Annotated in this window: 100 protein-coding genes and 1 tRNA gene (1 of these 101 only partly in view); 56 read left to right on the top strand and 45 right to left on the bottom strand. The window is 68.0% G+C overall.

Features of this window, described 5'->3' with window-relative positions; translation table 11 throughout:
- Window positions 1–302 precede the first annotated feature (302 nt).
- From gpmA to J7500_RS17515, 4 genes are all read left to right on the top strand, one after another.
- Window positions 303–989, top strand: coding sequence for a 2,3-diphosphoglycerate-dependent phosphoglycerate mutase (gene gpmA, locus J7500_RS17530; RefSeq protein ID WP_294063323.1), 687 nt, complete (start codon window positions 303–305; stop codon window positions 987–989).
- A 109-nt stretch (window positions 990–1,098) separates the two neighbouring features.
- Window positions 1,099–1,584 carry a 5-(carboxyamino)imidazole ribonucleotide mutase gene (purE, locus tag J7500_RS17525; RefSeq protein ID WP_294063321.1) on the top strand — a complete coding sequence of 162 codons (486 nt, stop codon included), beginning with the start codon at window positions 1,099–1,101 and terminating at the stop codon, window positions 1,582–1,584.
- Window positions 1,581–2,663, top strand: coding sequence for a 5-(carboxyamino)imidazole ribonucleotide synthase (locus tag J7500_RS17520; RefSeq protein ID WP_294063319.1), 1,083 nt, complete (start codon window positions 1,581–1,583; stop codon window positions 2,661–2,663). Before purE ends, J7500_RS17520 begins: the two co-directional genes overlap by 4 nt.
- Before the next feature lie 42 nt (window positions 2,664–2,705).
- Window positions 2,706–3,158, top strand: a complete 453-nt coding sequence (locus J7500_RS17515) for a hypothetical protein (protein WP_294063317.1) — start codon at window positions 2,706–2,708, stop codon at window positions 3,156–3,158.
- Between the two features lie 59 nt (window positions 3,159–3,217).
- Here J7500_RS17515 and J7500_RS17510 read toward each other — a convergent pair whose 3' ends face one another.
- Both J7500_RS17510 and J7500_RS17505 read right to left on the bottom strand, forming a co-directional pair.
- On the bottom strand, window positions 3,218–3,517 hold the full coding sequence (locus tag J7500_RS17510; RefSeq protein ID WP_294063316.1) for a hypothetical protein: 300 nt from the start codon (window positions 3,515–3,517) through the stop codon (window positions 3,218–3,220).
- A 17-nt stretch (window positions 3,518–3,534) separates the two neighbouring features.
- Entirely contained in the window at window positions 3,535–6,384 is a 2,850-nt protein-coding gene (locus tag J7500_RS17505; protein ID WP_294063314.1) for a pitrilysin family protein, read from the bottom strand.
- 211 nt (window positions 6,385–6,595) lie between these two features.
- Here J7500_RS17505 and clpB point away from each other — a divergent pair, with 211 nt between their 5' ends.
- The gene (gene clpB, locus J7500_RS17500) at window positions 6,596–9,175 is read left to right on the top strand and encodes an ATP-dependent chaperone ClpB (RefSeq protein ID WP_294063313.1); all 2,580 of its coding nucleotides are present in this window, start codon (window positions 6,596–6,598) and stop codon (window positions 9,173–9,175) included.
- Window positions 9,176–9,279: 104 nt separating this feature from the next.
- Here the strand turns inward: clpB and J7500_RS17495 are convergent, their stop codons facing one another.
- The 5 genes from J7500_RS17495 to xseA form a co-directional block, all read right to left on the bottom strand.
- Window positions 9,280–11,247: a TonB-dependent receptor gene (locus tag J7500_RS17495; RefSeq protein WP_294063312.1), complete on the bottom strand. Its 1,968-nt coding sequence runs from the start codon at window positions 11,245–11,247 to the stop codon at window positions 9,280–9,282.
- Window positions 11,248–11,365: 118 nt separating this feature from the next.
- The gene (locus tag J7500_RS17490) at window positions 11,366–12,280 is read right to left on the bottom strand and encodes a TonB-dependent siderophore receptor (protein ID WP_294063310.1); all 915 of its coding nucleotides are present in this window, start codon (window positions 12,278–12,280) and stop codon (window positions 11,366–11,368) included.
- A gap of 252 nt (window positions 12,281–12,532) precedes the next feature.
- Complete coding sequence (locus tag J7500_RS17485; protein ID WP_294063334.1) at window positions 12,533–13,258, bottom strand: M23 family metallopeptidase; 726 nt, start codon at window positions 13,256–13,258, stop codon at window positions 12,533–12,535.
- 187 nt (window positions 13,259–13,445) lie between these two features.
- Entirely contained in the window at window positions 13,446–13,646 is a 201-nt protein-coding gene (locus tag J7500_RS17480; RefSeq protein ID WP_294063309.1) for a DUF2093 domain-containing protein, read from the bottom strand.
- A 33-nt stretch (window positions 13,647–13,679) separates the two neighbouring features.
- Window positions 13,680–15,059: an exodeoxyribonuclease VII large subunit gene (gene xseA, locus J7500_RS17475; protein ID WP_294063308.1), complete on the bottom strand. Its 1,380-nt coding sequence runs from the start codon at window positions 15,057–15,059 to the stop codon at window positions 13,680–13,682.
- Between xseA and purD the strand changes: the two genes are divergently transcribed.
- The gene (gene purD, locus J7500_RS17470; protein ID WP_294063307.1) at window positions 15,058–16,323 is read left to right on the top strand and encodes a phosphoribosylamine--glycine ligase; all 1,266 of its coding nucleotides are present in this window, start codon (window positions 15,058–15,060) and stop codon (window positions 16,321–16,323) included. The genes xseA and purD overlap by 2 nt on opposite strands.
- 111 nt (window positions 16,324–16,434) lie before the next feature.
- Entirely contained in the window at window positions 16,435–17,049 is a 615-nt protein-coding gene (locus J7500_RS17465; protein ID WP_294063306.1) for a hypothetical protein, read from the top strand.
- 168 nt (window positions 17,050–17,217) lie between these two features.
- Here J7500_RS17465 and topA read toward each other — a convergent pair whose 3' ends face one another.
- The gene (gene topA / locus J7500_RS17460; protein WP_294063305.1) at window positions 17,218–19,758 is read right to left on the bottom strand and encodes a type I DNA topoisomerase; all 2,541 of its coding nucleotides are present in this window, start codon (window positions 19,756–19,758) and stop codon (window positions 17,218–17,220) included.
- Between the two features lie 100 nt (window positions 19,759–19,858).
- On the opposite strand from topA, the gene J7500_RS17455 reads away from it, so the two are divergent.
- The gene (locus J7500_RS17455) at window positions 19,859–20,257 is read left to right on the top strand and encodes a VOC family protein (RefSeq protein WP_294063304.1); all 399 of its coding nucleotides are present in this window, start codon (window positions 19,859–19,861) and stop codon (window positions 20,255–20,257) included.
- Here J7500_RS17455 and yghU read toward each other — a convergent pair.
- The 3 genes from yghU to plsY all read right to left on the bottom strand — a co-directional run bounded on the left by yghU (window position 20,254) and on the right by plsY (window position 22,920).
- Window positions 20,254–21,156 carry a glutathione-dependent disulfide-bond oxidoreductase gene (gene yghU, locus J7500_RS17450; protein ID WP_294063303.1) on the bottom strand — a complete coding sequence of 301 codons (903 nt, stop codon included), beginning with the start codon at window positions 21,154–21,156 and terminating at the stop codon, window positions 20,254–20,256. The genes J7500_RS17455 and yghU overlap by 4 nt on opposite strands.
- Window positions 21,157–21,239: 83 nt before the next feature.
- On the bottom strand, window positions 21,240–22,322 hold the full coding sequence (dprA, locus tag J7500_RS17445; protein WP_294063302.1) for a DNA-processing protein DprA: 1,083 nt from the start codon (window positions 22,320–22,322) through the stop codon (window positions 21,240–21,242).
- Entirely contained in the window at window positions 22,315–22,920 is a 606-nt protein-coding gene (gene plsY / locus J7500_RS17440; protein WP_294063301.1) for a glycerol-3-phosphate 1-O-acyltransferase PlsY, read from the bottom strand. The genes dprA and plsY overlap by 8 nt, the downstream gene beginning before the upstream one ends.
- 83 nt (window positions 22,921–23,003) lie before the next feature.
- On the opposite strand from plsY, the gene murI reads away from it, so the two are divergent.
- Window positions 23,004–23,801: a glutamate racemase gene (murI, locus tag J7500_RS17435; protein WP_294063300.1), complete on the top strand. Its 798-nt coding sequence runs from the start codon at window positions 23,004–23,006 to the stop codon at window positions 23,799–23,801.
- A 6-nt stretch (window positions 23,802–23,807) separates the two neighbouring features.
- Here murI and J7500_RS17430 read toward each other — a convergent pair whose 3' ends face one another.
- The gene (locus J7500_RS17430; protein ID WP_294063299.1) at window positions 23,808–23,969 is read right to left on the bottom strand and encodes a hypothetical protein; all 162 of its coding nucleotides are present in this window, start codon (window positions 23,967–23,969) and stop codon (window positions 23,808–23,810) included.
- A gap of 297 nt (window positions 23,970–24,266) precedes the next feature.
- Between J7500_RS17430 and hemA the strand changes: the two genes are divergently transcribed.
- The 3 genes from hemA to J7500_RS17415 all read left to right on the top strand — a co-directional run bounded on the left by hemA (window position 24,267) and on the right by J7500_RS17415 (window position 28,657).
- Window positions 24,267–25,511, top strand: a complete 1,245-nt coding sequence (hemA, locus tag J7500_RS17425) for a 5-aminolevulinate synthase (RefSeq protein ID WP_294063298.1) — start codon at window positions 24,267–24,269, stop codon at window positions 25,509–25,511.
- Between the two features lie 65 nt (window positions 25,512–25,576).
- Window positions 25,577–26,737, top strand: a complete 1,161-nt coding sequence (locus J7500_RS17420; protein WP_294063297.1) for an endonuclease/exonuclease/phosphatase family protein — start codon at window positions 25,577–25,579, stop codon at window positions 26,735–26,737.
- Window positions 26,738–26,797: 60 nt separating this feature from the next.
- The gene (locus J7500_RS17415; protein ID WP_294063296.1) at window positions 26,798–28,657 is read left to right on the top strand and encodes a hypothetical protein; all 1,860 of its coding nucleotides are present in this window, start codon (window positions 26,798–26,800) and stop codon (window positions 28,655–28,657) included.
- Between the two features lie 6 nt (window positions 28,658–28,663).
- Here the strand turns inward: J7500_RS17415 and J7500_RS17410 are convergent, their stop codons facing one another.
- The 3 genes from J7500_RS17410 to J7500_RS17400 all read right to left on the bottom strand — a co-directional run bounded on the left by J7500_RS17410 (window position 28,664) and on the right by J7500_RS17400 (window position 30,967).
- Window positions 28,664–29,332, bottom strand: a complete 669-nt coding sequence (locus J7500_RS17410; RefSeq protein ID WP_294063294.1) for a class I SAM-dependent methyltransferase — start codon at window positions 29,330–29,332, stop codon at window positions 28,664–28,666.
- Window positions 29,329–30,573, bottom strand: a complete 1,245-nt coding sequence (locus J7500_RS17405; RefSeq protein ID WP_294063293.1) for a DUF3419 family protein — start codon at window positions 30,571–30,573, stop codon at window positions 29,329–29,331. Before J7500_RS17405 ends, J7500_RS17410 begins: the two co-directional genes overlap by 4 nt.
- Before the next feature lie 124 nt (window positions 30,574–30,697).
- A complete protein-coding gene (locus J7500_RS17400; RefSeq protein ID WP_294063291.1) occupies window positions 30,698–30,967 on the bottom strand; it encodes a hypothetical protein in 270 nt (89 codons plus the stop codon).
- 62 nt (window positions 30,968–31,029) lie between these two features.
- On the opposite strand from J7500_RS17400, the gene rpiB reads away from it, so the two are divergent.
- The 4 genes from rpiB to J7500_RS17380 are packed head-to-tail and all read left to right on the top strand — an operon-like array spanning window position 31,030 to window position 33,997.
- A complete protein-coding gene (rpiB, locus tag J7500_RS17395; RefSeq protein ID WP_294063290.1) occupies window positions 31,030–31,482 on the top strand; it encodes a ribose 5-phosphate isomerase B in 453 nt (150 codons plus the stop codon).
- On the top strand, window positions 31,479–32,789 hold the full coding sequence (gene glyA, locus J7500_RS17390; RefSeq protein WP_294063289.1) for a serine hydroxymethyltransferase: 1,311 nt from the start codon (window positions 31,479–31,481) through the stop codon (window positions 32,787–32,789). Before rpiB ends, glyA begins: the two co-directional genes overlap by 4 nt.
- Complete coding sequence (gene nrdR / locus J7500_RS17385) at window positions 32,790–33,281, top strand: transcriptional regulator NrdR (RefSeq protein ID WP_294063287.1); 492 nt, start codon at window positions 32,790–32,792, stop codon at window positions 33,279–33,281.
- Window positions 33,278–33,997 carry an RNA methyltransferase gene (locus J7500_RS17380; protein ID WP_294063286.1) on the top strand — a complete coding sequence of 240 codons (720 nt, stop codon included), beginning with the start codon at window positions 33,278–33,280 and terminating at the stop codon, window positions 33,995–33,997. The genes nrdR and J7500_RS17380 overlap by 4 nt, the downstream gene beginning before the upstream one ends.
- A gap of 138 nt (window positions 33,998–34,135) precedes the next feature.
- Here J7500_RS17380 and J7500_RS17375 read toward each other — a convergent pair whose 3' ends face one another.
- Entirely contained in the window at window positions 34,136–34,438 is a 303-nt protein-coding gene (locus J7500_RS17375; protein WP_294063284.1) for a chorismate mutase, read from the bottom strand.
- Window positions 34,439–34,647: 209 nt separating this feature from the next.
- Between J7500_RS17375 and rpsD the strand changes: the two genes are divergently transcribed.
- Complete coding sequence (gene rpsD, locus J7500_RS17370; protein WP_294063283.1) at window positions 34,648–35,262, top strand: 30S ribosomal protein S4; 615 nt, start codon at window positions 34,648–34,650, stop codon at window positions 35,260–35,262.
- Between the two features lie 13 nt (window positions 35,263–35,275).
- Window positions 35,276–35,557 (top strand): hypothetical protein, encoded by a 282-nt coding sequence (locus J7500_RS17365; RefSeq protein ID WP_294063282.1) that lies wholly within the window; start codon window positions 35,276–35,278, stop codon window positions 35,555–35,557.
- Here J7500_RS17365 and J7500_RS17360 read toward each other — a convergent pair.
- The 6 genes from J7500_RS17360 to J7500_RS17335 form a co-directional block, all read right to left on the bottom strand.
- The gene (locus J7500_RS17360) at window positions 35,551–36,069 is read right to left on the bottom strand and encodes a GNAT family N-acetyltransferase (protein WP_294063281.1); all 519 of its coding nucleotides are present in this window, start codon (window positions 36,067–36,069) and stop codon (window positions 35,551–35,553) included. The genes J7500_RS17365 and J7500_RS17360 overlap by 7 nt on opposite strands.
- The gene (locus J7500_RS17355; protein ID WP_294063280.1) at window positions 36,062–36,580 is read right to left on the bottom strand and encodes a phage tail protein; all 519 of its coding nucleotides are present in this window, start codon (window positions 36,578–36,580) and stop codon (window positions 36,062–36,064) included. Before J7500_RS17355 ends, J7500_RS17360 begins: the two co-directional genes overlap by 8 nt.
- A gap of 11 nt (window positions 36,581–36,591) precedes the next feature.
- The gene (locus J7500_RS17350; RefSeq protein WP_294063279.1) at window positions 36,592–37,101 is read right to left on the bottom strand and encodes a phage tail protein; all 510 of its coding nucleotides are present in this window, start codon (window positions 37,099–37,101) and stop codon (window positions 36,592–36,594) included.
- 10 nt (window positions 37,102–37,111) lie between these two features.
- Complete coding sequence (locus J7500_RS17345) at window positions 37,112–37,618, bottom strand: phage tail protein (RefSeq protein ID WP_294063278.1); 507 nt, start codon at window positions 37,616–37,618, stop codon at window positions 37,112–37,114.
- 87 nt (window positions 37,619–37,705) lie between these two features.
- Window positions 37,706–39,685, bottom strand: a complete 1,980-nt coding sequence (locus J7500_RS17340) for a S9 family peptidase (RefSeq protein ID WP_294063277.1) — start codon at window positions 39,683–39,685, stop codon at window positions 37,706–37,708.
- A 67-nt stretch (window positions 39,686–39,752) separates the two neighbouring features.
- Complete coding sequence (locus tag J7500_RS17335; protein WP_294063275.1) at window positions 39,753–41,084, bottom strand: hypothetical protein; 1,332 nt, start codon at window positions 41,082–41,084, stop codon at window positions 39,753–39,755.
- Between the two features lie 131 nt (window positions 41,085–41,215).
- On the opposite strand from J7500_RS17335, the gene J7500_RS17330 reads away from it, so the two are divergent.
- From J7500_RS17330 to J7500_RS17315, 4 genes are all read left to right on the top strand, one after another.
- The gene (locus tag J7500_RS17330; RefSeq protein WP_294063274.1) at window positions 41,216–42,853 is read left to right on the top strand and encodes a M28 family metallopeptidase; all 1,638 of its coding nucleotides are present in this window, start codon (window positions 41,216–41,218) and stop codon (window positions 42,851–42,853) included.
- Between the two features lie 136 nt (window positions 42,854–42,989).
- Window positions 42,990–43,964 carry an agmatine deiminase family protein gene (locus J7500_RS17325; protein WP_294063273.1) on the top strand — a complete coding sequence of 325 codons (975 nt, stop codon included), beginning with the start codon at window positions 42,990–42,992 and terminating at the stop codon, window positions 43,962–43,964.
- Window positions 43,965–43,986: 22 nt separating this feature from the next.
- Window positions 43,987–44,835, top strand: coding sequence for an N-carbamoylputrescine amidase (gene aguB, locus J7500_RS17320; RefSeq protein ID WP_294063272.1), 849 nt, complete (start codon window positions 43,987–43,989; stop codon window positions 44,833–44,835).
- Window positions 44,836–45,190: 355 nt separating this feature from the next.
- A complete protein-coding gene (locus J7500_RS17315; RefSeq protein ID WP_294063271.1) occupies window positions 45,191–45,820 on the top strand; it encodes a DUF4893 domain-containing protein in 630 nt (209 codons plus the stop codon).
- Here the strand turns inward: J7500_RS17315 and J7500_RS17310 are convergent, their stop codons facing one another.
- A complete protein-coding gene (locus tag J7500_RS17310; protein WP_294063270.1) occupies window positions 45,821–46,309 on the bottom strand; it encodes a thermonuclease family protein in 489 nt (162 codons plus the stop codon).
- A gap of 85 nt (window positions 46,310–46,394) precedes the next feature.
- On the opposite strand from J7500_RS17310, the gene J7500_RS17305 reads away from it, so the two are divergent.
- A complete protein-coding gene (locus tag J7500_RS17305) occupies window positions 46,395–46,607 on the top strand; it encodes a hypothetical protein (protein ID WP_294063269.1) in 213 nt (70 codons plus the stop codon).
- A gap of 146 nt (window positions 46,608–46,753) precedes the next feature.
- Here J7500_RS17305 and J7500_RS17300 read toward each other — a convergent pair whose 3' ends face one another.
- Window positions 46,754–48,817, bottom strand: coding sequence for a S9 family peptidase (locus J7500_RS17300; RefSeq protein WP_294063268.1), 2,064 nt, complete (start codon window positions 48,815–48,817; stop codon window positions 46,754–46,756).
- 129 nt (window positions 48,818–48,946) lie between these two features.
- Between J7500_RS17300 and J7500_RS17295 the strand changes: the two genes are divergently transcribed.
- Window positions 48,947–49,261, top strand: a complete 315-nt coding sequence (locus J7500_RS17295) for a hypothetical protein (RefSeq protein ID WP_294063267.1) — start codon at window positions 48,947–48,949, stop codon at window positions 49,259–49,261.
- Between the two features lie 33 nt (window positions 49,262–49,294).
- On the opposite strand, the gene J7500_RS17290 is transcribed toward J7500_RS17295, so the two are convergent.
- Window positions 49,295–49,603 (bottom strand): DUF1488 family protein, encoded by a 309-nt coding sequence (locus J7500_RS17290; protein WP_294063266.1) that lies wholly within the window; start codon window positions 49,601–49,603, stop codon window positions 49,295–49,297.
- Between the two features lie 58 nt (window positions 49,604–49,661).
- Entirely contained in the window at window positions 49,662–50,723 is a 1,062-nt protein-coding gene (locus J7500_RS17285) for a DSD1 family PLP-dependent enzyme (protein ID WP_294063265.1), read from the bottom strand.
- Window positions 50,724–50,804: 81 nt separating this feature from the next.
- Between J7500_RS17285 and J7500_RS17280 the strand changes: the two genes are divergently transcribed.
- From J7500_RS17280 to J7500_RS17270, 3 genes are all read left to right on the top strand, one after another.
- Window positions 50,805–52,601: an aminopeptidase P family protein gene (locus J7500_RS17280; protein WP_294063263.1), complete on the top strand. Its 1,797-nt coding sequence runs from the start codon at window positions 50,805–50,807 to the stop codon at window positions 52,599–52,601.
- Complete coding sequence (locus tag J7500_RS17275) at window positions 52,583–52,720, top strand: hypothetical protein (RefSeq protein ID WP_294063262.1); 138 nt, start codon at window positions 52,583–52,585, stop codon at window positions 52,718–52,720. Before J7500_RS17280 ends, J7500_RS17275 begins: the two co-directional genes overlap by 19 nt.
- A 205-nt stretch (window positions 52,721–52,925) precedes the next feature.
- Window positions 52,926–53,000 (top strand) — tRNA-Thr (locus J7500_RS17270).
- An 8-nt stretch (window positions 53,001–53,008) separates the two neighbouring features.
- On the opposite strand, the gene J7500_RS17265 is transcribed toward J7500_RS17270, so the two are convergent.
- From J7500_RS17265 to J7500_RS17255, 3 genes are read right to left on the bottom strand one after another with little or no spacing between them, the layout of a single operon-like run.
- A complete protein-coding gene (locus J7500_RS17265) occupies window positions 53,009–54,283 on the bottom strand; it encodes an adenosylmethionine--8-amino-7-oxononanoate transaminase (protein WP_294063260.1) in 1,275 nt (424 codons plus the stop codon).
- The gene (bioD, locus tag J7500_RS17260; protein WP_294063259.1) at window positions 54,280–54,891 is read right to left on the bottom strand and encodes a dethiobiotin synthase; all 612 of its coding nucleotides are present in this window, start codon (window positions 54,889–54,891) and stop codon (window positions 54,280–54,282) included. The genes J7500_RS17265 and bioD overlap by 4 nt, the downstream gene beginning before the upstream one ends.
- Window positions 54,888–56,006, bottom strand: a complete 1,119-nt coding sequence (locus J7500_RS17255) for an 8-amino-7-oxononanoate synthase (RefSeq protein ID WP_294063257.1) — start codon at window positions 56,004–56,006, stop codon at window positions 54,888–54,890. Before J7500_RS17255 ends, bioD begins: the two co-directional genes overlap by 4 nt.
- 114 nt (window positions 56,007–56,120) lie before the next feature.
- On the opposite strand from J7500_RS17255, the gene J7500_RS17250 reads away from it, so the two are divergent.
- Genes J7500_RS17250 through J7500_RS17230 form a run of 5 tightly spaced genes read left to right on the top strand, consistent with a single transcriptional unit; the run spans window position 56,121 to window position 59,908 of the window.
- Window positions 56,121–57,233: an S-(hydroxymethyl)glutathione dehydrogenase/class III alcohol dehydrogenase gene (locus J7500_RS17250; RefSeq protein WP_294063256.1), complete on the top strand. Its 1,113-nt coding sequence runs from the start codon at window positions 56,121–56,123 to the stop codon at window positions 57,231–57,233.
- Between the two features lie 11 nt (window positions 57,234–57,244).
- Entirely contained in the window at window positions 57,245–57,631 is a 387-nt protein-coding gene (locus tag J7500_RS17245) for a VOC family protein (RefSeq protein WP_294063254.1), read from the top strand.
- Entirely contained in the window at window positions 57,631–58,467 is an 837-nt protein-coding gene (gene fghA / locus J7500_RS17240) for an S-formylglutathione hydrolase (protein ID WP_367112991.1), read from the top strand. The genes J7500_RS17245 and fghA overlap by 1 nt, the downstream gene beginning before the upstream one ends.
- A 47-nt stretch (window positions 58,468–58,514) precedes the next feature.
- Window positions 58,515–59,402 (top strand): TraB/GumN family protein, encoded by an 888-nt coding sequence (locus J7500_RS17235; protein WP_294063250.1) that lies wholly within the window; start codon window positions 58,515–58,517, stop codon window positions 59,400–59,402.
- A 20-nt stretch (window positions 59,403–59,422) separates the two neighbouring features.
- On the top strand, window positions 59,423–59,908 hold the full coding sequence (locus J7500_RS17230) for a DUF1440 domain-containing protein (protein WP_294063249.1): 486 nt from the start codon (window positions 59,423–59,425) through the stop codon (window positions 59,906–59,908).
- On the opposite strand, the gene J7500_RS17225 is transcribed toward J7500_RS17230, so the two are convergent.
- Complete coding sequence (locus J7500_RS17225) at window positions 59,905–60,669, bottom strand: exonuclease domain-containing protein (protein ID WP_294063248.1); 765 nt, start codon at window positions 60,667–60,669, stop codon at window positions 59,905–59,907. The two genes, J7500_RS17230 and J7500_RS17225, sit on opposite strands and share 4 nt — an antisense overlap.
- 134 nt (window positions 60,670–60,803) lie before the next feature.
- On the opposite strand from J7500_RS17225, the gene J7500_RS17220 reads away from it, so the two are divergent.
- From J7500_RS17220 to J7500_RS17205, 4 genes are all read left to right on the top strand, one after another.
- Window positions 60,804–61,478 carry a DUF2490 domain-containing protein gene (locus J7500_RS17220; protein WP_294063247.1) on the top strand — a complete coding sequence of 225 codons (675 nt, stop codon included), beginning with the start codon at window positions 60,804–60,806 and terminating at the stop codon, window positions 61,476–61,478.
- 47 nt (window positions 61,479–61,525) lie between these two features.
- Window positions 61,526–63,697, top strand: a complete 2,172-nt coding sequence (locus J7500_RS17215) for a primosomal protein N' (RefSeq protein WP_294063246.1) — start codon at window positions 61,526–61,528, stop codon at window positions 63,695–63,697.
- An 85-nt stretch (window positions 63,698–63,782) separates the two neighbouring features.
- Entirely contained in the window at window positions 63,783–65,306 is a 1,524-nt protein-coding gene (locus J7500_RS17210) for a hypothetical protein (protein WP_294063244.1), read from the top strand.
- Window positions 65,307–65,414: 108 nt separating this feature from the next.
- Complete coding sequence (locus J7500_RS17205; protein WP_294063243.1) at window positions 65,415–66,974, top strand: trypsin-like peptidase domain-containing protein; 1,560 nt, start codon at window positions 65,415–65,417, stop codon at window positions 66,972–66,974.
- A gap of 60 nt (window positions 66,975–67,034) precedes the next feature.
- Here J7500_RS17205 and J7500_RS17200 read toward each other — a convergent pair whose 3' ends face one another.
- Entirely contained in the window at window positions 67,035–67,502 is a 468-nt protein-coding gene (locus J7500_RS17200; protein WP_294063242.1) for a DUF1203 domain-containing protein, read from the bottom strand.
- Window positions 67,499–68,539, bottom strand: coding sequence for a bifunctional DNA-binding transcriptional regulator/O6-methylguanine-DNA methyltransferase Ada (ada, locus tag J7500_RS17195; protein WP_294063241.1), 1,041 nt, complete (start codon window positions 68,537–68,539; stop codon window positions 67,499–67,501). Before ada ends, J7500_RS17200 begins: the two co-directional genes overlap by 4 nt.
- A 133-nt stretch (window positions 68,540–68,672) precedes the next feature.
- Between ada and J7500_RS17190 the strand changes: the two genes are divergently transcribed.
- Complete coding sequence (locus J7500_RS17190; RefSeq protein ID WP_294063240.1) at window positions 68,673–70,163, top strand: MFS transporter; 1,491 nt, start codon at window positions 68,673–68,675, stop codon at window positions 70,161–70,163.
- A complete protein-coding gene (locus J7500_RS17185; RefSeq protein WP_294063238.1) occupies window positions 70,160–71,797 on the top strand; it encodes a glycoside hydrolase family 43 protein in 1,638 nt (545 codons plus the stop codon). Before J7500_RS17190 ends, J7500_RS17185 begins: the two co-directional genes overlap by 4 nt.
- On the opposite strand, the gene J7500_RS17180 is transcribed toward J7500_RS17185, so the two are convergent.
- Both J7500_RS17180 and pncB read right to left on the bottom strand, forming a co-directional pair.
- On the bottom strand, window positions 71,787–72,275 hold the full coding sequence (locus J7500_RS17180; RefSeq protein ID WP_294063236.1) for a PilZ domain-containing protein: 489 nt from the start codon (window positions 72,273–72,275) through the stop codon (window positions 71,787–71,789). The genes J7500_RS17185 and J7500_RS17180 overlap by 11 nt on opposite strands.
- 140 nt (window positions 72,276–72,415) lie before the next feature.
- Window positions 72,416–73,720, bottom strand: a complete 1,305-nt coding sequence (gene pncB, locus J7500_RS17175; RefSeq protein ID WP_294063235.1) for a nicotinate phosphoribosyltransferase — start codon at window positions 73,718–73,720, stop codon at window positions 72,416–72,418.
- Between the two features lie 222 nt (window positions 73,721–73,942).
- Here pncB and J7500_RS17170 point away from each other — a divergent pair, with 222 nt between their 5' ends.
- Entirely contained in the window at window positions 73,943–75,427 is a 1,485-nt protein-coding gene (locus tag J7500_RS17170) for a DEAD/DEAH box helicase (protein ID WP_294063233.1), read from the top strand.
- Here J7500_RS17170 and J7500_RS17165 read toward each other — a convergent pair.
- The 3 genes from J7500_RS17165 to J7500_RS17155 form a co-directional block, all read right to left on the bottom strand.
- Window positions 75,424–76,335, bottom strand: coding sequence for an alpha/beta hydrolase (locus J7500_RS17165; RefSeq protein ID WP_294063231.1), 912 nt, complete (start codon window positions 76,333–76,335; stop codon window positions 75,424–75,426). The two genes, J7500_RS17170 and J7500_RS17165, sit on opposite strands and share 4 nt — an antisense overlap.
- Window positions 76,336–76,446: 111 nt before the next feature.
- A complete protein-coding gene (locus J7500_RS17160; protein WP_294063229.1) occupies window positions 76,447–77,382 on the bottom strand; it encodes a tetratricopeptide repeat protein in 936 nt (311 codons plus the stop codon).
- A 21-nt stretch (window positions 77,383–77,403) separates the two neighbouring features.
- Window positions 77,404–78,081 (bottom strand): dienelactone hydrolase family protein, encoded by a 678-nt coding sequence (locus J7500_RS17155; protein ID WP_294063227.1) that lies wholly within the window; start codon window positions 78,079–78,081, stop codon window positions 77,404–77,406.
- A 168-nt stretch (window positions 78,082–78,249) separates the two neighbouring features.
- Between J7500_RS17155 and J7500_RS17150 the strand changes: the two genes are divergently transcribed.
- The 5 genes from J7500_RS17150 to J7500_RS17130 all read left to right on the top strand — a co-directional run bounded on the left by J7500_RS17150 (window position 78,250) and on the right by J7500_RS17130 (window position 83,197).
- Window positions 78,250–78,804 carry a F0F1 ATP synthase subunit delta gene (locus tag J7500_RS17150; RefSeq protein ID WP_294063226.1) on the top strand — a complete coding sequence of 185 codons (555 nt, stop codon included), beginning with the start codon at window positions 78,250–78,252 and terminating at the stop codon, window positions 78,802–78,804.
- 2 nt (window positions 78,805–78,806) lie between these two features.
- Window positions 78,807–80,336 (top strand): F0F1 ATP synthase subunit alpha, encoded by a 1,530-nt coding sequence (atpA, locus tag J7500_RS17145; protein ID WP_294063224.1) that lies wholly within the window; start codon window positions 78,807–78,809, stop codon window positions 80,334–80,336.
- A gap of 104 nt (window positions 80,337–80,440) precedes the next feature.
- The gene (locus tag J7500_RS17140) at window positions 80,441–81,319 is read left to right on the top strand and encodes a F0F1 ATP synthase subunit gamma (protein WP_294063222.1); all 879 of its coding nucleotides are present in this window, start codon (window positions 80,441–80,443) and stop codon (window positions 81,317–81,319) included.
- A 27-nt stretch (window positions 81,320–81,346) separates the two neighbouring features.
- Window positions 81,347–82,819, top strand: coding sequence for a F0F1 ATP synthase subunit beta (gene atpD, locus J7500_RS17135; protein WP_294063220.1), 1,473 nt, complete (start codon window positions 81,347–81,349; stop codon window positions 82,817–82,819).
- Between the two features lie 126 nt (window positions 82,820–82,945).
- Complete coding sequence (locus J7500_RS17130) at window positions 82,946–83,197, top strand: ATP synthase F1 subunit epsilon (protein ID WP_294063218.1); 252 nt, start codon at window positions 82,946–82,948, stop codon at window positions 83,195–83,197.
- Window positions 83,198–83,342: 145 nt separating this feature from the next.
- On the opposite strand, the gene J7500_RS17125 is transcribed toward J7500_RS17130, so the two are convergent.
- Window positions 83,343–83,786, bottom strand: a complete 444-nt coding sequence (locus J7500_RS17125) for a hemerythrin domain-containing protein (RefSeq protein ID WP_294063217.1) — start codon at window positions 83,784–83,786, stop codon at window positions 83,343–83,345.
- Window positions 83,787–83,936: 150 nt separating this feature from the next.
- Between J7500_RS17125 and J7500_RS17120 the strand changes: the two genes are divergently transcribed.
- A complete protein-coding gene (locus J7500_RS17120; RefSeq protein ID WP_294063215.1) occupies window positions 83,937–85,484 on the top strand; it encodes a CpaF family protein in 1,548 nt (515 codons plus the stop codon).
- 104 nt (window positions 85,485–85,588) lie between these two features.
- Entirely contained in the window at window positions 85,589–86,743 is a 1,155-nt protein-coding gene (locus tag J7500_RS17115; RefSeq protein ID WP_294063214.1) for an aspartyl protease family protein, read from the top strand.
- On the opposite strand, the gene J7500_RS17110 is transcribed toward J7500_RS17115, so the two are convergent.
- Entirely contained in the window at window positions 86,737–86,997 is a 261-nt protein-coding gene (locus J7500_RS17110; protein WP_294063213.1) for a hypothetical protein, read from the bottom strand. The two genes, J7500_RS17115 and J7500_RS17110, sit on opposite strands and share 7 nt — an antisense overlap.
- A 19-nt stretch (window positions 86,998–87,016) precedes the next feature.
- Here J7500_RS17110 and J7500_RS17105 point away from each other — a divergent pair, with 19 nt between their 5' ends.
- From J7500_RS17105 to J7500_RS17095, 3 genes are all read left to right on the top strand, one after another.
- A complete protein-coding gene (locus J7500_RS17105; protein WP_294063332.1) occupies window positions 87,017–87,799 on the top strand; it encodes a methyltransferase in 783 nt (260 codons plus the stop codon).
- Between the two features lie 90 nt (window positions 87,800–87,889).
- Window positions 87,890–88,927 carry a methyl-accepting chemotaxis protein gene (locus J7500_RS17100; RefSeq protein ID WP_294063212.1) on the top strand — a complete coding sequence of 346 codons (1,038 nt, stop codon included), beginning with the start codon at window positions 87,890–87,892 and terminating at the stop codon, window positions 88,925–88,927.
- 30 nt (window positions 88,928–88,957) lie between these two features.
- Window positions 88,958–89,575 carry a TRIC cation channel family protein gene (locus J7500_RS17095; RefSeq protein ID WP_294063211.1) on the top strand — a complete coding sequence of 206 codons (618 nt, stop codon included), beginning with the start codon at window positions 88,958–88,960 and terminating at the stop codon, window positions 89,573–89,575.
- A gap of 20 nt (window positions 89,576–89,595) precedes the next feature.
- On the opposite strand, the gene phaR is transcribed toward J7500_RS17095, so the two are convergent.
- Complete coding sequence (gene phaR / locus J7500_RS17090; protein ID WP_294063209.1) at window positions 89,596–90,153, bottom strand: polyhydroxyalkanoate synthesis repressor PhaR; 558 nt, start codon at window positions 90,151–90,153, stop codon at window positions 89,596–89,598.
- Between the two features lie 71 nt (window positions 90,154–90,224).
- Here phaR and J7500_RS17085 point away from each other — a divergent pair, with 71 nt between their 5' ends.
- The 4 genes from J7500_RS17085 (at window position 90,225) to J7500_RS17070 (ending at window position 97,023) form a co-directional block, all read left to right on the top strand.
- On the top strand, window positions 90,225–91,247 hold the full coding sequence (locus J7500_RS17085) for an alpha/beta fold hydrolase (protein WP_294063330.1): 1,023 nt from the start codon (window positions 90,225–90,227) through the stop codon (window positions 91,245–91,247).
- A 36-nt stretch (window positions 91,248–91,283) separates the two neighbouring features.
- On the top strand, window positions 91,284–92,456 hold the full coding sequence (locus J7500_RS17080; RefSeq protein WP_294063208.1) for an acetyl-CoA C-acetyltransferase: 1,173 nt from the start codon (window positions 91,284–91,286) through the stop codon (window positions 92,454–92,456).
- Window positions 92,457–92,663: 207 nt separating this feature from the next.
- Entirely contained in the window at window positions 92,664–95,951 is a 3,288-nt protein-coding gene (locus J7500_RS17075; RefSeq protein ID WP_294063207.1) for a TonB-dependent receptor, read from the top strand.
- Window positions 95,952–96,021: 70 nt separating this feature from the next.
- Window positions 96,022–97,023, top strand: a complete 1,002-nt coding sequence (locus J7500_RS17070; RefSeq protein WP_294063205.1) for a 2OG-Fe(II) oxygenase — start codon at window positions 96,022–96,024, stop codon at window positions 97,021–97,023.
- Here the strand turns inward: J7500_RS17070 and alr are convergent.
- The 3 genes from alr to J7500_RS17055 form a co-directional block, all read right to left on the bottom strand.
- Window positions 97,020–98,048 (bottom strand): alanine racemase, encoded by a 1,029-nt coding sequence (gene alr / locus J7500_RS17065; protein WP_294063204.1) that lies wholly within the window; start codon window positions 98,046–98,048, stop codon window positions 97,020–97,022. The two genes, J7500_RS17070 and alr, sit on opposite strands and share 4 nt — an antisense overlap.
- Window positions 98,049–98,058: 10 nt before the next feature.
- Window positions 98,059–99,651: an MFS transporter gene (locus J7500_RS17060; protein WP_294063202.1), complete on the bottom strand. Its 1,593-nt coding sequence runs from the start codon at window positions 99,649–99,651 to the stop codon at window positions 98,059–98,061.
- Between the two features lie 253 nt (window positions 99,652–99,904).
- Window positions 99,905–101,770 carry an ABC-F family ATP-binding cassette domain-containing protein gene (locus J7500_RS17055; RefSeq protein WP_294063201.1) on the bottom strand — a complete coding sequence of 622 codons (1,866 nt, stop codon included), beginning with the start codon at window positions 101,768–101,770 and terminating at the stop codon, window positions 99,905–99,907.
- A 152-nt stretch (window positions 101,771–101,922) separates the two neighbouring features.
- Between J7500_RS17055 and J7500_RS17050 the strand changes: the two genes are divergently transcribed.
- The 3 genes from J7500_RS17050 (at window position 101,923) to J7500_RS17040 (ending at window position 103,298) form a co-directional block, all read left to right on the top strand.
- Complete coding sequence (locus J7500_RS17050) at window positions 101,923–102,366, top strand: hypothetical protein (protein WP_294063199.1); 444 nt, start codon at window positions 101,923–101,925, stop codon at window positions 102,364–102,366.
- Complete coding sequence (locus J7500_RS17045) at window positions 102,363–102,704, top strand: transcriptional regulator (RefSeq protein ID WP_294063198.1); 342 nt, start codon at window positions 102,363–102,365, stop codon at window positions 102,702–102,704. The genes J7500_RS17050 and J7500_RS17045 overlap by 4 nt, the downstream gene beginning before the upstream one ends.
- 297 nt (window positions 102,705–103,001) lie before the next feature.
- On the top strand, window positions 103,002–103,298 hold the full coding sequence (locus tag J7500_RS17040) for a hypothetical protein (RefSeq protein ID WP_294063197.1): 297 nt from the start codon (window positions 103,002–103,004) through the stop codon (window positions 103,296–103,298).
- Between the two features lie 51 nt (window positions 103,299–103,349).
- Here J7500_RS17040 and metH read toward each other — a convergent pair whose 3' ends face one another.
- Together metH and J7500_RS17030 are read right to left on the bottom strand one after the other, a co-directional pair.
- A complete protein-coding gene (metH, locus tag J7500_RS17035; protein WP_294063196.1) occupies window positions 103,350–105,965 on the bottom strand; it encodes a methionine synthase in 2,616 nt (871 codons plus the stop codon).
- Between the two features lie 25 nt (window positions 105,966–105,990).
- On the bottom strand, window positions 105,991–106,407 hold the 3' portion of the coding sequence (locus tag J7500_RS17030) for an N-acetyltransferase (protein ID WP_294063195.1). 108 nt of this gene lie beyond the right edge of the window; 417 of the gene's 525 nt are visible here — the last part of the coding sequence; its start codon lies beyond the right edge, outside the window — the gene reads right to left on this strand; its stop codon occupies window positions 105,991–105,993.

Genomic DNA, 106,407 nt, shown 5'->3' with positions numbered 1-106,407 from the left:
AGCTGATCGGGGTCCACGGTACCATCGAGCGTGTCAGGACCTGCAGTGCCGATACGTTCCGCCACGACTCACTCTCCAGCAAAAATGGACGCCGAATTCGTCACGAAACGGCGGATCTAGTTGCATGATGCCGCAAACATACAGCAGTTACAATATCTTCAACTTCGCTGAACCTTCTACCGCAACGTTAGTGCAACGACTGCACAGCCCCATCCTGGCGCCCTGCGAGCCGCCATCCACCGCGCCGACGGATTGCCCTTGCGGGCTTTGCCGCTAAGAAGCGCGGCGAAAGGAGCTTCCCCATGTCCACGCTCGTCCTGATCCGCCACGGCCAGTCCTGCTGGAACCTGGAGAACCGTTTCACCGGATGGTGGGACGTCGACCTGACCGAGCTGGGCGTCAAGGAAGCCTGGGCCGCGGGCGAGCTGATGAAGGAGCGCGGGCTCGACTTCGACATGACCTTCACCAGCTTCCAGAGCCGGGCGATCAAGACGCTCAACCTGGCGCTGGAGGCGATGGGCCGGCTGTGGCTGCCGACCGAGAAGGACTGGCGGCTCAACGAGCGCCATTACGGCGGGCTCACCGGGCTCAACAAGGCCGAGACTGCGGCGCTGCACGGCGACGAGCAGGTCAAGATCTGGCGCCGCAGCTTCGACGTGCCGCCGCCGCTGCCCGAGGAAGGCTCGCCCTGGGACCTCGCCAAGGACGAGCGCTACAAGGGCGTGCCGATCCCGCAGACCGAGAGCCTGAAGGACACGATCGCGCGCGTGCTGCCCTATTGGGAGAGCCGCATCGTTCCCGAGCTCAAGGCGGGCAAGCGCGTGCTGATCTCCGCGCACGGCAATTCGCTGCGCGCGCTGGTCAAGCACCTCTCGGGGCTTTCGGACGACGAAGTGGTGGGCCTGGAGATCCCGACGGGACAGCCGATGGTCTATGAGCTGGACGAGGGGCTGAAGGCGCTGGATCGGTATTATCTGAACGAGCGGTGAGACTCTCACTGCCCCGCCCCGACCCCTCCCCTGAAGGGGAGGGGCTTAAGTATGTTGCCCTCGCCTCCCTCCCCCACTAACAACGCCGCTTCCGCAACACGGGGCAATCATGTCGGACGCACCTCTCGTCGGCATCATCATGGGCAGCACCTCCGATTGGGAGACGATGCGCCACGCGAGCGCCGTGCTCGCCGAGCTGGGCGTGGCGCACGAGACCAAGGTGGTCTCCGCCCACCGCACGCCGCAGCGGCTCTATGATTATGCGACCGGGGCGGCCGAGCGCGGGATCAAGGTGGTGATCGCGGGCGCCGGCGGCGCTGCGCATCTGCCGGGGATGGCGGCGTCGATGACGCATCTGCCGGTGCTGGGCGTGCCGGTCGAATCCAAGGCGCTCAAGGGCGTCGACAGCCTCTATTCGATCGTCCAGATGCCCGGCGGCATCCCCGTCGGCACGCTCGCGATCGGCAAGCCCGGGGCGATCAACGCGGGGCTGCTCGCCGCCGCGATCCTGGCGACTTCGGACGAGGCCCTCGCCGAGCGCCTCAAGGCGTGGCGCGCGGCGCAGACCGACAGCGTGGCGACGGATCCCGAATGAGCGCAGCCGGCAGCCCCCTGGCCCCCGGATCGACGATCGGAATCCTGGGCGGCGGCCAGCTCGGACGGATGCTCGCGGTCGCCGCGGCGCAGCTCGGCTATCGCACGCACATATTGGCGCCCGACGAGGAAAGCGTCGCCGCGCAGACCGCGTCGAGCTTCACCCGCGCCGACTATCACAGCCGGATCGTGCTCGACGAGCTGGCGGGGCAGACCGACGTGGTCACCTATGAGTTCGAGAATATCGCGCTCGAGCCGGTCGAATATCTCGCGACCAAGGTGCCGGTGCGCCCCGGCGCGATGAGCCTGGCGATCGCGCAGGACCGCGCGCGCGAGAAGGCGTTCGTCGGCGAGATCGGGGGGCGTACCGCGCCCTGGGCGCCGGTCTCGACGCGCGACGAGCTGCACGCCGCGATCGCGAAGATCGGCGCGCCGGCGATCCTCAAGACGCTGCGGCTGGGCTATGACGGCAAGGGCCAGGTGCGCATCCGCGACGCCGCCGAGGCTGACGCCGCCTGGGCCGAGATCGGCGAGCGGCCGGCGATCCTCGAAGGCTTCGTCGCGTTCAGCCACGAATTCTCGATCATCACCGTACGCGGGCTCGACGGCGCGCTGACGCATTATCCGCCGCCGTGGAACGAGCATCGCGAGGGCATCCTCCACCGCTCCTCGCTCCCTGCGCCGGCCGAGATCGCGCGCCACTGGACCGAGGCGGCGGCGCTCGCCGGGCGCGTGGCCGAGAAGCTGGGCCATGTCGGCGTGTTGACGCTCGAATTCTTCACGACCGATGCCGGGCCGGTGTTCAACGAGATGGCGCCGCGCGTGCACAACAGCGGCCACTGGACGATCGAAGGCGCCGAGACCTCGCAGTTCGAGAACCACATCCGCGCCATCGTCGGGCTGCCGCTGGGATCGACCGCGCTGACCGGCACGCAGGTCGAGATGGAGAACCTCATCGGCGACGACGCGCACCGCTGGGGCGAGCTGCTCGCCGAGCCGGGGGCGCATCTGCATCTCTACGGCAAGGGCAGCGTGCGCCCGGGGCGGAAGATGGGGCATGTGACGCGGGTGAAGCGGTAATCCACCATTGCGCGCGCGGTGCTCGCAACAGATAGTTGCGCAATGCTGCTGATGGCTCTGCTTCTACCGCTCGCCGCGCCAGTGCCCGAGGATCTTCCGGTGACCTATCTGGCGTCGATCGAGATCCCACTGGGCGCGGACGAACGAGTCAGCGGCTTCGTCTTCGAGAGCTGGGGGGTCGAGTTCAAGGCGATTTGCCGAATCCCCTCTGGCTGGCGGATCAAGGCAGGATCGAGCGCGACACCCAATGGCAATTTCGAAGGCGAGGCGAGCCACGGCATCACTTGGATCGGGCGCGACAATATGCGCGAATTGCGCGACCTCGCACTGGTCACGCTCCGTGCGCCGCTGCAGCGCGATGCGATCCGACAAGCCAATGGAGAAATCCCGGCCACCTTCGCCGGACATGCCACGATCGAGGGCATGGATGACAGTCGTCAGGTCTCCATCGGCGTGGACAATGTCCGGCTGAAGCCCGCCGCACGCTGCCCCTGATCGAAAAAGGCCCGCCTCCTTTCGGAAGCGGGCCTTTTCGTTTCAGCCGGCGCGCCGGATCAGGCGCGCGTGCCGGTGATCGGGAAGCTGCCGAACACGCCCGCCGTCACGGTGCCGTTGAGCGTATCGCCGTCGACGGTCGCCTCGCAGGTGAGCGTCATCGGCATCGGCACGCTGATGTCGAGCGTCCAGCTGAGCGTGTCGCCGCTCGCCTTGCCATCGGTGATGTCGGCCGTGCCGAGCCCGCCCGAGAAGTTGCCGGTGAAGCTGTCGCCGTTGCTCTGCACGGTCAGCACCGCCTGCTGATCGCCCATCGGCGACTTGGTGACCGTGTTCCAGCTTCCGTCCACATTGGCCATCGCGTCTCTCCCGCTTGCTATTTCGCTGCCGCGGGCGAACCGGTGCCCAGCGCCGCTGCAGGGACCACCTCGACAGGCAGGCCGATGGAGTCAAGCTGCGGACGGACGGTCTTGGCGTCGCCGACGACCACGAAGACGAGCTTGTCGGGGTCGAGGGCCCCGCGTGCCGCAGCGTCAAGCTGGGCTGCGGTCATGCTGCGATATTTTTGCGCGATGGTGTCGTAGAAATTGTCCGGACGGTGCCGCAGGTCGTTCTGCTGCATCGCCGAGAGCACCGCGCCCGAAGTCTCGTAGCGGCCCGCGAGCTCGCGAGTCGATCCGTTGACCTCGCGCAACAGCTCGGCCTGGGTGACGCCCTTGGTGGTCAGGAAGTCGCGGACCTGCTGGCGGATCGCCTGGATCGATTCGCCGGTCTTGTCGGCCTGGACCGGCGCGCTGATCGTATAGGGCACCGCATGCTCGAGCCAGTTGTAGCCGCCGCCCGCGCCATAGGACCAATGCTTGTTCTCTCGCAGGTCCATGTTGATGCGCGACAGGAAGCCCGAGCCGAGCACCTGGTTCGCCGTGAAATGGGTGAGCAGCTCGGTCTTGGGATCGAGCGGCGTCATCTCCGCGGCAAGGATCAGCGACTGGGGCGAATCGGGCCGGTCGACGAGCAGGATCTTGGGCGCGGAGGGCCTGGGCGCGACGTCGAACGCCTTGACCCCGGGGGCGCCCTCACCCTGCCAATTGCCGAAGCGCGCGTCGAGCGCGGCCTTCACTTCGTCGAGCGGACGATCGCTGACGACGAAGACCTTTGCCTTGTCCGGGCGGATCCAGCTCTTGTAGAAATTGACGAGGTCGTCGCGGGTGAGCGCCTTGACGGCCGCCGGATCGCCCGAGCCCGCGGCCAGCTTCGCATAGGGGTTGCCCGCGCCATAGAGCAAAGGCGGCAGCGCGCGGCCGGCGAGACCCTGAGGGCTGGTCAGCTCGGAGGCGATGCCGGTGAGCAGGCTGGCGCGCAGACGCTCGACTTCGGCCGGCGCGAAGGCCGGGTGCAGCACCACGTCGGCGAACAGATCGAGCGCCCCGGCGAGGTTGGGGCTCGGCGCCCCGACCGACAGATAGGTCCGGTCGGGCGAGCTGCCGGTCGAGATGCTCGCGCCCAGGCGCTCGCGTGCCTCGGCGATCGCGATCGAATCCTTGCTGATCGTGCCCTCGTCGAGCAGCGACAGCATCAGGTTCTGCGTGCCGAGCTTGCCCGCCGGATCGGCGGCGGTGCCCGCGTCGAAGCTCATCACCACCTGGGTGACGGGCACGGCGGTGCGATTGGCATAGACCAGCTCGATGCCGTTCGAGAGCTTGGCGCGCGTGACGTCCGGGAAATCGAGGTCGCCGATCTGGGGAACGTCGGGCAGCGCGCCGCGGGTGCCCTTGACCACTTCGCTCTTGGGCGCGGCGGCGGTGGTCGCCGGCTTGGGCGCCGGCGCCTGGGCTTCCTGATAGGCCTCGCGCTGACCGGGCTCGACCTGGATCGTCAGCGCCGGGCGCGTGAGCCACTTGTTGGCAACGGCCTTGACCTGCGCCGGCGTCACCCGCGCGGTTTCCAGCAGCTCCTTCTTGTAGTGCGCGGGATCGCCCGAATAGAGCTCGCCCGAGGCGAGCGCCACGGCCTTGCCGCCAAAGCCGCCGACCGATTCGAGGCCGGCGATGCGCCCGGAGACCTGGGTTGTGGCGACGCGCTGGACTTCGTCCGCGGTCGGGCCGTTCTTGAGCAGGTCGGCCAGGATCTCGTCGATGCGCTTCGAGACGAGCGCCGGATCGACGCCGGGCTTCACCAGCGCCTGAATCTGGAAGACACCGATCTGCGACAGCGATTCGACGCCGGCCGAGACCTGCACCGCGCTCTTGTCCTTGCGCACCAGCTCATTCTCGAGCCGCGAGCTGGCGAGGCCGCCGAGGACGTTGCCGAAAACGTCGAGCGGCACCGAATCGGGGTCGTTGAGCCCCGGCACCGCCCAGTTGCGCAGGATCATCGTCGCGGCGACGCGGTCCTTCATCACGATCGTCTTGGGCGCGGCAAGCGTCGGCACCGTCACCTTGGGCAGCACGCTCTTGGGGCCGGCCGGAATGGCGCCGAAATATTTCTCGACCAGCGGGCGGGCTTCCCTGGCGTCGATGTCGCCCGCGAGCACCAGCACCGCATTGTTCGGGCCATAGTGCGAGCGGAACCAGTTCTTGACGTCCTCGAGGCTGGCGGCGTCGAGGTCGGCCATCGAGCCGATGACGTTATGGCCATAAGGGGTGCTGCCGAGCAGCTGCTCGAGCAACGTGTACCAGACCAGGCCATAGGGCTGGTTGTCGCCCTGGCGCTTCTCGTTCTGGACGACGCCGCGCTGCTCGTCGAGCACGCCCTGGTCGATCGCGCCGAGCAGATAGCCCATGCGGTCGCTCTCGAGGAACAGCGCGCGGTCGAGCGCGGGGCGGGGCACCGTCTCGAAGTAATTGGTGCGATCGAAGCTGGTGGTACCGTTGAAATCGGTGGCGCCGACCTGCTTGAGCGGCTCGAAGAAGTCGCCGGGGGCGTTTTCCGAGCCGTTGAACATCAGATGCTCGAAGAGGTGCGCGAAGCCCGTCTTGCCCTGCGGCTCGTGCTTCGAGCCGACGTCGTACCAGGTCGAGACCGCGACGATCGGCGCCTTGCGATCGGTGTGGACGATCACGCGCAGGCCGTTCTTGAGCGTGAATTCCTCATAGGGAATGTCGACGCGCTTCACGAGCTCGGCGACCGGCACCGGCTTGGCGGCGGGCGCCTGCTGCGCGGCCGCGGGCATGGTGGCGACGAGCGCGAGCAGAGCCGCGCCGGAGAGCATCCGATAAGATTTCATTCGACGAGAATCCCCGTATCCAAGACGAACCGAACATAGTGCAGCTTGTATCGGCTGCAACCGAATCCGTGTTGCCGGAACAATGCACCGCCAGCGTGCCTGATGCGTTTGCAACGGCGCGCGCGAACGCCCAGATTGCGATCGTTACGCCTCCCTCTTGTGTTGCCGAATTGCCACACCATCTGTCCGTCACAGGCTTACAGGGACCGACATGAACCTCGAGAAATTCACCGAACGGGCGAAGGGCTTCCTCCAGTCGGCGCAGACCGTCGCCATCCGCATGAGCCACCAGCGGATCTCGCCCGAGCACCTGCTCAAGGCGCTGCTCGAGGACGAGCAGGGCATGGCGAGCGGGCTGATCCAGGCCGCGGGCGGCGACGCGAAGCGCGCGCTGAGCGAGACAGACCTGGCGCTCTCCAAGATCCCCGCCGTCTCGGGCTCGGGCGCGCAGCAGACGCCGGGCGTCGACAACGACCTGGTGCGCGTGCTCGACCAGGCCGAGCAGATCGCGGCCAAGGCCGGCGACAGCTTCGTCACGGTCGAGCGGATGCTGGTGGCGCTGGCGCTGTCGCTCAATTCCGCAGCGGGCAAGGCGCTGCAGGCCGCGGGCGTGCGCGCAGAAGCGCTCAATGCAGCGATCAACCAGCTCCGCGGCGGGCGCACCGCCGACACCGCCACCGCCGAGGACCGCTACGACGCGCTCAAGAAGTTCGCGCGCGACCTCACCCAGGCCGCCCGCGACGGCAAGCTCGATCCGGTGATCGGCCGCGACGAGGAGATTCGCCGCACGATCCAGATCCTCGCCCGGCGCACCAAGAACAATCCCGTGCTGATCGGCGAGCCGGGCGTCGGCAAGACCGCGATCGCGGAAGGGCTGGCGCTGCGCATCGCCAACGGCGACGTGCCCGACAACCTCAAGGACCGCACGCTGATGGCGCTCGACATGGGCAGCCTGATCGCGGGCGCGAAGTATCGCGGCGAGTTCGAGGAGCGCTTGAAGGGCGTGCTCGACGAAGTGAAGGCTGGCGAAGGCGACATCATCCTGTTCATCGACGAGATGCACACGCTGATCGGCGCCGGGAAGAGCGAAGGCGCGATGGACGCGTCGAATCTGCTCAAGCCGGCGCTGGCGCGCGGCGAGCTCCACTGCATCGGCGCGACCACGCTCGACGAGTATCGCAAGCACGTCGAGAAGGACCCCGCGCTCCAGCGGCGCTTCCAGCCGGTGTTCGTCGGCGAGCCCACGGTGGAGGACACGATCTCGATCCTGCGCGGGCTCAAGGAGAAGTACGAGCTGCACCACGGCGTGCGCATCACCGATGCGGCGATCGTGAGCGCGGCGACGCTCTCCAACCGCTACATCACCGACCGCTTCCTGCCCGACAAGGCGATCGACCTGATGGACGAGGCCGCCAGCCGCATCCGCATGGAGGTCGAGTCCAAGCCCGAGGAGATCGAGAACCTCGACCGGCGCATCATCCAGCTCAAGATCGAGCGCGAGGCGCTGAAGAAGGAGACCGACGCCGCGTCGAAGGATCGGCTCGCGAACCTGGAGGCCGAGCTCGCCAACCTCGAGCAGCAGTCGGCCGAGCTGACCACGCGCTGGCAGGCGGAGAAGGACAAGATCGCCTCCGAGGCGCGGCTGAAGGAGCAGCTCGAGGCGGCACGGCTCGAGCTCGAGCAGGCGCAGCGCGCGGGCGATCTCGGCAAGATGGCCGAGCTCAACTACGGCACCATTCCCGCGCTCACCAAGCAGCTTGAGGAAGCGCAGGCGACCACCAAGGGCGCGATGCTGCGCGAGGAAGTGACCAGCGACGACATCGCCGGGGTGGTCAGCCGCTGGACGGGCATCCCGGTCGACAAGATGCTCGAGGGCGAGCGCGAGAAGCTGCTCCAGATGGAGCAGGCGCTCGGCGCGCGGGTGATCGGCCAGGCCGATGCCGTGAAGGCCGTGTCGACCGCGGTGCGGCGTTCGCGCGCCGGGCTGCAGGATCCGAACCGGCCGCTCGGCTCGTTCCTGTTCCTCGGGCCAACGGGCGTGGGCAAGACCGAGCTGACCAAGGCGCTCGCCGAATTCCTGTTCGACGATCCCAATGCGATGGTGCGGATCGACATGAGCGAGTTCATGGAGAAGCACGCGGTCGCGCGGCTGATCGGCGCCCCTCCCGGCTATGTCGGATACGAGGAAGGCGGCGTGCTGACCGAGGCGGTGCGGCGGCGGCCCTATCAGGTGGTGCTGTTCGACGAAGTCGAGAAGGCGCACGGCGACGTGTTCAACGTGCTGCTCCAGGTGCTCGACGACGGGCGGCTGACCGACGGGCAGGGCCGCACGGTCGACTTCTCGAACACGATCGTGATCCTGACGTCGAACCTGGGCAGCCAGTTCCTCACCAACCTGCCCGACGGGCACGATGTCGAGGAAGTCGAGCCGCAGGTGATGGAAGTGGTGCGCGCGCACTTCCGCCCCGAGTTCCTCAACCGGCTGGACGAGATCATCCTATTCCACCGGCTGGGTGCGGAGCACATGGCGCCGATCGTCGACATCCAGGTCGCCCGGGTGGCGAAGCTGCTCAAGGACCGCAAGATCGGGATCGAGCTGACCGACGCCGCGCGCGCCTGGCTGGGCCGGGTGGGCTATGATCCGGTGTACGGGGCGCGTCCGTTGAAGCGGGCGGTGCAGCGCTACCTGCAGGACCCGCTCGCCGACCTGATCCTGCGCGGCGAGGTGAAGGACGGATCGACGGTGAAGGTCGACGAGGGCGACGGGGCGCTGGCGCTGAGCGTGACGTAGCCGCCCGCCGGCCTTCCTCGGCCGGGAGGACCTCATCGGAAACGGGCACAAAAAAGGGGCGGTTCCTTGCGGAACCGCCCCGATTTTTTTGACTTCGGTCCGGCTTAGAAGCCGACCTTCACGCCCGCCTTGAAGTAGCGGCCGAAGATGCCCTCGCCACCCTGGATCGGGTTGTAGCCGTGCGCACCATAGGTGACCACGTCGATCGGAGGCATTTTGTCGAACAGGTTCTGGACGTTCAGGTAGAAGGTGAAGTTGTCGTTCACCTTCAGTCGAGCGTTCAGGTCCACCGTGACGTATTCCGAGACCTTACACGGCGTCGAACCGTCGCTCAGGCCGCAGTCCTTATAGTCGGTGCCCTGATCCATCGCGGACAGATCATAGCCGTCGAAGTAGTTCACGGTGCCGGTCAGAGCGAACTGGTCGTTGAACTCCAGCGACGAGGTCCAGGTGCCCTTCCACTTGGGCGTGCCCGAGCCGGCCGTCAGGTTGAAGTTGCCCAGCGTGCCGTCGTAGCGCTCGACGGTGCCGTCGGGGAACTCCATCTCGAGCTTCATGATGTAGCTCGCCTCCGCATAGGTGCGGAACCGGATGCCGTCGGCGATCGGCAGATCGGCGTCGATCGAGAAGTCGAGGCCGTGCGTCTTCAGCGTGTTGGCATTGATGAAGCCCGACTGGACGAACGCGATACGCGGCGTCGCACCCGGAGTGTTCACGTCCGGCGCGTCGGGGACGACCGTGTAGCCGTCCGGAATCGGCAGGCCCGAATAATAGGCCAGGATCGCCGGAGCGTTGTTCGCGGTCGTGATGACGTCGGTCTTGCGGATGTTGTAGTATTCAACAGCCAGCTTGACGCGACGGATCGGCTGCAGCTCGATGCCGGCAGTGAAGCTGCGCGACTTCTCGGGCTTCAGGTCCGGATTCGAGAGCGAGGTCTGGCCATAGCTCGCCGAGCGGACATAGGCCGGGCAGGTGTTGAACGTCGCCACGGTGCAGCCGTACTGGCTCAGGAACCAGTCGGTGTAGATGCCCGAGTTGGCCGTGACATAGCCAGTCGTCGGGAAGGTCGCGTTCGCCTCGCCGAACGACGGGATACGGAAGCCGCGCGAATAGGTGCCGCGGAGCGTCACGAAATCCTCGAACGGCTTGATGATCACGCCGGCCTTCGGCGAGAAGTTGTCGATGCCGCGCGGATAACGGTCATAACGGCCCGACAGGTTGACCGTCACCTGGTCGAGCAGCGGAGCGTTGAGCTCGCCGTAGGCCGAGTAGACGGTACGATCGCCCTTGATGGCGAAGCCGTTGAGGCGGAAGTAGCGCTCGGTGCCGCCGTTGAAGTCCGAGTTGATCGACGGCGAGTCGACAGCTTCGTACCGCATCGACACGCCCGCCGCGAGCTCGAGTGCGCCGCCCGGAAGCTGGGCCAGCTCGCCGCTCACATTGGCGTCGAACTGGAGCAGGTCCGAGGTGGACGTCGCACGGGCTTCCGGAGCCAGATAGTCAAGCGTCGCCTGGCTGGTGGCGGCCGGGTTGATGAAGTTATAGCTGCCGTCGGCGATCACATCGAGCAGGTGCTGGATGTAGACGTAGCCATTGTACTTGCGCAGCAGGTCGATGTGCATGCCGGTGGCGCTGACGCTGTAGTTCCAGCCGTCGGCGATCGGGCCGCTGATGCCCGCCGCAGCGCGATAGGCACGGGTGCGGCTGAAGTTATCCTCGAACAGGTTCGGGATACGGCCGGCGATCTGGGCGGTCTGGCCCGACGCCGCAAACGGGTTGTTCGGGTTCAGCGTGCCGTTGGCCGCGGTGCAGGCCGCGGTCGTGCCGCGCGGGCAGACGTAGACCGGCAGCTGCAGGATCGTGTTGTTGCCGTAATAGGCAACGTTCGACGACGTGCTGTAGCGCGGATAGTAGAACGGCGCCGGCGCGTTCGCGCGGATGGTCGCCGGGATGTAGGTGTCGTGCGACTGCGACTGCAGGAAGTTGAACGAGGCAAAGGCCTCGGTCTCATCGTTGATGCGCGCAGTGACGCGAGCCGAGAAGCCGAAACGCTCCACGTCCGGCGTGATCACGCCGTAGAGGTTCGTCAGGTCTTCCTGGCAGACCGGGCCGGTGGCAGGCGCGGCGGCGTTGGCCGAAAGCGCGAGCTCGTCTGCGGTCGGGGTGTAGGTCGGCAGACCCTGGCAGCCGTTAGCGGGTGCGGGTGGCCGCGCCGGTCACGGCGTTGGCCGGACGGACCATGAACGGCGTCGCGACCCCGAAGCCGCCGGTGAAGCCATCGGGCTGCAGGCCGTTGACCACGCCGTTGAAGCCGCAGGTGCCGTCGTTACAGATCTGCGAGAAATCGTCCGTGTTGAAGGGATACGGACGGTCGCGGTTATAGAGCGCGCTCTGCTTGTAGTAGAAGCCGCTGACGTACGCGTTGACGCCGTTGGTATCGAGATCGCCGAAGCCGGCGGTCAGCGACATGCGGTACTGGGCCGCGTCGCCGCGCTCCGAAATACCCGCCTCGGCGCGACCGGTGACGCCCTGCACGTCCTTCTTGGTGATGATGTTCACCACGCCCGCGATCGCGTCGGCGCCGTAGGTCGACGAAGCGCCGTCACGCACGACTTCGATGCGCTCGACGATGTCGTCCGGAATCGTGTTCAGGTCGACGAAGTTGCGCGTGCCGTCGTCGGCCAGCGGATAGTAAGCGGCACGCATGCCGTCGAACAGCACGAGCGTCGAGTTGGTGGTGAGGCCGCGCAGCGAGACGGCCGAAGCGCCGGCCGCGAACGCGCCGTTCGCCGTGAACGAGTTGGTGAGCGCCGGACCGTTGTTGGCCGCGATGCGCTGGATGCCTTCCTGGACGGTGCTGATGCCGCGAATGTCGAGGTTCTCGGCGGTCACGGTGCTGACCGGCGACGGAGTCGCGACGTTCTGGAAGATGGTGCCGGTGACGACGATTTCCTGGCCGTCGCCGTTGTCGGCAGTCTGCGGCTCAGCGGTCTGAGCGGTCTGCGACGCATCCTGCGCGAACGCCGGCGTCGCGATGCCCGCGAGCACCAGCGCAGCCAGAGCCGCGCTACCGCGCAAACCCCGAGTGATTTGGGTGTTTTTCATGAATTTCCCTCGCTTTTCGACCGTGCTGCAGCGCATCGCGGCCGTGTCTCCCCGCTCCGCCCCTTGCGACAGGCGCAATTCGGGCGAAGCTTGGCGCAAGGGATGAAGAGCCCCCCTTTGTCTGTAAAGCCGCCATTCAGGTCAGCGGGGACCCTTTTGAAGCGACTGTAGCGAAAATGCCACAGAGCGCGTTCGATTGTTGCGCAGGATACCAGTCGAACGTAAAATAATGTTGCGGCGCGGAATTTTTGCTCAATTGTTTCCGGGCATTGGACCTGCCACGAGCAGCGGATCGATGCGTGCGTCGCGCCATTTCAGCCCCCAGTGGAGGTGCGGTCCGGTGGCGCGCCCGCTTGCCCCTACGGCGCCGATGGTTTGCCCGCGCCGCACCTGTTGCCCGACGGCCACGTCGATGCGTGACAGATGCATGAACGCGCTGTTGAGCCCCATGCCATGGTCGATCATCAGCAGATGACCTTCGAGTGTGAAGGGCGCGGTGGCGGCGAGCACCACCACCCCGTCGGCGGGCGCGAGCACCGGCGTGCCGGTCGGCCGGGCGATGTCGATCCCGGAATGATAGGCGCCGGGCTCGCCCGCATAGATGCGCTGCGAGCCGAACAGCGTCGAGATGCGGCCCGTGGTCGGCCAGAGGAAGGTCTGGCGCCAACCCTGTGCGCCGGTGTCCTTCGCGCGCGCCGCCTCGATCTGCGCGAGCTCGGCGGGGCGGCGGCGCTCGAACTCGGGCGCAGGGACCGGATATTTGGGCAGCCGGTCGAGCCGCGAGATGTTCCAGGCGCGCGGTGCGATGGCGAGCGGCTCGCGGACCTCGCGGCCATCGGCGAGCCGCGCGACCAGCATCGCGGAGGGGCCGGCGTCGCGATCGAAGGCGATCAGGAAGCGGCGGTCGGGTGCGAAGGGGATGGGCTTGCCGTCGAGGAACAGCGCGGTCGTGCCGGTGGGCACGGTGCCGATCGCCATGCCGCCCTGGACTCGTTCGCCGGCCAGCGCGATCCGCGGAGCAGGCTCGGGCGCCGTGGCAGCGGGACGGGGGAGCCGCGCGGGCGCGGCCTGGGCCAGCGCAGTGCTTCCACCCTGGGGCGAAGGCACGCAGGCGCTGAGGATCAGCAGCGCGGCGGCGGAGGGCGAACGCAGCACGCGGCGCAGCTTATTTGCCCTGCATCGCCTTGGTCGCGATCTCGGCGCTCGCATAGGGCTCCTGCCGCTCGACGCTCCAGTAGCGGAGCGAATCGAGCGGGATCGGCTCGCCGCTGACGGCGCAGGGGACATGGTCGCCGGGTGCCAGCACGCGGAAGCCGTTCGCCATATAATGAAGCCGCGCGGCCCGGGCGGAGTTGGACATCAGCATGGGCAGGCAACCTCTCGAGAACGAACGATCATGTCAGAGCAGGCTCGGCTGCTCGGGCTTGGATTCATTGTAGGGCTTGCCCCCGGCACGCTCAACCCGCGCGTCGACCGGGCCGTCCTGGAAGTGCAGCGTCACGGCCTGGGCAGTGCGCGCCTCGGCGGCGGTGCCGATCACCTTGCGCGTGCCGCGCGCCTCGACCCAGGCATAGCCCTTCTTGAGCGGGAGCTCGGGGTGGACGAGGTCGAGGTGGCGCGAGAGCCCCTCGTAGCGATGGCGCGCCGACGTCAGCCGCTGGTCGAGCATCGCCGGGCGGAGCGCGCCGGCGCTGCGATCGAGCTGCGAGCGGGCGACGGTGACGCGCCGCTCGAGCGCACGGTCGAGCCGGGCGCCGAGGTCGTCCATCCGCTGGCGCTGCGGCCCGAGCAGCGCGTCGCGCCGCGGGAGCACGCGGACCAGCGCCGCCAGTCGCTCGCCCGCGCGCTCGTGATAGCGGCGCACGCAACGCTCGGTGCGATGGACCAGCGTGGCGAGCGTGTGGCGGACGTCGGCGAGCACTGGCACCGCCATCTCGGCCGCGGCCGTGGGCGTGGGCGCGCGCAGGTCGGCGGCGAAGTCGCAGAGGCTGGTGTCGGTCTCGTGCCCTACCGCCGAGATCACCGGGATCGAACAGTCGGCGACTGCGCGGACCACGACTTCCTCGTTGAAGGCCCAGAGGTCCTCGATCGATCCGCCGCCGCGCGCGACGATCAGCAGATCGGGGCGCGGCACCGGGCCGCCGGGCTGGATCGCATCGAAGCCGCGCACTGCCGCGGCGACTTCGGCCGCCGCGCCCTCGCCCTGCACCTTGACCGGCCAGAGCAGCACATGGCTGGGAAAGCGGTCCTCGAGCCGGTGGAGGATGTCGCGGATCACCGCGCCGGTGGGCGAGGTCACCACGCCGATCACGCGTGGCATGAAGGGCAGGCGCTTCTTGCGTTCGGGCGCGAACAGCCCCTCGCCCGCCAGCCGCGCCTTGAGCTTCTCGAACAGCGCCATCAGCGCGCCCTCGCCCGCCAGCTCCATCCGGTCGATCACGACCTGGTATTTGGAGCGGCCCGGATAGGTGGTGAGCTTGCCCGTGGCGATGACTTCGATGCCGTCCTGCGCGGCAAAGGGAATCGCGCTGGCAGCCGCGCGCCACATCACGCCGTCGATCACGGCGTCGGCATCCTTGAGGCAAAGATAGGCGTGGCCCGAGGCGGCGCGCTTCCAGCCCGAGATCTCGCCGCGAATGCGCACCCGCCCGAACTCGCCCTCGACCACGCGCTTGAGCCGCATCGAAAGCTCGCTGACGCTCATCTCGGGCGCGTTGTCCCCGGGCATCGCCTCGGCTACGAGCCGGCCGGAAGGCGTATCGAGAAAGGGGTCGCTCATGAATGTCCTGCTGCTGGGCTCGGGGGGCCGCGAACATGCGCTCGCCTGGAAGCTCGCGCAATCGCCGCTGCTGGAGAAGCTCTACGCGGCGCCGGGGAATCCGGGAATAGCCGAATATGCCGAGCTGGCCGATGTCGCCATTGCCGACCAGCGCGCCGTGATCGACTTCTGCCTGCGCCACTCGATCGGCTTCGTCGCGATCGGGCCCGAGGCGCCGCTGGTCGAAGGACTCGCCGACAATCTGCGCACCATGGGGATCGCGGTGTTCGGCCCCGGCAAGGCCGCGGCGCAGCTCGAGGGCTCCAAGGGCTTTACCAAGGACCTGTGCGCGCGCGAGAACATCCCGACGGCGGGCTATGTCCGCGTCGAATCGCGCGACGGCGCGCTGGCGGCGCTCGACGATTTCAGGCTGCCGGTGGTGATCAAGGCCGACGGGTTGGCGGCGGGCAAGGGCGTGACCGTCGCGACGACGCGCGAAGAGGCCGAAGGGGCTGTGGCGGCGATCTTCGCCGACGCCGGCGGCAGCGCAGTGATCGAGGAATTCCTGGAGGGCGAGGAAGCCAGCCTGTTCGTGCTCACCGACGGCACCGCCATTCTTCCCTTCGGATCGGCGCAGGACCATAAGCGCGTCGGCGACGGCGACACCGGGCCCAACACCGGCGGCATGGGCGCGTACAGCCCCGCGCGAGTGCTGACGCCTGCGCTCGAGGCCGAAGCGATCGACACGATCGTGCGCCCCACGGTCGAGGCGCTGGCGCGCGCCGGCACGCCTTATTCGGGGGTGCTCTACGCCGGGCTGATGCTGACGGCCGCCGGACCCAAGCTGATCGAATACAACGCCCGCTTCGGCGATCCCGAATGCCAGGTGCTGATGCTGCGGCTGGAGGAGGATCTGCTCGAGCTGATGGCGGCGACCGCCAAGGGCGAGCTGGCCGACCGCCCCGCGCCGCGCTTCTCGCCCGAGCCGGCGCTGACGGTGGTGATGGCGGCGAAGGGCTATCCCGGCACGCCCGAGACCGGCGGCGCGATCCGCGGAATCGAGGCAGCCCAAGCGGAGGGCGCGCGCGTGTTCCAGGCGGGCACGCGACTGGAAGGCGAAACGTTGGTCGCGAGCGGCGGGCGCGTGCTCAACGTGACGGCGCGCGGCGCCACCGTCGCCGAGGCGCAGGCAGCCGCCTATCGCGCGGTCGACGCGATCGACTTCCCTACCGGCTTCTGCCGCCGCGATATCGGCTGGCGCGAAGTCGCGCGCGAGCAGGGCTGAGCCCGCTTCCCGCTGCTCGCGGGGCGCGACTGATCGCATTTCCTATCGGACCTTCCCGATCCTGCGCTATGCTGGTGCGGCACGCTGCATCTGCATGGCGGAGAGGGATTCATGAACGACCAGGCCTGGCAAGCCACGACTCCATTGGTGCCCGGCGGGCCCGAATGGCTGACGCTGACCTTCGTCGTGATCGGCTTGGGCGTGGTGGCGGCGCTGGTCATCCTGATCTGGGGTGCGCGGCTCGCGAGACGCCGCGCGCGCGCCGAGCGCGAGCTCGAGCATCGCGGCGAGGTGCACCGAGTCGGCGATCCGCCGCGGATGATCCCGCCGGCCGCGCCGGTGCCCACGTCCGCCGCGATGCCCGAAGAGGAGCCGCTACCGCCCGAGCCGCCACTCGCCGACGAACCGATCGCCGCGGCGGCCTCGTTCGACGCCTCGCCGGCATCGCTGGCGGCGTCGGAGCCTTCCGAGCCGGTTGCGGACACGGGCGGTGACGATCTCACGCGGATGAAAGGCGTCGGCCCCAAGCTGGCCCAGCGCCTCAATGCGGTCGGCGTCACGCGCTTCGCCCAGCTCGCCGCGCTCACGCCTGCCGATGCCGAGGCGCTCGACGCGCAGCTCGGCGACTTCCGCGGGCGCATCCACCGCGACCGCTGGATCGAGCAGGCGGGCTTCCTCGCGCGCGGCGACGTGCCGGGATACGAGGCGCAGTTCGGGAAGCTTTGAGGAGTTAAGCCCCTCCCTGAAAGGGAGGGGATGGGGGTGGGTGCGCGCGTCTGCGCGCTCCAAAGAATCGATAGCAGCTCGCCAGGAGCGCCGGTCGAGGCATCGAGCCTCGCCCAGCGCTAGACCCACCCCTAGCCCCTCCCTTTCAGGGAGGGGAATGGTTGCCACTCAGCCCTTCTTCGCCGCCGCCTTCTTCGCCGGAGCCTTCTTGGCCGCTGCCTTCTTCGGGGCCGCCTTCTTGCGGCCCTTGCCCTTGGCGGGGCCGGCGGCAGCCTTGGCGTCGATCAGCTGGGCGGCTTCCTCGAGCGTGAGCTGGTCCTTGTCGATCGACTTGGGCAGCGTCGCATTGGTCTCGCCGTCGGTGATGTACGCGCCGTAGCGGCCGTCCATCAGCTTGATCTCGGCCTCGGTGCGCGGGTGCTTGCCGATGATCTTGAGCGGCTCGCGGCTCGCTCCGCGTGCGGGCCGGCCGCCGTTCGCCGCGGCCTCGGCGAGCTTGACCACCGCGGCGTTCATGCCGGTCTCGAACACTTCGGCGGTCGACTGGAGCCGGGCATATTTGCCGTCATGCGCCAGATAGGGGCCATAGCGGCCGATCGAGGCGGTGATCGGATTGCCGGTCTCCGGGTGATTGCCGATCGTGCGCGGCAGCTTGAGCAGCTTCAGCGCCCATTCGAGGTCGAGATCGACGTCCTTGGGGATCGAGGCGCGCGGCGCTTCCTTGCCTTCGCCGAGCTGGATGTACGGCCCGAAGCGGCCCGACTTGCGCTCGACCTGCAGCCCCGTTTCCGGATCCACGCCCAGCACCTCGGGCCCCGACTCCGCGCCCGCCTCGCCGCCCGGCTGGGCGAAGCGACGCGTGAACTTGCACTCGGGATAGTTGGAGCAGGCGATGAACGCCCCGAAGCGCCCGCCGCGCAGCGCCAGCTTGCCGTTGCCGCAGTTCGGGCAGAGCCGCGGATCGCTGCCGTCGGCCTTTTCGGGGAAGAGATAGGGGGCGAGGAACTCGTCGAGCGCCGCGGTGATGTCCGACGGCTTCTGCTCCATCACTTCGCTGGTGCGCGGCTTGAAGTCGCGCCAGAACTGCTCGAGCACTTCCTGCCAGGCGGCGCGGCCGCCCGACACGTCGTCGAGCTCTTCCTCGAGCTCGGCGGTGAAATCGTAGCTGACGTACTTCTGGAAGAAGCGCTCGAGGAACGCAGTCAGCAGCCGGCCCGATTCCTCGGCGAAGAAGCGGTTCTTCTCGACGCGGACATAGGCGCGGTCCTTGAGCACCTGGATGATCGAGGCATAGGTCGAGGGCCGGCCGATGCCGAGCTCCTCGAGCCTTTTGACCAGCGAAGCCTCGGAGAAGCGCGGCGGCGGCTGGGTGAAATGCTGCTCGGCGTTGACCGCCTTCTTGGCGGGCGTGGCGCCTTCGCTCATGCGGGGCAGGCGGCGGCTGTCCTCGTCGCCCTCGTCGTCGCGGCCTTCCTCGTAGAGCGCGAGATAGCCGGGGAAGAGCACGACCTGACCGGTAGCGCGGAGGCCATGCTGGCCGCTGCCGTCCTCGAGATCGATCGTGGTGCGCTCCATTCTCGCGGAAGCCATCTGGCTGGCGAGCGCGCGCTTCCAGATCAGGTCGTAGAGCTTGGCATGGTCGCCCGAGCCGGCGCGATCCTTGGAGAAGTCGGTCGGGCGGATCGCCTCGTGCGCTTCCTGGGCGTTCTTGGCCTTGGTCTGATACTGGCGCGGCTTGTCGGGCACGTACGAGCCGTCATAGCGCGTCGCGATCGCCTTGCGCGCCTCCTGGATCGCGCCGGGGTCCATCTGGACGCCGTCGGTACGCATATAGGTGATCGCGCCGTCCTCGTAGAGCGCCTGGGCGATGCGCATCGTATGGCTGGCCGAGAAGCCGAGCTTGCGCGCCGCCTCCTGCTGGAGCGTCGAGGTGGTGAAGGGCGGCGGCGGGTTGCGCGTCGCCGGCTTGGTCTCGACCGACGCGACCGAGAAGCGGCCTTCCTCGACGGCTTTCTTAGCGGCCTCGGCAGTCTTGCCGTCGGCGATCGACAGGCGCTCGAGCTTGGCGCCCTTCCACTTGACCAGCCGCGCCTGGAAGGGCGTGCCGTCCTGCTCCATCTCGGCGATGACCGACCAATATTCCTGCGCCTTGAAGCCTTCGATCTCGCGCTCGCGCTCGACGATCAACCGCAGCGCGACCGACTGGACGCGGCCCGCCGACTTGGCGCCCGGCAGCTTGCGCCACAGTACCGGCGAGAGCGTGAAGCCGACGAGATAATCGAGCGCGCGGCGGGCGCGATAGGCGTCGATCAGGTCGGTATCGAGCTCGCGCGGATGCTCCATCGCCTGGAGGATCGCGGGCTTGGTGATCGCGTTGAAGGTGACGCGCTCGACTTCCTTGGGAAGCGCCTTCTTGTTCCTGAGCACTTCCTGGACGTGCCAGCTGATCGCCTCCCCCTCGCGATCAGGGTCGGTCGCGAGGATCAGCCGGTCGGCCTTCTTGGCCTCGTCGGCGATCGCCTTGAGCTGCTTCGACTTGTCGGCATAGGTCTCCCACTCCATCGCGAACCCTTCGTCGGGGTCCACCGACCCGTCGCGCGCGGGCAAGTCGCGGACATGGCCGTAGGAGGCGAGGACGCGATAGTCCTTGCCGAGATATTTCTCGATGGTCTTCGCCTTGGCCGGCGATTCTACGATGACGAGCTGCATGGAGAGATCGGGTTCCTTACGCGTACGCGTATGAGGTTGGGGAGCCGGCGGGCGGCGTCAAGCGGGGAACCGGTATCGACCACTTACGGTTGTGTTCGCAATGTTCGACCACACCGCCATCGTCGTCACCGATCTTGCCAGGGCCCGCCGCTTCTACGACGCGATTGCCGGGGCGCTGGGGCTGGCGACGGCGAGCAACGGCCCCGACAGCTTCCTGTTCGGCAAGAGCGCCGAGGAGCCGATCCCCTATCTGTGGATCGGCACGCTGCGGCCCTCCTACTGGATCGAGGGTTCGCGTGCGGGGATCAACCAGATGCACGTCGCCTTCCGCGCCGACAGCGAGGCGACGGTCCGCGCCTTCCACGCCGCCGGGCTCGCGGCGGGCGGGCGGGACCATGGCGCGCCGGGCCCGCGCCAGGGCGTGCCCGGCTATTATGGCGCCTTCCTGCTCGATCCCGACGGCAACAACATCGAGGCCTGCTACCGCAGCAACGCCTAGGCGCCGGCCGCCTTCATCTTGGCGCGGATCGCGTCGATGTCGGCGGCGGCGTGGCGCTCGGCGAGGCGATATTCCTCGGGCCCCGAGCCGCGGTTGACCAGGCGGCCGCGCTGCACCGGCTCGCGCGCGGCGACTTCCTCGGTCCAGCGGTTGAGGTGCTTGTACTCGGCCGCGTTCAGGAACTCGGCCGCGCCGGAATAGGTATCGCCGCGCGCCACGCCGCCGTACCAGGGCCAGACCGCCATGTCGGCGATCGTGTACTCGTCGCCCGCCAGATAGCGATTGTCCGCCAGATGGGTGTCGAGCACATGGAGCTGGCGCTTGGCCTCCATGGCGTAGCGGTTGATCGCATACTCGATCTTGATGGGCGCATAGGCGAAGAAATGGCCGAAGCCGCCGCCGAGGAAGGGCGCCGAGCCCATCTGCCACATCAGCCAGCTGAGCGTCGTCGCGCGCTTCGCCGGATCGGTCGGCAGGAAGGCGCCGAACTTCTCGGCGAGGTAGATCAGAATCGCGCCGCTCTCGAACACGCGGATGTTGGGATCGACCGAATGATCGACCAGGGCGGGGATCTTCGAGTTGGGATTGATCTCGACGAAGCCGCTGCCGAACTGGTCGCCGGCGCCGATGTCGATCTTCCAGGCGTCGTACTCGGCGCCCGAATGGCCGGCGGCGAGCAGCTCCTCGAGCAGGATCGTCACCTTCTGCCCGTTAGGCGTGCCGAGCGAATAGAGCTGGAGCGGATGCGCGCCGACCGGCAGCACCTTCTCGTGCGTGGCGCCGGAGACAGGGCGGTTGATGCTGGCGAACTGGCCGCCGCTGGGAGCGTCCCAGGTCCACACCTTGGGCGGGACATAGCCGGCGGGCTGGTTGTTCGCGGGATCGGGGGCGTCGGCCATGTCATTTCTCCCTGAGGAAGCGGTTGCCGCCGGCATGTAGGTACCGGCGACCGACTTGCCAGGGCCGTAACGATGGTTTTGCTTTAGCCGATCAAACTCGTTCTGCCGCCGGCATGCCGCTCGAGCCTTCCGGCCAGCTCGAGCTCGAGGAGCACGGTCTGGACCAGTGCGGGCGCGAGGCCCGACTGGCGGATCAGTTCGTCGACGCTCACCGGCACCGGGCCGAGCAGCGCGGTCACCGTGCGGCGCTCGGCATCGCTGGCGTCCTCGGGCGGCTGACCCTGGTAGCCGGCACCCGGCGCGCGGACCGCGCGCGGATCGATCGGGCGCAGCATCTCGAGGATGTCGTCGACGCTCTGCACCAGAGTCGCGCCTTCTCGGATCAGCAGGTTGCAGCCCTGCGCGCGCGGGTCGAGCGGCGAGCCGGGGACGGCCATGACCTCGCGCCCCGCCTCGCCGGCGATGCGCGCGGTGATCAGCGATCCGGACTTGGGCGCGGCCTCGACCACCACGGTGCCGAGCGCGAGGCCGGCGATGATGCGGTTGCGCGCGGGGAAGAAGCGCGCGAGCGGCTCAGTGCCGGGGGGCTGCTCGGCGAGCAGCAGGCCTTCGCGGGCGATGCGTTCCTGCAGCTCGGCGTTCTCGGGCGGGAAGACCTGGTCGATCCCGCTCGCGATCACGCCCACGGTGCCGCCGCCGATCGATCCGATGTGCGCCGCCGTGTCGATGCCGCGGGCGAGGCCCGAGACCACGGTCGCCCCCGCCTCCGCCAGTCCCAGCGCGAGCTGGCGCGCGAAGCGGCAGGCGGCGGCCGAGGCATTGCGCGCGCCGACCATCGCGACGCAGGGCCGGTGCGCGAGATCGATCCGGCCACGCAGGATCAGCGCGGGCGGCGCGCTGTCGAGCTCGGCGAGCAGCGGCGGATAGTCGGGGTCGTCGACGAAGAGATAGCGCGCGCCGAGCTTCTCGACCGCAGCGATCTCGCGCCGCACCGCGCCCGGATCGGCGAGCGCGGGCGCCCTGCCCCCTCCCCGCGCGGCAAGCATGGGCAAGGCCTCGAGCGCCGCCTCGGCCGTGCCGAAGCGGGCGATGAGCTGGCGCCAGGTAACGGGGCCGATATTCGCCGAGCGCAGCAGACGAAGCCGCGGCTCGCGCGGATCAGCCATTCTTGCTGCCGATGCGCGGCTCGGTGCCGCTGAGCAGGCGATCGATGTTGGCGCGGTGCTTCCACAGCACGATCAGCGACAGCGCGAGGAAGAGCATCACCAGCTCGATCCGCCCCCACCAGGCCGCGCTCACCGGCGCGCTCACCGCGGCGGTCATTCCGGCGAGCGAGGAGATCCGCAGCGCCGCGAGCAGCCCGAGCCAGATCGCGGCATAGACCAATCCCGACGGCCAGTGGAGCGCGACCACGACGCCCATCAGCGTCGCCACGCCCTTGCCGCCGCGGAACTTGAGCCAGACCGGATAGCAATGGCCGATGAAGGCCGCGCCGCCCGCGAGCAGCTCGTTGCCGGGAAGCAGCCAGGCGGCGAGCAGCACCGCCGCCGCGCCCTTGGCGAGATCGAGCAGCAGCGTCGCCGCCGCCAGCCCCTTGCGGCCGGTACGCAGCACATTGGTGGCGCCGATGTTGCCCGAACCGATCTGGCGCAGGTCGCCGGCGCCGGCCATGCGCGTGAGCAGCACGCCGAAGGGGATCGAGCCGAGCAGATAGCCGAGCACGATCGCCGCTGCCGGCTGGGCCCAAAGGATTTCACTCGTCACGCGCACTACCCCCTGCTTGCGCGCAAGCTAGGGCGTCCGTTAGTCGGGCGCAACAATCCGGATTAATGGACCAGCCTCCGCCCATGACCGACTCCCGCCCCGTGCTCTTCTTCGATTCCGGCGTGGGAGGGCTTTCGGTGCTCGCGCCGACTGCGCGGCTGCTGCCGCAGGCGCCGCTGGTCTATGTCGCGGACTCGGCAGGCTTCCCCTATGGCACGCGCAGTGAGGCGGAGATCGCCGCGCGGGTGCCGGCGCTGCTCGGGCGGCTCGCCGAGCGCTTCGACCCGCGGCTGGTCGTGATCGCGTGCAACACCGCCTCGACGATCGCGCTCCAGCACGTCCGCGCGGCGCTCGACCTGCCGATCGTGGGCACGGTGCCTGCGGTCAAGCCCGCCGCCGAGGCGAGCCGCACCCGCGTGATCGGCGTGCTCGGCACCGAGGCGACGGTGCGCCAGCCCTATGTCGACGATCTCGCGGCGCGCTTCGCCAGCGACTGCGTCGTGCTGCGCCACGGGTCGGCCGAGCTGGTGGAAATGGCAGAGACCAAGCTGGCCGGCACGGCGCCCGAGCCGGCAAGGCTGCGCGGCGTGCTCGAAGGGCTGTTCGCGCAGCCCGGCGGCGAGCGGCTGGATGTGATCGTCAACGCCTGCACGCATTTCCCGCTGCTCGAGGCCGAGCTTGCCGCGGCGGCACCGCATCCGGTGGCGTTCGTCGACGGTGGGCCGGGAATCGCGCGGCGCGTCGCCTATCTGACCCAAGGCCAGCAATGGCCCGAGGCGCCGGCGCCCGGGCGCGCGGTGTTCACGGCGCTGGATGCCCGGGCCGAAAGCCTCCGGCCCGCGCTCGCACGCTATGGATTGGAGAATGTCGAAGCGCTGTGACGGCGCTCAGGCCTGCAGGGTCGCGGGCACGATCTCGCGGAGCTTGGCCGAATAGCGCTCGGCCATCTCGAGGTGGACGCGGCGCGCGGTGGTATCGTCGGCGCGGGCAGCATGCTCGCGTTCCTGCCGCTCTCGGCGAACAAAATACTCCAGGTCCCGGTTACCCATGTCTTCGCTCCGTATCCAAGCGGGAGCAGCGAGGCCCTCAGCTGCGAACATGCTTGTCCAGCGAGTCGTCCGCAGTGTTATCCACATACCATATTGCACGGCGGAGTCCGAATCGTCCCGGGTGCTTGCGAGGACTTTGGCGGACTTGCGTTGTTTTTACCGCTAACATGTTTCGCGTGGTACGATTTCGACTCGGGATCATGCCGGCGACTCAGGCGCTCAGGCTATGGTATCGGGAAGAATTGCTTATGCCCGGCCGACTGGAATTCCGCTTATTTTGGGCGTAGGGGAGCCGCCATGCCTATCCAGGACAGCCCGTCGCCCGCCGTCGACTATTCGCGGGTATTCAGTCAGGCGATCGACCGGCTGCACGCCGAGGGCCGCTATCGCGTGTTCATCGACGTCCTGCGCAACAAGGGCATGTTCCCCAATGCGCGCTGCTTCGCGGGGCACAACGGACCCAAGCCGATCACGGTCTGGTGCTCGAACGACTATCTGTCGATGGGCCAGCATCCCAAAGTGATCGAGGCGATGGAGGAGGCGCTCCACGACGTCGGCGCCGGCTCGGGCGGCACGCGCAACATCGGCGGCAACACGCACTACCACATCAACCTCGAGCACGAGCTGGCCGACCTTCACGGCAAGGAAGGCGCGCTGCTCTTCACCTCGGGCTATGTCTCGAACGAGGCGACGCTCTCGACGCTCGCCAAGCTGATGCCGGGCTGCATCGTCTATTCGGACGCGCTCAACCACGCATCGATGATCGCGGGCATCCGCAACTCGGGCTGCGAGAAGCGCGTGTGGCGCCACAACGATCTCGCGCATCTGGAAGAGCTGCTCGCGGCGGACGATCCCGCGGCGCCCAAGCTGATCGCCTTTGAGAGCGTCTATTCGATGGACGCCGACGTGGCGCCGATCGCCGAGATCTGCGACCTGGCCGACAAGTATAATGCGCTGACCTATCTCGACGAAGTCCATGCCGTGGGCATGTACGGCGCGCGCGGCGGCGGCATTTCCGAGCGCGACGGCGTCGCGCATCGCCTGACGATCATCGAAGGCACGCTGGGCAAGGCGTTCGGCGTGATGGGCGGCTACATCGCCGCCGACCAGATGATCATCGACGTGATCCGCAGCTATGCGCCGGGCTTCATCTTCACCACTTCGCTCTCGCCCGTGCTCGTCGCCGGTGCGCTGGCGAGTGTGAAGCACCTCAAGACCTCCAACGAGGAACGCACCGGCCAGCAGGCGGCCGCGGCGCGGCTCAAGGCGCTGATGGCCGAGGCCGGGCTGCCGGTGATCCCCTCGACCACGCACATCGTGCCGCTGATGGTCGGCGATCCGGTCAAGGCCAAGAAGATCAGCGACATATTGCTCGCCGAGTATGGCGTGTACGTCCAGCCGATCAACTATCCCACCGTGCCGCGCGGCACCGAGCGGCTGCGCTTCACGCCCGGCCCGAGCCATGACGAGGGCATGATGCGCGAGCTGGTGGACGCGCTGGTCGAGATCTGGGGACGTCTGGAGCTTCGCAGGGCCGCGTAAGACGGCTGCAACTCAGGGTCGCATCACCGGCCGCCTACGGGCGGCGCACTGGGGGAGATGCGTTCATGACCTTGATCAATTCGCTGCGCTGGCAGTTCGAGAATCCCGTCCATCGCAAGTTCGTCGCCGAGCGGCTGGCGGACCTGAAGGCGGCACTGCGCGAGCAGATCCACGCCGGCACCGACGAGCGCAGCCTGCGGCTCGCGACCTGGAACCTGATGCATTTCGGCGACGGTGGCGGATACGACCGGACGCCCGAATCGATGCTCTACATCGCCGAGATCATCGACCATTTCGACCTGGTGGCGGTGCAGGAGGTCAATCGCGACCTCTCCAAGCTCGAGGAGCTGATCGACAAGCACTTGGGCAGCGGCTGGGACTATATCGTCACCGACACCACCGGCGGCGGGGCCGACGATCGCGGGCCCGGCAACAACGAGCGGCTCGCCTTCCTCTATCGCAAGTCCAAGGTGCAGTTCTGCAAGGAAGCCGGCGAGATCGTGCTGCCGCAGGGGCAGGAGATCGCCGCGCCGGGGCAGGCGCCGGGCACCACGACCAAGGTGCAGTTCGCGCGCACGCCCTTCTCGGTCGCGTTCCGCGCGGGGTGGCTCAAGTTCAAGCTGTGCACCGTGCATATCTTCTACGGCACCGGGACGGCCGGGCTGGCGCAGCGGCGCGAGGAGATCGAGCGGATCGCGCGCTTCCTCGCCCAGCGTCAGGTCGACGAAGCCAAGGCGATGGTGAACCGCGCCAAGGAGCGCAAATGGACGCGGCCCGAGGATGCGGGATGGGATTCCAACTATATCCTGCTCGGCGACTTCAACATCATCTCGCCCGAGCACGAGACGATGAAGGCGCTGATCGAAGCGGGGTTCACCGTCCCCACCCAGCTCCAGACCACCAACCTGGGCAATGATCACCATTACGACCAGGTCGCGATCAAATCCGCCCACCCGGGCTTCAAGGTGCTGCACTCGGGCGTGTTCGACATGCTCAAGCACGTCTATCGCGACGAGGACGCCGAATTCTATGCGACGGTGGTGAAGCCCCCGCGCGTGGTGATGGACGACGGGCAGGAACGGCCGCTCGACAAGCGGGTCGACTATTTCAGGCGCTATTACCGGGTGAACCAGATGTCCGACCACAAGCTGCTGTGGTGCGAGATCTGCGTCGACTATTCGGACAAATATCTGGCCGACATCATGGCCTCGGCCGCGCCGGCCTGAACCGCGGAGGCTGGAGCTTCCTCCATCGCCCCGATATGTCCGGCCCTGGGGAGATGGGGCATGGCGGATTCGGGGGAAGTGACCAGGCGGCGCATGCTGCCGCCGGAGCGGCTGCATCCGGTGCCGCGCCGGCTGCGGCCGCTGGTGGGGCTGATCTGGTTCGCCTTCCTGCTGCTGGCGATCGGCACGCAGGCCGGCGGCATCTGGCGCAGCGTCGTGCAGAGCACGGTGATCGACCAGCGTTTCGCCGCAGTGGGTCTGGTCACGTCCTATCCCGAGGACGGGCCCGACTTCCTGGTGCATCCCGCGATCAAGGAAGCGCAGCGCGCCGGCGTGCCCGCAAGCGGATCGATCGTTGCGATCGACGGACGGCCGGTAGCGCCCGACACGAGCGAGGAAGCGCTGGCGGCGCGGCTCGCCGGCGCGGAAGGCATGGTTCGAGTCAGCCTTCGCGACGGTGCCGGCAAGACGCATGATGTCCGGCTCGAGCGCGGCGAAGCCGTGCGGCGCGCCGCGCTCGATGGGCCGATCGCCCCGATCACCTATACGGCGCTGCTCAGCATCGCGGGACTGATCGGTGCCGGCGCGCTGATTGCGGCCGCGGTGCTGCTGCGCCGCCGCCGGCGCGACGATCCGGTGGCGCTGCTGCTCTCGCTCTGCTTCCTCGCCGGAGCGGCGTCGCTGCAGCGACCGATCGAATTCTATGTGTGGCTCGGTCTGCCCTGGCTGGGATCGGTGATCCCGTCGCTGTGGATCGGCTTCCTTGCCGCTGCCCTGCCCGCCTTTCCCGACGGCCGCTTCGTTCCCCGCTGGGGCGGCTGGCTGGCGCTGCTCGCGACTCCGCTGGCGATCCTGTCGATGCTCGACGCGTGGATCGGCGATCTCACCACGCTGATCGCGCTGCCCACTGCGCTGGCTGCGATCGCCGCCGCCGTGGTGCGCTATCGCCGCACCCTGCCAGGACTGGAGCGCCAGCAGCTCAAATGGGCGGCGTCGGGCTTTCTCGCCTCGATCCTGATCCTGGTGGCCATGTTCGCGCTGTTCGAGCTGCTGGGCAGCGGGCTGCTCTCATCGCGGGCGAGCGCCTGGCTGCAGCTCGGCATGATCGGGATCTTCAACCTGAGCTTCCTGGTGCTCGCGGCCGGCGTGCTGGTTTCGCTGCTCCGCTTCCGGCTGTGGGACGCCGATGCGGCGATAGGGCGTTCGCTGAGCTTCGCCGCGATCACGCTCGTGCTCGGCGCGACCTGGGCGGCCGCCGCGAAGCTGGTCGAGGAGCTGCTCAAGGCCCAGGTCGGCGAGGCGAGCGAACCGATCGTCGCCGCGATCGGCACGGTCGCCGCGGCGCTGGTGATCGGCCCGGCGCGCCACCGCATCGGCGGCTGGATCGACCGGCGCTTCCGCCCCGGGCTGCTGGCGCTGCGCCAGCTCCCCGTGCAGCTCACGCTCTGGCAGCATGGCGACAGCCCGGAGGACGTCGCGCAGCGCGTCGTTGCCGCGGCCATGCGGTCGCTGCGCGCCGATCGCGCGGCGGTGATCCTGCACCGCGCCGAGGGGCCGGAGCCGTTGGCGCTCTCGGGCATCGCGGAGGCCGAAGTGCGGGCATGGCTGGACGCGCATGGAAGCGACGGCGCGCTGGCGGTCGGCAATGTCGATGCGCGCGATCCGGTCTTCCCTTTCCGGCTGCGGCTAATCGAGGGCGAGCGGCCGATCGGTGCGCTGCTGCTCGGCCCGCGCAGCGACGGCAGCCTCTATGCCGGCGACGAGCGCGCGGCGATCGACGCAGTCGAGATTCCGCTGGCCGTGGCGCTCCGCTCGGCCGAGGCGCGGCGCCTGCGCGAGGCCAGGCTGGGCGAAGCGCTCGCCGGCTTCGACAGGCGGATCCAAACGCTCGAAGCGGCACTGCGGCGGGACGCCGCCTGAGCCGCGTCAGTCGGGCCGCGTCAGCGTCGCGCGCCACACATAACCGCGCCACAGCGCGCGGAATTCGACGCGCATGCCGCTTTCCTCCGCGATGCGCCCGAGTACCGCAGGCAGCTCGGCGCGGGGAAAGACGTGGAAGTCGTTGAGCGATTTGAAGTGGAGGCGCCTGAACAGTCCGGGCAGCCGCTCGTACTGGCCGAAGTCGACGATGTGCAGGCTACCGCCGGGAGCCAGGGCAGCCGCGCCGAGCGCGATCGCTTCCTGCCAGGGCGGGATCATCGACAGCGTGTAGCTCATGAAGATGCGATCGACCTGCGCCAGCCCGAACAGCGCCTGCGTGTCGAACGCACCGGCGTCGCCCTGCCGCAGCGTGATCTTGCCGGACAGGCCGTTCCTCTCGGCCGACTTGCGCGCGGTCTCGAGCATCGCCTCGCTGATGTCGAAGCCAAAGCAGCGCGCATCGGGAAAGCGCCTGGCCGCGACGATCAGGTTGCGTGCGGTGCCGCAGCCGACTTCGAGCACCGTCCCGCCGGGCGGCGGCGCGAGCTCGCGGATCAGCCGGTCGCGGCCGAGCAGGTAGAACTTCCGGGTGAAGTCGTAGAAGTGGCGATGGAGCGCATAGGTGGCGTCCATCAGCCGCTTCTGCTCGGCCCCCGCGATGGCGACCTCGCTCATGCGTGCGGCTTCAGCGTCCACAGGTGCGTCGCGCCATAGACGGCCGAGCGGTCGCGGCGCGTCCAGTCCTCCAGCTTCTCGCGGGGCGCATAGTCCCACTGGCCGAGGATGTCCTCGGGCACATGGCCGGCAACCACGTCCGGCGCCGCAGCGGTGCGATAGAGCACGCGCGCACCGGGCCGGGCGGTGCGCGCGATTTCCGCCCAGATGCGCGTGAGCTGCGCGTCGGTCATCCAATCCTGCGCGTCGAGCAGGATGTAGCGATCGAGCGACTGCGCCGGCATGGACGCGAGATAATCGGCGTAGTTGGTGTGGCGGATCTCGACGCGCTCGGCACGCGTGCGCACCGCGTCGTGATGCCGAGCCTGCAGATAGGGCGGCAGCGGCGCGTCCTCCTGCTTGCCATAGCTGCGGCCGAACGCCTGCCAGGCGTAGAAATTGTCCTTGAGGTCGAAGTCGCAGGCGAGCTTGCGCAGGCGGCTGCGGAGCGCACCGGTGATGCCCGCCTGATCGTCGACCTTGAGCAGATCATATTGCGCCGGCGGGATACCGAAGCCGAACAGCGCCGCTGGCTGGTCGACCAGCCAGCGCAGCAGCTTCTTATCGAAGAAGGGCGCGAAGCGAGTCTCGAAGATCCTGCGCTGCTCCTCGATCGAGCGCGCCTTGAGGATCTCGGCGGGGTCGATGCCGTAGAGGCGGCCGAGGAAATGGACGAAGCCGATCAGCTTGCCGAGCGCGCCGCGGCGATAGAAGCCGGTCGCGAACCATTCTATGCGGCGCGCGCCCAGCCCCTCGCGCCCTTCCCAATAGGCGCGCGTCGCCTCGTCGAGATGCGGGCGAAGGTAGCGCTCGTAGGCGGCGACATTCTCGGCGCGATCGGCATCGGCGAAGAAGGCGCGGAAGGCGCCGTGATCCGGCAAGTGGATCGCCGCGGCCTGCTTGAGCTTATTGAGCGCGACGTGCGCCGGGTTGAGGTCCACCGCAGTGATCCGCTTGGGATCGGCAGTGAGATAGGAGAAGACGTTGCACCCGCCCGAGGCGATCGTGACGACATGGCTGTCGGGCGTGATTTCCAGCGCCTCCATGTCGATTTCGGGGTCTTCCCAGATCTGGGGATAGACCAGCCCACGAAAGGCGAAGGTGAAGGCGCGTTCGAGCAGCCCTTCCTTGCTCAGATGTTCGTGGCGATGCACCGCGCCGCGCACGGCGCCGTTCTTCGGCGACTTGGCAATCGTTCCCATGCTGTCCCCCGGATGGCCGCCCGCATGACCGGGCCGGGTGGCGCAGCCCTAGCGGGGACGTATGGCAAACCGGTGACAGACGAGCCGCGGCGACGGCAGCCGATGCCGCCGCCGCGACGAATCGTCAGTTGGTCGCGTTGTCGATCGCCTGACCCGCGTCGTTGACGCCGTTGGTCACTGCGGCGCCGACGTCGTCCGCCGCGTTGCCGAGCACGTCGCCCGCGCGATCGGCGCCGTTCTCGATCTTGTCGCCGGCGACGTCGGCGGCGTTCTCGACGCTCTCGCCGGTCTGGTCGATCGCATTGCTGAGGTTGTTCTCGGTGCTCGGCGAGCAGGCGCCCAGAGCGAGGCCAAGCGCGAGTGCGGGCGCGAGAACGAGAGTCGATTTGCGCATTTTGGTCTCCAGAATCCGTCTATGGTCTAGCCAGCAACAAAGCGACGGCGTAGAGGCGCGCCATGCCGCACCGTATCGCCATCGCTTCCGATCATGCCGCTTTCGTCATGAAAACGGAAGTCGCCGAATGGTTGCGTGCCGAGGGGCACGACGTGCTCGATCTCGGCACCAACAGCGCCGACAGCGTCGACTATCCCGATTACGGCTATGCGCTCGGCGCAGCGATCGCCGACGGCCGCGCCGACTTCGGCGTGGCGCTGTGCGGATCGGGCATCGGCATCTCGATAGCAGTAAACCGCAATCCCGCCGCCCGCTGCGCGCTCGTCTCCGAGCCGCTTTCGGCCGGCCTCGCGCGCCAGCACAACGACGCGAACGTGGTCGCGCTCGGCGCGCGGCTGATCGGCATCGAAATGGCCAAGGCCTGCGTCACTACTTTCCTAGAGACCCCGTTCCTCGGCGACCGCCACCAGCGCCGCGTCGAGAAGCTATCCCACCCGACAAGGAGTCCCGCATGAGCACCAACCCCGCAACCGCAGGACTCCAGCCCGACGGCTTCTTCACCAAGACGCTCGCCGATGCCGATCCGGCGGTCTTCGCCGGCGTGGCGCACGAGCTCGACCGCGAGCAGCACCAGATCGAGCTGATCGCCAGCGAGAACATCGTCTCCAAGGCCGTGCTCGAGGCACAGGGCAGCGTCTTCACCAACAAATATGCCGAGGGTTATCCGGGCAAGCGCTATTACCAGGGCTGCCACCCGTCGGACGAAGTCGAGCAGCTCGCGATCGACCGCGTCAAGCAGCTGTTCGGCTGCGACTTCGCCAACGTCCAGCCGCATTCGGGTGCGCAGGCCAATGGCGCGGTGATGCTCGCGCTGACCAAGCCTGGCGACACGATCATGGGGCTCAGCCTCGATTCGGGCGGCCACCTCACCCACGGTGCCAGGGCGGCGATGTCGGGCAAGTGGTTCAACGCCGTGCAATATGGCGTGACCCCCGACACCCACCTGATCGATTATGATCAGGTCGAAGCGCTCGCCAGGGAGCACAAGCCGAAGCTGATCATCACCGGCGGCTCGGCATACCCGCGCCACATCGACTTCGCCCGCTTCCGCGCGATCGCGGACGAAGTCGGCGCGCTGTTCATGGTCGACATGGCGCATTTCGCCGGCCTGGTCGCCGGCGGCGTCCACCCGACGCCGTTCGGCCACGCGCATGTGGTGACCACCACCACGCACAAGACGCTGCGCGGGCCCCGCGGCGGCGCGATCTTCACCAATGACGAGGCGATCGCCAAGAAGATCAACTCGGCGGTGTTCCCCGGCCTGCAGGGCGGCCCGCTGATGCACGTCATCGCCGCCAAGGCGGTCGCGTTCGGCGAGGCGCTGCAGCCCGAGTTCAAGAGCTATGCCGCCGCGGTGGTCGAGAACGCCAAGGTGCTGGCGGCGACGCTCAAGGAGCGCGGCGCCAACCTCGTCTCGGGCGGCACCGACACGCATCTGGCGCTGGTCGACCTGACTCCGCTGGGCGTGACCGGCAAGGACGCCGACGAGGCGCTCGAGCGTGCCGCGATCACCTGCAACAAGAACGGCATCCCCAACGATCCGCTTCCCCCGGTCAAGACCAGCGGCATCCGCGTCGGATCGCCCGCGGGCACCACGCGCGGCTTCGGCCCGGCCGAGTTCCGCGAGATCGGCAACATGGTCGCCGACGTGCTCGACGGTCTGCGCAAGAACGGCGAGGCGGGCGACGCGCAGGTGGAGGCCAATGTCCGCGAGCGTGTACGCGCGCTGTGCGAGCGCTTCCCCATCTATCCGGAGCTGTAATTGCGCTGCCCTTTCTGCGGAAATGACGACAGCCAGGTGAAGGACAGCCGCCCCACCGAAGACGGGGCGGCGATCCGGCGGCGGCGGCAGTGCGAGGCGTGCGCGGCGCGCTTCACTACCTTCGAGCGCATCCAGCTGCGCGAGCTGGTGGTGCTCAAGTCCGAAGCCAATTCCTCCGAACCGCGCCGCGAGCCCTTCGATCGCGAGAAGCTGGTCCGTTCGGTCTCGATCGCCGCGCGCAAGCGGCCGATCACGCCGGTACAGATCGAGAAGCTCGTCTCGGGCATCCAGCGCCAGCTCGAGACCCAGGGCGAGAACGAGATACCGTCGCAGCGGATCGGCGAGATGGTGATGGACGGGCTGAAGGGCCTGGATTCGGTCGCCTACATCCGCTTCGCGAGCGTCTACAAGGACTTCCGCGAGGCCAAAGACTTCGAGGAATTCGCCGGCAACGTCAGCGAGGCGGGCAACGGCGCGAGGAAGCCGGCGTGAACCCGGTCATCGTGCTCGTGCGCCCGCAGCTGGGCGAGAATATCGGCAAGGCCGCGCGCGCCATGCTCAACTTCGGCCTCACCGAGATGCGGCTGGTCGCCCCGCGCGACGGCTGGCCCAATCCCTCGGCCGGGCCGGCTGCGAGCGGCGCCGACGTGGTGCTGGAAAACGCCCGCGTGTTCGAGAGCGTCGCCGATGCGGTGGCCGACTGCGCGCACGTCTATGCCACCACGGTCCGCAAGCGCGGTGTAACCAAGCCGGTCGTCACGCCCGAGGAGGCCGCGCGTGCTATCCATTCGGAGGTCGGGCGCTCGGCGATCCTGTTCGGACCCGAGCGTTCGGGGCTGGAGACCGACGACGTCGCGCTGGCGCGCACGATCGTGACCGTGCCCATCAACCCGGAGTTCGGCTCACTCAATCTCGCCCAGGCCGTGATCCTGGTCGCGTACGAATGGTCCAAGGGCGCAGCGCTGGAGAGCCCGCCCGCAGTCGACCTCGATCCGCCCGCTCCGCAGGAGGAGCTGGACGGAATGATCGGCCAGCTCGACGCGATGCTCGAGGAATCGGGCTATTATTTCCCGCCTGATCGCGTGCCGTCCACGCGCCGGACGCTCCGGACGCTGCTCACCAAGCCGCGCTGGTCGAGCCAGGAGCTGCGCACGCTGCGCGGGGTGCTCTCCGCACTCGAAGGCAAGAAGCGACATCGAGGCGGATAGGAAATCCGACCGGAAGCCGTACCCCGGCGGAGGCCGGGGCCCGATATCGCGGCGGTTCCGGCAGTGGAGTACGCTAGCTTACCGCGTTGCGACTGGGCCCCGGCCTTCGCCGGTAAAGAGCGGTACCGCGTCCGACTGTCAGCGTCGGTCGAACGCCTCGAATTCATAGGCGATCGACGCCTCGACCAGTCGGTCCCAGATCTCACCGATGGGCTCTTCGGGAATGCCTGCCTCGCGCGCGTGGCGGCACGCATTGGCGATCACTTGCGCCTTGCGCGCTTCGTCGCGGACATGGGCGCGTTCGGGCTTGATGCGCGCGGCGGCGTCCATATAGCCGAAACGCCGTGCGAGCAGCGCAACCAGCGCGCGGTCCACTGCGTCGACTCCTGCGCGGACTTCCGCCATGGTGGTGCAGGCTTCGGGATCGATCGTATCTTGCATGGCCGCTCCTTGGCGAGTGACCGGGCGCCTGTCCAGCTTGACACGCGCGTGCCCGCCCGCTAACCGCGCGCCTTCGCAATCGGCCCCGCACCCCGGTGAAGCGGCGGCCCTGCAGGTCTTCCAACGGATCACCAACAGGCGAAACCGGGATCGCGATCAGGCGGGCAGCCGCCGGGTCAACGTTGTTAAGCAGTTGCAAGGAATATAAAATGTCGAAGCGCTCCAGCGCCAAGTACAAGCTCGACCGCCGGATGGGCGAAAACATCTGGGGTCGCCCGAAGAGCCCGGTCAACAAGCGCGAATACGGCCCCGGCCAGCACGGCCAGCGCCGCAAGGGCAAGATGTCGGACTTCGGCATCCAGCTGCGCGCCAAGCAGAAGCTCAAGGGCTATTACGGCGACGTCACCGAGAAGCAGTTCAAGAAGGCGTATGAAGACGCCTCGAAGATGAAGGGCGATACGTCGCAGAACCTCATCGGCCTGCTCGAGCAGCGTCTCGACATGATCGTCTACCGCGCCAAGTTCGCGCCGACGATCTTCGCCGCCCGCCAGCTCGTCAACCACGGCCACGTCCAGGTCGACGGCGAGAAGTGCAACATCGGTTCGCGCCGCATCAAGCCGGGCCAGACCGTCTCGCTCAGCGCCAAGGCGCAGGAAATGGCGCTGGTCATGGAGGCGCAGAGCCTCGCCGAGCGCGACATCCCCGATTACGTGGTGCCGGACGGTGCCTCGAAGATCACCTTCACCCGCGTGCCGACCCTCGACGAGGTTCCGTACCCGGTGAAGATGGAACCGAACCTGGTCGTCGAGTTCTACTCGCGCTGATCCGGAACTGATCATGACCGGCCTTGCCTGGAACGATTTTTCCGACAAGGCCGGTCAGACCTACGACGTAGAGGCCCCAGGCGGCCCCTATGCGCTCGTTCTGAGCGCCGCGGCCCAGCTCTCCGATTCGGGCCGCGAGGGCGGCTCCTTCCGCCTCGAATTCACCGGCCCTGCCGACCAGATACTGCCCCAGGCGACCTATCGCCTCTCCGCCGACGGGCGCGCTTTCGACATTTTCATCGTGCCGATCGGCCGCAACGAGCACGGCACGCGCTACGAGGCGATCTTCTACTGATCCGCCGGGCCTTGGGGCCGCCATTCCAGCAGATCATAGGCGCCGCGATCCGCATCGATCACGACGAAGCCCAGACGGAAATAGAGGCTGCGCGCCGGGTTGTTCTTCTCGGCATGGATCGAGACGCGCTTGCCCTGCGCCGCGGCGTGCCGCTGGACTCCTTCGATCAGCGCCCCGCCGATCCCCTGACCCCGCGCCTTCGGCAGCAGCGCGATGTCGACGATCCGGATGTCGCTCGCTCCCTCGAACACATAGAGCCGCCCCAGTGGGCAGCCCGCGCTCTCGACGATCCACCATTGGGCGCCGGCATAATGCTGCTGATAGTGGAGGTGCTGCGCGCGATGCTGCTGCGCGAGGAACTGGCGCACCGCTTCCGCCGGCCAACCCAGCGGCGCAAGTTCCTCGAGGCGAGTCGAGGCATAAAGCGCTTCGCAGAAGGCGTAATCCGCCTCCACCATGGGCCTGAGCACGACGCCGAGCTGTGCGGCGGCCGCGCGATATCCTTCAGCCACGCGGCGGGAAGACACCCTGCAACGCGATGCAGAAATACAGGGTCAGATAGGGCTGCATATTGTTGTGCGGCTGATCGCCGCCCGCGGGCGCCAGCGCCTGGGGCGCGAGCGCCTTTGATGCACCCTGATTGGCATAATAGTTGATTCCGGTCCCCGTCGCGAACTGCTGCCCGGCGGGCGCCGGCTCCAGCGCATCGGCGAGCGACACGCTCATGCTGTGCGAGTGCGCCGGGATCTCGTTCTCGATCAGCGTCACGGTTTCCGAGCCCCCGGTCTGGCCGAGGTCGTAGAGGCTCAGCCCCGGCCCCTGGCCCGGATGCATCGCGGCGCAGCCCTGAAGATCCGGAAGCGCGAAATTGCTCTTGCCGTCGCCGCCATAAGTGGTGCCCAGCAGCGAGAAGAGTGCGGTGTTCTGCGAAAGCGGCAGGATCTGCCCGTCGCACCACGCCCACCCCTTGGGAGCGAAGTTGAACGGGAAGACCCGGATTTCCGCGACGAAAGGATCTGCCAAGAGCTGGCTCCTCAGGTTGGAGACGGGAAGAGGCCGAACAGCGAAATGATGTAGTTCACGCAGAGGAACGGCTGGCGATTCTCGTGCGGCTGGCTGTTGCCGACCGGCGCCACCGACTGGGGCGACAAGGTCGTCTTCGGCGCATCGGTGCCATAGGCCCGCACTCCGAAGATCGGAATCGTCGCTGGGACGCCGTTGACCGGGCTCGTCGTGCTGGCGTTGGAAGCCGAGCCGAGCATCGGGTGCGTATGCGACGGTATCTGGCTGGTGGTCAGCGTCACTTGCTCTACGCCGCCGGTTTCGGCGAGGATGAAGCCGTTGCCCTGGTGCAGCGTGATGCGTCCGCGAAGATCGGGGAGGCTGAAGGTGCTCTCGCCGTCGCCGCCGTAGGTGGTGCCGATCAGCTGGAACAGCGTCTCGTTCTCGGAGATGGGGAGCAGCTGCCCTTCGCAGAACATCCAGCCCGCGGGGGCGAAATTGCCCGCGAAGATACGGATCTCGCCAACATAGGGTTGCGCCATGGGCCTTCTCCTAGGTGGCCGAAGGAAAGATGCCCTGGAGCGCGATGCACCAGGACAGCGTGAGGAAAGGCTGCATGTTCAGATGCGCCTGGCTTCCGCCGACGTTGCCGATTTCCGCCGCCGCCATCGCGCCCAGATTGGACGGCGGCGCGTAGAGATTCTGCGGCGTCGACTGCGCCAGCATCAGGGTGTTCCCGCCGGTTCCCGCGGTCGCCGGAGAGTCGACGGCCTGTGCAAGGTGCACATGCGTCGGCAGCTCCGCGATGGAAAGCGTATGCGCCTGCTCGCCGCCGCGCTCGCCGAGGGTATGGCCGCTGCCGACGTGGATCGGCGTCCGGCTGCGCAGGTCTGGCAGGGCGAAATTGACTCGCCCGTCACCCCCGAACGTGGTCCCGAGCAGCGAGAACAGCGCCTGGTTCTGGTTGATGGGCAGGATCTGCCCATTGCAAAGCGCCCATCCCTTCGGCGCGAAGTTGAAGGAAAAAAGCCTTACCTCCGACAGAAATGGCTCAGCCATGCAGCATGTCCCCCCGCAGCCGTATTACTACCGAAACGAGGCAGGGCAAAGGGGCAAAAGTCACACTGCCCGCCGACCTGCGGGCCGTCAGGGTTTCGTCGGCAGGTTCAGCGTGGTGCGAAGGAACTGGTCGATCCGGTCGAGCATGCCCGCGCGCGCCTGACTGTCGTCGAGCTGGTGATCGAGCCCCGGATATTCGACGAGCTCGGCCCTGCCGCCCGCGTCGTGCAATTTGGAGACCATCAGCCGCGACTGGGCGATCGGGACATTGATGTCGCGATCGCCGTGGAACAGCAGCACGGGCGCCTTGATCCGCTCGGCATGGCGCGACGGCGACGCCTCGTTCCACAGCGCGGGGCCGCCTATGATGTCCTTTACTTCCTGGTCGCTCGAATAGTCCTTGAGCCGGTTCTGGAGCTGGTCGAGATCGGTCACGGGCGCGATGGCCACCACCGCCTTGAACAGGTCGGGATCGAGCACGTTCGACTGGAGCGCGGCGTATCCGCCATAGGACCAGCCGACGATCGCCAGCTTGGCGGGCGACGTAATGCCCTGCGTGATCATCCAGCGGCCAGCATCGTTGACGTCGCCCATGGCGAGCTTCCACGAGCGGAAACCGTTCTGGCTGAACCAGCGCTCGCCGAACCCGCTGGAGCCCCGATAATTCGGCTGGATCACCGCGAATCCGCGCGCTGCGAAGAATTGCGATAGCCAGTCGAAGCCCCATTCGTCGCGTGCGCTGGGGCCCCCGTGGGGCATGACGATCGCCGGCAGGTTCTTGCCGTCGCTCCCGACCGGCAAGGTGAGATAGGCCGGCACGTCGGTGCCATCCGCGGCCTTGTAGGTGATCGCCTTGACCGTCGCGAGCTTGACGCCCGCCAGGTCCGGACGGACCGCGGCGATCTCGGCCATTTTCTTGGTCGCCCGATCGAGCAGATAATAGCGACCGGGGTTCACGTCGCTCCCGCCGAAGACGACCAGCTTCTTCTCGTCGAGGCTCGCATCGGCAACGTTGATCGCATTGCCGGGCAAGGCTTTTTCGAGCGAGGTCGCCAGCGCGTTGATCTGCGGGTCGAAATAGCTGATCTGCCGCCGGTCGGTCGCATAGCTGACGCCCACCACGCGCTGCTGGCGGCCGATCCGGACGAGGCTATCGACATCGACGTCGTTGCGCGCGAGCACCAGCTCGCGCTTCAGGCTGCCGTCGAGTGCCACCTTGTAGAGCGCCTTGCGCCCGTCGGCATTGTCGAAACCATAGGCGACGTTCAGGTCGCGATCGACCGCATAGGGATCGAAGCCGCTAGTGAGATAGCCCTTGATCGTGACCGCACTGAGCGGTTCCCACGTCTCGCTGCCCGGCCGGCGATATCGGTAGGTGACTTCGTCGCCCATATAGCCCGAACCGAGCCGGGCCCGGGTACCCACGATCCGGATCGTGCCATGCCCGTCACTGATGAAGCCGACGCCGGTCGAGCGCGGGGCCTCGACCACGGTGCGCTTAAGCGAGACGGTATCGACCCGCTCGACGCCGACCCCTTCACGCTTCTGCGCGATCAGCGTCCCGGTTGCGCGCTCGGGCACATATTGGCGCAGCATCAGCACTGCGCTTCCGCTCTCGTCGGGCAGCCAGTCGAGGACCTCGCCGCCGAAATAGCGCACGTAAAGCTGATTGGGCTTTTGCGGCGGGCTCAGTTCCTTGGCGTTGGAGCCGTCGGCATCGATCGCGATCATCCGCGACACGCCGCCCAGCGTCCCTTCACGGTCAACGACGGCGTAGAGCGTGCAGACGAGCCGCGTGTTGGTGGACCAGCTACACCCCATCAGCCGTGCGTCGTCGCCGGGATAATTGAGAATGGGAGTCAGCTTGCCGTCGGAGCTCCAGACGGCGAGGCCGGCGCCACGCGTGCCGGAGGTCACCAGCATCGCCAGACGCTGCCCGTCCGGCGAGACGCTGACTCCGCGCAGGGCCTCGCGCGCGCCGAACTGCCGGGCCTCGACGCTTTGCGCCGCTGCAGGCACGGCGAGGCACAGCGAAGCGCCCAGCGCCACCAACGAAATTCGAATCACATTCGCCCCCAAGCTTGCGCTCCGTCGATTCGGATCGACGAAGGTCCCCCATGATCAACGGCTTAGCCTATCGCGAGAAATGCCGTTCTGCAAAGCCGATGAAGGTCGGCCAATTGTCGCGGTTGTTGTGCCCGCCCTGGTGCTGGCGCCATCCCACTGCGCCGCCGGTGACCGGCGTGAGAACCGGCGGATATCGGGTGCTGCCGAGCCCCGGTTTGCCGAGCAGCTCCCATGCCGGCGAGGCTGCGGCGGCGGCCAGGAAATTACCCTTGGGATCGACCCAGCCGTCGCCGGTCTCGACCGTGCCCGCGCCGATGAAGATCGGCCGCGGCGCTGCGAGCGCGATCAGCATGTGGGCGTCGACTGGCAGGTCGAACTGGGTCTTCGGGCCGGCGTACTTCAGGAAATTACCCGCGAACCAATGATATTCGCCGCTCGCCGCGAGATTGCCGATCCGCTCGCCGAAATTGCGGCGGTAGAGCGCCGCGCCGCCCGCGCCCGACGATCCGACGAAGCCGATCGCGAAGCGCGGGTCATAGGCCATCGTCACCAGCGCAGCCTTGCCATAGCGCGACAGCCCCTCGATTCCGACGCGCGCAGCATCCACCCTCGGGTCCATGCCCAGCGCATCGAGCGCGCGACTGGCGCCCCAGGCCCAGGCGCGCAGCACGCCCCAGTCGTCGGGCGCGCGCTGCCGGCCGCGCAGCGATATGCCGATCACGCCGTCGCCGAGCTGGCCGCCATTGTCCGCCTGGACTGAATTGGCGACCAGCACCGCATGGCCGAAGCCGACGCGCAGCAGCTGCTCGGTCGCGGAAGGCCCGGGCTCGGGCGGGCGTGGCGGACCGGGGAAGCGGAAGCCTTCCGGGAAGCCGAAGGAGAGGATGACGGGTGCCTTGCCCTTCGTCTCGGCGGGCAGTGTGTAGCGGAGCGCGATCTTCGCCGATGCCTGCGGCCAGCCGCTGTTGTCTGCCACGCCCTCGAGCCAGCGCTTGACGACCGGAAGGCCCGCCTCGGTGGTGCGCTCCTCCCTGGTCACGCGCCAGTCGATCCGCGGCGCGGTGACAGGCACGCGGCCATAGACCTCGCGGTCGAACAGTTCGACGATCTCGGCGCGGCGACGCGTCCAGTCCGACGCGGTCCGCACCGGCGCGCCGTCGGCGAAACGCAGCAGCGGCGGGAGCGTGGGGTTGCCGGCCTTGGCTTCGTCATAGTTCGCCGCATCGGGCGCATCGCGGTTGAACCCGTCCGCGCCGGGCCGCGTGTCGGCGATTCCCAGCCGGTCCAGCATCGCGCGTCGGTCGGCGTCGGCCGCGCCGTAATCCTGCTGCTGCTGCTGCGCGCTCGCGGGTGCCGCCAAGGCGAGCAACGCCGCTGCCAATCCCAACGCCGCCCGCATCCATGCCTCCCCTGCCCTTGTCAGCAACCTTGCTGCCTCAGCCGCAGCACGAGCGCAATCGGCAGCGCCGCCATTGCGGGCGTGCGGGCGCGCTGGCAGGATCGAAGCAATTGCACATCCGGGGAGTTTCCATGCGCCTTGCCCTCACCGCCGCCCTGCTGCTCGCGAGCACGTCCGCCGCTGCCCAAACGTCCCCGGCGCCCGCGCTTTCGGTCGACACGCTCAAGGAAGTAACGCGCACGCTCTCCTCCGACGAGTTCGAAGGCCGCGCGCCGACCACGCCGGGCGAGGAGAAGACGCTCAAATATCTTGTCGAACGCTTCCAGAAGGCGGGGCTCAAGCCGGGCAACAAGGGAAGCTGGTTCCAGGACGTGCCGCTGGTCGAGCTGACCGCGAGCAACGTCAGCCCGCTCACCTTCACCGGCGGCAAGACCCCGGTCAGCCTCGATTATCGCAAGGACATGGTGATCGCGACCTACCAGGTCACGCCGCGCACCGAGGTGAAGGACAGCGACGTCGTCTTCGTCGGCTATGGCATCAACGCGCCCGAGCGCGGCTGGAACGACTATGCCGGCGTCGACGTGAAGGGGAAGACGGTCGTCATCCTGATCAATGACCCCGACTGGCCGAACCCGAAGCTCGACGGCCCGTTCGGCGGACGCGCGATGACCTATTACGGCCGCTGGACCTACAAATATGAGGAAGCCGCGCGCCAGGGTGCCGCGGCGGCGATCATCATCCACGATACCGAGCCCGCCGCCTATGGCTGGGGCGTGGTCCAGTCGAGCTGGACCGGCCCGCAGCTCGAGCAGGACACGCCGGGCGACCATATGGACCAGTCGAAGGCGATCGGCTGGATCCAGCAGGACGCGGCCAAGGCGCTGTTCGCCAGCGCGGGCAAGGATTACGCCGCGCTGATCGCCGCGGCCCGGCAGAAGGGCTTCAAGGCCGTGCCGCTCGGCGTGAAGGCCAATATCTCGTTCGACAGCGCCATCAAGCGCCAGGCCAGCAAGAACGTGATCGGCGTGCTGCCCGGCAGCGAGCGGCCCGACGAATATGTCCTCTATTCGGCGCATTGGGACCATCTCGGCCGCTGCGATCCCGTGGACGGCGACGACATCTGCAACGGCGCGCTCGACAATGCATCGGGCACAGCCGGACTGGTCGCGCTCGCCGAGGCGCATGCCAAGGCAGGCCCCGCGAAGCGCAGCCTGGTGTTCCTGTCGGTCACTGCCGAGGAATCGGGGCTGCTGGGCTCCAAATTCTACGCGGAGAACCCGGTGTTCCCGCTCGCCAAGACGGTGGGCGGGGTGAACATGGACGGAGTGAACAACGTCGGCCGTGCCAAGGACTTCGTGCTGATCGGCGTCGGCAAGTCCGAGCTCGAGGATCTGGTGAAGCCTATCGTCGCGGCCCAGGACCGCGTGATCGTCCCCGAGCCGACGCCCGAGAAGGGCTATTACTACCGCTCCGACCATTTCAGCTTCGCCAAGCTCGGCGTGCCGATGCTCTATGGCGAGAGCGGCGAGGACTATCGCGTCGGCGGGCGCGAGGCCGGCGCCAAGGCGGCGGACGATTATGTCACGCACCGCTACCACAAGCCTCAGGACGAATATTCGGAGAGCTGGAACTGGGAGGGCGCGGCCGAGGATCTGCAGATCTTCTACACGCTCGGACGCCAGCTGGCCGAGGGATCGAGTTGGCCCAACTGGTACGCGAACGCCGAATTCCGGGCGGTGCGCGACAAGAGCCGCGCCGCGGCGAAGTAACTCGACCGTCATCCCGGCGAAGGCGGGACCCAGAAGCGGCAAGCGACACGGCCGTGGCTCTGGGCCCGCGCCTTCGCGGGGGTGACGGTGAGCACCCCCTCTCCCCCTGACCGGGCGGATCGGTTAGGAGGCCTCCATGATTCTCCCCCCTCCCCCCGAATGGGCGCCGCACGACGCGGTCTGGATCGGCTTTCCCAGCCACCCCGAGTTGTGGCTCGAGGACCTCGAACCCGCGCGCGAGGAAGTCGCCGCCTTTGTCCGCGCAGTGCATGCCGACGGACGCGGCGAGCGCGTGATCCTGGTCGCCGCCGATGCGGAAGCCGCCGCCGCGGCGCGCGAAATCGCGGGTGACGTCGCCGAAGTGGTCGTCGAGCCGTTCGGTGACATCTGGCTGCGCGACACCGGCCCGATCCTCGACGGCACGGGCGTGGCGCACGACTTCGGCTTCAACGGCTGGGGCGGGAAGTACGACCTTGAAGGCGACGACGACGTCGGGCTGCGCCTGGCGCGCGGCCGCGGGCTCGACGTCGAGGATCACGACTGGATCCTCGAGGGCGGCGCGATCGACGGCGACGGCACCGGCCTGGCGGTCACCACCGAGCAATGCCTGCTCAACCCCAACCGCAACCCCGCGCTCGGGCGCACCCAGGTCGAGGCGCGCCTCGCCGCCGACCTGGGGCTCACTCGCATCCTGTGGCTCGGCGACGGGCTGCTCAACGACCATACCGACGGCCATGTCGACAATCTCGCGCGCTTCGTGGGCGAGAACCGGCTGCTGATCCCCGAGCCTGCCGAGAACGACCCCAATTGGCGCATCTACCAGGACGCCGCCGATCGCGCCCGCGCGGCCGGCGTCGAAGTGGTGCGCATGCCCTCGCCCGGCCGCGTGCTCGACGAGGACGAGCAGGTCATCCCGGCGTCGTACATGAACTTCTACATCGGCAATGCCGCCGTAGTGGTGCCGCTCTACGGCCAGCCCAACGACGATGCCGCGGTCGCCGCGCTGGAGGCATTGTTTCCAGGCCGCAAGGTTGCAGGCATGCGCGCCGACCATATCTTGACCGGCGGCGGCAGCTTCCACTGCATCAGCCAGCAGATTCCGAGCCGCTGAGGCCAATCATTCAGGGATTGCGATGACCCAGATCACCGTCGGCGCGCTCCAGCTCGCCTTCACCAACGACATCGACGCCAACATCAAGGCGGTGTCCGAGATGGTCCGCGAGGCCGCGGGCCGCGGCGCGCAGGTGGTGCTGCCGCCCGAGCTGTTCGAAGGCGAATATTTCTGCCGCGTCGAGGACGAGAGCCTGTTCGCCAACGCCAAGCCGGTGGCGGAGCATAAGGCGGTGCTGGCGATGCAGCACCTCGCCTCGGACCTGGGCATCCATATCCCGACGAGCTTCTTCGAGGCGGACGGGCCGCATTATTACAACAGCCTGGCGATGATCGGCCCCGACGGGCGGATCGAGGGCGTCTATCGCAAGAGCCACATTCCCGACGGACCGGGCTATGAGGAGAAATTCTATTTCCGCCCCGGCAACACCGGCTTCAAGGTGTGGAACGGGCCAGGCGCGCGGATCGGCGTCGGCGTCTGCTGGGACCAATGGTATCCCGAGACCGCGCGTGCGCTGATGCTGATGGGCGCCGAGATCCTCTTCTACCCCACGGCAATCGGCAGCGAGCCGCATGACGACAGCCTCGACACCGCCCGGCTTTGGCGGCGGGCGATGGTGGGCCATGCCGTATCGAACGTCGTGCCGGTCGTCGCCGCCAACCGCGTTGGCACCGAGCATGGCCAGACCTTCTACGGCACCAGCTTCATCACCGACGAGCGCGGCGACATCCTTGCCGAGCTCGATCGGGAGGAGACCGGCGTGATCACCGCGACGCTCGATCTCGAGCGCGTCAAGCGCCACCGCGCCGCCTTCGGCTTCTTCCGCGACCGGCGGCCCGAGCTCTACGGACGGCTGGTCGAGGACATCTGAGCCCGAACCGGCCGCTCAGCCTCAGATACCGTTGCGATCAAGCAACAGCTGCGGATTTTCTGCGCATTGCATTTTGCTGCATTGCAACAAAATGGCGACGGGCGCATTTACCATTTGCCGGCGCCGTCGGGGCCTCCAGCGTACCGGGGGGAGATGCGGCGCCGGCCTGTCCATGGGATGGCCCCTCTGCGCTTAAGTTCCGCGCCTCGTCTATACAGCGCAACGGCTGGGCGCTTCGGCCTGCGTTTCACCGCGCCGCAATAGAAAATTTACTTTTCGTTAACCACTCTGCGGCACCTTCCAAGCCATCCGGAATGCCAACGCAAACGGGGGGTGGCCAGTGTATCGGCGCATCTTGACGCTAAGCCTTTGCGCGTTGCTCGCCGCCTGTGGCGGCCGTGAGCGCGCCCAAGTAACACTCGACGCCACCGGCGCGGGCGTGGCGGAAGCGCAGCCCGTGTGGAAGGCGACGATAACGCCCGAGGACAGCCTTCGCCTCAATGGACTCCAGGCGAGCTGGACGGGGCTTCACGGAAAGCTGCCGCCGCGCGTGCGGGTCGCACAGGGCAAGCTTGTCGATCCCTCCGCCGCACTGGATTCGCCCGCGCTCACGCCGGGCTCCTATCGCTGCCGAGTGCTGAGGCTGCGCCAGGCCACGCGCGCAGCGAGCGTGCTGGCGTCTCCCTCCGGCTATTGCCATGTCGATGCGACCGATCAGGGTTTCGCCTTCGTCAAGCAGACCGGCGGCGATCCGGCCGCGGGCTATCTCTATCCCGACGGCAAGCGCTACGTGTTCCTGGGCGCGCGGCAGAGCAAGCCCGGTGACAATTCGCTCGGCTATGGCACCGATCCGGCGCGCGACCTGGTGGGCGTGGCCGAGCGTGTCGGCGGCTTCCGCTGGCGGCTCGCGGTTCCGGGCGACGCGGGCCAGGTGCAGATCTACGAGCTCACCCCCGTTCCGCCGGACCAGCAGCCCAAGAGCTGATCAGCACCAGGGTCGCCGTGCGCCCTGCCAGCGGCGCGCGAGCCCCTCTTCGACCAGCCTGTCGCCGAGCGACTTGCCGTTGCGCGTGACGATGCGGAGCTTGCGGCCATAGCGATCGGTGTCGCGGTCGGCGCGCTCGAGCGTCACCGGCCCCTGGTTGAGCAGCGCGCGCAGCCGATGCGTCGCCGCCGCGCCCAGCCGCGCCTCCCTGGCGCAGCGCGGCGGATGTGTCTCGGGCGCATCGATGTCGGCGACGCGGATGCGCTCGCCCGCCAAGCGAAAGGTGTCGCCATCGACCACGCAGTTCCTCCCGCTTCCGGTGGGGCAGAGCCCGAAGGTCGCGTGCACCTCTGCCGCGGCGGCGCGCTTGGAGAGATCGGGCAGCGTCAGGCTCGTCCCCGCGGCGATCATGCCGCCGAGCGCTGCCAGCCACAGACTGCGAAAGCGCCGCGAAGGGCGCGAGGAACGGAACGCAAAACGGGTACGCATACGAAACTACGGCGGCCCTAGCCTATTGATCCGATCCGGACCAGCTTGTCTCCGGATCGGACGAGGCAGGCGCTAGGCTGCGCCGATGGCAGACAAGCCCTCTTCCCCCATCGAATATGGCTGCGCGCGCTGCGGCGGCCTCGCCGTTACCCGCGACGCCTGGGCCGAATGGAACATCGAGCGCCAATGCTGGACGCTCAGCGACGTGTTCGACTTCGCCTTCTGCCACCAATGCGCCCGCGAGACGCGGTTGGTCGAACGCGCGGCGGGGGCACGGGGGAAGGGAGTGGGGACCTAGGCGACAACCAATCTTCGGTCGCCACGGGGAGGTGGCGCCGAAGGCGGTGGAGGGGGAGGAAGCAGGCCGCTATCGCTCACGCATCTTCCCCTTCCGCCATGCTTCGCATGCCACCTCCCCTTTCGGGGAGGACTGTCGCCGAAGGGCTACTCCCGCATCCCCAGCTGCCACAGCACGAACGCCATCTCGTCGGCGGATTCCTTCAGACTCTCCCAGCGCCCCGACTTTCCGCCATGCCCGGCGCCCATGTTGGTCTTGAGCACCAGCACATTGTCGTCGGTCTTGGTCGCGCGCAGCTTGGCCGCCCATTTGGCGGGCTCCCAATAGGTCACGCGCGGATCGTTGAGCCCGCCCGAGATGAACATGGGCGGATAGGCCTGCGCCTTCACATTGTCGTACGGGCTGTACGAGCGGATCAGATCGAACGCCTTGGGGTCCTCGATCGGGTTGCCCCATTCGGGCCATTCGCCGGGAGTGAGCGGCAGGCTCTCGTCGAGCATGGTGTTGAGCACGTCGACAAAGGGCACGTCGGCGACCACGGCGCCCCATAGATCGGGGTCGGAGTTGACCACTGCGCCCATCAGCTCGCCGCCCGCCGAGCGCCCGGCGATGGCGATGCCGCCCTTGTGCGTGAAGCCGCGCTCAATCAGTCCCTTCGCCACGTCGACGAAGTCGTTGAAGGTGTTGGCGCGCTTCTCGAGCTTGCCGTCGAGATACCATTGCTGGCCGAGATCGTCGCCGCCGCGGATGTGCGCGATGGCGAAGGCCATGCCGCGATCGAGGAACGACATGCGGCTGGTCGAGAAGCCCGGCGGGATCGCATAGCCATAGGCGCCATAGGCATAGAGATAGAGCTTGCCGCTGCCGTCACGCGGAAAGTCCTTCGGGTAGACGATCGAGACGGGCACCTGCGTCCCGTCGCGCGCGGTGATGCTCAGCCGTTCGGTGCTGTACTTGCCTGCGTCATAGCCGCTCGGGATCTCCTGGACCTTGAGCGTCTCGAGCTCGCCGGTGGCGACGTCATAGTCGTAGACCGTCCCCGGCGTGACCATCGACTCATAGCCGATGCGTAGCTTGGCCACCTCGTACTCGGGATTGTCGCCCAGCCCCGCGACATAGCTCGGCTCGGGGAATTTGAGCCGCACCGGGGCGATGGCGGGATCGTAGCGGCGGAGCTCGATCTGATCGAGCCCGTCGTCGCGCCCCTCCACCACGAAGAAGTCGGCGAAGCAGGTCACGCCGGTCATATAGAAATGCGTCGAAGGACCGATCCGCTCGGTCCATTCGCCGGGGTTCTCGATGCTAGCGGTCACCAGCCGGAACTGCGGATCGATGTCGTTGGTATGGATGAACAGCGTGCCGTCATGCTCGTCGACGTCATATTCGCGACCGGGCTTGCGCGGCGACACGCAGAGCAGGGGCGCGGTCGGGTCGTCGGCGGGGAGCAGATAGACTTCGCTGGTCACATGGTCACCGGTGCCGATCACCAGCCATTCGCGCGAGCTCGTCTCGCCCACCGAGACGCGATAGCCTTCGTCGGCCTCGCGATAGAGCTCGACGTCCTGCTCCACCGGCTCGCCGAGCTTGTGCCAGCGCGCATTGTCGGTGCGCCAATTCTCATTGGCGACGCCGTATAGGAATCCCTTCGAATCCGCCGTCCAGACGATCTCGGAGAGCATGCCGGGGATGGTGTCCGGGAGCAGTTCGCCGGTCTCCAGGTCCTTCACTCGCACTTCGAAGCGCTCGGAGCCATTGTCGTCGACGGCATAGGCGAGCCAGCGCCCGTCGGGGCTGACGCTGAGCGCGCCGAGGCGGAAATATTCCTTGCCCTCGGCCAGCGCGGGCTCGTTCAGGATCAGCTGGTCCTCGCCGCCGGCGACGGGCTTGCGCCACCAGCGCGGATATTCGCCACCCACTTCGTAGTCGGTCCAGTAGAGCCAGTCGCCGTCCTTCTGCGGCACCGTCGATTCGTCTTCCTTGATCCGTCCGCGCATCTCGGTGAACAGCCAACTCGAGAGCGGCTTCATCGGCGCCATCACGGCGTCGAAATAGGCGTTCTCGGCCTCCAGATAGGCGAGGACGTCCTTGTCCTTCACTTCGGGATAGGCGGGGTCCTTGAGCCAGGCCCAGGGATCGTCGATCGCGATATTGTGGTGAACGGTGCGGTGCGGGCGGGTGGCCGCGACAGGTGGCTTGGGAAGGTCGTTCATCCCCTCCCCTTACTCCAGCGAACGCCCTTGTCGAATGCCCGCGGGATGAACGCGTTGTTGTTTCCAGTTCATGCAACTTGCGCCCGACGCACCGGTTCTTTCGCCAGATGCAAGCGCAGGAGAATGGAAATGCGCAAGACGATTGCCGTGCTGAGCGCCTTTGCGCTCGTCGCCCCGGTCGCGGTGCCGGTCCAGTCGGCCGCGGCGCAGACCCGGACGCACAAGGCCAGGACCTACAAGGGCCGGACCTATGTCCACCATCGCAAGAAATGCCGCTATTCGCCCGGACACACCGGCCTGATCGCCGGCGGCGTGATCGGTGCGGTCGCGGGCCCCGCCATCGTCGGCGGCGGACTGCTGGGCAATGTCGTCGGCGGTGTCGGCGGCGCACTCGGCGGCCGGGCGATTGACCGCACGATCACGGCGAACCGCCGCTGTCGCTGACGCCTTTGGATCCTCCCCTCGCCGGGGGGAGGATCACCTCGCCAGATGCGGCCGCCCGGCCGGCCAGGCCTGATCCAGATCGTTCCCGCTGACGATCGTCCGCCCGATCCCGTCGAAGCGCGCGAGCGCCCTCCCCGCCGCCTTTTCGAGTTCGTCGCGATGCCGCTGCGCCAGCGCCACTGCGTCGCCGTCCGGGGCCTGCGCGCTCAGCGCCTCGAGCACGTCATATTGCACGGCGAAGTCGTAGCGCTCGCCGCTCGCCTCCCCGCTGAACTCCACTTGCCGATCGCCGATATTGTCGAGCAGCGTAGTCCAATCGATCGTCACTCGGTCCTCGGCCATCCGCGCCTCCTCTTTGTCCGTTCGAAGTCCAAGCGCCGGGGGACCGCAGCGGTTCCGATCAGGTCGAGCAGCCGCGCGCGGTCACCGACCAGCGGCCGATCACCTGATCGCCATCGACGATCCAATAATGGTCGTAGAGGTTGACGGTGGGATCGCAGTGGGGCGGCATCAGCGTCACGCCCGCCGCGAGGCCGGGCAGCACCTCGCCGATCAGCGCGCCTTGCTCGTCGCCCATGAAGGCGTAGCGCAGGCAGCCCCCGATGGGCACCGGCACGCCCGCGTCGGTCGCGAAGGCCTTGAGCCCCGCGTCGATCGTCACCATGCCGGGTGTGTTGACGCTGATCACGCTCGCATCGACGAACAGCGCCTGCTCGAACACCGGTCCGGCCAGCTCGCAGTCGCGATATTCGCGGTCCATGAAGACGTAGCTGCCGACCTGCAGCTCGGTGAGCACGCCCAGTTCGGCGTCGATCGCGAAGCTCCCGGTGCCGCCGCCGGTCACCAACGGCACCGCGTGCCCCGCCGCCGCCAGCGCCGCGAGCACGGTGCGTAGATAGTCGGTCTTCTCGGCGATCGCCGCGCGCCGCCCGTCAAGCGTCGCGATATGCTGCTCGGACCCGCAATAATATTGTACCCCGCCGAGACGCAGTCCGGCCGATGCGGTTGCCTCGGCCAGCGCCACCGCTGCGTCGGGCGAGGTCACGCCGGTGCGATGTTTGCCCGGATCGACGTCGATGAAGATCGTGGCATTCGCGCCCGCCAGCGCCCGCACATTGTCCGGGTGGTCCGCGACCACCGAGAGCCGGATGCGCTCCGCCAGCGCCTTGAGCCGCGCGATCCCGCCCGGCGTCACCACCGGCGAAGTGAGGTGGATGTCCGCTATGCTCTCTGCCGCGAGCGCCTCGGCTTCGGCGAGCTTGGCGCAGCAGATGCCGACCGCGCCCGCGGCGAGCTGCCGCCGCGCGATCTCGGCGCTCTTGTGCGTCTTGGCGTGGGGTCGAAGCGCGAGCCCGCGCGCCCGCGCCCATTCGGCCATCGCGACGATGTTGCGGTCGAGCGCGGCCACGTCGAGCACGAGCGCGGGTGTCGGCAGTTCGCTGCGGGGGAAGGGTGGCTCCATGGCGCCGGGGCATAGCGCAGCATGTGACTTTTGCCGAATATCGGCGCAAAGCAGCCGCAAAATCCAACCGAAGAGTCGCCTATGTCCAGCTACGCCGACCGCCTCCATGCCCTTCGCGAACAGCTCAAGCGGGATCGCCTCGACGGCTTCGTCGTGCCGCTCACCGACGAGCATATGAGCGAATATGTCGGCGCCTATGCCCAGCGCCTCGCCTGGCTCACCGGCTTCCAGGGCTCGGCGGGCACGGCGGTGGTGCTGTCGGAAGCCGCGGCGATCTTCACCGACGGGCGCTACACGCTCCAGGTCCGCCAACAGGTCTCGGGGGACCATTGGGACTATGTCGCGGTGCCGGCGACGAGCGTTTCCTCCTGGCTTGGCGCCAACGCACCCGATGGTGGTCGCATCGGCTATGATCCGTGGCTGCACACCCGCGCCTGGGTCGAGGAAGCGCGCAAGGCGCTCGCCGAGAAGGGCGCCGAGCTGGTTCCGGTCACCAGCAATCCGATCGACTCGGTCTGGGCCGATCGTCCTGCGCCCAGCCCTGCGACACTCAGCGTCCACCCCGATGAAGCGGCGGGCAAATCCTCGCCCGCCAAGCGCGCCGAGATCGCCGACTGGCTGCACGAGCGCAAGGCGGATGCGGTGGTGCTTGCAGCGCTTGATTCGGTTGCCTGGGCATTCAACATCCGCGGCAACGACGTTGCGCACACGCCGGTCGCGCTGGCCTATGCGATCGTGAACGCCGACGGCACCGCAGACCTGTTCGTGGCGCCGGAGAAGATCACCGACGCCGTGCGCCAGCATCTGGGCAATGCCGTGCGGGTCCATGACCGTGCGGCCTTCGCGCCCGCGCTCAAGACCTTCGCGGGCAAGCGCGTCGCCGCCGATCCGGGCAGCGCCGTCGCCGCGATCTTCGATGCGCTCGAATCGGGCGGGGCGAAGGTGCTCCCGGTCCGCGACCCGGTGATTCTCGCCAAGGCAATCAAGAACCCCGCCGAGATCGCCGGCCACAAGACCGCCCAGGCGATCGACGGCGCCGCGCTGGTCCGCTTCCTCAAATGGTTCGAGGAGACCGCGCCCGCGGGCGGGCTCACCGAAATGTCGGCGGCCGACAAGCTCCGTGCATTCCGTGAGGAGACCGGCGCGCTCAAGGACCTGAGCTTCGACACGATCTCGGCGACGGGCCCCAACGGCGCGATCCCGCACTACAAGGTCACCGACGAATCGAGCCTGCCCATCGAGCGCGGCCAGCTCTACCTCGTCGATTCGGGCGGCCAGTATGCTGCCGGCACCACCGACGTGACGCGCGTCATGCCGGTAGGCGAGGCGAGCGACGAGATGAAGGACCGCTTCACGCGCGTCCTCAAGGGCCATATCGGCATCGCCACCGCGATTTTCCCCGACGGCACGACCGGGGCCCAACTCGACAGTTTCGCCCGCGCGCCGCTGTGGGAAGTCGGCCTCGACTATGGCCACGGCACCGGCCACGGCGTCGGCGCCTATCTGTCGGTGCACGAAGGGCCGCAGCGAATCGCCCAGCCCTTCTATCCGGGCGGGCAGAGCCTCGAGCCGCTGCGCGCCGGCATGTTCCTCTCGAACGAGCCGGGTTACTACAAGGCCGGCGAATACGGCATCCGGATCGAGAACCTCGTCCTCGTCGTGCCGGCCGAGATCCCGGGCGCCGAACAGCCGATGCTCGGCTTCGAGACGCTCACCTTCGCGCCGATTGAGCGAACGCTAATTAAACCCAATTTGTTGACCAAGCAGGAACTCGCCTGGATTAATTCCTATCATATGCGTGTGCTGGAAGTGATCGGCACGCGACTGAGTGAGGATGACAGGCAATGGCTGGAGGCGAAATGCGCGCCAATCGGCTGATGTGGTTCGCGGCGGGCGCCGTGACGATGGCGATGTACCTGCAGGGGCCGCACGCCCTGATGGAACGGGGCTATGCCTTGGCGGGGTCGCTCGCCTTGTGGGCCAATTCGCTGATCTGATCCTGTGATTCGCGAGGCTCGCTCGCGGCGATCGCTCGGGACTGCGCCTTGCGCTTCCTGAGATTCGCCCTGAGCGCCTCGGCGAGCCGGGCCTGTTTCTCCGCATCGGTCATGCGATTGCGATAAACCGGCCGAAGGCGGGTTGACAATCGGGGACGCCCAAGCACATAGGCGCCTCCCGCCCGGCTCCCGAGCCGGTCCGAGTGCTGCCGTAGCTCAGTGGTAGAGCGCATCCTTGGTAAGGCTGAGGTCGCGAGTTCAATCCTCGCCGGCAGCACCATTTTTCCCTCAGAAGGCGAATAAGTCCCCCATCAGGGGCTCCCGCTCCGCGAATGCAGTGATCGCGTCGTAGATCGCGTCGAGATCGGGATCGTCGATGCAATAGGGCGGCATCACATAGACGGTGTTACCCAGCGGCCTGAGCAGCACGCCGCGCTCGCGGGCGAACGCTATCAGCCGCGGGCCCATGGAATCGAGATAAGTCGAGCGAGCGTCGCCGATCTCCGCCGCGACGATCGTGCCCAGCCGGCGCGGGTTGCGGATCAGCGCGTGCGCGGCCAACCGGTCGAGCCGGTCCTGCTGGCGGTCGCCGAGATCGGCGATCCGATCGAGCACCGGTTCGTCGCGCCAGATCGCCAGGTTCGCGTTCGCCGCGGCGCAGGCGATCGGATTGGCGGTGTAGCTCGACGAGTGGAAGAACATCCGCGCGCGGTCGGCCGAGACATGCGCGTCGAAGATCGGCGCGGTCGCCAGCGTCACCGCCAGCGGGATCGCGCCACCGGTCAGCCCCTTCGAGAGGCAGAGGATGTCGGGCACCACGCCCGCGCGCTCGCACGCCAGCAGCGTGCCGGTGCGGCCCCAGCCGGTCATCACTTCGTCGGCGATGAACAGCACCCCGTGCCGCGCGCAGATCTTCGCCATCTCGGCGAGCAGGCTGGCGGGATAGAATTTCATCCCCCCCGCCCCCAGCACCAGCGGCTCGACCAGCAGCGCGGCGGGCTCGTCGCGGCAATGCGCCTCGAGCGCGTCGAGCGTTGCCTGGGCATGGCCTGGCTCGGGGAAAGGGATCGTCGCCACGTCGAACAGCAACGGCTGGTAGGGCCGGTTGAAAACGCCGCGCGCGCCGACCGACATGCCGCCGATGGTGTCGCCGTGATAACCATGCTCCATCACGACGATGCGGTGGCGCGGCTCGCCGCGATTGGCCCAGAAGCCGAGCGCCATCTTGAGCGCGACCTCGACGCTGGTCGATCCGCTGTCGGAGAAGAAGACGTGCTGCAGCGGTTCCGGCGTGATCCGCACCAGCTCGCGTGCGAGCGTCTCGGCGGGCTCGTGCGTCCAGCCGGCGAAGATGATCTGGTCCATGGTCGCGGCCTGAGCGGCGATCGCGGCCATGATCCGCGGGTTACAATGGCCGTGCGTCGTCACCCACCAGGACGAGATCGCATCGACGAAGCGCCGCCCGTCGCGCGTATGCAGTACCGCGCCCTCGGTACGCACGACCTGGGGGATCGGCTCGCCGAGCCCATGCTGGGTGAAGGGGTGCCAGACGGGGGAGGTCATGCGGTGAAATCCGTGATGTCGAATGCCTGGGCGAATGCGGCGGAAAGCGTGACGGGGTCGAGCGAGTCGAGCCGCGGCAGCCGCCCCAGCCGGCGAACCTTGCCGATCGCGGCGATCGTCGCCTCGCTATCCGCATTCGCATCGCCGACAAAAGCGATGCCGAGGATGGGCACCCGGCGCGCGCGGAGCGCCTCGATCGAGAGCAGGCTGTGGTTGATCGTGCCGAGGCTGGTGCGCGCAACGAGTATCGTCGGCAGCTGCCAGCGCGCGAACAGATCGGCATAGAGCAGCTCGCGCGTCACCGGCACGAGCACGCCGCCTGCGCCTTCGATCACCAGCGGATCGATCGCGGGAGGAACCAGCCGGTCCGGATCGATCGTCACGCCGTCGATCTCCGCCGCCAGATGCGGCGAGTTGGGCGTGGTCAGTCGATAGGCCTCGGGCAGCACCGGCACGCCGGAGAGTGCAGCGACCCGCTCGGCATCGCTGCCGCCGTCGAGCCCGCTCTGCACCGGCTTCCAATAGGTCGCGCCCAGCGCACCTGCGAGACCCGCGGCGAACACGGTCTTGCCGATATCGGTATCGGTGCCGGTGACGACGATCCTCATGCGAGGCTCCGGAGCGCATCGGCGAGCGCGGCGAGGTCCGCCTCGCCTACGTTGAGCGTCAGCGAGATGCGCAGCCGCGACGTGCCTGCGGGCACCGTCGGCGGACGGATGCCGCGGACGTCGAAGCCGAGCCGTTGTAGATCGGCCGCCATCGCCATGGTCCGCGCGTCGTCGCCCAGCACCAGCGGCAGGATCTGCGAGCCGGTCGCGGTCACGCCCAGCGGCGCCAGCAGTGCCTGCGCCCGCTCGATCAGCGCGTGCAGCCGCGCCCGCCGCTCGGGCTCGGCGATCAGCCCCAGCGCCGCCTCGACCGCCACCGCCATCAGCGGCGAGGGCGCGGTCGAGAAGATGAACGCGCGCCCGCGATTGACCAGGAAGTCGCGCACCACGCGCGGCGCGCACAGCAGCGCGCCTTCGCATCCCAGGGCCTTGCCGCAGGTGTGCAGCGTGATCAGATTTTCGCGGCCGGCGAGCCCCGCCGCCAGCCCGCGTCCTTCGGGTCCGAACACGCCGGTGGCATGCGCCTCGTCGACGAGCAGGACTGCCTCGTGCCGGTCGGCGATCGCGGCCAGCGCGTCGAGCGGCGCGCGGTCGCCGTCCATCGAATAGAGGCTCTCGACCGCGATCCACACCCGGCCGGTGCCGCCCCCGCGCCGCCAGCCCGCAATCGCGTCCTCGAATGCCTGGGGATCGTTGTGCGCCGCGCCGCGCACCTCGGCGCGGCTCAGCCGCATGCCTTCGTGCGCGCTGGCATGGACCAGCGCGTCGTAGACGATCAGGTCGCCGCGCTGCGGCAGCGTGGAGAGCAGCGCCGCATTGGCAGCATAGCCGGTAGAGAAATAGAGCGCGCTTTCCGACCCGAAGAAGCGCGCCGCGGCGGCCTCTAGCCGCTCATGCTCGGCATGGTTGCCGCGCAGCAGCCGCGATCCGCCCGATCCGATCGGCACGCCTGCGTCGAGCGCCGCACGCACCGCGGCCGCCAGCGCCGGATTGCCCGCGAGCGCGAGATAGTCGTTCGAGGAGAAGTCGCGCCCTGCCCGCTCGGTCAGCCGGCGGGCGCGGGTGCGCGCGGCAAGCTCCGCCAGGTCGCGCCGCTGCTCTTCGAAATAGGCCATCGCGGCGCCCATAAGCGCAATCCAGCCGATCGGCCAACGCCCTGCGCGCCATGCGCCTTGCATGCGCCCGCCGCTTCCCCGATTAGCCGGTCATCGCAGCCGAGGAGCCCCATCATGAAGACCCGCGCCGCCGTCGCCTTCGAAGCGAAGAAGCCGCTCGAGATCGTCGAGCTCGACCTCGAAGGGCCCAAGGCCGGCGAAGTGCTGGTCGAGATCATGGCGACGGGCATCTGCCATACCGACGCCTATACGCTCGACGGGTTCGATTCGGAGGGCATCTTCCCGAGCGTGCTCGGCCATGAAGGCGCCGGCGTGGTGCGCGAGGTCGGGCCAGGCGTGACCAGCGTGAAGCCGGGCGACCATGTGATCCCGCTCTACACGCCCGAATGCCGCCAGTGTAAGTCGTGCCTCAGCGGCAAGACCAACCTGTGCACTGCGATCCGCGCCACCCAGGGCAAGGGCCTGATGCCCGACGGCACCACGCGCTTCAGCTACAAGGGCCAGCCGATCTACCATTACATGGGCTGCTCGACCTTCTCGAACTTCACCGTGCTGCCCGAGATCGCCGTGGCGAAGATCCGCGAGGACGCGCCGTTCCAGACCAGCTGCTATATCGGCTGCGGCGTCACCACCGGCGTGGGCGCGGTGGTCAACACCGCCAAGGTACAGGTGGGCGAGAAGGTGGTGGTGTTCGGGCTCGGCGGCATCGGGCTGAACGTGATCCAGGGCGCCCGCATGGTCGGCGCGGACGTGATCGTCGGAGTCGACATCAACCCGGACCGCGAGGAATGGGGCCGCAAGTTCGGCATGACCCATTTCATCAACGGCAAGGGCAAGAGCCGCGAGGAGGTGATCGCCGAGGTGCTGGCGCTGACCGACGGCGGCGCCGACTACAGCTTCGACGCGACCGGCAATACCGAGGTGATGCGCACCGCGCTCGAATGCTGCCATCGCGGCTGGGGCGAGAGCATCATCATCGGCGTGGCCGAGGCGGGCAAGGAGATCGCCACGCGTCCCTTCCAGCTCGTCACCGGCCGCGTGTGGAAGGGTACGGCCTTCGGCGGCGCCAAGGGCCGGACCGACGTGCCCAAGATCGTCGACTGGTACATGAACGGCAAGATCGCGATCGACCCGATGATCACGCACGTGCTCAAGCTCGAGGAGATCAACAAGGGCTTCGACCTGATGCATGCGGGCGAGAGCATCCGCAGCGTCGTGGTCTATTGAAGGGCGCGTCCATGTTCACTCACGTCACCGTCGGCACCGATGATCTCGCGGCGGCGCAGCGCTTCTACGATGCGGTGTTCGCCGCGCTCGGCACCGGTCCCGGGGTGATCGATGCCAAGGGGCGGCTGGTCTATCAGAACAGCCTAGGGCGCTTCCTGGTGACTCGCCCGATCGACGACGGCGCGGCGAGTGCGGCCAACGGCGGGACGATCGGCTTCGCCGCGCCTTCGCCCGAGGCGATCCATGCCTGGCACGACGCCGGCGTCGCGCAGGGTGGGACGAGCTGCGAGGATCCGCCGGGCCTGCGCAACCTGGCCGACGGCCGCGCGCTCTACCTGGCCTATCTGCGCGATCCGGCCGGAAACAAGCTGTGCGCGGTGCATCGGGTGCAGGCATGATCGAGACCCTCTCCATCAACCGCGCGCACGGCGGCACGCAGGGCGTGTACCGCCACGCCTCGACCGCGACGGGCACCGACATGACCTTCTCGGTCTTCGTGCCCGATCATGCGGCCGGCGCGAAGCTGCCGGTGCTCTGGTATCTCTCGGGCCTCACCTGCACCCATGCCAACGTCACCGAGAAGGGCGAGTATCGCGCCGCCTGCGCCGAGCATGGGCTGATCTTCGTCGCACCCGACACGAGTCCCCGCGGCGAAGGCGTGGCGGACGACCCCGCGTACGACATGGGGCAGGGCGCCGGCTTCTACGTCGACGCGACCGAGGCGCCCTGGGCGGCGCACTTCCGGATGCGCAGCTATGTCGAGCAGGAGCTGCCGGCGCTGATCGCCGCCGATTTCCCCGCCGACATGGGTGCGCAGGGCATCACCGGCCATTCGATGGGCGGCCACGGCGCGCTCACCGTGGCGCTGCGCAATCCCGGCCGCTTCGGCTCGGTCTCCGCCTTCGCGCCGATCGCGGCGCCGGGGCAGGTGCCCTGGGGCGAGAAGGCGCTGGCCGGCTATCTGGGCGCCGACCGCGCGGACTGGCGTGCGTATGATGCGGTCGCGCTGATCGAGGACGGCGCGCGTTTGCCCGAGCTGCTGGTCGATGTCGGCGACGCCGATCCCTTCCTGGCCGAGCAGCTCCGGCCGGATCTGCTGCGGCAGGCCTGCGCCGCGGCGGACATCCCGCTCGAGCTGCGCCTCCAGCCCGGCTACGACCACAGCTATTACTTCATCTCAACCTTCATGGCCGATCATGTCGCCTGGCACGCGGCGCGGCTGGGCGGCCGCTGAGCGCGCCCCTATATCGGATCGGCACACCCGCCCGGAGCTTTCCCCGAATGCGTCATTTTCTGCCCCGTGCCCTCTCCGCGCTCGCGCTGCTCGTCGCCCCGCTCTCCGCGCAAGCGCAGGCGGTGCAGGACGCCGATCCGGCGCTTTGGGTGGTCAAGGATGCCGACACGACCATCTATCTCTTCGGCACGATCCATGTCCTGAAACCGGGTCTGAGCTGGTTCGACGAGGCAGTGAAGACCGCCTTCGACAAGAGCGACGAGCTGGTGCTCGAGATGGTCGAACCCGATCCGGCGACGATGCAGGGAATCGTCCTGAAGACGGCGCTGAGCCCCGCGGGGCCGCCTCTCAGCGAGAAGCTGCCGGCCGACAAGCGCGACGCCTTTGCGAAGGCCGTCGCCGATGTGGGCATTCCCCTCGACAAGGTCGAGCGGCTCGAGCCCTGGTACGCCGCGATCGTCCTCACCGTCGCGGGTCTGCCCAAGCTCGGCTATGATCCCCAGAGCGGGGCCGAACGCGTACTTTCCGCTGCCGCGACCAGCGCAGGCAAGAAGATCTCCGGGCTGGAGACCGCCGAGCAGCAGCTCGGCTATTTCGACGCGCTTCCCGAGCCGCTCCAGGTCAAGTTCCTCGCCTCGACGGTCGATGATTTCCCCAAGATGGGCGAGACGCTCGACAAGATGGTGGCGAGCTGGGCCGGCGGCGATCCGGACACGCTTGCCGCCGCGATGAACGCCGACATGCGCGACACGCCGGAGATCGGAAAGGTCCTGCTCGCCGACCGCAATGCCCGCTGGGCCGACTGGATCGCGCAGCGACTCGACAAGCCCGGCACCGTGTTCGTCGCGGTGGGCGCGGGGCATCTCGCCGGGCCCGACAGCGTCCAGGCGCAGCTCGCCAAGCGCAAGCTGAAGTCCAGCCGCATCCAATATTGAGCTCGAGCGCTTCCACACCCATGGCCAACGAACCCCGACCCCTGCTGGGCCTCATGGCCGGCGTCGCCGCCGGACTGATCGCCTCGGCGGCGATGGCGGCCTTTCAGTCGCAGGCGCAGAAGCTGCTCCCCGACGACGGCGACGAGGAAGATCCCGCCACGCTCAAGGCCGCCGACGTGGCGAGCGAGGCGGTGATCGGCGATCCGGTGCCCGAACCGTACCGCGATCAGGCGGGCACTGCCGTCCACTATCTGGTCGGCGGCGTGCTGGGCGGCATCTATGGCGTGATCGCCGAATATCACCCCGAGGCGCGTTCGGGTTTCGGCAGCGCCTATGGCATCGCGACCGCCGCGCTGCTCGACGAAGCCGCGGTGCCGGCGGCGGGACTTGGCCCCGCGCCCACCGAGACGCCTGCGGCGACGCATGCCTATGGCGCCGCCTCGCACCTGGTCTACGGCTGGGTGCTCGAAGGAGTCCGTTGGCTGATCGCCGGGAAGCGCGGCTAGAGCAGCACGCCCTGGGGGGCGGGCTCGCGACGCACGGCCGGGCGACCGGTGCGGCGGAGATATTCCTGCTCGGCGGTGTAGCGAATGTCGGCGTCGCGGTCGCCGAGGAAGGCATGGAGCGAATCGTCGTCGATCTCGCTCCACTCCTTGCCGCGGTCGGGGCCGTAGCGGACGCGCGGCAGCAGTCCCGGCTCGCGCGACCATTCGATCAGCTGCGCGACGCTCGCTTCGTTGAGCATGTCGCGCAGATGGTGGGCGGTCACATAGGCGTCCGGGAAGGCGCGGTGCGCGGGCAGGCCGCGCTCGTGCACCATCCCCTCGGGCTTGCGCCAGTAGCGCAGCATCTGGTTCGAGAAGCCGGGCGAGCTCGGCCATAGCCGCATCGCGCACTTCCAGGTGCAGATCCAGTCGGCGCCCCGGGTGAGCGAGGCGGTGCAATATTGCTGCTCGAAATCCGCCCGGTGCGCGGCCAGCGCGACGCGGCGCGGCCAGGGATCGAGGATCGGGCGCGCGACGTCGTGCCACCAGGGCGCGTCGGCGACGTCCTCGTCGCGAATATGGTGCACCGCCATGGTGAGCGGCGGAATCTGGCGGCCGGGATTGACGAGTCGGTTGCCCCCCTCGCCCTCCAATTCCCAGCGCCCATCGGGCTGGAGCGCGACGTCCTGCCAGCCGATCTCGCACACGCCATGGACCGGCGGCGCCTGGCCGGTGGTTTCGAGATCGATGACGCGGATGATCGAACGGGCAGCGGAAGCCATGCCGCCTATGTGGGCGCTGAAGCGTTCTGACGCCAGCCCCCTCAGGGACTTCCGATATGTTACAATCTCGTGGCACTTATGTTACGGCGCGCCGCCGCGCATGCCTGCGAGGCCGATCTTCGGAGATTCCGCGAATGCCTCGCCTCGTCCTTGCAGCCCTGGCGCTCGTCGCCATCGCCAGCCCCGCGGCAGCGCAGGACGATGCGCAGCTCTGGGGGACCGTCACCGCGACGACCGCGCTCGGCTCAGACACCGAGTTGGCGCTGGAACTGATCACCCGTGCCGGCGATGCGGCGGGCGGCATCTACGAAGTCGAGTTCGGCGGCATGGTCTCGCACGAGATCGCCAAGGGCGTGAAGATCGGCATCGGCTATATCCGCGTGCCGAACTACCGCGACGGCGCGGTGAGCAACATCGAGGATCGCCCACGCCAGCAGATCAGCGCCAGCTTCCCCAACATCGCGGGCGGCACGCTCTCCGCACGCGTCCGGCTCGAGGAGCGGTTCCGCAACACCGGCAGCGACATGGGGCTGCGGATGCGCCCCAACATCCGCTGGGCAGTGCCGCTCGCCAGCGGGTCGCCGACGCGCTTCTTCGTCCAGCACGAGAGCTTCATCACGCTCAATTCGACCGACTGGGGCCAGCGCTCGGGCTATGAGCGCTGGCGCAACTCGCTGGGCCTCTCGACGGCGCTGATGAAGAATGTCGAGGGCGAGATCGGTTATCTCAACCAGCTGACCTTCGGGCGGAACGGGGCGCCCGACCGCAACGATCACGCCGCCACGCTGGGACTCGCCGTCCGTTTCTGAGCCGCTGCGCCATTGCGGCGCGAATCCCGGGCGCTATGTCGGGGTCCATGCCCGGCAACCGCGCCCGCGTCCTCGTCCTCCATCCCGCGCTCGGGCCGCTCGACTATCGGGTGCCCCAGGGCATGCACGTCGAGCCCGGCTCGATCGTCGTCGTCCCGATCGGCCCGCGCCAATATGCCGGCGTCGTGTGGGAGCCCGAGAGGATGCCCACCGAGGAAATCGGCGACAATCGGCTGCGCAACCTGATCGCGGTGGCGGACGCGCCGCCGCTCCCGGCATCGGTGCGCCGGCTCGTCGAATGGACCGCGGACTATTATCTCGCCTCGCCCTCGGCCGTGCTCGCCATGGCGGTGCGATCCACGGCGGCGTTCGAGAGCGCGCCGACAATCGTCGAATATCGCGCCACCGGCGTGGCGCCCGAGCGGCTGACGCCGCAACGCGAGCAGGCGCTCGAGCGGATCGGCGAACGCCAGGGGCTGGTGCGCGAGCTGGCGACGATCGCCGACGTTTCGGAGGCAGTGATCCGCGGGCTTGTGAAGACCGGCGCGATCGAATCGGTGGTCGTCGACACCGACACGTCCTATCCGCTCCCCGATCCCGGCTTCGCCCCGCCTGCGCTCAGCGCCGAGCAGGCCGCAGCGGCACGCACGCTGCGCGAGGCAGTCGAGAGCCAATCCTTCGATCCCTTTCTGCTCGACGGCGTCACCGGATCGGGGAAGACGGAGGTCTATTTCGAGGCGGTCGCGGCCGCACTCGCCGCGGGCAAGCAGACTTTGGTGTTGCTCCCCGAGATCGCGCTCACCGAGCCCTTCCTCACGCGTTTCAGCCAGCGCTTCGGCTGCGAGCCGGTAGCCTGGCACTCGGGGTTGCGCACCTCACAGCGCCGCCGCGCCTGGCGCGCCATTTCGCGCGGCGAGGCTATGGTGACCGTCGGCGCGCGCTCGGCGCTGTTCCTCCCCTATCGCGACCTGGGGCTGATCGTGGTCGACGAGGCGCACGAGACCAGCTTCAAGCAGGAGGACGGCGTCCATTACCACGCGCGCGACGTGGCGGTGATGCGCGGGCTGTTCGAGCAATGCCCGGTGATCCTCGCCTCGGCCACGCCCGCGATCGAGACGCGCCACCAGGTCGAGCTCGGCCGCTATGCCGAGCTCAAGCTGCCAGGCCGCTACGGCGCCGCCGAGCTTCCCGACATCGAAGCGATCGACCTGATCAAGGAGCCGCCCGAGCGCGGCCGCTGGCTCTCGCCCCGCCTAGTCCTCGCCATCGACGCGGCGTTGGAGCGCGGCGAACAGTCGCTATTGTTTCTCAATAGACGCGGCTACGCGCCGCTGACGCTCTGCCGCCACTGCGGGCATCGCTTCCAATGCCCCAACTGCACGGCGTGGATGGTCGAGCACCGGCTGATCCGCCGGCTGACCTGCCATCACTGCGGCCACACCGTCCCGACCCCGCGTGCCTGCCCCGAATGCGAGGAGGAGGATTCGCTCGTCGCCTGCGGACCCGGGGTCGAGCGCATCGCCGACGAAGCCGCGGCGCTGTGGCCCGATGCGCGGACTGCGATCGTCACGTCGGACACGCTCTGGTCTCCCGCCAAGGCCGCCGAGTTCGTTCAGCGCATGGAGCATGGCGACATCGACATCGTCGTGGGCACCCAGCTCGTCACCAAGGGCTATCATTTTCCCAACCTTACCGTCGTCGGGGTGGTCGATGCCGATCTCGGCCTCGACGGCGGCGACCTGCGTGCCTCCGAACGCACCTTCCAGCAGATCATGCAGGTGGCGGGGCGTGCCGGCCGCGGCGAGAAGCCCGGACATGTCTTCATCCAGACCCACGCGCCTGAGGCGCAGGTGATGCAGGCACTGGTCTCGGGCGACAGCGCCGCCTTCTACGCCGCCGAGACCGAGGCGCGGCGCGAGGCGGGCGCACCGCCCTTCGGCCGCTATGCGGCGATCATCGTCTCGAGCGAGGACAAGACCGCCGCGGAGGAAACCGCGCGGATGATCGGCCGCGCCGCACCCAAGGGCGACGACGTCCACGTCTATGGCCCCGCCCCCGCGCCGCTGGCGATGCTGCGCGGCCGCCACCGCTTTCGCCTGCTCGTCCACGCCAGCCGCACCTTCGACGTGCAGCAGGCCATCCGCGAGTGGCTGGGCGCTCTCGAATGGAGCGCCAAGGTGCGCGTCGCGGTCGACGTCGATCCCTATAGCTTCGTGTAACCTGCGGACTTGCATGTCGATTTTCTTCTATTCACCCGCCCGCGCCTGACTTAGCCTCCCCTTGGGCAATAGGGGGAAGTTAAGCATGTTTCGCAGGCTCTTGGCGGCGGCGCTGGTTCTAGTTGCGACGCCCGCACATGCGGATTGGTACGAGGCGAGCTCGGCGCATTTCGTCGTCTATTCGGAGCAGAAGCCCGAAAAGCTGCGCGCGTTCGCCGACCAGCTCGAGCGCTTCGACAAGGCGGTGCGCGTGCTCTGGGGAGTATCCGACCAACCCGTGGGGCCGGCAAACCGTGTAACGGTGTACGTCGTTGGCGACATCGCCGACGTCCAGAAGCTGACGACGTCCCGAAACGCGGCGGGCTTCTACGAAGGCCGCGCCACCGGTCCGGTGGCGTTCGTGCCGCGAAGCGCCGGGACCGACGAGACCGACCTCAGTGCCATGGCGATCTTGCTCCATGAATATGCGCACCACTTCATGTTCACGACCTGGCCGCACGCGGCCTATCCGGCGTGGTATGTCGAAGGCTTCGCCGAATTCCTGGCGACGACGCGGTTCGAGAAGGATGGAAGCGTGGTCGTCGGCTATCCGCCCCAATATCGCGCCAGCGGGATCTTTCAGCAGAGCCTGTCCACCGAACGGATGCTCGCCGCCGACGCGCGAAAGCTCGGCGACATGCAGATGGATTCGCTCTACGGTCGCGGATGGCTGCTCACCCACTATCTGATGATCGAGGGCAAGCGCGGCAATCAGGGAATGGACTATCTCAAGGCGATCAACGGCGGCAAATCGGCACTGGACGCCGCGAAGCAGGCGTTCGGCGATCTGAACCTCCTCGACCGCGAGCTGGACCGTTATGCACGCGGCCGGTTCGGCGCCCGGCGGATCGCCGCGAAGGTCGTCACGCCCGGGCCGATCACGCTGCGCCGCCTCTCGCCGGGCCAGGAGGCGATGATGGATGTGCGAATCCGCTCGCAGGCTGGCGTCAACGAGGAGACCGCGCCGCGAGTCTATGTTCGCGCGAAAAAGGCCGCAGCCCCGTTCCCGAACGATCCCGCCGTGCAGCGCGCGCTTGCTGAAGCCGCGTTCGACGCGGGCGACTTCGCCGAAGCCGAGGCTGCCGCGGATCGCGCCATCGCGGCCGACCCGAAACTGGTAGAGGCGCTTTGCTACAAGGCACGCGCGCAGATGGCGCGGGCGGCGAAGGCCAAGGACCTGTCCCCCGAGACCTGGAAGGCGATCCGCAGGACGATCGCCGCCGCGAACAGGCTCGACCCGGAGGACCCCGAGCCGCTGATGCTCTATTATCGCAGCTTCGCGGATGCACATGCGATGCCGCCGCAGCTGGCGCGCGAGGGGCTCTACAAGGCGTTCAATCTGGCGCCGCAGGATGATGGGCTCAGGCTCAATGCCGCAGTGGTGCAGCTGCGCGACAAGAAGGTCGCCGATGCGCGCGAGACGCTGCGGCCGCTCGCCTTCAATCCGCACGGGGGCGGGCTCGCCGAATATGCCTCGAAGATCGTCGCCGCGATCGACAGCGGCGGCGAGGTTGCGGCGCTCAAGGTCGTCGACGCGGATGATTCCCCAAAGGACGGCGCGGTGGACTGAGGCTGAGGCCGCAGCCGCCGCCGTCGGCGGACATGTATTCAGCCGGTTGAACCGCTCCCGCTTTTGGCCGAAAGCAGCGCTCCAACGGAACGGGGTCGAGAGACGATGATGCGTCGGTTGCTGATGGTCGTGGCGCTGGTGCTCGCTTGGGCCGCCCCCGCCCGCGCCGACGACATCTCCGCGGCCGGGCGCGGCGTGGTGCGGATCGTCACCATCGCCGTGGTCGACGACGAAGTGGTCGGCTTCGGCCACGGCAGCGGCTTCGCGGTGGCACCCAACCGCATCGTCACCAACGCGCATGTCGTCGAGCTCGCCGACCGCTATCCAGACAATGTCGTGATCGGCGTCGTCCCTTCGGAAGGCGACAAGTCGTACCAGGGCCGGCTGATCGCGATCGACCAGCAGCGCGACCTGGCGCTGATCGAGTTCAGCGGCGTCCGCCTGCCGCCGCTAACGCTCTTCTCGGGCGCGCCGGGCGACGGCGATTCGCTGATCGCGCTCGGCTATCCGGGCAATGTCGACCTGGCGACGGCGCGGTCCGCGGCCGACTTCATCACGCCGCAATCGCCGGTACGCTCGCAGGGCGGTTTCGCCGGGCTGCGCACGCTGCAGGGCACCAATGTGCTGCTTCACACCGCGAGCATCGCGCGGGGCAATTCGGGCGGCCCGCTGCTCGACCGCTGCGGCCGCGTGCTCGGCGTCAACTCGGCGATCACCCGCGCCGACGAAGGCGATTCGACCTTCGCCTTCGCGATCGCCGGCAGCGAGCTCGCCGCCTTCCTCGCCAATGCCAAGCAGCCGGTCGCCACCGTCGGCGTGCCCTGCACCAGCGTCGAGGAGCAGATGGCGGCCGAGCGCAGTGCCGACGAGAAAGCGCGGCTCGAAGCCGAAGAACAGGCGCGCATCGCCGCCGCCGAGGCGGACATCCAGCGCCGCGATGCGATCGCCCAGGCGCGTGCGCGCAACGAAGTGTCGCGCGAGAACCGCATGGCGATCGCCGCGCTGATGCTGGTGCTCGGCGGCGTCGCGCTCGCCGGCGGCGGGTTGCTGCTGTCGCGCGACCGGCGGCGCGAGGCGGCCTGGGTCGCGGCGGGCGGCGTGGTGCTGATCCTGGGCGCGGCGGCAGTGTTCCTCACCCGCCCGGGCTTCGATGAATCCAAGGTGTTGCCGGTGCCCGTCGCCGGCAGCGCCGCGAAACGCAACGCGCCGATCGCCGCTGCGCAGGGCAGGCTGCAATGCACGCTGGTGCCGGAGCGCAGCCGCGTCACCGTCACCGCGGTGGACCGGATCGATCTCGACATCGGCGCCGACGGCTGCATCAACGGCCGCACCCAATATGCCGAAGCGGGGACGCGCTGGCAGCGGATCCTGGTGCCCGAGAACGAGCAGTCGGTCTCGGTGCTCGAGTTCGATCCGGTCGCGAGCACCTACACCAACACGCGCTTCCTGCTCTCCGCCGAACAGATGGCCCGCGCCCGCCAGCTCCGCGCGACGGTGCCGCTCAAGAGCTGCTCGGCCGACCAGGCCGCCCGCGCCGCGCTGGCGAGCCAGCAGCAGGCGCTGCGGGCGGCGCTGCCGACGGTGTACAATGAGAAGCTGGTCTACAGCTGCAAGCCCGCCGCGGCGGCGACGGCGGCGGCGGATACGCGGGACGCTGCGGCGCGCTGAGCGCGACCCGCCTGAGTGAATCGACGTACTCCCCTCCCTCAAACGGAGGGGAGGTGAACGTCACCCCCGATCCACTCGCGCCGCGAAGCAGCCGCGCTTGGCGTTGTGGACGTGCAGGTAGGCGACCGAAGGATCGCTGAAAAACCGCTCGATCAGCGGCACCAGCGTTTTTCCGTCGATAACATCGGCATTCGTCATCAAATGGTCATGATCGAAGGCTCGTACCGACAGCAGTCGAGACGTCAGTGACACCGGTGCTTCGTCGTTAAACCGCGCTGGCGTCTCGGCACCCTCCCGCACGAAGATCGCGTGGCGCGAGCGGTAGGGCGTGGCATCGGGCAAATGCTCGTAATTGAGAAGCAATAGCGTCTCGCCCGGCTCGGCATCCTCGAGCGTGACTCGGCACGGAAATCCCGGCTTTGAATCGGCGGTCATGCGAATCACCTGCTCGGCCGCGAGCGCTTCATCGGAGGCGCCGTAGAGGCGGCGGAAGGGCGCGGGGTCGAGCCCCTGGATCACGAAGCTCATTCTTCCACTCCTTCACGACGGCGCAGCACGCGCTTGCGATCGATTCCATAGGCATAGCCTCCCATGCTGCCGTCGGTGCGCTGGGCACGGTGGCAGGGGATGAGCACGGCAACGTGGTTGGCGCCGCATGCCGTTCCCGCGGCGCGGACCGCGCGCGGATGGCCGATCTCGGCGGCGAGCTGGCCATAGCTGCGCGTCTCGCCGGCGGGGATTGCGCGCAGCGCCTGCCACACTGCCTCCTGAAAGGCCGTGCCTTGCACGTCGAGCGGCAAGTCGGCGTCGCGGCCTGGCGTCTCGACCTCGGCAACGACGCGCTCGGCCAGGCTCTCCAGCGCCGCGCCGCCCTGCACGATCTCGGCGGCGGGGAAGCGCCGGGCGAGCTGGAGCGAGTCCTCGTCGAAGGCGACGCGGCAGATGCCCTTGTCGGTCGCCGCGATCAGCAGCGGGCCGAGGCTGGTCGGCGCCACCGTCCAGCGGATCGTCACCCCCGCTCCGCCGCGCTTCCACGCGCTGGGGGTCATGCCCAGCCGGGCATTGGCGGTCTCGTAGAAGCGGCTGGGGGCCGAATAGCCGGCCTCGTAAATGGCTTCGGTCACGGTTTCCTCCTCGGTCAGCGCCGCGGCGGCCCGGCGCGCGCGCAGCCCCCGGGCATAGGCGGCCGGCGTCACGCCCGTGGCGCGCTTGAACAGCCGGTGGAAATGGTGCGGCGCATAGCCGACGCGCGCGGCGAGTTCGTCGAGTCCGAGCGGCTCCTCGGCGGCCTCGATCAGCGCCACGGCCTCGGCCACGGCCAGCCGGTCGCGGCCCACTTCATCGGGCTTGCAGCGCAGGCAGGCGCGATAGCCCGCGGCGCGCGCCGCGGCGGCATCGGGATAGAAGAGCACATGCTCGCGCTTGGGCCGCCGCGCGGGGCAGCTCGGCTTGCAATAGATGCCGGTGGTGGTCACGGCACCGACCACGCGCCCGTCATAGGCACGGTCGCGGGCTTCGAAGGCCGCCCAGGCGCGTTCATCGCTGATGTGCTGATCCTTGGTCATGCCAGCGATATAGACCCGCATGCTGCGCGCAGCATCCCGCGGCTTGCGTTCAAAGCGAAAGCCCTTGCCCTCGCCGCCGCCACGCGGCACCGGTAGCGCTAACAGCGCCGTGCACGGGCGCAGGGGAGAGCGGATGGGCTTCTGGCAGCGGACCCGCGCACTGCGCTGGTGGATCATCGCGATCGTGATGCTCGGCACGATCATCAACTATCTGGTACGCCAGACGCTGGGTGTGGTCGTCGCCACCGAGGCCTTCCAGTCCGACGTGCCGATGACCAAGGAACAGTACAGCTGGGTGACCGGTGTGTTCCAGGCGTTCATCATGCTCCAGCCGGTGGTGGGCTATATCCTCGACCGGATCGGGCTGCGCACCGGCATGGCGATCTTCGCGATGGCCTGGGGTCTCATCACCTTCGCGCACGGATGGGTGGCGAGCTGGCAGGGACTGGCGGCGCTGCGTGCCGGACTCGGCTTCGCCGAGGGCACGTCGCACACGGCTGGGCTCAAGGTCGTCTCGGAGTGGTTTCCGGCCAAGGAGCGCGGGCTTGCCGGCGGGATCTACAACCTCGGCGCCTCGGCCGGCATCGCGATCGCCGGGCCGCTGGTGGCGATCGCGATCGCCTGGTGGAACTGGCGCGCAGCCTTTTATGCCGCCGGCGTGCTGGCGCTGCTCTGGGTGGTGCTGTGGCTGCTCTGGTACCGCACGCCCGAGACGCATGGCGCCATCTCGGAAGAGGAGCGCATGCTGATCCGCTCCGGGCAGGAAGCGCATGTCCAGGCGTCCGAAGATCCCCGGCCGCCGGTGCTGTCGCTGCTCGGGCGCCGCAACTTCTGGGGCATTGCCCTGCCGCGCTTCCTCGCCGACCCGACCTGGGCGACGCTGACCTTCTGGCTGCCGCTGTACCTGAGCGAGGTCCGCGGCTTCGCGCTGGGCGAACTGGCGATCGCAGTGGTGCTGCCTTTCGTCGCCGCCGACATCGGCTGCCTGGCCGGCCCGGCGCTAGTGCTGTGGCTCGAACGGCGCGGCGTGGCGCTGATCGACGCGCGGCGCTGGACCTTCACCTTCGGCGCGCTGCTGATGACGAGCATGATCTTCGTCGGGCGCGTGCCGAGCGCGACCGCGGCGGTGGCGCTGCTCAGCGTCGGCGCCTTCGCGCACCAGGCGCTGTCGGTGACCGTGATAACCATGGCGAGCGACCTGTTCCGCAAGAACGAAGTCGGCACCGTCGCGGGCATGGCAGGCGCGATGGCGAATCTGGGCGTGCTGATCTTCACGCTGCTGATCGGCGCGCTCGTGGCCCGGATCGGCTATACGCCCTTCTTCGTCGCGCTGGGCGTGCTCGACCTGATCGCCGCGGCGCTGCTGTGGATCCTGGTGCGCAAGCCCGGCGAACACCAGGGGCGCGAGAGCGGCTGGATCCCTATCCTGCTGGGGGGGATCCTGTCGGGCGGGCTGACGCTCTTCTATGCGAGCGGGCTCGCACCGACCGAGTGCAGCTTCTTCACGGCCTTCAGCGCCTGCGAGGTGCCGATCGCTATGCGCGGCATCTGGGGCTTCGGCGTCGCACTCGCGCTGCTCGGCATCGTCATCGAAATCCGTGCCCGGAGGTACCGGCCCCAATGATCCGCAACCCGATCCTGCCCGGCTTCAACCCCGACCCGTCGATCTGCCGGGTCGGCGACGATTATTATATCGTGACCTCGACCTTCGAATGGTTTCCGGGCGTGCAGATCCACCATTCGCGCGACCTCGCGAACTGGCGGCTGGTTTCGCGCCCGCTGGTCCGGCCGAGCCAGCTCGACATGCGCGGCGATCCGGACAGCTGCGGCGTCTGGGCGCCCGACCTCACGCATGACGGCGAGCGATTCTGGCTGATCTACACCGATGTGAAGCGCTATGGCCGCACCACGGTGGGCGGCGCGTCGGGGGCGAGCCTGCGCGACTTCCACAATTACCTCGTCACCGCCGAGACGCTGCGTGACTGGTCGGACCCGGTGCACGTCAATTCGAGCGGCTTCGACCCCTCGCTCTTCCACGACGACGATGGGCGCAAATATGTGCTCAACCAGCTGTGGGATCACCGCCCGGGCCGCAACCGCTTCGCCGGCATCGTGCTGCAGGAATATTCGCCCTCCGAGGGGCGGCTGGTCGGCGAACGCCACAATATCTTCCCGGGAACGGCGCTGGGCCTGACCGAGGCGCCGCACCTCTACAAGCGCGACGGCTGGTACTATCTGCTCACCGCCGAGGGCGGCACGGGCTGGAACCACGCCGTCACCATGGCGCGTTCGCGGAACCTGCTCGGACCGTACGAGCTGCACCCCGACACCTATATCCTGAGTTCGCGCACGCGGCCCGACGCGCCGCTGATGCGCGCGGGCCATGCCGATCTGGTCGAGACGCCCGACGGGCAGACCTGGATCACCTATCTGTGCGGGCGGCCGCTCCCCAACCGCGGGCGCTGCGTGCTGGGCCGCGAGACCGCGATCCAGCCGATGCGCTGGGGCGACGACGGCTGGCTCTATACCGAGGACGGCAGCGGGATGCCGGTGATCGAGACAGAGGGGCTCGCGGTGCCGGCCTCGCCCCCGCGCGAGACCGCGGTCCGCTATGAGTTCGATTCGCCCGCGCTGCCGATGGACCTGCAATGGCTGCGCACGCCCGATCCGGCGCCGATCTTCAGCCTGAGCGCGCGGCCGGGGCATCTGCGCCTCCACGGCCGCGAGACGATCGGCAGCCTGTTCACCCAGGCGCTGGTCGCGCGCCGGCAGCAGGATTTCTGCTATTCGGCGGCCTGCGCGATGGAATTCGAGCCCGAGCATTTCCAGCAGGCCGCGGGGCTGGTCGCCTATTACAACAGCTCGAAATTCCATTACCTCCACGTCAGCCATGACGAGGAAACCGGCCGGCACATCCGCGTGATGTCGGCGCTGCCCGATTCACCTCAGGCCGATGCGTTCACGGCGCCTATCCCGATTCCCGAAGGCCGGATCGAGCTGCGCGTCGAAGTGGATTACGAGCGGCTGCGCTTCGCCTTCCGCCTTGAGGGGCAGGCGGACTGGACCTGGCTGCCCGAGCAGTTCGACGCGAGCATCCTCTCCGACGAGGCGAGCGCGCCGGGTCTGCCCAATTTCACCGGCGCCTTCGTCGGCATGGCGTGCCAGGACATGGCCGGCACGGGCCGCGCGGCGGACTTCGACTGGTTCGACTATCGTGAGCGGGAATTCGCCGCGGACGTCGAGACGCTCACGCGTTGACGTCGTCGTCGCGGCGTGAAAGCAGCGCGTCGAGCCAGCTGCGTCGCGCATTGGACTGCGGCTCGGGGCCGGACTCGGGATCGCCTTCGGCATCGGTAGGGAAGCCGGCGTCGCTGAGCCGGCCGGTCAACTTGGCCTCGAGCGCGGCGACCAGATCCTGCTGGCCGCGGAAAGCCCGCTCCATCTTGGAGCGCGGCAGCGGCACGAGGAACTCGCAGCCGTGGCGATTGCCGTCCCGCCAGACCACCTTGGCCTCGCGCGCGCCGGCGCCCGACAGGCCCACCGAGACGAGCGTGCCTGCGGGAAATTCGATGTCCGAGAGGAACAGGAAGCCGGTGCGCGAAAAATTGTCGATGACGACGTCGACTGGGCGTCCGTCGCCGCCGCGCAGCGTCGTGCGGCTGTCGACCGCGAACCGGATCGAGCCGCGTTCGTCGACCTCCCCCAACACTTCGAGCCTTGCGACCAACACCTGCACGACCTCCCCCGAACGCTACGCCTACTCTACGGGTCAGATCGTTTACGGATCGATAACGTTCGTCCCGCTGAACGCACGGGATGGCGTCCCCGTCGCCCCTAGGGGAGTTAAAAACTGTAATGCGGGCCCGGGTCGCGGCTTCAGACCGAGACCGCCCGTGCGGCGCGCCCTTCCTCGCCGAACACGCGCAGGTAGCGCGCGATCTCGGCCGGATCGCCGGTCGCCTTGGCCGGATTGTCCGAGAGCTTGACCGCCGGCCGGCCGTTCGCCTCGACCACCTTGGCGACCAATGAGATCGGGTCGAGCGCCGAACCGCCCTCGGGATCGCAGCCGCGGAAGTCGTTGGTCAGGTTGGTGCCCCAGCCGAAGCTGAGCCGCACGCGCCCGTGGAAGTGGCGATAGACCGCCTCGATCGATTCCACGTCCATGCCGTCCGAGAAGATCAGCAGCTTCTCGCGGGGGTCCTGCCCATGGGCGCGCCACCACTCCAGGATCGCCTCGCCGGTCTCGATCGGCGGCGCGCTGTCGGGCCGGAAGCCGGTCCAGCCCGCCACCCAATCGGGCGCGTCGCGCAGGAAGGCGGCGGTTCCGAAGGCGTCGGGCAGCACGACGAGCAGATTGCCGCCATAGTGACGCTGCCAGTCCTCGAGCACGCGATAGGGCGCGCGGCGCAGCTCGGCCTCGCTGCCGGCCAGCGCGGCGAGAACCATCGGCAGCTCGTGCGCATTGGTGCCGATCGCCTCGAGGTCGGCATCCATCGCGAGCAGCACGTTGGAGGTGCCGATGAAGCGTTCCCCCAGCCCTTCCTTCAGCGCCTCGACGCACCAGCGCTGCCAGAGGAAGCCGTGGCGCCGCCGCGTGCCGAAGTCGGAGAGCACGAGGTCGGGGAGCTGCTGCAGCCGCTCGATCTTCTCCCACAGCCGGGCCTTGGCGCGGGCATAGAGGACGTCGAGCGCGAAGCGGCCGCGACCGCGCAGCGCGGCGCGGGCACGCAATTCGTTGACGATCGCGAGCGCGGGGATTTCCCACATCGTAGTCTCGGTCCAGGGCCCCTCGAAGCGCAGCTCATATTGGCCGTCGACCGCGCGCAGCTCATATTCCGGCAACCGGAAGTCGGCGAGCCAGGCGATGAAGTCCGGCGCGAACATCCGCTGCTGGCCGTAGAAGCTGTTGCCCGCGAGCCAGATCAGCTCCTTTTTCGAGAAGCGCAACGTGCGCGCATGGTCGAGTTGCGCACGGAGCTCGCCCTCGTCGATCACGTCGGCCAGCCGCACCGTGGTGCTGCGGTTGATGAGCTGAAAGGTGGCGCGGACGTCCGGATAGAGGTGCCGGATCATCTGGAGCATCAGCAGCTTGTAGAAATCGGTGTCGAGCAGGCTGCGCACGATCGGATCGAGCCGCCAATTATGGTTGTAGGTGCGGGTTGCGATATCGGTGACGGCCATGGCTTTCTCCCAACGCCCGTGGGCGTCTTGCGTTGACTTATGGCAGCTTTGCTACCATATGCGCGGCCAGCGAGGCGTACAGCAGCGTGATCGGACGAGCTTCGTCCCGGCTCCGCCTCGGTTGATTCACGGCTTCCCTAGTCACGCGGGTCGTCATTTTTGACCCCGCCTTCGCGCCCGGATTCCATTCCGGCGCGCTGGCCGTATGCACAAGGTTTTCCAATGCAATTCAAAGAACTCGGCCTCTCCGAGACCGTCCTGTCCGCGCTTGCCGCCAAGGGCTATACCGAGGCTACCCCGATCCAGGCCCAGTCGATCCCGGCGCTGCTCGAAGGGCGCGACCTGCTCGGCATCGCCCAGACCGGCACCGGCAAGACCGCTGCCTTCATGCTTCCCTCGATCGACCGGCTGGTGAAGTCCGGCCGCCGCGCCCAGCCGCGCGGCACGCGGATGCTGGTGCTCGCCCCCACCCGCGAGCTCGCCGCGCAGATCGCCGAGAGCGCGCGCAACTATTCGGCCGGCACCGGCCTGCGCATCGCCACCATCTTCGGCGGCACTTCGATCCACAAGAACAAGACCGACCTCGCGCGCGGCGTCGACATCCTCGTCGCCACTCCGGGCCGCCTCGTCGACCTGCTCGACCAATGCTATGCTATCCTGCTCGGGATCGAGATCCTGGTGCTCGACGAAGCCGACCAGATGCTCGACCTGGGCTTCATCCATGCGCTCAAGCGCATCGTCCGCGAGCTTCCGGCCAAGCGCCAGTCGCTGTTCTTCTCGGCGACCATGCCCAAGAGCATCCGCGAGCTGGCCAGCCAGTTCATCCATGAGCCGGTGGAAGTGAAGGTGACTCCGGTCGCCACCACTGCCGAGCGCGTCGAGCAGTACGTCACCTATGTGAACCAGCAGGAGAAGCAGGCGCTGCTGACGATGAAGCTCAAGGAGCTCGACATCGATCGTGCGCTGGTCTTCACCCGCACCAAGCATGGCGCCGACCGCGTCGTTCGCCTGCTCGCGGGCAATGGCATCGCCTCGAACGCGATCCACGGCAACAAGAGCCAGCCGCAGCGCGAGCGCGCGCTGGGCGAGTTCCGCGCCGGCAAGGTCAAGATCCTGGTGGCGACGGACATCGCGGCGCGCGGCATCGACGTGTCGGGCGTGAGCCATGTCTTCAACTTCGAGCTGCCCAACGTCCCCGAGCAATACGTCCACCGCATCGGCCGCACCGCGCGTGCGGGCAATGACGGCATCGCGCTCAGCTTCTGCGCCGATGACGAGCGGCCGTACCTGCGCGACATCGAGCGGCTGACTCGCCAGAAGCTCACCGTCGCGCCGCTGCCCGAGGATTTCCTCGCCGAGGCGGCGAAGCTGACCAAGTCGCGCGTCGCCGTCCAGCCGAGCCGCTCCGAGCAGGCCGGCCGCCAGGGCCGCGAGATGCAGCGCGACGGCCGTCGTCCGGGCCAGCCGCAGCGGCAGCGTCGCGAAGGCGGCGGCGAAGGTCGCCCGCGCGACGATCGTCCGCGGGGCGAGCAGCCGCGCCGCCACGAAGGTCCGCGCCCCGAGGCAGCGGCGGGCGAGCCCCGCCCGCGCCGCTTCGACGCGCCGCAGGGCGAAGGCCGTGGCGACGCGCCGCGCAACTATGCCCGGCCCAAGCGCAAGTGGCAGGCCAAGCCGGCCGGCGGCGGCCAGCGCCGCCAGGGCCGCTAACGCCCGGAAAGATAGTCGCCCACGGCGTCGAACAGCGCCTGCCGGCGGTCCTCGAGGAGCATCCGGTGGGCGCCGCCCGCCAGCGTGACGACGTGCGCCCCGCCGGGCACGCCGCTCAGCCGGCGAGTCAGCCAGGCGATGTCGGCGTCGCGCGCGAGCGGGTCCCAGGCGCCGCGGACGATCAGCGTCGGCGCGCGCACCACCGCCGGATCATAGGGAAAGCGCCCCGACCAGGCCTGGGCGAAATCGGCGTCGGGGCCGCTCGGCACCGCGACGCTCGGCGGGCTGCGATCCGCACTGTCCGGATCGGTGGCGAGATAGGCGGCCACCCAGCGCTCGAACTCCGCTCGCGCGAACGGCGGGTCCTGCTCCGCCGGCACGCCGGCCTGGAAGCTGCGCCACTGATCGTCGCTGCCGACGAGGCGCGTTCCGCTCGACGGCACGCCGCCGCCGCCGGCACTTCGCTCGGCGATCGGCCCGAACAGCACCAGCCGCTCGACAAGGTCGGGCCGCGCGCCCGCGAACATTCCCGCGGGGATCGTCCCCCAACTGTGCGCTATCACAGCCAGCCGCGCCGTGCCGCGCGTGGCGAGCACATGCAGCGCGACGCGCTCGATCTGCTCCGCCGCGGCTTCCGCGTCGCCGCAGGGCGTCGCGCCCTGCATTCCGGCGGGACGGTCCGACCCGCCATAGCCGGCGAAATCGAACGCCCAGACGTCGAAGCCGCGTTCGTGGAGATCGTCCATCCACGACCGCCCATCGATCCGCCAACCGACCGACAGCGCCGAGGGGAAAGTCGCGCCATGTACGTAGAGCACGGGTGCGCCGGGGCCCTGCAGACGGCGGACGAGGAGCCCGGGGATGGGTCCCCGCGCGGGCAGCCGGGTCACTTCGTTCTCTTCGAGCATCGCTATCTCCGATCGGTGAAGCCGCCCATGCGGCCGATCGGAGGTGCGATGCTTCGGTGTCCGCCGAACCTTGTACTCCCATCCCCGCTAGCAGGGGGGGAACAGCTTGGCCTACCCCTTGCGCCGCCGGGCGCGCTCCTGCGCGTCCTCGCGGCCGGCGATCAGCCGGGCGGCGCGGTCGGCGCCGTCATTGCCTTCGGTCGCGCCGGTACGCGCCGAATCCCGGTAGAGCGCGAGCGCGCGGTCATAGTCGCCGCGCTGCTCGGCGCAGAGACCGAGGTTGAACAGCAGCGAGGGATGCTGCGCGGCGACGCCACCCTGCATCGACTCCCAGCCCGCGCAGGCACCGCGCGGATCGCGCTTGGAAAGCTTGACCAGGTCCTTGAACTGGCCGGCGGCCTCCTTGGGCATGCCCTTGCTGCTCTCGCGCACGCGGATGCGATAGGTGTCGACGTGCGGCACGATGTCGGCGCGCACCGAGCCGGCGATGTCGCGGATCGCGGCGTCGATCACTTCCTCGGTCGTGTGCGCAGGCGCGCCACCCGGGCACCAGCTCACTTCCTCGCGGAAGGGCTTGGGCACCGAATAGAGGATCCGCCCGTCGGCACTGCGCACGATGCGGACGTCGGCGTTGACCGTGATGATGCGGCGCCGGCACTGGACCTCGACCTCGGCCTCCTTGGTGCACTTGCCCTTGTCGTCCTTGGTGACGCACTGCTTCTGATTCTGCTTGAACGGGCGTTCGTCGACGCCGGTCGAGACGCTGCCGTTGATCGCGCCCTCGGCGGTGTCGCGCCCGGCCCGACCGCCGAGCAAATCGAAGGGCATCCGCCCCTCCGGCCCCGCCATCGAAAGCGCGCGCTCGATCGCGATCTGCAGCGTCGGCCCGTCCTGGCCGCCGAAGCGGTCGACGACGATCGAGCGCAGGAAGCTCGCCTCGCGGCTCACTGCCGGGAATTCGCCCGTCACTTCGAGAACCTCGGCGCGCGCGCAGCCGATCGCAGTCGCCGCGGCAGCAGCCACGAGCAGCATCCGAATGCCTGTCATCTTCCCCCCTCGGGCGGCGTCCTAGCCGCCGTTCGCCCTGAACAGCGCCAGGGTCCGCTCGCGCGCCAGCCGGGCGCTTTCCGCGTCGAAATCGCTGCGCTGGTCGCAATTGAACCCGTGGCCCGCCTCATAGACGAACACCTGGAGGTTCGGATGTCCAGCGGCGATCACGCGTTCGACGTCCCCGATCGGGATGCCGTGATCGTGCCGGCCGAAATGGAGGATCGTCGGGCATTTGGGCGATTCGTCCGCCGCCGCGGGGATCAGCGCGCCGTAATAGCCCGATGCCGCGGCAAGCCCTTCGAGCCGGCACGCGGCGAACCACACGATCGACCCGCCGTAGCAATAGCCGGTGATGAACACCGGCCCCTTGTCCTTCAGCGCGTCGATGCAGCTCTGGGTGTCGGCAAGGCTGAGCGCGATCGGGTGGAGATCGCGCGCGAGGCGGCGGCCGGCCTCGATGCCGGCGGCGTCATAGCCGGTCTCGAACCCCGGATGCTCGCGATCGAACAGCGCCGGCGCGAGCACTTCATAGCCCTGCGCGGCATAGTCCTCGCACACCGAGCGGATGTGCCCGTTGATCCCGAATATCTCCTGGATCACCACCAGCCCGCCGCGGCGTTCGCCCTGCGCCGGAACATGATAGACTTGGATTTCGGCGCCGTCGGACATCTTCATGGAGGTGAATTGACCGGTCATCGCGCATTTCTCCCTCGGCTGAGTCGCACGCGCGGCCCATAGCATCGGACTCGGGTTGAATCCCCCGGACACCGATGCTAACGCGCCGCCACCCATCGGGGGTGCCTCTCGGCGCCCCCCTTATGTGCATGGGGCCAATTCCGATCCTTCCAAGAGGAAAAGCATCGCGTGGAGAATTCCGGCGGTATCCAGGCCAGCCTAAGCGGACGCTACGCAACCGCCCTGTTCGAGCTCGCGCGCGATTCGAAGGCGCTTCCCCAGGTCGAGGCAAGCCTCGCCACGGTGCGCCAGGCGCTTGACGAATCGAGCGATTTCCGCGCGCTGACGACCAGCCCGTTGATCGGGCGCGATGCGGCGGCCAGGGCCGTCGCCGCAACCGCCGCCGCACTCAAGGTCGATGCGACCACCGCGAACTTCCTGGGCGTGCTCGCGCACAACCGGCGCCTGGGCCAGCTTCCCGCGATCATCAAGGCATTCCGCGGCCTCGCTGCGCAGCATCGCGGCGAGACGACCGCCGAAGTGACCTCGGCGCATCCGCTCGACGCGGCGCAGGTCGATGCGCTCAAGCAGCAGCTTCGCACGCGGCTCGGCCGCGACGTCAACGTCGACCTCTCGGTCGATCCCACGCTCCTCGGCGGGCTGGTCGTGAAGATCGGCAGCCAGATGATCGATTCGTCGATCAAGACCCGACTGAACTCCCTCGCGCAGGCGATGAAAGGCTGAAAATGGATATCCGCGCCGCAGAAATCTCCAAGGTCATCAAGGACCAGATCGCCAATTTCGGCACCGAGGCCCAGGTCAGCGAGACCGGCCAGGTTCTGAGCGTCGGTGACGGCATCGCGCGCGTCCACGGCCTCGACAACGTCCAGGCGGGCGAGATGGTCGAGTTCGCCAACGGCGTGCAGGGCATGGCGCTCAACCTCGAGGCCGACAATGTCGGTATCGTGATCTTCGGCTCGGACGCCGAGATCCGCGAGGGCGACACCGTCAAGCGCACCGGAACCATCGTCGACGTCCCCGTCGGCAAGGGCCTGCTCGGCCGCGTGGTCGACGGCCTCGGCAACCCGATCGACGGCAAGGGCCCGATCGTCGCCGAGCAGCGCAGCCGCGTCGAGGTCAAGGCGCCCGGCATCATCCCGCGCAAGTCGGTGCACGAGCCGATGCAGACCGGCCTCAAGGCGATCGACGCGCTCGTCCCCGTCGGCCGCGGCCAGCGCGAGCTGATCATCGGCGACCGCCAGACCGGCAAGTCGGCCGTCGCGATCGACACCTTCATCAACCAGAAGACCGTCAACGCGGGCTCGGACGAAGGCAAGAAGCTCTACTGCGTCTATGTCGCCGTCGGCCAGAAGCGCTCGACCGTCGCGCAGCTCGTTCGCACGCTCGAAGAGAATGGCGCGATGGAATATTCCATCGTCGTCGCCGCGACCGCTTCGGACCCCGCACCGCTCCAGTTCCTCGCGCCCTACACCGGCTGCGCGATGGGCGAGTATTTCCGCGACAACGGCATGCACGCGCTGATCGTCTATGACGATCTGTCGAAGCAGGCGGTCGCCTATCGCCAGATGTCGCTGCTGCTCCGCCGTCCGCCGGGCCGCGAAGCCTATCCGGGCGACGTGTTCTACCTGCACAGCCGCCTGCTCGAGCGCGCCGCCAAGCTCAACGACGCCAACGGCAACGGCTCGCTGACCGCGCTGCCGATCATCGAGACTCAGGCGGGCGACGTGTCGGCCTACATTCCGACCAACGTGATCTCGATCACCGACGGCCAGATCTTCCTCGAGACCGACCTGTTCTTCGCGGGCATCCGCCCGGCGATCAACGTCGGCCTGTCGGTGTCGCGCGTCGGCTCTTCGGCGCAGACCAAGGCGATGAAGAAGGTCGCCGGTAGCATCAAGCTCGAGCTCGCCCAGTATCGCGAGATGGCCGCGTTCGCGCAGTTCGGCTCGGACCTCGACGCCTCGACGCAGAAGCTGCTCAACCGCGGCGCGCGCCTGACCGAGCTGCTCAAGCAGCCGCAGTTCAACCCGATGCCGTTCGAGGAGCAGGTCGTCTCGATCTTCGCCGGCACCCAGGGCTATCTCGACAACGTCCCGACGCAGGACGTGGTGCGCTACGAGGCGGCGATGCTCACCGAGCTGCGCACCAGCCACGCCGACATCCTCGCCGCGATCCGCGACACCAAGGATCTGGGCGACGAGACCAAGGCGAAGCTCAAGGACGCGCTCGACGCGTTCGGCAAGACGTTCGCCTGAGGACTAACTAGCGCTCCTGCGAAAGCAGGAGCCCAGAGTCGCAAACGACTCGCTCGAATACCCTGGGCCCCTGCCTTCGCAGGGGCACGAGAAGGAAGAAAGCGTTGGCCTCTCTTAAGGCACTCAAAGTCCGGATCAACTCGGTCAAGTCGACCCAGAAGATCACCAAGGCGATGAAGATGGTCGCCGCCGCCAAGCTGCGCCGCGCGCAGGAAGCGGCGGAGGCCGGCCGTCCCTATGCGCAGCGCCTCGAGAGCGTGGTCGCCAGCCTCGCGTCGAAGGTGACGATCAACGAGACTTCGCCCAAGCTGCTCGCCGGCTCGGGCAAGGACCAGGTCCATCTGCTCGTCGTCGCGACCTCGGACCGCGGCCTGGCCGGTGCGTTCAACACCAACATCGCCCGCCTCGCCCGTCGCCGCGCGCAGGAGCTGGTGGCCGAGGGCAAGACGGTCAAGTTCTACACGATCGGCCGCAAGGGCCGCGCGGTGCTGGCCCGCGCCTTCCCGAAGGACATCGTCCACTCGATCGAGCCGGGTGACCTCGGCAAGCTCGGCTTCGCCGAACCGCGCGCCTGGGCCGACGACCTGATCGCCCGCTTCGAGGCGGGCGAGTTCGACGTTGCGCACCTCTTCTACTCGCACTTCAAGTCGGTCCTGACCCAGGAGCCGACCGAGCAGCAGATCATCCCCGTGGCGATTCCCGCGGCCACCGAAGGCGCCGAGGCCGGCGCGGTGGTCGAGTATGAGCCCGACGAGGAGCAGATCCTCGCCGACCTGCTGCCGCGCAACGTTGCGATCCAGATCTACCGCGCGATGCGCGAGAATGCGGCGTCGGAGCAGGGCTCGAAGATGACTGCGATGGACAATGCCACGCGCAACGCGGGCGACCTCATCAAGCGCCTGTCGATCCAGTACAACCGCGCCCGCCAGGCCGCGATCACCACCGAACTGGTGGAAATCATTTCGGGCGCCGAAGCGCTCTAAGACAGATCAGAAGCAAGGAAGCAGACGATGGCAACCGCCGCTGACAAGACCAGCCCCGCCACGGGCACCAACAATGTAGGCCGCATCTCGCAGGTGATCGGCGCGGTCGTGGACGTCGCGTTCGACGGCGCGCTGCCGGCGATCCTTTCGGCGCTGGAGACCGACAACAACGGCAACCGCCTGGTTCTCGAAGTCGCGCAGCACCTGGGCGAGAACACCGTCCGCACGATCGCGATGGACTCGACAGAGGGTCTGACCCGCGGTCAGACCGTGACCGACACCGGCGCGCAGATCTCGGTCCCCGTCGGCCCGGCGACGCTCGGCCGCATCCTCAACGTAGTGGGCGAGCCGATCGACGAGCGCGGGCCCGTCAACACCGACCTCAAGTCGCCGATCCACGCCAAGGCTCCCGAGTTCGTCGACCAGTCGACCGAGAGCGCGATCCTCGTCACCGGCATCAAGGTCATCGACCTGCTCGCGCCCTATGCGAAGGGCGGCAAGATCGGCCTGTTCGGCGGCGCCGGCGTGGGCAAGACCGTGCTCATCCAGGAACTGATCAACAACATCGCCAAGGGCCATGGCGGCACCTCGGTGTTCGCCGGCGTGGGCGAGCGCACCCGTGAGGGCAACGACCTCTATCACGAGTTCCTCGACGCGGGCGTCATCGCCAAGGACGCCGACGGCAATGCCGTCTCGGAGGGTTCGAAGGTCGCGCTGGTCTATGGCCAGATGAACGAGCCGCCGGGCGCCCGCGCCCGCGTCGCGCTCTCGGGCCTGACGATCGCCGAATATTTCCGCGACGTCGAAGGCCAGGACGTGCTGTTCTTCGTCGACAACATCTTCCGCTTCACCCAGGCGGGCGCCGAAGTGTCGGCGCTGCTCGGCCGCATTCCTTCGGCCGTGGGCTATCAGCCGACCCTGTCGACCGACATGGGCGCGCTGCAGGAGCGCATCACCTCGACCAACAAGGGCTCGATCACTTCGGTGCAGGCCGTGTACGTCCCCGCGGACGACTTGACCGACCCGGCGCCGGCGACCTCGTTCGCCCACCTCGACGCGACGACCGTGCTCAACCGCGCGATCTCCGAGCTCGGCATCTACCCGGCGGTGGACCCGCTCGACTCGACCAGCCGCGTGCTCGAGCCGCGCATCGTCGGCCAGGAGCATTACGAGACCGCGCGCGCCGTCCAGTCGATCCTGCAGAAGTACAAGTCGCTGCAGGACATCATCGCGATCCTGGGCATGGACGAGCTTTCGGAAGAGGATAAGCTGACCGTCTCGCGCGCCCGCAAGATCCAGCGCTTCCTCAGCCAGCCGTTCCACGTCGCCGAAGTCTTCACCGGCATCCCCGGCGCGTTCGTGCAGCTCGAGGACACGATCAAGTCGTTCAAGGCCGTGGTGAACGGCGAGTACGACCACCTGCCGGAGAGCGCCTTCTACATGGTCGGCGGCATCGACCAGGCGGTCGAGAAGGCCAAGAAGCTCGCCGGCGAGGCGTAATCTGCCTTAAGCCCCTCCCCTTCAGGGGAGGGGTTTGGGGTGGTGGACTCTCCATGAGCCGCTCCGCCCGCGATTACTGCCCACCCCAACCCCTCCCCTGAAGGGGAGGGGCTTAGGAACAGAAAAATGCTCCACTTCGAACTCGTCACGCCTGAAAAGCTCCTCCGCTCGGAGGAAGTGCACATGGTCGTCGTTCCCGGCACCGAGGGCGACTTCGGCGTGCTCGAAGGCCACGCGCCCTTCATGTCGACGATCCGCGACGGCAACCTCGAGATCTACAAGTCGGGCGGCTCGGCTCCCGAGACGATCCGCATCGAGGGCGGCTTCGCGGAAGTGAACGAAAAGGGCCTGACGGTCCTCGCCGAAAAGGCGGGCTGAGATCCACGGGCCGAAAGGCCCGTCCGAGCACAACCCAAAATAACGTCATCCCCGCGAAAGCGGGGACCCAGAGCCACGAGCTGCGTTGCTTGCGAACCCTGGGTCCCCGCCTCCGCGGGGATGACATTTTTGGCTCTCGCGCAAATCAGGCCGGTATCTCGTCCTTCAGTTCCTCGAACTGCTCGCCCATCTCCTTGCGCTCGGACATCTCGAAGGTCTCGCGCACGTCGGAGAAGATCGCGTCCTCCTCCTCCTTGATGTGGTGCTCGAGGATTTCCTTCATCACCTTGGCCTCGGCCTGCCATTCGGGCGATAGCGGGTCGGCGCCTTCCTTCAGCTTGGCGAGCAGCGTGTCGGCGAGCATATGCTCGGTATAGCCCTCATAGCCGTCCTGCTGGACCTCCTCGTCCGACTGGCCGACGAGCTTTTCATAGACCACCTTCTCCTCGGCGCGGGCGTGCTTCTTGAGCAGCGCGGCGAATTCCTCGAACGCGGACGTGATCTCGTCCGCCTCCTCGCTGCTCGTGATCGTGCGCAGGAGCTTCTTGAGCTCCATATGGTCGGTATGCAGCGCCTTGGTGATCTCCATCGACACTCTCCTTTGGAATGATTGCAGGCGCTCAACGAAGCGACCGCGCGCGGGTTGCCGAGCCGGGCATCATGGTGGCGTGGTTAGGCAATTCTAAAGCCTTGGCGCGCTACTCCTCGGGCCGAGACACCGGGGATTGCAGAGCATTCGATGAGCGCTTTCGGACGACGCAACGGATTGGGTGGTGCAACGGGCGGACGTCCGGCGTTCGGTGTCGCGCGGCCGATGCACGGCTCCTCGCCCAGTGCGCGCCAGCCCGATCCCGTTCCGCTCGGCGGCGAGCAGTTCCCGCCGCTCAACGCCGTGCCGCTGCCCGGCGGCGGCGCGTTCCCCGAGGGTGACACCGCCGCGAGCGGCCCCAACAGCGACGCGATGCAGCGCCTGGCCGACCGTCAGGCGGCGACCGGCGAGCAGGGCAATTCGCGCGTCGAGGGATTCGAGGCCTCGATCCACCGCATCAAGGAACAGGTCCTCCCCCGCCTGCTCGAGCGCGTCGATCCCGAGGCGGCCGCGACGCTGAGCAAGGACGAGCTCGCCGAGGAATTCCGCCCGATCATCGGCGAAGTGCTCGCCGAGCTGAAGCTCACGCTCAACCGCCGCGAGCAGTTCGCGCTCGAAAAGGTGCTGGTCGACGAACTGCTCGGCCTCGGGCCGCTCGAGGAGCTGCTGTCGGATCCGGCGGTCAGCGACATCATGGTCAACGGCCCCGAGCAGACCTTCGTCGAACGCAAGGGCAAGCTCGAGCTCGCCAACATCCAGTTCCGCGACGAGGAGCATCTGTTCCAGATCGCCCAGCGCATCTGCAACTCGGTCGGTCGCCGCGTCGACCAGACCACGCCGCTCGCCGACGCCCGTTTGAAGGACGGCAGCCGCGTCAATGTGATCGTGCCGCCGCTGAGCTTGCGCGGCACCGCCATCTCGATCCGTAAATTCTCGGCCAAGCCGATCACGCTCGACATGATGGCGAGCGGCGGATCGATGAGCCAGAAGATGGCCACCGCGCTCAAGATCGCGGGCGCGAGCCGCTTCAACATCGTGATCTCGGGCGGTACCGGCTCGGGTAAGACGACGATGCTCAACGCCCTGTCGAAGATGATCGACCCGGGCGAGCGCGTGCTCACGATCGAGGACGCGGCCGAGCTTCGCCTGCAGCAGCCGCACTGGCTGCCGCTCGAAACGCGCCCGCCGAACCTCGAGGGTCAGGGCGAGATCACCATCCGCGACCTCGTCAAGAACGCGCTGCGTATGCGCCCGGATCGCATCATCCTCGGCGAGATTCGCGGCAGCGAGTGTTTCGACATGCTCGCCGCCATGAACACCGGTCACGACGGCTCGATGTGCACGCTCCACTCCAACTCTCCGCGCGAGGCGCTCGCCCGTATGGAGAACATGGTGATGATGTCGGACATCAAGGTGCCCAAGGAAGCGATCTCGCGCCAGATCGCCGACTCGGTCGACCTGATCATCCAGGTGAAGCGCCTGCGCGACGGTTCGCGCCGCGTGACCAACGTCACCGAGGTTATCGGCATGGAAGGCCCGGTGATCGTGACCCAGGAGCTGTTCAAGTTCGAGTATCTCGACGAGAGCGCCGACGGCAAGATCATCGGCGAGTATCGCTCGATGGGCCTGCGCCCCTATACGCTGGAGAAGGCCAAGCAGTTCGGCTTCGACCAGGCGCTGCTCGAGGCGTGCCTCTGAGATCGGCTCGGCGTTCGCCGTCGGCGGACAAGAAGCCTGCCCTTGGGTCCGGTTCCGCGCTTTCGCGGAGATGACGAAGGCGAAACGACGGCCTAACCCTGCCGATGATGTTACCGCTGCCCCTCGCGCTCGCGATCGTCCAACCGCAGGCCGCGCCCCCAGCCGCCATCACGCTCGCGCCTGACACCGAGACACGCTGGGTGGGGTTCGAGCTCACGCCGACCAACCAGATCCGCTTCACGGTCGACGTGAACGGGCGCCCTGCCCGCGCCATTCTCGACACCGGACTCAGCGACACGGTGGCGACGCCGCGCTTCGCCGCCGAGGCGGGGCTGCAGCCAGATGCCCGCGAGCCCGCCACCGCCATCGGCGGATCGGTGGAAGTGGCCTGGGCGCGGGTATCGAGCATCGCGTTCGGCGGGCTCGAGCGGCGCGGCGGGCGGCTCGGCATCTCGACCGCGCTAGGGCAGGAGCGATTCGGCACCGATCTCTATGTGGGCGCCGACGTGCTCGGCTGCTGCGCGCTCGACATCGACTATGACAACCGCCGATTCCGCATCCTGCCGAGCGGCCGGCTGCCCTTTTCGGGCGCCACTGCGCCGCTCGACCGCATGCCGCGATCGGGCATCTATGTCTCCCAAGTGAAGCTGGCGGGTACGCGGCTGCACCCCATGGTGGTCGACACCGGCGACGGCGCGGCGATCACGCTCAGCCGCGCGGCGTGGCGATCGACTCGCGCCGAGGGCAGGGTCACCACTACGCTGGGATGGGGCATGGGCGGCGCGGTCGTCACCGACACGGTCGTGGTCTCCTCGCTATCGATCGCGGGGATGGCGCCCCGCGAAACCGAAGTGCGCATCGAGCCCGCGGACGGCTTTTCGGCGAGCATTGGCACCGCGGGGCGGATCGGGACGGGACTGATGCTGCGCTACCGCGTGCTGCTCGACCCCAATGCGAAGCGCATGGTGCTCCGTGCCGGCAAGGCAGCCGACGAGGCGGTGGTGCGATCGACCAGCGGGCTGCTGCTCGACTATACCGGAAAGGCGCTCCGCGTGCTCCACGTCATGCGCGGCTCGCCCGCCGAACAGGGAGGCTGGCGCGCGGGCGAGACGATCTGCGCGGCGGACGGCGTTTCGGTGGCCGACCAGGTCCGCGCCAGCGGCACGGTCGACTGGGCGGTGGGACCGCCGGGCCGTACCGTCCGCCTCACTTTGTGCGGCGGCGGTGATCGGACGCTGACGCTGCGAAGCTTCTACTGAGGAAAGTTGAGCGCGAGGCTGCCGAGCACGACTGCGGCGACCAGCGCGACCATCTGGACCGTCGTCCAGGGCACCAGCCCGACATCGTCCAGTTTACGCCGCCGGCGCCGGCGGCGCTCACCCAGCCCGCTGATCGCCGCAACCAGCAAAGCGGCTACCGCACCGCACAACAATTGTTGTTGCATCGTTCCGAAAAACTCCCACATGGGCCCATAGGCATCCGGACGAGGAAAGGCCATGCGCCAGTCGCTCACGATCGTCGCCGTCGCCACCATGGTGATCGCCATTGCCAGCGTTGCCGCGCGCGAGCCGCGCACGCAGCGGCAGACGCTCGCCCAGGCCGTGGCCGCGCCGACTCGCACGCCCGCCAATCTGGCGCGCGACAAATATCGCCACCCGCTCGACACGCTAAGCTTCTTCGGAGTCTCGCCCGGCGACACGGTGGTCGAGATCTGGCCGGGCGGCGGCTGGTACACCGAGATCCTCGCTCCCCTGACCAGGGCGAAGGGTACGCTCTACGCCGCCGGCCCCTGGCCCGATGGACTCAAGGGCGTGCAGGGGCTGCAGGCGAAGGACGCCACCACCTATGGCGCGGTGAAGCTCGCCGCCTTCCCCTGGTCCGATGGCCAGCCCAAGGTCCCCGACGGCACCGCCGATGTGGTGCTCACCTTCCGCAACGTCCACAATTGGCGGATGGGCTATCAGCGCGGCGGGCAGGACTATGCCGCCGAGGCGTTCCGCCAGATGTACGCGATGCTCAAGCCCGGCGGCACGCTGGGCGTCGTCGACCACCGGCTGCCCGAGTCGGCGAGCGAGGAGCGTGAGAAGAACAGCGGCTACATCAAGGTCTCGACCGTGCGCCGCCTCGCCGAGCAGGCGGGCTTCCGCGACGCCGGCGCGTCCGAGGTCAATGCCAACCCGCGCGACACCGCCGACTGGCCCGACGGCGTCTGGACGCTGCCCCCCAGCTATCGGCTCAAGGACATCGACCGCGCCAAATACGAGGCGATCGGGGAAAGCGATCGGATGACGCTCAAGTTCAAAAAGCCGGGCTGAGCAAAATCCGGATGCTGCAGTGCACCAGCCGTTAACCATTGCGGTATAGCAACGACGTTCGTGCCACGCCGAATCCGAACCCTCCTCTCCGTGCTCCGCGAAGACGTGGACAGCTTTGCCAGCCGCAACGAGGAGATTGCGGCGCGCACCAACCTCCTCGCACTCAACGCCGCCATCGAGGCCGCCCGCTCGGGCGAAGCCGGCCGCGGCTTCTCGGTCGTCGCGCAGGAAGTGAAGGCACTCGCACAGCAGGCGCGCAGCAGCTCGCTCGAATTCCGCTCCGAAGTGCGCGAACGCATCGCGATGGGCGCAGGCATCGCCGACGAGATGGTCGGCGAGATCGAAGGCACGCGGCTGGTCGAGCTTGCCCAGGCGCTGATCCAGAACGTCACGCGCCATTTGTTCGATCGGAGCGTCGACCTGCGCGTGATGGCCGCGGACGCCGAAGTGATCGCCGCGACGATAGACCCCACCCCCGCCAAGGTCGCGGCGGCGCAGGAGCGGCTCGCGCTCTTCACCCGCGCCTCGCCCTATTATCTCAATACCTTTGTCGCCAACGCCGGCGGCCAGGTGTTTCTCTCGTCCAACCCGACCGCGCGCGTGCGCCAGGCGGACCTGTCCAAGGCGCCGCAGTTCCTGCGTGCGATGGGCAGCCGTCACAGCGACGAATGGTTCACCGACGAAGTGTGGCAGAACCCCTGGTCCGATCACCGCGCGGTGCTCGTGTTCGTCACCGGCGTGCGCAGCCGCGGCCATGAAGGCACGCCCGAGGGCGCCTTCTATCTCGAATATGACTGGCAACGGCACATCGCTCAGATGCTCGCCGATCGCTCGCTGTTCTCCGAGCGCGACTGGGAGCGGACGCGCATCTCGATCGTCGACGAAGCCGACCGAGTCGTCGCCGACACGCAGGGCGCGCATTTCGGCGAGAAGATCGCCCTCCCCGCGCGCGCGGTGCGTGGCGCAGAGGTGCGCGGCGACTCCACGGTCGCCTTCGCCGCCGCGACCGAATATCTCGGCTTCCACGGCCTGGGGCTGCGTTGCGTGATCGAGCAGGAAATGCCGAGCACTGCCGACATCGAGGCCGCGCTCGGCGGGCTCAGGGCGCGCCAGATCCACCTGGCGTGACACTGGCCGCGGCCGCGCCTATGCGGCGGCGTGGCTCTCGGGTTCGAACTGCTCCTTCCCTGGCTGGATCTCGCCGGCCTCTCCGTCTTCGCGGCGTCGGGCGCGCTCGCTGCCGCGCGCAAGCGGCTCGATTTCGTCGGCGCCTGCTTCTTCGCGCTGATCACTGCGACGGGTGGCGGCACGCTGCGCGACCTGCTGATCGGCGCGCCGGTCTTCTGGATGCACGACCCCAAGCCGGTGATCCTGTGCGTGGTCATCGCGCTGGGCGCCTGGGCGATCCCGCTGCGCTGGTGGCCCGAGCGCGCGCTCGAATGGCTCGATGGCGCGGGGCTCGCCGCCTATGCGGTCTATGGCGCCGGCAAGGCGCTCGACTATGGCATTCCGCCAATCCCGGCGGTTGCGGCCGGCGTCGTCACGGCATGCATTGGCGGCGTCATCCGCGACATCACCGCCGGCGTCCCGTCGATCCTGATGCGGCACGAGCTCTACGTCACCGCCGCGCTGCTCGCCGCGGCGCTGTTCATCGTGCTGACGATATCGGGCGTCGCGATGCCCTGGCCCGCGCTGGCTGGCTTCGCGGCCGGGTTCGCCCTGCGCGGGGCGGCGATCCGCTGGCGGCTGGCGCTGTCGCCCCACCGGGGGCATTGACGCCCCCGCTGCGCACCGCGTTACTTGCCGAGCTTCTCGATCTTGTCCTGCAGTCGCTGGAGCTCGGCCTTGAGCGCGGCGACGTCGTCCTCGGCGCCTTCCTCGGCTGCCGCAGCAGGCGCTGCCGGCGTCGCGCCGGGCTTGAACGCCTGGGCCGCGGCTTCGAACATGGCCATGTTGCGCTTGGCGATCTCGGCGAAGGGCGAGTTGGCGAAGGCGCCCTCGACCGCCGACTTGAACTGCTCCTGGTTGCGGCGGAAGCTCTCCATCGAGGCTTCCAGATAGCCCGGCACCATCGCCTGCATCGAATCGCCATAGAGCGCGATGAGCTGGCGGAGGAAGCTGACCGGCAGCATCGTCTGGCCGCGCGCCTCTTCCTCCATGATGATCTGGGTCAGGACATTGTGCGTGATGTCCTCGTCGGTCTTGGCGTCGACGACCTTGAAGTCGCGCCCCTCGCGCGTCATCGCGGCAAGGTGGTCGAGCGTGATGTAGGACGAGGTCTCGGTGTTGTAGAGCCGCCGGTTGGCGTACTTCTTGATGATCACCGGACCGTTGCCACTAGCTGCCTTCTTCATGCACACCCCCGGACGTGACTGGCATACACCTAACACCCTTTCTTTCCGCGCCGCAACACGGACCGCGCCCCCTGCCGCTGTTTCTTGAGCTGCTGCGCAGCGAGACTGCAGCATCACCCGAGCGGCGCACGGCGGCGCTGGCAGGGTTAAGTGCCTATCAACAGGCGGAAAGATCCGCACCGCGCCCGCTCAAGCCGGCGATCGCACGAGCGGGTCGCGCGGTGCTGCGCGATTATGGCGGTGCGGCGGGAAGGGGCCGCATGCCGGTGGTGTTCGTCCCCTCGCTGATCAATCCGCCGCTGGTCCTCGACCTCGCGCGCGGCAATTCGCTGCTGCGCTGGCTCGCGCGGCAGGGCTTCTGCCCCTTGCTGGTCGACTGGGGCAGCCCCGGCCCCGAAGACCGCGCGCAGGACGTCGACGCGCATATCACCGAGCTGCTGCTACCGCTTCTGCGCAGCCTCGATTCGCCGCCGGTGCTGGTCGGCTATTGCCTCGGCGGTACACTCGCCACCGCGGCGGCAGCGGCGCATCCGGCCGCCGGGCTGGTCAACATCGCCGCGCCTTGGCGCTTCACCGGCTATGGCGAGGCACTCGAACCGATCGCCGAGCTGTGGGACCAGGCGCATGCAACCTGCGAGCAGCTCGGGCTGGTGCCGATGGAGGTGCTCCAGTCGGGCTTCTGGCGGCTGGATCCGCGCCGCACCGTCGCCAAGTTCGAGCGTTTCGCCCGGCTCGCCCCGGGCAGCGCCGAGGCCCGGGCCTTCGTCACGCTCGAGGACTGGGCCAATGCCGGCGCGCCGCTCACCTATGGCGCGGGACGTCAGCTTTTCGACGACTTCTTCTCCGCCGATCTGCCGGGCACCGGCCGCTGGCGAATCGAGGGCCGTGCGGTCGATCCGCAGGCGCTCGCCTGCCCTGCCCTGTCCTTCGTCTCGACCACCGATCGCATCGTCCCCGCCGCCAGCGCCGCGCGCTTCGGCGAGGTTCGCGAGCTGGCGATGGGGCATGTCGGGATGATCGTGGGCGGCCGCGCACGGGCAGCGCTGTGGGAACCGCTTGCAGGCTGGCTAAGGGACGTTCGGCCTACTAGATAGCCGCCGAACGTAACGCCTAATCCGGAGTCCCCTTCCATGGCCGATATCGTGATCACTGCCGCCAAGCGCACCCCGGTGGGCAGCTTCCTCGGAGCCTTCGCCGCCACGCCCGCGCACGAGCTCGGCCGCGTCGCGATCGAGGCTGCGCTGGAACAGGCGGGCGTCTCGGGCGAGGAAGTCTCCGAAGTGATCCTCGGCCAGGTTCTCACCGCCGCGCAGGGCCAGAATCCGGCGCGCCAGGCGTCGATGGCTGCGGGCATTCCCAAGGAAGTGCCCGCCTGGGGCGTGCAGCAGGTCTGCGGCTCGGGGCTCCGAGCGGTGGCGCTGGCCTATCAGGCGATCGCGACGGGCGACGCGACGATCGTCGTCGCCGGCGGGCAGGAGAGCATGTCGCTCAGCCCGCATGCGCAGACGCTGCGCCCGGGCACCAAGATGGGCGACCTCAGCCTGGTCGACACGATGATCAAGGACGGCCTGACCGACGTCTTCAACGGCTATCACATGGGCATCACGGCGGAGAATCTCGCCGAGCAGTATCAGGTGACGCGCGAGGCGCAGGACGGCTTCGCGGTGCGCTCGCAGAACCTCGCCGAGAAGGCGCGCGCCGAGGGCCGCTTCAAGGACGAGATCGCGCCGGTGACGATCAAGGGCCGCAAGGGCGACACCGTGGTCGCCGACGACGAATATATCCGCGCCGGCGCCACGATCGAAGGCGTCGCGGGCCTGCGCCCGGCGTTCAAGAAGGACGGCAGCGTCACCGCCGCCAATGCCTCGGGCCTCAACGACGGCGCTGCCGCGCTGGTGCTGATGTCGCGCGAGGAGGCCGAACGCCGCGGCGCGCCGATCCTTGCCCGGATCGCGAGCTGGGCCTCGGCCGGCGTCGACCCGTCGATCATGGGCATCGGTCCCGTCCCCGCCAGCCGCAAGGCGCTGGAGAAGGCCGGCTGGACCGTTGCCGACCTCGACCTGATCGAAGCCAACGAAGCCTTCGCCGCCCAGGCGCTGGCGGTCGGCAAGGACATGGGCTGGGACGCCGACAAGGTGAACGTCAACGGCGGCGCGATCGCGATCGGCCACCCGATCGGCGCCAGCGGCGCGCGCGTGCTCACCACCCTGCTCTACGAGATGCAGAAGCGCGACGCGAAGAAGGGCCTCGCCACTTTGTGCATCGGCGGCGGCATGGGCATCGCCATGTGCGTCGAGCGGTGAGGCGCCCTTGAGGCAAGAGGGGGCGGTCCGGCGGGCCGCTCCCCTGGCCCTTGTTACATTTTGTTTCAGTAATGTTGCTCGTCTGCAACATCGGGAAACAAATCCCGCGACGCAATATAATTGCGCTTGCGCGGGCCCTGCCCCTGCGCCCCAATGTGTTCATCGGGCATTCAGCCTGACAAGGGGCACAATATGAAACTCTCCCGTTTGCTGGGCGCGACGGCACTCGCCAGCGCCTCCTTCCTCCTCCCGCAGGTCGCGTTCGCGCAGACCGCCGACACTGCCGCTACGACGGCGCAGGAAGCTGCCGACGCACAGGACGAGTCGACCGACGAACCTCAGCAGCAGATCGTCGTCACCGGCTCGCGCATCCGTCGCCCGAACCTCGAATCGAACGTGCCGATCACGTCGATCTCCGGCGATCAGATCTTCCAGCAGGCGCAGACGAACGTCGGCGACACGCTGAACAACCTTCCGCAGCTGCGCAGCACCTTTGCCCAGCAGAACCCCGGCCTCGGCGTCGGCATTGCCGGCCTGAACCTGCTCGACCTTCGCGGGATGGGCACTTCGCGTACGCTGGTGCTGGTCAATGGTCGGCGCCACGTCGCGGCCGACATCCTCAACAATGCCGTATCGCCTGACATCAACTCGATTCCGAACGATCTGATCGAACGTATCGACATCGTTACCGGCAGCCAGTCGGCCACCTATGGCTCGGACGCGATCGCCGGTGTCGTCAACTTCGTTCTTCGCGACAGTTTCGATGGCGTGCAGGTTCGCGGCTCGAGCGGTATTTCTGACGAGGGCTTCGGCGCCAATCAGTACGTCTCGGCGATGGTCGGCAAGAATTTCGCCGAAGGCCGCGGAAACATCGTGCTGCACGGAGAATATGCGCATCAGGAGCGCGTGTTCGGCTCCGATATTCCGTGGCTCGCGAGTCAGGACGGTCTCGCGGTGATCGACGTCGATACCGCAGGACTGGCGAACGGCAGCGACAGCTTCCCCGATCGCGCTTTCGTCCGCGATATTCGCAGCGCTTCTATCCATCGCTACGGGCTCGTGCCCGTCACGCAGTCGGGCTCGGGTCCGCTTTGCGGCACCGGCCTCGGCTCGACCAACGGCGCCCCCGGCATCGGTTCCGGCAGCACCGTCGGCACGCCGTACAACTGCACCTATGTGTTCACTCCCGGCGGCGCGCTGACGCCGCAGACCGGCACGCGGTTGGGCCAGGGCGTCATCGGCACGATCCTGGGCGGCAACGGGCAGACTGGCCGCGAGGACAAGCTCCTCTCGGTGATGCCTTATCAGCAGCGCCTCAACTTCAACCTGCTGGCGCATTTCAGGGTCAGCGACGCGTTCGAACCGTTCATCGAAGCCAAGTGGAATCGCGTGAATACGCTCGGCTCGAACGCGGGTCCGTCCTTCATCCAGGGCCAGTTCACGCAGTTCGACATTCGCGAACGCATCCGCCTCGACAACCCGTTCCTGAGCGCGGGCGACCGTGCCACGATTGCCAACGCGATTCTGGCCTCGGGCTGCAACCCGAGCCTGAGCGCGCCCTGCAATGTCACCGGGATCGCTTCGTCGTTCAACCGTACCACGCGAAGCGGCCAGGGCATTACGGGCCCGCTGGACGCCGCGGATCGCGCAGCGATCGCCGCGGGCACCTATCGCTTCGTCGTTGCGCGTCAGCTCGCCGACTCTGGCATCCGCGACGAGGAGTTCGAACGAGACACCTACCGCATCGTGGGTGGCGTTCGCGGTACGTTCAATGACGACTGGAATTACGAACTCTCGGCGAACTACGGCAAGTTCACCGAAGAGACCGTGACCTACGGCTATCTCGACCGCCAGCGCTTCCTGCTGTCGCTCGACGCCGGGCGCAATCCCACAACCGGGCAGATCCAGTGCCGCGCCCAGTTCGATCCTGCCGCCCGAGTGGCGTTCGCCGGCAGCGACGCACGGCTCGCTTCCGATATCGCAGCCTGCGTTCCCTACAATCCGTTCGGTGCCGCCGATAACAGCGCCGCCGCGAACTACTTCACCTACAACGCCCGCCATAAGGCCAGCATGACGCAATTCGACGTGCTCGGCTTCGTCGGTGGCGATTCGAGCCAGCTCTTCGAACTTCCCGGCGGTCCGATCGGCTTCGCGTTGGGCGGCGAATATCGTCGCGAGACGGCGCGCTACCAGAACGACCCGTTCGTGGAGAGTGGCGCCACAAATGCGGTGATCGTGGGTGAATTCGACCCGCCGGCATTCGAAGTGAAGGAAGCCTTCGCGGAGCTCAACATTCCGATCCTCAAAGACACGCCCTTCTTCCACCAGCTCTCGCTGACCGGCGCGGGCCGCGTTTCGGACTATAAGGGCGCCGTGGGCACCGTCTGGACGTACAATGTCGGCGCCGACTGGGCTCCGGTCGAAGACCTGCGCTTCCGCGCCAGCTACGGCAAGGCCGTCCGGGCACCCAACGTGTCGGAAACCGGCTTCCCGGCCGTGCCGAACTTCGCACCGGGTTTCCTCGACCCGTGCGCGTCGGGGCAGATTGCGAACAATCCCAATCGTCAGGCGAACTGCGCCGCCGATCTGGGGGGCCTGCTGGCGGGCCTTCCGAATACCGCCTACTCGCTACCGATCATCAGCGGCAGCAACCCGAACCTTCAGCCCGAAGTGTCGAAGTCTCTCACGATCGGCGGCGTCTTCCAGCCGCGGTTCGTGCCCGGCCTCTCGCTGAGCGTCGACTATTATGACATTCAGGTCGACAACGTCATTGTCTCGCTTACGGCGCAAGCCATTGCGAACGGCTGCTACGATCAGCCGAGCCTCGACAACCCGCTCTGCGCTGTGTTCTCGCGCTGGCAGGGGCCGGGCGTCGGGGCGCTGGGCGAACAGCCCGGTCAGATCCTCGGCAACTCGCTGGTCTCGGCGCCGGTCAACTTTGCCAAGCGCATCCGTCGGGGTGTTGACGTCAACCTGACGTACCGTGCGCAGCTCAGCGACGATATCCGTCTCGATACCAACATCATCTACGTACACGGCCTGAAATCGAGCAATTACGAGAACCCGTCGCTGCCCGATTTCGAGAACCGCATCCTGAGCGAGCTCGGCGATCCCAAGGACGAGTTCCGGCTGGACGCGGATCTGAACATGGGCAGCGTAACCTTCGGCTATCGCCTGCACTATATCGGCCCGATGTATGTGAACGCGTACGAAGACTTCAACGAGCTGCCGGCGGCATGTTCGACGACTTGTCCGCCGAACAACCTCGATTATGCGGACATCCAGCAGTATCCGGAAGTGTTCTACCACGACGTGCGGTTCACCTGGGATCTGAAGAACCTCGACGACTTCGCGCGGGACTTCCAGCTCTATGCCGGCGTCGACAACATCATGAACAAGGTGCCTCCGCTCGGCAGCACCGCGACGGGTGCGGGCAGCGCGATCTACGACATCCGCGGCCGGACGCTCTACGCGGGCTTCCGCGCACGGTTTTGATCCGGGGCGAATGCACGTTAATCAGGGGGCGGAGGAAACTCCGCCCCTTTTTGTCCCGGTGGGAGCGACCGTGGTGAAGCCCTTGCAGCTTGCGACACACTGTCTGGAACAGGGGCGAAGCGACGACGCCTACGCCCTGTTGCAGCAGGCAGCGGCGGCGGGCGACACGGACGCGCTGATGCAGCTGGCGGTCTGGCATCTGAGCGGGACGATATTCGCGCGCGATCTGCCTGCAGCGCGACACTTACTCGGTCGGGCAGCCGCCCTCGGCCACGCCGATGCGGCGTTGATCGAGATTGCCCTCACTGCCAACGGCAGCGGCGGGACGGCCGACTGGAAGACCGCCGCGCAATTGCTCGACCGCGCCGCCCGCAAGGACCCCCTGGCTGCAGAATATCTCGAGCTTCTCAGGAAGATGGACTTGGACGAGGACGGCGCGCCTCGCGAGCTCCCGCAATCGGCTCCGCTCCACCCGAAGCCGCGCATCGAGCATTTCGCACGCTTTTGCACGCCCGAGGAATGCGTCCATATCGCCTCGCTGACCGCCAATTTTCTCCAGCCCGCGAGCGTCTTCGACCCTCGTTCTGGCAAGATGATCGCGCACCCGATTCGAAGCTCGGACAATGCGGTGGTGGGCCCCACCCAGGAATCGCTGGTGGTGCAGGCGATCAACCGCCGCATCGCCGCCGCGACCGGCACCGCGACGGAACAGGGCGAGCCGCTGACCGTGCTGCGCTACGCCCCCGGCCAGCAATACCGCCCCCACCTCGACACGCTCCCTTCGCCGGTGAGCAACCAGCGCATCCGCACCGCGATCCTCTACCTCAACGCGAACTTCACTGGGGGCGAGACCGAGTTCCCGCTGCTGGGGATCAAGGTCGCGCCGGGCGCGGGCGACCTGCTGGTGTTCGACAATGTCGATGCGCAGGGCGCGCCCGAACCGCTCAGCCGCCACGCCGGGCTACCTGTTATCAGCGGTACCAAGTGGATCGCGACGCGCTGGATCCGCGCCCGGCCGACCAGCGCGTGGGAGCTTTCGGACGAAGCGCGCGCGGCTGCCCCGGCGGGCTAGCCCCAGACGCGGTCGAAGCGCGGTCCCAGGCCGGTGAGCAGCTCGTACTGCGAAAGCCCGCTGAGCGCCGCCGTCTCGGGCAGCGCATAGTCGAGCGAGACCCAGTCGCCCTCGCCCAGCTCCGGCGCCGCGTCGACGCCGACCGCGGTCAGGTCCATCGAGACGCGCCCCAGCACCGGCAGCAGCCGGTCGCCCGCCCAGGCACGGCCCTTGCCCGAGAAGCAGCGCAGATAGCCGTCGGCATAGCCGATGTTGAGGATCGCCACTTCGGTGTCCGCGGGCGCGGTCCAGGTCGCGTTGTAACCGAGGATGTCGCCCGCGCGGACGCGGCGGCGCTGGAGGATCTGCGCCTCGGGCGTCACCACCTGGCGGATGCCGTCGTGCGCCGCGCGCTGCTTGCCGCCATAGAGCGCGATGCCCGGGCGGGTCAGGTCGAAATGATAGTCCGGCCCCAGCGCGATCCCCGCCGAATTGGCGAGGCTCAGCCGCCGGGCCGAAGTCCGCCCCCGCATCGCCGCCAGCGCCTCGCGCTGCCGGGCATTGAGCGGCACGTCCTCGTCGGCGGAGGCGAGATGGCTCATCAGCGTGTCGATGGAGAGGCCGTCGAGCGCCCCCGCCGCCACATCCTCGGGCGCGATGCCGAGCCGGTTCATGCCCGTGTCGATCATCACGTCGCAGGCGCCGCCGCCGGCTTCGCGCCAGCGCTGCACCTGCTGAAGCGTGTTGAGCACCGGGCGCACGCCCGCCGGCAGCTCGCCCGCCATGTCCGCGGCGCGGGCGCCGTGGAGCACCGACACGCCCACGCCCTGCCCGGCGAGCGCCGCCGCCTCGGCCCAGGTCGCGACGAAGAAGTCGCGGCACCCCGCCTCGGCCAGCCGCCGCACGACTTCGCGCGCGCCCAGCCCATAGCCGTTTGCCTTCACCGCCGCGCCGCACGCCGCGCTGCCGCTCAGCCGCGCGAGGAGCTGCCAGTTGGCGACGAGCGCCGCGCCGTCGAGGCGCAGCCTTAGCGGGGCATGAGTCATGCCGGACCGGTTAGCGTCGCGAGCCCGCGCGCGCCACCGTCTCCTTCAGCCCGAACACCGTCACCAGCAGCGCCATCGCCACCACCGCGAAGGTGTACCAGAGCCCCGAATAGGGATTGCCGCTCTTGGCGACCATGTAGCTGCTGATCAGCGGCAGGAAGCCGCCGAAATAGCCGGTGCCGATATGATAGGGGATCGACATCGAGCTGTAGCGGATGCGCGAGGGGAACATCTCGCTGAGCAGCGCTGCCACCGGTCCATAGGTCGCGCCCGAAAGCGCCATCAGCCCGAGCACCGCGAGCACGATCGCCACGATATTCCCGGCAGGCGGCACTACTTTGTCGAGCCGGTAGCCCGCGCTCGCCAGCGCCGCGTCGATGCTATCGGCGCTGAGATCGCTCACCGGCGTCCCGCCGACCGACAGCGTCACTGCCGGCGCGCGCACGGTGCGATAGGCGACACCGCGCTTGGAGAGATGGTCGAGCAGCCGGCCGCACTCGTCGGGCTGCGTCGTGGCGAAGGGATCGTAGCGGCACTGCGGGCCCGAGACGACCACGGGCGCCCGCCGCGCCGCCTCGGCCAGTCCGGGATTGGCCGCACTGCCGATCACCCAGAAGAGCGGGAAGAGCAGCACCAGCGTCAGCGCATAGCCCCAGACGATCGGCTTCTTGCGCCCGATCCGGTCCGAGAGGTGGCCGAAGAAGATGAAGAAGCCGAGCCCGACGATCGCCGTCCCGCCGGTGATCAGCTGCGCCGCGGTCGGATCGAGCCGCATCGGCCCCTGCAGGAACGACAGCACCGAGAACATCGAGGTGTACCAGATCACCGTCAGCCCGGCCGCGATGCCGAACAGCGCGACCAGCAGCCGCCGCCAGTTGCCCGGATAGGTGAAGCTCTCGAGGAAGGGATTGGCCGCTGTCTCTCCCGCTTCCTTCATCGCCTTGAACACCGGGCTCTCGGACAGCTTCAGTCGCATCCACAGCGATACCGCGAGCAGCACCAGCGAGAAGAGGAAAGGCACGCGCCATCCCCAACTGGCCCACACATCCCCCAGCACCAGTCTGGAGAGCAGCACCACCACCAGGCTGAGGATGAAGCCACCCACGACGCTCGCCTGGATGAAGCTGGTGTAGAAGCCCGCGCGCCCGTCGGTCGAATGCTCGGCGACATAGATCGCGGCGCCGCCATATTCGCCGCCCAGCGCCAGCCCCTGGGCGATCCGCAACAGGATGATCAGCACCGGCGCCGCCATGCCGATCGCGGCATAGCTGGGCACCAGCCCCACGCCGGCGGTCGCCATGCCCATCAGCGTGATGGTGATCAGGAAGGTATATTTGCGCCCCAGCCGGTCGCCCAGATAGCCGAACAGGATCGCGCCGAGCGGCCGGAAGCCGAACCCCACCGCGAAGCCCGCCCAGGCGAGCAATGTCTGGAGCACTTCGTTGCCCGCGGGGAAGAAGGTGTGACCGATGATCCCGGACGCGGCGAGCGTGCCGTAGATGAAGAAGTCATACCATTCGAACACCGTGCCCAGCGAGGACGCGGCGATCACCAGCCGCATGTCCTTCTTCGTCGGTCCGGCTTCGCCGTATGTTGCGGCCATCGCGCTCTTCCCCTTCTGGCACGGGACGGTAGCGAGTCGGCGGCAACCGGTCGAGAGAGACCATCGTATCACCCCAAGAGCGGCGCGCTCCTGCTACGGCACCCCGCCCGCGTCTTTGGCTGCGGTCAAGCCAGCCCTGGTCAATGAAATTCCGGCGAGTCTGGTCGGCACGGTCGGAGCGCGCGCCTCTGCCGAATAGCGACCGAAGCCTGACCGGATCAGCGCGGGGCCGCTCCAACGGCCTCGCGCAACCTCAGGCCGCCAGCGTCTCCAGCGCCTCGCTCGCTTCCATCCACAGCGCCTCGGCGGTCTCGATCTTCTCGGACAGCTCCGAACGGCGCTTCATCAGCTCGGTCATGGTCAGCTTGGTGAGCGCCGCGTCGGCCGATGACGGATCGAACATCGCGCGCTCGACCGCGCTGCGCTGCTCGGTCAGCCTGGCCAGTTCGGACTCGGCGGCCTTGGCGGCCTTGCGCAGCTCGGCGCCCTTCTCGCGCGCCTCGGCGGCGGCGCGGCGCGCCTCCTTCTTGTCGGCCTTGCTCGCCTTGGGCCCCTGCCCCTCCTTGCTCAGCACGAAGGCGATGTAATCGTCGAGGCTGCCGTCGAATTCCTTCGCCGTACCCTGGTCGACCAGCACCAGCCGGTCGGCGGTCATCTCGAGCATGTGGCGGTCGTGGCTGACCAGCACCACCGTGCCGGTATAGTCGTTGAGCGCCTGGATCAGCGCCTCGCGCGCGTCGACGTCCAGGTGGTTGGTCGGCTCGTCGAGGATCAGCATGTGCGGCGCGTCGCGTGTGATCAGCGCCAGTGCGAGGCGCGCGCGCTCGCCGCCCGAAAGCTTGCCGACCAGAGTCGTCGCCTTGTCGCCCGAGAAGCCGAAGCGGCCGAGCTGGGCGCGCACCGCCGACTGGCTCGCGCCCTTCATCAGCCGCGTCATGTGATCGAGCGGCGTGTCGTCGCGGTCGAGCTCCTCGACCTGATATTGGGTGAAATAGCCGACGCGCATCTTGCCCGATGCGTTCATCGCGCCGTCCATCGGCGTCAGCTGCGCCGCGAGCAGCCGCGCCAGCGTGGTCTTGCCGTTGCCGTTGCGCCCGAGCAGCGCGATCCGGTCGTCGGGATCGATGCGCAGGTTGAGCCGCTGGAGGATCGGCTTCTCGCCATAGCCAACGCTGGCGAGGTCGAGCGTGATCAGCGGCGGACGCAGCTCGTCGGGATTGGGGAAGGCGAAGCTGAGCGTCGGATCGTCGACCAGCTCGGCGATCGGCTGCATCTTGGCGAGCGCCTTGATCCGCGACTGCGCCTGCTTGGCGGTCGAGGCGCGGGCGGAGTTCTTGGCGATATAGGCCTGCAGATGCTCGCGCTGCGCCTGCTGCTTCGCCCGTGCCGAGGCGAGCTGCGCCTGGCGCTCTGCGCGCTGGCGCTCGAACGCATCGTACCCGCCCGGATAGAGCGTCAGCTTGCCCCGCTCGAGATGCAGGATGTGATCGACGACGTTGTTGAGGAAGTCGCGCTCGTGGCTGACCAGCAGGATCGTCGCAGGATAGGATTTTAGGAAGTCCTCGAGCCACAGCACCGCTTCGAGGTCGAGGTGGTTCGAAGGCTCGTCGAGCAGCAGCACGTCGGGCTGCGAGAACAGCAGCGAAGCGAGCGCGACGCGCATCTTCCACCCGCCCGAAAAGCTGTCGAGCGTGCGGTGCTGCATCTCCTCGTCGAAGCCGAGCCCGACGAGGATCTGCGACGCGCGGCTGGGCGCGGTGTACGCATCGATCGCCATCAGCCGCTCATAGACTTCGCCCAGCCGGTCCGGATCCTGGCTGGTCTCGCTCTCGGCGAGCAGCGCGGCGCGCTCGACATCGGCGGCAAGCACCGTCTCGAACGGCGTGGCGTCCCCTGCCGGCGCTTCCTGCGCGATATAGCCCAGCCTCGCGCCGCGCGGCATGTCGATGCTGCCGGTATCGGGTTCGAGCTGCGAGGCGATCACCTTGACCAGCGTCGTCTTGCCCGCGCCGTTGCGCCCGATCAGCCCGATCCGCCCCCTGGGAGGCAGCTTGGCCGTGGCGCTGTCGAGGATCGTGCGCCCGCCGAGGCGCACCGTGATGTCGGTCAGGTTGAGCATGATGCGCGGCGCCTAGCAGCTGCACTCCCGTCCGTCACCCCGAGGGAAACGCCTATCCACGCAACGCATCTCTTTCCAATTTGGAAAATTATCACTTGCCGACTCGGAAAGTGACCGCTATCTCTTTCTACATTGGAAAGGGGAGAAGATTGATGCCCAATGCTACCGAAGCCCGCGAGGCGCTCGACCGGATCGACGCCAGCCGCGCCCAGCTCGCCCGCGCCGCCGATTGCCCGCCCGAGCGCCACCTCGCCTTTGCCGCGCTGATGGGCGGATGGGCGCTGTCGCCGCTGGCGGGCAACTATCAGCCGCTCACGCTGGCGCCGCTGCTGCTCGCGCTGATCCTGATCGTGCAATGGGATCGCCGCCGCATGGGCATGTTCGTCAACGGCTATCGCCGCGGCCGCACGCGCTATGTCATCGCCGCGCTGCTGCTGCTGATCATGCCGCTTTACGTGGCGAGCATCTATTTCGCGCGCGAGACGCAGCTGGTGTGGCCGTCGGTCGCCGCCGCAGGGGCGATGACCGTGATCGCCTATGTCGGCAGCACGATCTGGCAGCGCGTGTTCCGCCGCGAGCTGGGTCTCGCCCGATGAGCGCCCCCAGCTTCGATCCCGTCATCCATCCGCCGGTGCGGCTGCAGGTGATGGCGGTGCTGGTCAACGTCCAGGACGCCGAGTTCGCGACGCTTCGCGACATGGCACAGGTCAGCGATTCGGTGCTCTCCAAGCATCTCTCGGCGCTGGTCGAGGTCGATTATATCAGGCTGCGCAAGGCGGCGGCGAACGGCCGCCAGCGCACCTGGGCGGCGGTGACGCGCGCCGGCCGCGCCGCGTTCGAGCACCACGTCGCCGCGCTCAAGCAACTCGCGGGCCTGGCGGAGGGCATCAGTCCGGACCGGGCCGGAGCCGAGGCCTCGCCTGCCGCCGGCTGATCGGACGCAGGGCATGGTGCGCCCTGCCAACCAGAGGCCGTGCCGGTCCCAAAGGATCGGCATCGGCGACGCCCTTACAAAATAGGATTTGGTGTGGAATGCTTTTGCCTGCTCTTTGAACAGGTGAAGCATCCACAGTTTTCCGGCGCAATTTTACTGCGCCCGCGCGCAAGAAAATGAGCGAATCCGCGGGAAAAGTGCGAAGTTAGGCCGGCATCTTTGTTTTGCGCGCGAAACTATGAGACCCTTGCCCGCCCGAGTCGATCGCGGCTCGCCGGCACATGACGGGGGAAAATCATGTCCGATAATCCGAACTTTCCGATCGCCACTGCCGCGGTGAACTGGTTCGACAGCTCGAACAACCTCCACATCCGCGTCTATTCGTCCGACGGCTACACGATCACCGAGCGTTGCATGGACGGCAACGGCTGGACGAGCGGCTTCAGCATGCCCGGAAGCGACGTCTCGGCCACTACCTGGACCGCGTCCGACGGCGCCCACATCCGCGTCTATGCCACCTTCGAGGACACCACCACCGAATGGTGCTTCGATCCGGGCACCGGCTGGAACAAGGGCCAGTATACCGCACCCTAGAAGGTCGGCGGAGGGTACGTCGAAGGACGCGCCCTCCACGCGCCCGATTCCTCAGTCCAGGTTCGGACGGAGCCAGCGCGTCGCCTGCTCGACGCTGACGCCGCGGCGCTGCGCATAATCCTCGAGCTGGTCCTGCCCGATCCGCGCGACACCGAAATACTCGGCCTGCGGGTGGCCGAAGTAGAAGCCCGAAACCGCCGCGGTCGGCAGCATCGCGAAGCTCTCGGTCAGCGTGATGCCGGTGCGGTGGTGCGCGTCGAGCATTTTGAACAGGATCGGCTTGAGGCTGTGCTCGGGGCAGGCCGGATAGCCCGGCGCCGGGCGGATGCCGCGATACTGCTCGCGGATCAGCGCCGCATTGTCGAGCTGCTCGCCCTCGGCATAGCCCCACAGCGAAGTCCGCACGAACTGGTGCAGCCGCTCGGCGAACGCCTCGGCGAAGCGGTCGGCGAGCGCCTTGAGGAGGATGTCCGAGTAATCGTCGATCGCGTTCTTGAAGCGCGCGAGGTGCGGCTCGATGCCGTGGATCGAGACCGCGAAGCCGCCGATCCAGTCGCCGTTGGGATCGATGAAGTCGGCAAGGCACATGTTGGCCCGGCCCTCGCGCTTGGCGATCTGCTGGCGGAGCATCGGCAGCGTGACATGCTCCTCGTCCTCGACGTGGACGATGATGTCGTCGCCTTCGCGCGCGCAGGGCCATAGCCCGACTACGCCGCGCGCGGTCAGCCACTTCTCCTCGATGATCCTGTCGAGCATCTTGTTGGCGTCGGCGAACAGCGACCGGGCGCTCTCCCCCACCACCTTGTCGTCGAGGATCGCGGGATAGACGCCGGCCAGCTCCCAGGCGCGGAAGAAGGGCGTCCAGTCGAGATATTCGCGCAGGTCCTTCAGGTCCCAGTCGGGGAAATCGTGGATGCCGGGCATGCGCGGCTTGCCGGGCTTGAGGCTCATGTCGGCCTCGAAGCCATTGGCGCGCGCCTGCTCGAGCGGCAGCAGCGCGCTCTGCCCCTTGCCTTCGCGCGCGGCGCGGATGCCGGCATATTCCTCGGCGACCTTGGCGACATAATCGTCGCGCTGCGTGTCGGAGACCAGCGCCGTCGCCACCCCCACCGCGCGGCTGGCGTCGAGCACATGCACCACCGGGCCCTTGTACGCCGGCTCGATGCGCAGCGCGGTGTGGACGCGGCTGGTGGTCGCGCCGCCGATCAGCAGCGGCATCGTCATCTGCGCGCGCTGCATCTCCTCGGCGACCGTCACCATCTCGTCGAGCGAGGGCGTGATCAGCCCGGAGAGGCCGATCATATCGGCGTCATTCTCGTTGGCGGCCTTGAGGATGTCCGCCCAGGGCACCATCACGCCCAGGTCGACGACGTCGAAGCCGTTGCACTGGAGCACGACGCCGACGATGTTCTTGCCGATGTCGTGGACGTCGCCCTTGACGGTCGCCATCACGACCTTGCCCTTGCCCTTGGCGCCCTCTTCCTTCTCGGCCTCGATGAACGGCAGCAGATGCGCCACCGCCTTCTTCATCACGCGCGCCGATTTGACCACCTGCGGTAGGAACATCTTGCCCGATCCGAACAGGTCGCCGACGACGTTCATGCCGTCCATCAGCGGGCCCTCGATCACCTCGATCGGCCGCCCTCCGCGCGCCGCCACCGCCAGCCGGCATTCCTCGGTATCTTCGACGACATGCGCGTCGATGCCCTTGACCAGCGCATGCTCGAGCCGCTTGGTCACTTCCCAGCCGCGCCACTCGGCGGCCTGCTTCTCCGCCACTGCGTCGGTGCCGCGATACTTCTCCGCCAGCGCCACCAGCCGCTCGCCGGCGTCGGGATCGCGGTTGAGGATCACATCCTCGCAGGCAGTGCGCAGCTCGGGATCGATCGTGTCATAGACGTCGAGCTGGCCGGCATTGACGATCGCCATGTCCATGCCCGCGGGGATCGCGTGATAGAGGAACACCGAATGCATCGCGCGGCGCACCGGCTCGTTGCCGCGGAAGCTGAAGCTCAGGTTCGAGAGGCCGCCCGAGATATGGACGTGCGGGCAGCGCTTCTTGATCTCGCGCACCGCCTCGATGAAGTCGACGGCGTAATTGTTGTGCTCTTCGATGCCCGTCGCGACCGCGAAGACGTTGGGATCGAAGATGATGTCCTCGGGCGGGAAGCCGATGCCGGTCAGCAGCTTGTAGGCGCGCTCGCAGATCTCGATCTTGCGCGCCTGGGTATCGGCCTGACCGACCTCGTCGAAGGCCATCACCACCACCGCGGCGCCATAGGCCATGCACTTGCGCACATGCTCCAGGAACTGCGCCTCGCCTTCCTTCATGCTGATCGAATTGACGATCGGCTTGCCCGAGACGCATTTCAGCCCCGCCTCGATCACGTCCCATTTCGACGAGTCGATCATCACCGGCACCCGCGCGATGTCGGGCTCTGCGGCGATCAGCTTGAGGAAGGTGGTCATCGCTTCGAGCGCGTCGAGCAGGCCCTCGTCCATGTTGACGTCGATCACCTGCGCGCCGTTCTCGACCTGCTGGCGCGCGACCTCCACCGCCCTGGTATAGTCGCCGGCCATGATCAGCTTCTTGAACGCCGCCGATCCGGTGACGTTGGTGCGCTCGCCGACATTGACGAAGTTGGTGGAGGAAGGCGTGTTGGTCATCGAATCCATCTGGTCAGCAAAAGGGTCAGGCGGCCAGCGGCCGGGCGAGGACGATATCGTCGTAGAGGGTACCGCCGACGTCGAACTTGCGCTCGGCGATCGGCTCGAATCCATTCTTGCGGTAAAAGGCGATCGCGCGCTGGTTGCCTGCATAGACGCCGAGCAGCAGCCGCTCGAATCCCGCGGCGGCATCGATCGCAGCGCGCAGCAGCGCGGCACCGATCCCGCTGCCGTGAAAGCGCGACAGCGCGTAGATGCGCTTGAGCTCGATGTCGCCGTCGCGGGCAGCGGAAATATCGGGCGCCGTCACAAGCGCGAGGCCGATCGGCACGGCACCCGGTGCCATCTCGGCAAGCCAGGCGCGGCTGCCCTGCGCGAGATAGCGGGCATAGGCGTCGGCGCTGTTGGTCCGCGCGCAATGCTCAAGGATCGCATGTCCCGC

Source organism: Sphingomonas sp., from assembly GCF_017744835.1.
Classification (GTDB): domain Bacteria; phylum Pseudomonadota; class Alphaproteobacteria; order Sphingomonadales; family Sphingomonadaceae; genus Sphingomonas.
The sequence above is the reverse complement of the archived record's forward strand: the minus strand, read 5'-3'. Positions and strand labels throughout refer to the sequence as shown.

Bases quoted from the DNA above. Each gene is read 5' to 3' on its own strand.
- bioD (WP_294063259.1), bottom strand. From the start codon at position 54,891: ATGAGGATCGTCGTCACCGGCACCGATACCGATATCGGCAAGACCGTG.
- J7500_RS17335 (WP_294063275.1), bottom strand. From the start codon at position 41,084: ATGCGGGCGGCGTTGGGATTGGCAGCGGCGTTGCTCGCCTTGGCGGCA.
- clpB (WP_294063313.1), top strand. From the start codon at position 6,596: ATGAACCTCGAGAAATTCACCGAACGGGCGAAGGGCTTCCTCCAGTCG.
- J7500_RS17365 (WP_294063282.1), top strand. From the start codon at position 35,276: ATGACCGGCCTTGCCTGGAACGATTTTTCCGACAAGGCCGGTCAGACC.
- J7500_RS17325 (WP_294063273.1), top strand. From the start codon at position 42,990: ATGATTCTCCCCCCTCCCCCCGAATGGGCGCCGCACGACGCGGTCTGG.
- J7500_RS17405 (WP_294063293.1), bottom strand. From the start codon at position 30,573: ATGGGAACGATTGCCAAGTCGCCGAAGAACGGCGCCGTGCGCGGCGCG.
- J7500_RS17265 (WP_294063260.1), bottom strand. From the start codon at position 54,283: ATGACCTCCCCCGTCTGGCACCCCTTCACCCAGCATGGGCTCGGCGAG.
- J7500_RS17255 (WP_294063257.1), bottom strand. From the start codon at position 56,006: ATGGCCTATTTCGAAGAGCAGCGGCGCGACCTGGCGGAGCTTGCCGCG.
- J7500_RS17285 (WP_294063265.1), bottom strand. From the start codon at position 50,723: ATGGAGCCACCCTTCCCCCGCAGCGAACTGCCGACACCCGCGCTCGTG.
- phaR (WP_294063209.1), bottom strand. From the start codon at position 90,153: ATGAAGAAGGCAGCTAGTGGCAACGGTCCGGTGATCATCAAGAAGTAC.
- rpiB (WP_294063290.1), top strand. From the start codon at position 31,030: ATGCCGCACCGTATCGCCATCGCTTCCGATCATGCCGCTTTCGTCATG.
- gpmA (WP_294063323.1), top strand. From the start codon at position 303: ATGTCCACGCTCGTCCTGATCCGCCACGGCCAGTCCTGCTGGAACCTG.
- J7500_RS17230 (WP_294063249.1), top strand. From the start codon at position 59,423: ATGGCCAACGAACCCCGACCCCTGCTGGGCCTCATGGCCGGCGTCGCC.
- J7500_RS17165 (WP_294063231.1), bottom strand. From the start codon at position 76,335: ATGCTCGAAGAGAACGAAGTGACCCGGCTGCCCGCGCGGGGACCCATC.
- topA (WP_294063305.1), bottom strand. From the start codon at position 19,758: ATGCAGCTCGTCATCGTAGAATCGCCGGCCAAGGCGAAGACCATCGAG.
- J7500_RS17515 (WP_294063317.1), top strand. From the start codon at position 2,706: ATGCTGCTGATGGCTCTGCTTCTACCGCTCGCCGCGCCAGTGCCCGAG.
- J7500_RS17050 (WP_294063199.1), top strand. From the start codon at position 101,923: ATGCCCAATGCTACCGAAGCCCGCGAGGCGCTCGACCGGATCGACGCC.
- J7500_RS17080 (WP_294063208.1), top strand. From the start codon at position 91,284: ATGGCCGATATCGTGATCACTGCCGCCAAGCGCACCCCGGTGGGCAGC.
- J7500_RS17245 (WP_294063254.1), top strand. From the start codon at position 57,245: ATGTTCACTCACGTCACCGTCGGCACCGATGATCTCGCGGCGGCGCAG.
- J7500_RS17200 (WP_294063242.1), bottom strand. From the start codon at position 67,502: ATGAGCTTCGTGATCCAGGGGCTCGACCCCGCGCCCTTCCGCCGCCTC.
- J7500_RS17280 (WP_294063263.1), top strand. From the start codon at position 50,805: ATGTCCAGCTACGCCGACCGCCTCCATGCCCTTCGCGAACAGCTCAAG.
- J7500_RS17220 (WP_294063247.1), top strand. From the start codon at position 60,804: ATGCCTCGCCTCGTCCTTGCAGCCCTGGCGCTCGTCGCCATCGCCAGC.
- J7500_RS17275 (WP_294063262.1), top strand. From the start codon at position 52,583: ATGCGCGCCAATCGGCTGATGTGGTTCGCGGCGGGCGCCGTGACGATG.
- J7500_RS17210 (WP_294063244.1), top strand. From the start codon at position 63,783: ATGTTTCGCAGGCTCTTGGCGGCGGCGCTGGTTCTAGTTGCGACGCCC.
- J7500_RS17205 (WP_294063243.1), top strand. From the start codon at position 65,415: ATGCGTCGGTTGCTGATGGTCGTGGCGCTGGTGCTCGCTTGGGCCGCC.
- J7500_RS17455 (WP_294063304.1), top strand. From the start codon at position 19,859: ATGTTCGACCACACCGCCATCGTCGTCACCGATCTTGCCAGGGCCCGC.
- glyA (WP_294063289.1), top strand. From the start codon at position 31,479: ATGAGCACCAACCCCGCAACCGCAGGACTCCAGCCCGACGGCTTCTTC.
- J7500_RS17350 (WP_294063279.1), bottom strand. From the start codon at position 37,101: ATGGCGCAACCCTATGTTGGCGAGATCCGTATCTTCGCGGGCAATTTC.
- J7500_RS17410 (WP_294063294.1), bottom strand. From the start codon at position 29,332: ATGAGCGAGGTCGCCATCGCGGGGGCCGAGCAGAAGCGGCTGATGGAC.
- J7500_RS17055 (WP_294063201.1), bottom strand. From the start codon at position 101,770: ATGCTCAACCTGACCGACATCACGGTGCGCCTCGGCGGGCGCACGATC.
- J7500_RS17290 (WP_294063266.1), bottom strand. From the start codon at position 49,603: ATGGCCGAGGACCGAGTGACGATCGATTGGACTACGCTGCTCGACAAT.
- J7500_RS17505 (WP_294063314.1), bottom strand. From the start codon at position 6,384: ATGAAATCTTATCGGATGCTCTCCGGCGCGGCTCTGCTCGCGCTCGTC.
- J7500_RS17125 (WP_294063217.1), bottom strand. From the start codon at position 83,786: ATGGAGATCACCAAGGCGCTGCATACCGACCATATGGAGCTCAAGAAG.
- pncB (WP_294063235.1), bottom strand. From the start codon at position 73,720: ATGGCCGTCACCGATATCGCAACCCGCACCTACAACCATAATTGGCGG.
- atpD (WP_294063220.1), top strand. From the start codon at position 81,347: ATGGCAACCGCCGCTGACAAGACCAGCCCCGCCACGGGCACCAACAAT.
- J7500_RS17510 (WP_294063316.1), bottom strand. From the start codon at position 3,517: ATGGCCAATGTGGACGGAAGCTGGAACACGGTCACCAAGTCGCCGATG.
- J7500_RS17300 (WP_294063268.1), bottom strand. From the start codon at position 48,817: ATGAACGACCTTCCCAAGCCACCTGTCGCGGCCACCCGCCCGCACCGC.
- J7500_RS17430 (WP_294063299.1), bottom strand. From the start codon at position 23,969: ATGGGTAACCGGGACCTGGAGTATTTTGTTCGCCGAGAGCGGCAGGAA.
- J7500_RS17250 (WP_294063256.1), top strand. From the start codon at position 56,121: ATGAAGACCCGCGCCGCCGTCGCCTTCGAAGCGAAGAAGCCGCTCGAG.
- J7500_RS17465 (WP_294063306.1), top strand. From the start codon at position 16,435: ATGAACGACCAGGCCTGGCAAGCCACGACTCCATTGGTGCCCGGCGGG.
- J7500_RS17155 (WP_294063227.1), bottom strand. From the start codon at position 78,081: ATGACCGGTCAATTCACCTCCATGAAGATGTCCGACGGCGCCGAAATC.
- J7500_RS17490 (WP_294063310.1), bottom strand. From the start codon at position 12,280: ATGAAAAACACCCAAATCACTCGGGGTTTGCGCGGTAGCGCGGCTCTG.
- purE (WP_294063321.1), top strand. From the start codon at position 1,099: ATGTCGGACGCACCTCTCGTCGGCATCATCATGGGCAGCACCTCCGAT.
- J7500_RS17060 (WP_294063202.1), bottom strand. From the start codon at position 99,651: ATGGCCGCAACATACGGCGAAGCCGGACCGACGAAGAAGGACATGCGG.
- J7500_RS17295 (WP_294063267.1), top strand. From the start codon at position 48,947: ATGCGCAAGACGATTGCCGTGCTGAGCGCCTTTGCGCTCGTCGCCCCG.
- J7500_RS17345 (WP_294063278.1), bottom strand. From the start codon at position 37,618: ATGGCTGAGCCATTTCTGTCGGAGGTAAGGCTTTTTTCCTTCAACTTC.
- atpA (WP_294063224.1), top strand. From the start codon at position 78,807: ATGGATATCCGCGCCGCAGAAATCTCCAAGGTCATCAAGGACCAGATC.
- hemA (WP_294063298.1), top strand. From the start codon at position 24,267: ATGCCTATCCAGGACAGCCCGTCGCCCGCCGTCGACTATTCGCGGGTA.
- J7500_RS17130 (WP_294063218.1), top strand. From the start codon at position 82,946: ATGCTCCACTTCGAACTCGTCACGCCTGAAAAGCTCCTCCGCTCGGAG.
- J7500_RS17235 (WP_294063250.1), top strand. From the start codon at position 58,515: ATGCGTCATTTTCTGCCCCGTGCCCTCTCCGCGCTCGCGCTGCTCGTC.
- J7500_RS17190 (WP_294063240.1), top strand. From the start codon at position 68,673: ATGGGCTTCTGGCAGCGGACCCGCGCACTGCGCTGGTGGATCATCGCG.
- J7500_RS17115 (WP_294063214.1), top strand. From the start codon at position 85,589: ATGATGTTACCGCTGCCCCTCGCGCTCGCGATCGTCCAACCGCAGGCC.
- rpsD (WP_294063283.1), top strand. From the start codon at position 34,648: ATGTCGAAGCGCTCCAGCGCCAAGTACAAGCTCGACCGCCGGATGGGC.
- alr (WP_294063204.1), bottom strand. From the start codon at position 98,048: ATGACTCATGCCCCGCTAAGGCTGCGCCTCGACGGCGCGGCGCTCGTC.
- yghU (WP_294063303.1), bottom strand. From the start codon at position 21,156: ATGGCCGACGCCCCCGATCCCGCGAACAACCAGCCCGCCGGCTATGTC.
- xseA (WP_294063308.1), bottom strand. From the start codon at position 15,059: ATGAGCGACCCCTTTCTCGATACGCCTTCCGGCCGGCTCGTAGCCGAG.
- J7500_RS17420 (WP_294063297.1), top strand. From the start codon at position 25,577: ATGACCTTGATCAATTCGCTGCGCTGGCAGTTCGAGAATCCCGTCCAT.
- murI (WP_294063300.1), top strand. From the start codon at position 23,004: ATGACCGACTCCCGCCCCGTGCTCTTCTTCGATTCCGGCGTGGGAGGG.
- J7500_RS17040 (WP_294063197.1), top strand. From the start codon at position 103,002: ATGTCCGATAATCCGAACTTTCCGATCGCCACTGCCGCGGTGAACTGG.
- J7500_RS17215 (WP_294063246.1), top strand. From the start codon at position 61,526: ATGCCCGGCAACCGCGCCCGCGTCCTCGTCCTCCATCCCGCGCTCGGG.
- J7500_RS17225 (WP_294063248.1), bottom strand. From the start codon at position 60,669: ATGGCTTCCGCTGCCCGTTCGATCATCCGCGTCATCGATCTCGAAACC.
- J7500_RS17160 (WP_294063229.1), bottom strand. From the start codon at position 77,382: ATGACAGGCATTCGGATGCTGCTCGTGGCTGCTGCCGCGGCGACTGCG.
- aguB (WP_294063272.1), top strand. From the start codon at position 43,987: ATGACCCAGATCACCGTCGGCGCGCTCCAGCTCGCCTTCACCAACGAC.
- J7500_RS17305 (WP_294063269.1), top strand. From the start codon at position 46,395: ATGGCAGACAAGCCCTCTTCCCCCATCGAATATGGCTGCGCGCGCTGC.
- J7500_RS17415 (WP_294063296.1), top strand. From the start codon at position 26,798: ATGGCGGATTCGGGGGAAGTGACCAGGCGGCGCATGCTGCCGCCGGAG.
- J7500_RS17375 (WP_294063284.1), bottom strand. From the start codon at position 34,438: ATGCAAGATACGATCGATCCCGAAGCCTGCACCACCATGGCGGAAGTC.
- J7500_RS17170 (WP_294063233.1), top strand. From the start codon at position 73,943: ATGCAATTCAAAGAACTCGGCCTCTCCGAGACCGTCCTGTCCGCGCTT.
- J7500_RS17400 (WP_294063291.1), bottom strand. From the start codon at position 30,967: ATGCGCAAATCGACTCTCGTTCTCGCGCCCGCACTCGCGCTTGGCCTC.
- metH (WP_294063196.1), bottom strand. From the start codon at position 105,965: ATGACCAACACGCCTTCCTCCACCAACTTCGTCAATGTCGGCGAGCGC.
- J7500_RS17185 (WP_294063238.1), top strand. From the start codon at position 70,160: ATGATCCGCAACCCGATCCTGCCCGGCTTCAACCCCGACCCGTCGATC.
- J7500_RS17520 (WP_294063319.1), top strand. From the start codon at position 1,581: ATGAGCGCAGCCGGCAGCCCCCTGGCCCCCGGATCGACGATCGGAATC.
- J7500_RS17485 (WP_294063334.1), bottom strand. From the start codon at position 13,258: ATGGCGATCGGCACCGTGCCCACCGGCACGACCGCGCTGTTCCTCGAC.
- J7500_RS17330 (WP_294063274.1), top strand. From the start codon at position 41,216: ATGCGCCTTGCCCTCACCGCCGCCCTGCTGCTCGCGAGCACGTCCGCC.
- J7500_RS17480 (WP_294063309.1), bottom strand. From the start codon at position 13,646: ATGCTGATGTCCAACTCCGCCCGGGCCGCGCGGCTTCATTATATGGCG.
- dprA (WP_294063302.1), bottom strand. From the start codon at position 22,322: ATGGCTGATCCGCGCGAGCCGCGGCTTCGTCTGCTGCGCTCGGCGAAT.
- J7500_RS17310 (WP_294063270.1), bottom strand. From the start codon at position 46,309: ATGCGTACCCGTTTTGCGTTCCGTTCCTCGCGCCCTTCGCGGCGCTTT.
- purD (WP_294063307.1), top strand. From the start codon at position 15,058: ATGAATGTCCTGCTGCTGGGCTCGGGGGGCCGCGAACATGCGCTCGCC.
- J7500_RS17105 (WP_294063332.1), top strand. From the start codon at position 87,017: ATGGTGATCGCCATTGCCAGCGTTGCCGCGCGCGAGCCGCGCACGCAG.
- ada (WP_294063241.1), bottom strand. From the start codon at position 68,539: ATGACCAAGGATCAGCACATCAGCGATGAACGCGCCTGGGCGGCCTTC.
- J7500_RS17120 (WP_294063215.1), top strand. From the start codon at position 83,937: ATGAGCGCTTTCGGACGACGCAACGGATTGGGTGGTGCAACGGGCGGA.
- J7500_RS17045 (WP_294063198.1), top strand. From the start codon at position 102,363: ATGAGCGCCCCCAGCTTCGATCCCGTCATCCATCCGCCGGTGCGGCTG.